Source organism: Streptomyces sp. NPDC003300, assembly GCF_040610915.1.
GTDB lineage: Bacteria > Actinomycetota > Actinomycetes > Streptomycetales > Streptomycetaceae > Actinacidiphila.
In genome coordinates this window covers 173,014-288,356 of sequence record NZ_JBEXNE010000008.1, presented here as the reverse complement: position 1 = coordinate 288,356, position 115,343 = coordinate 173,014, and the positions used below count along the sequence as shown (strand labels likewise).

94 protein-coding genes (1 of these 94 running past the window's edge) are annotated in these 115,343 nt (G+C 71.9%); 42 read left to right on the top strand and 52 right to left on the bottom strand.

The genetic code is table 11. The annotated features are described in order from the left end of the window. The first annotated feature begins 283 nt into the window (after nucleotides 1-283). Both ABZX65_RS15205 and ABZX65_RS15200 read left to right on the top strand, forming a co-directional pair. Entirely contained in the window at nucleotides 284-1,081 is a 798-nt protein-coding gene (locus ABZX65_RS15205) for a peptidyl-tRNA hydrolase (protein ID WP_355338805.1), read from the top strand. A gap of 162 nt (nucleotides 1,082-1,243) precedes the next feature. Continuing rightward, entirely contained in the window at nucleotides 1,244-1,753 is a 510-nt protein-coding gene (locus tag ABZX65_RS15200; RefSeq protein WP_355338676.1) for a hypothetical protein, read from the top strand. Here the strand turns inward: ABZX65_RS15200 and hemQ are convergent. Further along, nucleotides 1,702-2,454: a hydrogen peroxide-dependent heme synthase gene (gene hemQ, locus ABZX65_RS15195; RefSeq protein ID WP_355338673.1), complete on the bottom strand. Its 753-nt coding sequence runs from the start codon at nucleotides 2,452-2,454 to the stop codon at nucleotides 1,702-1,704. The genes ABZX65_RS15200 and hemQ overlap by 52 nt on opposite strands. A gap of 83 nt (nucleotides 2,455-2,537) precedes the next feature. Further along, nucleotides 2,538-3,950 (bottom strand): protoporphyrinogen oxidase, encoded by a 1,413-nt coding sequence (hemG, locus tag ABZX65_RS15190; protein WP_355338670.1) that lies wholly within the window; start codon nucleotides 3,948-3,950, stop codon nucleotides 2,538-2,540. Between the two features lie 148 nt (nucleotides 3,951-4,098). Between hemG and ABZX65_RS15185 the strand changes: the two genes are divergently transcribed. Further along, a complete protein-coding gene (locus ABZX65_RS15185) occupies nucleotides 4,099-5,229 on the top strand; it encodes a DUF4349 domain-containing protein (protein ID WP_355338667.1) in 1,131 nt (376 codons plus the stop codon). Nucleotides 5,230-5,233: 4 nt separating this feature from the next. Here the strand turns inward: ABZX65_RS15185 and hemE are convergent, their stop codons facing one another. After that, entirely contained in the window at nucleotides 5,234-6,274 is a 1,041-nt protein-coding gene (hemE, locus tag ABZX65_RS15180; RefSeq protein WP_355338664.1) for a uroporphyrinogen decarboxylase, read from the bottom strand. Nucleotides 6,275-6,926: 652 nt separating this feature from the next. Between hemE and ABZX65_RS15175 the strand changes: the two genes are divergently transcribed. From ABZX65_RS15175 to ABZX65_RS15155, 5 genes are all read left to right on the top strand, one after another. Then, on the top strand, nucleotides 6,927-7,559 hold the full coding sequence (locus tag ABZX65_RS15175) for a DUF3000 domain-containing protein (RefSeq protein ID WP_188280407.1): 633 nt from the start codon (nucleotides 6,927-6,929) through the stop codon (nucleotides 7,557-7,559). Nucleotides 7,560-7,806: 247 nt separating this feature from the next. Further along, on the top strand, nucleotides 7,807-8,472 hold the full coding sequence (locus ABZX65_RS15170) for a response regulator transcription factor (RefSeq protein WP_188280408.1): 666 nt from the start codon (nucleotides 7,807-7,809) through the stop codon (nucleotides 8,470-8,472). A 215-nt stretch (nucleotides 8,473-8,687) separates the two neighbouring features. Further along, nucleotides 8,688-9,944, top strand: a complete 1,257-nt coding sequence (locus tag ABZX65_RS15165) for a ribonuclease D (protein ID WP_355338660.1) — start codon at nucleotides 8,688-8,690, stop codon at nucleotides 9,942-9,944. 284 nt (nucleotides 9,945-10,228) lie between these two features. Then, nucleotides 10,229-11,449 (top strand): acetyl-CoA C-acyltransferase, encoded by a 1,221-nt coding sequence (locus ABZX65_RS15160; protein ID WP_355338657.1) that lies wholly within the window; start codon nucleotides 10,229-10,231, stop codon nucleotides 11,447-11,449. Then, a complete protein-coding gene (locus ABZX65_RS15155; protein ID WP_355338654.1) occupies nucleotides 11,446-13,572 on the top strand; it encodes a 3-hydroxyacyl-CoA dehydrogenase NAD-binding domain-containing protein in 2,127 nt (708 codons plus the stop codon). The genes ABZX65_RS15160 and ABZX65_RS15155 overlap by 4 nt, the downstream gene beginning before the upstream one ends. A gap of 93 nt (nucleotides 13,573-13,665) precedes the next feature. On the opposite strand, the gene ABZX65_RS15150 is transcribed toward ABZX65_RS15155, so the two are convergent. The 14 genes from ABZX65_RS15150 to acnA form a co-directional block, all read right to left on the bottom strand. Further along, the gene (locus tag ABZX65_RS15150) at nucleotides 13,666-14,658 is read right to left on the bottom strand and encodes an SPFH domain-containing protein (RefSeq protein WP_355338651.1); all 993 of its coding nucleotides are present in this window, start codon (nucleotides 14,656-14,658) and stop codon (nucleotides 13,666-13,668) included. Then, entirely contained in the window at nucleotides 14,655-15,920 is a 1,266-nt protein-coding gene (locus ABZX65_RS15145) for a peptidoglycan-binding protein (protein WP_355338648.1), read from the bottom strand. The genes ABZX65_RS15150 and ABZX65_RS15145 overlap by 4 nt, the downstream gene beginning before the upstream one ends. A 180-nt stretch (nucleotides 15,921-16,100) precedes the next feature. Beyond that, nucleotides 16,101-16,967 carry a thioredoxin domain-containing protein gene (locus tag ABZX65_RS15140; protein WP_355338645.1) on the bottom strand — a complete coding sequence of 289 codons (867 nt, stop codon included), beginning with the start codon at nucleotides 16,965-16,967 and terminating at the stop codon, nucleotides 16,101-16,103. Nucleotides 16,968-17,010: 43 nt separating this feature from the next. Continuing rightward, complete coding sequence (locus ABZX65_RS15135) at nucleotides 17,011-18,471, bottom strand: glycosyltransferase (RefSeq protein WP_355338803.1); 1,461 nt, start codon at nucleotides 18,469-18,471, stop codon at nucleotides 17,011-17,013. A 99-nt stretch (nucleotides 18,472-18,570) separates the two neighbouring features. Further along, complete coding sequence (locus ABZX65_RS15130; RefSeq protein ID WP_355338642.1) at nucleotides 18,571-20,076, bottom strand: amino acid permease; 1,506 nt, start codon at nucleotides 20,074-20,076, stop codon at nucleotides 18,571-18,573. A gap of 219 nt (nucleotides 20,077-20,295) precedes the next feature. After that, nucleotides 20,296-22,221 carry a 1-deoxy-D-xylulose-5-phosphate synthase gene (gene dxs / locus ABZX65_RS15125; protein ID WP_355338639.1) on the bottom strand — a complete coding sequence of 642 codons (1,926 nt, stop codon included), beginning with the start codon at nucleotides 22,219-22,221 and terminating at the stop codon, nucleotides 20,296-20,298. 304 nt (nucleotides 22,222-22,525) lie between these two features. Beyond that, nucleotides 22,526-23,833, bottom strand: a complete 1,308-nt coding sequence (locus tag ABZX65_RS15120) for a sugar ABC transporter permease (RefSeq protein ID WP_355338636.1) — start codon at nucleotides 23,831-23,833, stop codon at nucleotides 22,526-22,528. Beyond that, nucleotides 23,830-24,618, bottom strand: a complete 789-nt coding sequence (locus ABZX65_RS15115) for an ATP-binding cassette domain-containing protein (RefSeq protein ID WP_188282659.1) — start codon at nucleotides 24,616-24,618, stop codon at nucleotides 23,830-23,832. The genes ABZX65_RS15120 and ABZX65_RS15115 overlap by 4 nt, the downstream gene beginning before the upstream one ends. Before the next feature lie 230 nt (nucleotides 24,619-24,848). Then, nucleotides 24,849-25,931: a substrate-binding domain-containing protein gene (locus ABZX65_RS15110; protein ID WP_355338632.1), complete on the bottom strand. Its 1,083-nt coding sequence runs from the start codon at nucleotides 25,929-25,931 to the stop codon at nucleotides 24,849-24,851. Between the two features lie 139 nt (nucleotides 25,932-26,070). Continuing rightward, complete coding sequence (locus tag ABZX65_RS15105; RefSeq protein ID WP_355338629.1) at nucleotides 26,071-27,285, bottom strand: ROK family transcriptional regulator; 1,215 nt, start codon at nucleotides 27,283-27,285, stop codon at nucleotides 26,071-26,073. Between the two features lie 261 nt (nucleotides 27,286-27,546). Further along, a complete protein-coding gene (locus ABZX65_RS15100) occupies nucleotides 27,547-28,503 on the bottom strand; it encodes a carbohydrate ABC transporter permease (protein WP_355338626.1) in 957 nt (318 codons plus the stop codon). 13 nt (nucleotides 28,504-28,516) lie between these two features. Further along, on the bottom strand, nucleotides 28,517-29,449 hold the full coding sequence (locus ABZX65_RS15095; protein WP_355338623.1) for a sugar ABC transporter permease: 933 nt from the start codon (nucleotides 29,447-29,449) through the stop codon (nucleotides 28,517-28,519). Between the two features lie 81 nt (nucleotides 29,450-29,530). Then, complete coding sequence (ngcE, locus tag ABZX65_RS15090; RefSeq protein ID WP_355338620.1) at nucleotides 29,531-30,928, bottom strand: N-acetylglucosamine/diacetylchitobiose ABC transporter substrate-binding protein; 1,398 nt, start codon at nucleotides 30,926-30,928, stop codon at nucleotides 29,531-29,533. A 485-nt stretch (nucleotides 30,929-31,413) separates the two neighbouring features. After that, nucleotides 31,414-34,128, bottom strand: coding sequence for an aconitate hydratase AcnA (gene acnA, locus ABZX65_RS15085; RefSeq protein ID WP_355338617.1), 2,715 nt, complete (start codon nucleotides 34,126-34,128; stop codon nucleotides 31,414-31,416). A 395-nt stretch (nucleotides 34,129-34,523) separates the two neighbouring features. On the opposite strand from acnA, the gene ABZX65_RS15080 reads away from it, so the two are divergent. The 3 genes from ABZX65_RS15080 to ABZX65_RS15070 all read left to right on the top strand — a co-directional run bounded on the left by ABZX65_RS15080 (nucleotide 34,524) and on the right by ABZX65_RS15070 (nucleotide 37,529). Beyond that, on the top strand, nucleotides 34,524-35,282 hold the full coding sequence (locus tag ABZX65_RS15080; RefSeq protein ID WP_355338614.1) for a hypothetical protein: 759 nt from the start codon (nucleotides 34,524-34,526) through the stop codon (nucleotides 35,280-35,282). A 103-nt stretch (nucleotides 35,283-35,385) separates the two neighbouring features. Further along, nucleotides 35,386-36,243: a class I SAM-dependent methyltransferase gene (locus ABZX65_RS15075; RefSeq protein ID WP_355338611.1), complete on the top strand. Its 858-nt coding sequence runs from the start codon at nucleotides 35,386-35,388 to the stop codon at nucleotides 36,241-36,243. Then, entirely contained in the window at nucleotides 36,240-37,529 is a 1,290-nt protein-coding gene (locus ABZX65_RS15070; RefSeq protein ID WP_355338608.1) for a hypothetical protein, read from the top strand. Before ABZX65_RS15075 ends, ABZX65_RS15070 begins: the two co-directional genes overlap by 4 nt. A 15-nt stretch (nucleotides 37,530-37,544) precedes the next feature. Here the strand turns inward: ABZX65_RS15070 and ABZX65_RS15065 are convergent, their stop codons facing one another. Then, nucleotides 37,545-38,063, bottom strand: coding sequence for a hypothetical protein (locus ABZX65_RS15065; protein ID WP_355338605.1), 519 nt, complete (start codon nucleotides 38,061-38,063; stop codon nucleotides 37,545-37,547). Nucleotides 38,064-38,357: 294 nt separating this feature from the next. Between ABZX65_RS15065 and ABZX65_RS15060 the strand changes: the two genes are divergently transcribed. Both ABZX65_RS15060 and ABZX65_RS15055 read left to right on the top strand, forming a co-directional pair. Further along, the gene (locus tag ABZX65_RS15060) at nucleotides 38,358-39,887 is read left to right on the top strand and encodes a UDP-N-acetylglucosamine 1-carboxyvinyltransferase (RefSeq protein ID WP_355338602.1); all 1,530 of its coding nucleotides are present in this window, start codon (nucleotides 38,358-38,360) and stop codon (nucleotides 39,885-39,887) included. Between the two features lie 132 nt (nucleotides 39,888-40,019). Next, on the top strand, nucleotides 40,020-41,162 hold the full coding sequence (locus ABZX65_RS15055) for a mandelate racemase/muconate lactonizing enzyme family protein (protein WP_355338600.1): 1,143 nt from the start codon (nucleotides 40,020-40,022) through the stop codon (nucleotides 41,160-41,162). Nucleotides 41,163-41,226: 64 nt separating this feature from the next. Here ABZX65_RS15055 and ABZX65_RS15050 read toward each other — a convergent pair whose 3' ends face one another. Then, a complete protein-coding gene (locus ABZX65_RS15050; protein WP_355338597.1) occupies nucleotides 41,227-41,625 on the bottom strand; it encodes a RidA family protein in 399 nt (132 codons plus the stop codon). After that, a complete protein-coding gene (locus ABZX65_RS15045) occupies nucleotides 41,622-42,881 on the bottom strand; it encodes an acyl-CoA dehydrogenase (RefSeq protein WP_355338594.1) in 1,260 nt (419 codons plus the stop codon). The genes ABZX65_RS15050 and ABZX65_RS15045 overlap by 4 nt, the downstream gene beginning before the upstream one ends. Nucleotides 42,882-42,983: 102 nt before the next feature. Here ABZX65_RS15045 and ABZX65_RS15040 point away from each other — a divergent pair, with 102 nt between their 5' ends. Continuing rightward, a complete protein-coding gene (locus ABZX65_RS15040; RefSeq protein ID WP_355338591.1) occupies nucleotides 42,984-44,636 on the top strand; it encodes an AMP-binding protein in 1,653 nt (550 codons plus the stop codon). A gap of 19 nt (nucleotides 44,637-44,655) precedes the next feature. Further along, complete coding sequence (locus ABZX65_RS15035; protein WP_355338588.1) at nucleotides 44,656-45,522, top strand: PaaX family transcriptional regulator C-terminal domain-containing protein; 867 nt, start codon at nucleotides 44,656-44,658, stop codon at nucleotides 45,520-45,522. 15 nt (nucleotides 45,523-45,537) lie between these two features. Here the strand turns inward: ABZX65_RS15035 and ABZX65_RS15030 are convergent, their stop codons facing one another. Next, nucleotides 45,538-47,994: an FAD-dependent monooxygenase gene (locus ABZX65_RS15030; protein WP_355338586.1), complete on the bottom strand. Its 2,457-nt coding sequence runs from the start codon at nucleotides 47,992-47,994 to the stop codon at nucleotides 45,538-45,540. 2 nt (nucleotides 47,995-47,996) lie between these two features. Then, nucleotides 47,997-48,824 (bottom strand): enoyl-CoA hydratase family protein, encoded by an 828-nt coding sequence (locus ABZX65_RS15025; protein WP_355338583.1) that lies wholly within the window; start codon nucleotides 48,822-48,824, stop codon nucleotides 47,997-47,999. 256 nt (nucleotides 48,825-49,080) lie between these two features. On the opposite strand from ABZX65_RS15025, the gene ABZX65_RS15020 reads away from it, so the two are divergent. Then, nucleotides 49,081-49,530, top strand: coding sequence for an ATP-binding protein (locus ABZX65_RS15020; RefSeq protein ID WP_355338580.1), 450 nt, complete (start codon nucleotides 49,081-49,083; stop codon nucleotides 49,528-49,530). A 47-nt stretch (nucleotides 49,531-49,577) separates the two neighbouring features. Here the strand turns inward: ABZX65_RS15020 and argF are convergent, their stop codons facing one another. Next, nucleotides 49,578-50,576, bottom strand: a complete 999-nt coding sequence (gene argF / locus ABZX65_RS15015; RefSeq protein WP_355338577.1) for an ornithine carbamoyltransferase — start codon at nucleotides 50,574-50,576, stop codon at nucleotides 49,578-49,580. 175 nt (nucleotides 50,577-50,751) lie between these two features. Continuing rightward, on the bottom strand, nucleotides 50,752-51,975 hold the full coding sequence (locus ABZX65_RS15010; protein ID WP_355338574.1) for an arginine deiminase: 1,224 nt from the start codon (nucleotides 51,973-51,975) through the stop codon (nucleotides 50,752-50,754). A gap of 178 nt (nucleotides 51,976-52,153) precedes the next feature. Here ABZX65_RS15010 and ABZX65_RS15005 point away from each other — a divergent pair, with 178 nt between their 5' ends. After that, nucleotides 52,154-53,191, top strand: coding sequence for an SPFH domain-containing protein (locus ABZX65_RS15005; RefSeq protein WP_355338571.1), 1,038 nt, complete (start codon nucleotides 52,154-52,156; stop codon nucleotides 53,189-53,191). Next, entirely contained in the window at nucleotides 53,188-54,084 is an 897-nt protein-coding gene (locus ABZX65_RS15000) for a hypothetical protein (protein WP_355338568.1), read from the top strand. The genes ABZX65_RS15005 and ABZX65_RS15000 overlap by 4 nt, the downstream gene beginning before the upstream one ends. 92 nt (nucleotides 54,085-54,176) lie before the next feature. Here the strand turns inward: ABZX65_RS15000 and ABZX65_RS14995 are convergent, their stop codons facing one another. From ABZX65_RS14995 to ABZX65_RS14965, 7 genes are all read right to left on the bottom strand, one after another. Then, nucleotides 54,177-56,720: a polynucleotide kinase-phosphatase gene (locus tag ABZX65_RS14995; protein WP_355338565.1), complete on the bottom strand. Its 2,544-nt coding sequence runs from the start codon at nucleotides 56,718-56,720 to the stop codon at nucleotides 54,177-54,179. After that, entirely contained in the window at nucleotides 56,717-58,237 is a 1,521-nt protein-coding gene (locus ABZX65_RS14990; RefSeq protein ID WP_355338562.1) for a 3' terminal RNA ribose 2'-O-methyltransferase Hen1, read from the bottom strand. The genes ABZX65_RS14995 and ABZX65_RS14990 overlap by 4 nt, the downstream gene beginning before the upstream one ends. A gap of 52 nt (nucleotides 58,238-58,289) precedes the next feature. Continuing rightward, on the bottom strand, nucleotides 58,290-59,198 hold the full coding sequence (gene mmuM, locus ABZX65_RS14985; RefSeq protein ID WP_355338561.1) for a homocysteine S-methyltransferase: 909 nt from the start codon (nucleotides 59,196-59,198) through the stop codon (nucleotides 58,290-58,292). 7 nt (nucleotides 59,199-59,205) lie between these two features. Beyond that, nucleotides 59,206-60,129, bottom strand: a complete 924-nt coding sequence (locus ABZX65_RS14980; RefSeq protein ID WP_355338558.1) for an LLM class F420-dependent oxidoreductase — start codon at nucleotides 60,127-60,129, stop codon at nucleotides 59,206-59,208. A 33-nt stretch (nucleotides 60,130-60,162) separates the two neighbouring features. Beyond that, complete coding sequence (locus tag ABZX65_RS14975; RefSeq protein ID WP_355338556.1) at nucleotides 60,163-60,567, bottom strand: DUF6099 family protein; 405 nt, start codon at nucleotides 60,565-60,567, stop codon at nucleotides 60,163-60,165. Nucleotides 60,568-60,689: 122 nt separating this feature from the next. Then, a complete protein-coding gene (locus ABZX65_RS14970; RefSeq protein ID WP_355338553.1) occupies nucleotides 60,690-61,040 on the bottom strand; it encodes a nucleotide pyrophosphohydrolase in 351 nt (116 codons plus the stop codon). Beyond that, nucleotides 61,037-62,332 carry an ATP-binding protein gene (locus ABZX65_RS14965; RefSeq protein ID WP_355338550.1) on the bottom strand — a complete coding sequence of 432 codons (1,296 nt, stop codon included), beginning with the start codon at nucleotides 62,330-62,332 and terminating at the stop codon, nucleotides 61,037-61,039. The genes ABZX65_RS14970 and ABZX65_RS14965 overlap by 4 nt, the downstream gene beginning before the upstream one ends. Nucleotides 62,333-62,490: 158 nt before the next feature. Between ABZX65_RS14965 and ABZX65_RS14960 the strand changes: the two genes are divergently transcribed. Beyond that, nucleotides 62,491-63,132 (top strand): DUF1697 domain-containing protein, encoded by a 642-nt coding sequence (locus ABZX65_RS14960; RefSeq protein ID WP_355338548.1) that lies wholly within the window; start codon nucleotides 62,491-62,493, stop codon nucleotides 63,130-63,132. A gap of 9 nt (nucleotides 63,133-63,141) precedes the next feature. Beyond that, entirely contained in the window at nucleotides 63,142-63,960 is an 819-nt protein-coding gene (locus ABZX65_RS14955; RefSeq protein WP_355338545.1) for a DUF2785 domain-containing protein, read from the top strand. Here the strand turns inward: ABZX65_RS14955 and ABZX65_RS14950 are convergent. From ABZX65_RS14950 to ABZX65_RS14935, 4 genes are all read right to left on the bottom strand, one after another. Beyond that, nucleotides 63,945-65,039: a mannonate dehydratase gene (locus tag ABZX65_RS14950; RefSeq protein WP_355338542.1), complete on the bottom strand. Its 1,095-nt coding sequence runs from the start codon at nucleotides 65,037-65,039 to the stop codon at nucleotides 63,945-63,947. The two genes, ABZX65_RS14955 and ABZX65_RS14950, sit on opposite strands and share 16 nt — an antisense overlap. After that, nucleotides 65,036-65,887 (bottom strand): fumarylacetoacetate hydrolase family protein, encoded by an 852-nt coding sequence (locus ABZX65_RS14945; protein WP_355338539.1) that lies wholly within the window; start codon nucleotides 65,885-65,887, stop codon nucleotides 65,036-65,038. The genes ABZX65_RS14950 and ABZX65_RS14945 overlap by 4 nt, the downstream gene beginning before the upstream one ends. 26 nt (nucleotides 65,888-65,913) lie before the next feature. Next, complete coding sequence (locus tag ABZX65_RS14940; RefSeq protein ID WP_355338536.1) at nucleotides 65,914-66,648, bottom strand: SDR family NAD(P)-dependent oxidoreductase; 735 nt, start codon at nucleotides 66,646-66,648, stop codon at nucleotides 65,914-65,916. Nucleotides 66,649-66,783: 135 nt separating this feature from the next. Beyond that, nucleotides 66,784-67,524, bottom strand: a complete 741-nt coding sequence (locus tag ABZX65_RS14935; protein ID WP_355338533.1) for a GntR family transcriptional regulator — start codon at nucleotides 67,522-67,524, stop codon at nucleotides 66,784-66,786. Nucleotides 67,525-67,707: 183 nt separating this feature from the next. On the opposite strand from ABZX65_RS14935, the gene ABZX65_RS14930 reads away from it, so the two are divergent. The 5 genes from ABZX65_RS14930 (at nucleotide 67,708) to ABZX65_RS14910 (ending at nucleotide 74,700) form a co-directional block, all read left to right on the top strand. Further along, a complete protein-coding gene (locus ABZX65_RS14930) occupies nucleotides 67,708-69,006 on the top strand; it encodes an extracellular solute-binding protein (protein WP_355338530.1) in 1,299 nt (432 codons plus the stop codon). A gap of 188 nt (nucleotides 69,007-69,194) precedes the next feature. Further along, nucleotides 69,195-70,088: a sugar ABC transporter permease gene (locus ABZX65_RS14925; protein ID WP_355338527.1), complete on the top strand. Its 894-nt coding sequence runs from the start codon at nucleotides 69,195-69,197 to the stop codon at nucleotides 70,086-70,088. Beyond that, on the top strand, nucleotides 70,088-71,014 hold the full coding sequence (locus ABZX65_RS14920; RefSeq protein WP_355338524.1) for a carbohydrate ABC transporter permease: 927 nt from the start codon (nucleotides 70,088-70,090) through the stop codon (nucleotides 71,012-71,014). Before ABZX65_RS14925 ends, ABZX65_RS14920 begins: the two co-directional genes overlap by 1 nt. Before the next feature lie 52 nt (nucleotides 71,015-71,066). Further along, nucleotides 71,067-73,835, top strand: a complete 2,769-nt coding sequence (locus ABZX65_RS14915) for a fibronectin type III domain-containing protein (protein WP_355338521.1) — start codon at nucleotides 71,067-71,069, stop codon at nucleotides 73,833-73,835. 148 nt (nucleotides 73,836-73,983) lie between these two features. After that, the gene (locus tag ABZX65_RS14910; RefSeq protein WP_355338518.1) at nucleotides 73,984-74,700 is read left to right on the top strand and encodes a GntR family transcriptional regulator; all 717 of its coding nucleotides are present in this window, start codon (nucleotides 73,984-73,986) and stop codon (nucleotides 74,698-74,700) included. 174 nt (nucleotides 74,701-74,874) lie between these two features. Here ABZX65_RS14910 and ABZX65_RS14905 read toward each other — a convergent pair whose 3' ends face one another. Both ABZX65_RS14905 and ABZX65_RS14900 read right to left on the bottom strand, forming a co-directional pair. Further along, nucleotides 74,875-76,212, bottom strand: coding sequence for a class I SAM-dependent RNA methyltransferase (locus ABZX65_RS14905; protein WP_355338515.1), 1,338 nt, complete (start codon nucleotides 76,210-76,212; stop codon nucleotides 74,875-74,877). Nucleotides 76,213-76,380: 168 nt separating this feature from the next. Continuing rightward, nucleotides 76,381-78,444, bottom strand: a complete 2,064-nt coding sequence (locus ABZX65_RS14900; protein WP_355338512.1) for an APC family permease — start codon at nucleotides 78,442-78,444, stop codon at nucleotides 76,381-76,383. A gap of 245 nt (nucleotides 78,445-78,689) precedes the next feature. Between ABZX65_RS14900 and ABZX65_RS14895 the strand changes: the two genes are divergently transcribed. Together ABZX65_RS14895 and ABZX65_RS14890 are read left to right on the top strand one after the other, a co-directional pair. Beyond that, nucleotides 78,690-79,355, top strand: coding sequence for a TrkA family potassium uptake protein (locus tag ABZX65_RS14895; RefSeq protein WP_355338509.1), 666 nt, complete (start codon nucleotides 78,690-78,692; stop codon nucleotides 79,353-79,355). After that, nucleotides 79,355-80,038, top strand: coding sequence for a TrkA family potassium uptake protein (locus ABZX65_RS14890; RefSeq protein WP_355338506.1), 684 nt, complete (start codon nucleotides 79,355-79,357; stop codon nucleotides 80,036-80,038). Before ABZX65_RS14895 ends, ABZX65_RS14890 begins: the two co-directional genes overlap by 1 nt. A 91-nt stretch (nucleotides 80,039-80,129) precedes the next feature. On the opposite strand, the gene ABZX65_RS14885 is transcribed toward ABZX65_RS14890, so the two are convergent. The 4 genes from ABZX65_RS14885 to ABZX65_RS14870 all read right to left on the bottom strand — a co-directional run bounded on the left by ABZX65_RS14885 (nucleotide 80,130) and on the right by ABZX65_RS14870 (nucleotide 84,793). Next, nucleotides 80,130-80,891 carry a DUF3159 domain-containing protein gene (locus tag ABZX65_RS14885; RefSeq protein ID WP_355338800.1) on the bottom strand — a complete coding sequence of 254 codons (762 nt, stop codon included), beginning with the start codon at nucleotides 80,889-80,891 and terminating at the stop codon, nucleotides 80,130-80,132. A 114-nt stretch (nucleotides 80,892-81,005) separates the two neighbouring features. Beyond that, nucleotides 81,006-81,404 (bottom strand): OB-fold nucleic acid binding domain-containing protein, encoded by a 399-nt coding sequence (locus tag ABZX65_RS14880; RefSeq protein WP_188282613.1) that lies wholly within the window; start codon nucleotides 81,402-81,404, stop codon nucleotides 81,006-81,008. 102 nt (nucleotides 81,405-81,506) lie between these two features. Further along, nucleotides 81,507-82,190, bottom strand: coding sequence for a response regulator (locus ABZX65_RS14875; protein ID WP_188282663.1), 684 nt, complete (start codon nucleotides 82,188-82,190; stop codon nucleotides 81,507-81,509). 56 nt (nucleotides 82,191-82,246) lie between these two features. After that, a complete protein-coding gene (locus tag ABZX65_RS14870; RefSeq protein ID WP_355338503.1) occupies nucleotides 82,247-84,793 on the bottom strand; it encodes a sensor histidine kinase KdpD in 2,547 nt (848 codons plus the stop codon). A 374-nt stretch (nucleotides 84,794-85,167) separates the two neighbouring features. On the opposite strand from ABZX65_RS14870, the gene ABZX65_RS14865 reads away from it, so the two are divergent. Both ABZX65_RS14865 and ABZX65_RS14860 read left to right on the top strand, forming a co-directional pair. Then, complete coding sequence (locus tag ABZX65_RS14865) at nucleotides 85,168-86,409, top strand: hypothetical protein (RefSeq protein ID WP_355338500.1); 1,242 nt, start codon at nucleotides 85,168-85,170, stop codon at nucleotides 86,407-86,409. Beyond that, nucleotides 86,406-87,014, top strand: coding sequence for a hypothetical protein (locus ABZX65_RS14860; protein WP_355338497.1), 609 nt, complete (start codon nucleotides 86,406-86,408; stop codon nucleotides 87,012-87,014). The genes ABZX65_RS14865 and ABZX65_RS14860 overlap by 4 nt, the downstream gene beginning before the upstream one ends. Here ABZX65_RS14860 and ABZX65_RS14855 read toward each other — a convergent pair. The 3 genes from ABZX65_RS14855 to ABZX65_RS14845 all read right to left on the bottom strand — a co-directional run bounded on the left by ABZX65_RS14855 (nucleotide 86,897) and on the right by ABZX65_RS14845 (nucleotide 94,001). Continuing rightward, the gene (locus ABZX65_RS14855) at nucleotides 86,897-89,368 is read right to left on the bottom strand and encodes a tetratricopeptide repeat protein (RefSeq protein ID WP_355338494.1); all 2,472 of its coding nucleotides are present in this window, start codon (nucleotides 89,366-89,368) and stop codon (nucleotides 86,897-86,899) included. The two genes, ABZX65_RS14860 and ABZX65_RS14855, sit on opposite strands and share 118 nt — an antisense overlap. A 90-nt stretch (nucleotides 89,369-89,458) precedes the next feature. Continuing rightward, nucleotides 89,459-92,704: a tetratricopeptide repeat protein gene (locus tag ABZX65_RS14850; protein ID WP_355338491.1), complete on the bottom strand. Its 3,246-nt coding sequence runs from the start codon at nucleotides 92,702-92,704 to the stop codon at nucleotides 89,459-89,461. A gap of 529 nt (nucleotides 92,705-93,233) precedes the next feature. Next, nucleotides 93,234-94,001 carry a VOC family protein gene (locus ABZX65_RS14845; RefSeq protein WP_355338488.1) on the bottom strand — a complete coding sequence of 256 codons (768 nt, stop codon included), beginning with the start codon at nucleotides 93,999-94,001 and terminating at the stop codon, nucleotides 93,234-93,236. A 227-nt stretch (nucleotides 94,002-94,228) separates the two neighbouring features. Between ABZX65_RS14845 and ABZX65_RS14840 the strand changes: the two genes are divergently transcribed. Beyond that, complete coding sequence (locus ABZX65_RS14840; protein ID WP_355338485.1) at nucleotides 94,229-95,062, top strand: sulfurtransferase; 834 nt, start codon at nucleotides 94,229-94,231, stop codon at nucleotides 95,060-95,062. Nucleotides 95,063-95,224: 162 nt separating this feature from the next. Here ABZX65_RS14840 and sepH read toward each other — a convergent pair whose 3' ends face one another. The 3 genes from sepH to ABZX65_RS14825 form a co-directional block, all read right to left on the bottom strand. Then, nucleotides 95,225-96,331: a septation protein SepH gene (gene sepH / locus ABZX65_RS14835; protein WP_355338482.1), complete on the bottom strand. Its 1,107-nt coding sequence runs from the start codon at nucleotides 96,329-96,331 to the stop codon at nucleotides 95,225-95,227. A 374-nt stretch (nucleotides 96,332-96,705) separates the two neighbouring features. Continuing rightward, nucleotides 96,706-98,046 carry a D-arabinono-1,4-lactone oxidase gene (locus tag ABZX65_RS14830; protein ID WP_355338479.1) on the bottom strand — a complete coding sequence of 447 codons (1,341 nt, stop codon included), beginning with the start codon at nucleotides 98,044-98,046 and terminating at the stop codon, nucleotides 96,706-96,708. After that, nucleotides 97,985-99,247 (bottom strand): MFS transporter, encoded by a 1,263-nt coding sequence (locus tag ABZX65_RS14825; protein WP_355338476.1) that lies wholly within the window; start codon nucleotides 99,245-99,247, stop codon nucleotides 97,985-97,987. The genes ABZX65_RS14830 and ABZX65_RS14825 overlap by 62 nt, the downstream gene beginning before the upstream one ends. A 220-nt stretch (nucleotides 99,248-99,467) precedes the next feature. Between ABZX65_RS14825 and ABZX65_RS14820 the strand changes: the two genes are divergently transcribed. Continuing rightward, nucleotides 99,468-100,601: a ferrochelatase gene (locus tag ABZX65_RS14820; RefSeq protein ID WP_355338473.1), complete on the top strand. Its 1,134-nt coding sequence runs from the start codon at nucleotides 99,468-99,470 to the stop codon at nucleotides 100,599-100,601. Between the two features lie 96 nt (nucleotides 100,602-100,697). Beyond that, nucleotides 100,698-101,516, top strand: coding sequence for an inositol monophosphatase family protein (locus ABZX65_RS14815; protein ID WP_355338470.1), 819 nt, complete (start codon nucleotides 100,698-100,700; stop codon nucleotides 101,514-101,516). A 216-nt stretch (nucleotides 101,517-101,732) separates the two neighbouring features. Here ABZX65_RS14815 and ABZX65_RS14810 read toward each other — a convergent pair whose 3' ends face one another. Continuing rightward, nucleotides 101,733-101,906, bottom strand: a complete 174-nt coding sequence (locus ABZX65_RS14810) for a hypothetical protein (RefSeq protein ID WP_188282026.1) — start codon at nucleotides 101,904-101,906, stop codon at nucleotides 101,733-101,735. A 289-nt stretch (nucleotides 101,907-102,195) separates the two neighbouring features. Here ABZX65_RS14810 and ABZX65_RS14805 point away from each other — a divergent pair, with 289 nt between their 5' ends. The 4 genes from ABZX65_RS14805 (at nucleotide 102,196) to ABZX65_RS14790 (ending at nucleotide 105,724) form a co-directional block, all read left to right on the top strand. After that, a complete protein-coding gene (locus ABZX65_RS14805; protein ID WP_188282025.1) occupies nucleotides 102,196-102,849 on the top strand; it encodes a response regulator transcription factor in 654 nt (217 codons plus the stop codon). A gap of 5 nt (nucleotides 102,850-102,854) precedes the next feature. Continuing rightward, nucleotides 102,855-104,123 (top strand): HAMP domain-containing sensor histidine kinase, encoded by a 1,269-nt coding sequence (locus tag ABZX65_RS14800; RefSeq protein ID WP_355338466.1) that lies wholly within the window; start codon nucleotides 102,855-102,857, stop codon nucleotides 104,121-104,123. 419 nt (nucleotides 104,124-104,542) lie between these two features. Beyond that, nucleotides 104,543-104,842: a DUF4193 domain-containing protein gene (locus ABZX65_RS14795; RefSeq protein WP_103884889.1), complete on the top strand. Its 300-nt coding sequence runs from the start codon at nucleotides 104,543-104,545 to the stop codon at nucleotides 104,840-104,842. 117 nt (nucleotides 104,843-104,959) lie between these two features. Further along, a complete protein-coding gene (locus tag ABZX65_RS14790; RefSeq protein ID WP_355338463.1) occupies nucleotides 104,960-105,724 on the top strand; it encodes a hypothetical protein in 765 nt (254 codons plus the stop codon). A gap of 54 nt (nucleotides 105,725-105,778) precedes the next feature. Here the strand turns inward: ABZX65_RS14790 and ABZX65_RS14785 are convergent, their stop codons facing one another. Continuing rightward, entirely contained in the window at nucleotides 105,779-106,228 is a 450-nt protein-coding gene (locus ABZX65_RS14785; protein ID WP_355338460.1) for a DUF3093 domain-containing protein, read from the bottom strand. Nucleotides 106,229-106,255: 27 nt separating this feature from the next. Continuing rightward, nucleotides 106,256-107,149 carry an SDR family oxidoreductase gene (locus ABZX65_RS14780; protein WP_355338457.1) on the bottom strand — a complete coding sequence of 298 codons (894 nt, stop codon included), beginning with the start codon at nucleotides 107,147-107,149 and terminating at the stop codon, nucleotides 106,256-106,258. A gap of 155 nt (nucleotides 107,150-107,304) precedes the next feature. Here ABZX65_RS14780 and ABZX65_RS14775 point away from each other — a divergent pair, with 155 nt between their 5' ends. The 4 genes from ABZX65_RS14775 (at nucleotide 107,305) to ABZX65_RS14760 (ending at nucleotide 110,192) form a co-directional block, all read left to right on the top strand. Then, complete coding sequence (locus ABZX65_RS14775) at nucleotides 107,305-107,910, top strand: PaaI family thioesterase (protein ID WP_355338454.1); 606 nt, start codon at nucleotides 107,305-107,307, stop codon at nucleotides 107,908-107,910. Nucleotides 107,911-107,947: 37 nt separating this feature from the next. After that, nucleotides 107,948-108,478, top strand: coding sequence for a dUTP diphosphatase (gene dut / locus ABZX65_RS14770; RefSeq protein WP_188282019.1), 531 nt, complete (start codon nucleotides 107,948-107,950; stop codon nucleotides 108,476-108,478). 2 nt (nucleotides 108,479-108,480) lie between these two features. Beyond that, nucleotides 108,481-109,254 (top strand): DUF3710 domain-containing protein, encoded by a 774-nt coding sequence (locus ABZX65_RS14765; RefSeq protein ID WP_355338451.1) that lies wholly within the window; start codon nucleotides 108,481-108,483, stop codon nucleotides 109,252-109,254. 200 nt (nucleotides 109,255-109,454) lie between these two features. Continuing rightward, on the top strand, nucleotides 109,455-110,192 hold the full coding sequence (locus ABZX65_RS14760) for an ABC transporter ATP-binding protein (protein ID WP_355338448.1): 738 nt from the start codon (nucleotides 109,455-109,457) through the stop codon (nucleotides 110,190-110,192). 95 nt (nucleotides 110,193-110,287) lie between these two features. Here the strand turns inward: ABZX65_RS14760 and ABZX65_RS14755 are convergent, their stop codons facing one another. Then, complete coding sequence (locus ABZX65_RS14755; RefSeq protein ID WP_355338445.1) at nucleotides 110,288-111,469, bottom strand: ROK family protein; 1,182 nt, start codon at nucleotides 111,467-111,469, stop codon at nucleotides 110,288-110,290. A 239-nt stretch (nucleotides 111,470-111,708) separates the two neighbouring features. Here ABZX65_RS14755 and ABZX65_RS14750 point away from each other — a divergent pair, with 239 nt between their 5' ends. Continuing rightward, a complete protein-coding gene (locus tag ABZX65_RS14750) occupies nucleotides 111,709-112,863 on the top strand; it encodes a Gfo/Idh/MocA family oxidoreductase (protein WP_355338795.1) in 1,155 nt (384 codons plus the stop codon). 24 nt (nucleotides 112,864-112,887) lie between these two features. After that, nucleotides 112,888-113,895 (top strand): sugar phosphate isomerase/epimerase family protein, encoded by a 1,008-nt coding sequence (locus ABZX65_RS14745; RefSeq protein ID WP_355338442.1) that lies wholly within the window; start codon nucleotides 112,888-112,890, stop codon nucleotides 113,893-113,895. 125 nt (nucleotides 113,896-114,020) lie between these two features. Here the strand turns inward: ABZX65_RS14745 and ABZX65_RS14740 are convergent, their stop codons facing one another. Further along, nucleotides 114,021-115,343 carry the end of a glycoside hydrolase family 3 C-terminal domain-containing protein gene (locus tag ABZX65_RS14740; protein ID WP_355338439.1) on the bottom strand. It continues 2,331 nt past the right edge of the window, so only the last 1,323 of its 3,654 coding nucleotides appear in the window; the start codon falls outside the window, past its right edge; it ends in the stop codon at nucleotides 114,021-114,023.

The following is a 115,343-nucleotide window of genomic DNA, read 5'->3' as shown; positions in this document are numbered from 1 at the left end:
GCGCGACCAGCCACGACGGCGGGCCACCGTCCCCGCGGCGGGACGGGCCCCGAAGGGGCGCGAGGAACTGCGCGACCAGCCCCCACCGGCCGGTGGTCCGGAGACAACCGAACCGCCCCGCCGGGGCGGGCGGTGCCCCTGCGGGAGCATCGTGGCTGGCACGACGGCATCGGCGGGCGCCACCAGCTCCGGCGTGGCCGCCGCGGCCGCCGCCGCTTCCGTACGCACCGACGCCGCACGCCACGGCGGATCGGCGTCCAGCAGCGGGTGGCAGACTGGGGCGGTGAGCAGCCCCTTCCAGCACCAGGCCGCCGACCGCGACGCGGCACCCCAGTTCGTCCTCCCGCTCGTCGTCCGGATCGAGCGCGACGCGCCCCCGACCCGTACCGACGCTCTGGAGACGGCGGCGCGCGCCGTCCTCACCCTGCTCTGCGACGAGCGCGCGACGGCCGACGACGGCGAGTGGGCGCAGGCCGTACGGGACTGGCAGGACGCCAGGATCCGCAAGGTCGTACGGCGGGCGCGCGGAGCGGAGTGGCGGCGGGCGGCAGCCCTGCCGGGCATCACGGTGACGGGATCGGGATCGGGATCGGGGTCCGCGTCGGGATCGGTGCCGGGGGCGGACGCGGAAGCGGGTACGGCCGATGTGCCGCCCGCCGAAGTGCGGGTCTACCCGCCCGTGCCGCTCGACGGCTGGCCGAAGGAACTGGCCAAACTCCAGGTCTCCGGCACGGAGTTGGACGACCCGGAGCCGCCGTCACCGCTCGAACCCGGCGACCCGCGCCCCGTGCTGTGGATGAATCCCGACGTCACCATGTCGGCCGGGAAGGCCATGGCCCAGGCCGGACACGGCGCCCAACTCGCCTGGTGGGAGCTGTCGGACGCCGACCGCGACGCCTGGCGCGCCGCCGGTTTCCCCCTGGCCGTCCGCACCCCCTCCCCCGCCCTGTGGACCCGCCTGAGCGCCTCCTCGCTCCCCGTCGTCCGCGACGCGGGCTTCACCGAGGTCGCCCCGGGCTCCGCCACCGTCGTCGCCGACCACCCGTCCCTGCGCGCGCATCCCGCCCCCGGCACGCTCTGACGGGCCCCGCCAGCCCGATCGCGGAGTTATCCACAGGCCGAGAACGCGGTGTCGGCGGAGTCCGGTAGAAATCCCTCATGTGGATTCTTCTGCTGCTCGTCGCGTGTGCCGCGGCGACCGCCGCCGGTGCGCGCCTGTGCCTGGCCGGGGTCGCCGCGGCCGGTGGAGCGCCCGGAGAGCGGCGGCCCACGGACGGCGTCGAACTCGGTCTGTACGAAACGGCGTTCCTGGCCGGAGGCCGTACGCGCGCTCGGCGAGCGGCTGGTGGCCGCCGGGCTCGGGGTTCCGGCGGCGGCACGCGAACGGCTCGCGGCGGGGGTGCGGCAGGTGCGCGGCGCCACCGGGCTGACGTTGGCGATGGCGGTGGCCACCGTCGCCCTGAACGGGTCGGTCCGTGCGCCGGACGGCACGCCCGCGCTGCTCTGGTACGTGCTGCCGCTGCTGCTGACGGGGGCGTGCTGGTCGGTGGCGCGCGTCGAGGTCTATCCGTACACGCGGTGGGCGGCCCCGGCCGGGCAGGAGGCGCTCCGGGGGATACCCCGGGACGCGCCGCCGCTGTCGGCCCTGGCCGCCCGTGGGCCGCGCACGCCGCGCGACCCCGCGATACGGGCGCTGCTGCGTCAGGCCAGGCCCGCGACCAGGTCGGCGATCTCGCGGCGCCGGCCGGTGTAGAAGGGAACTTCCTCGCGGACGTGCAGGCGGGCCTCGGAGGCGCGCAGGTGCCGCATGAGGTCGACGATCCGGTACAGCTCGTCGGCCTCGAAGGCCAGGATCCACTCGTAGTCGCCGAGCGAGAAGGACGCGACGGTGTTCGCCCGCACGTCGGGGTAGCCACGGGCCATCTTGCCGTGGTCGGCGAGCATCCGGCGGCGGTCCTCGTCCGGCAGCAGGTACCAGTCGTAGGAGCGCACGAAGGGATAGACGCTGACCCACTCGCGCGGCGTCTCATCGGCGAGGAAGGCCGGAACATGCGACTTGTTGAACTCCGCCGGGCGGTGCAGCGCCATGTTGGACCACACCGGCTCCACCGCGCGCCCCAGCTTCGTGCGGCGGAAGAGGTTGTACGCCTCCTGCAACTCCTCGGCCGTCTCCGCGTGCCACCAGATCATCAGATCGGCGTCGGCCCGCAGCCCCGAGACGTCATAGGTCCCGCGGATCGTGATGTCCTTGGCGGCGAGCTGCGCGAACAGCTCCTCGACCTCGTCCGCGTACCCGCCGCGGTCCTCGGGCAGGGTGTCGCGCAGTCGGAACACCGACCAGAGCGTGTAGCGAATGACCTCGTTGAGGTCCTTGGCCTTCTTCCCCGCGTTGGGGGCCTTCGCCGACGTGGCGTCGGCGGAATCGGAAGCGCGGTCGGCAGTCGAGTCGGTCATACCCCCCATTCTCCCGCGCCCCCCGACGCTCTCGGCACCAGGGTCCCCCACGACGCCCGCGGGGCCACCCGGCGCGGAGCCGTTCAGCCCCGCGGCAGCAGCTCGGCCGCGGCGCGGTGGGCGCCCGCGATGCAGGCGGGGATGCCGACGCCGTCGTACGCGGCGCCGCAGGCGGCCAGGGCGGGGAGCTTGGTGAGGTGTTCGCGGACGCGGGCGACGCGGGCGAGGTGGCCGACCGGGTACTGGGGCAGACCCGCGGTCCAGCGGGTGACGCGGGCGGCGATCGGGGCGGCGCGCAGGCCCACGGCGGCCTCCAGGTCGTCGCGGGAGAGGCGGACGAGGTCGGTGTCGTCCCAGGCGAGGTCCGCCTCGTCGCCGTGGCGGCCGATGGAGGTGCGCAGGACGACGGTGTCGCCGCCTGCCTCGCCGAGCCAGCCCCATTTACGGCTGGAGAAGGTGGACGCCTTGATGGTGCGGCCGTCGACCGGCGGGACGAGGAAGCCGCTGCTGTTGGGCAGCCGTGTCATCTCACGGCGGCGGAAGGCCATGGTGACCAGCGCCATGCCCGCGTATTCGACGGTGTCCAGTTCGGCCGCGGCGGCGGGCGACTCGGCGGTGAGCAGCCGGGCCGCGGTCGGCGCGGGCACGGCGAGCACCACGGCGTCGGCCTCCAGCGCGCGGCCGTCGAGGCCGACCTGCCAGCCGTGCGGGGTGCGCCGCAGCTCGCGTACGGGCGCGTCGGTCTCGATGGTGACGCCCGCGGCGCGGCACGCCTCGGCGACCGCGAGCGGCAGCCGTCCGACGCCGCCGCGGATGCCGTTGAAGACCGGTCCCGCGCCGCCCGCCCTGGCCGCGGCCCGGCGCTGGATGTCGCGGGCCGCCTCGATCAGGGAGCGCCCGGTGCGCATGGCCTCGAAGAGCTGCGGCACCGCGGCGCGCAGCGAGATCTCGTAGGCGTTGCCCGCGTAGACGCCGCCGAGCAGTGGTTCGACGAGCCGGTCCACGACCTCGTGGCCGAGCCGGGCGGCGACGAAGGCGCCGACCGCGACATCGTCGCCGAGTTCGGTGCGCGGCAGTACGTGGTCCAGCGGGAGCCTGGCGAGACCGGCGGCGGACAGCACACCGGACGAGGCGAGCGGCCCGAGGTCGCCGGGCACGCCCATGACGTGTCCCTTGGGCATGGGCCGCAGCTTGCCGCGGGTCCACAGCGCGGCGCCGAGCACCGCGGGCGGCTCCAGGTCGTCGCCGAGCCCGACCTCGCGGGCCAGGGCGATCGCCTCGGGGCGGCGGGCCAGCATCGACTCGGCGCCGAGGTCGACCGGCACCCCGGCGATCTCGTCGGCGTACAGCTTGCCGCCCAGCCGCGACGACGCCTCCAGCAGCGTGACGCGGACGCCCGCGCCCGCCAGCCGGTGCGCCGCGGCGAGTCCGGAGATTCCGCCGCCGATGACGATCGCGTGTTCAGGAGCGCCCGTGCCGTTGTGCGTCTGGCTCATGCGTCCACTGTCTCAGACTCCGTTCCGAGTTCCGAACGTGATCCCATCGCTACCGCGGGACCGCAACCCGGCGCGGACCGTCCACGTCCAACTGTCACTACAGGTCACTAGGCGGGCCTCACGAGGCTCGCACCTGGGGGGAATTGACGTGAGGACACACAGACCCGGAGCGCCGCGCACCGGGCGCGCGCACCACGCCGGCCGGCGCGGACGGCGGCGGCTGGCCGCCGTCCCTGCCGTGCTGCTGCTGGCCGCCTCGCTCGCGGTCGCCGGGTGCAGCAGCGAAAGCGGCGGCGCTTCCGACAAGGCCGCCGCCCCGGCGGCCCGCGGCCAGGACGACAGCGGCAGCGACTCGATGAAGAACGGCGGCAGCGGTACGGACGCCGGGAACGCGCCTTCCGGTACGCCCGGTTCCGCGTCGGACAAGGCCGCCACCACCGGCAACAACGCCAAGCCGTCCGCGCCCAGCTACCTCGTCCGTACGGCGCACCTGACCGTCCGCACCCCGAAGGTGGGCGACGCGCTCGACAAGGCCCGCGCGATGGTCGCCGACGCGGGCGGTTACGGGGGCACCGAGGACACCTCGGTCGACGCCGGGGGCCACGAGCAGTCGACGATCCAGCTCCGGGTGCCGCCCGCGGCGTACTACGGTCTGCTGACCCGGCTGGCCGGGCTCGGCACGCTGATGGAGCGCAAGGTCGGCGTCGAGGACGTCACCGGCCAGGTGGTCGACGTACAGAGCCGGATCAAGTCGCAGCAGGCCAGTGTGGCCCGGGTGCGCAAGCTGATGGACCAGGCGGGCTCGCTCAGCGACGTGGTGTCGCTGGAGCGCGAACTGAGCACCCGCGAGGCCGACTTGGAGTCCCTCCAGGCGCAGCAGGCGGCACTGCGGGAGCGGACGGATCTGGCCACGGTGACGCTGCGGCTGGTCGAGCCGCCGGTGAAGCACGTCGCGGCGAAGCCGAAGCCGAAGCACGAGGACGGTTTCTGGACGCAGGTCGGCCACGCGCTGGGCGGCGGCTGGCACGCCTTCTACGTGACGATCCGCGGTGTGCTGGTCGTCCTGTCGGCCGTGCTGCCGTTCCTGGTGGTCGCGCTGGCCGGCTTCATCGGCTACCGGCTGGTGCGCCGCCGCTGGCCCCGGCAGGAGCCGCCGACGATGGCGCCGCGCCCCTGGAGCCCGTCCTCGTACGCGCCGATCCACCCGCAGCGCACGCCCTCCACGGCTCCGGCGGGTACGGACGCGCCGGAGCGTGCGGAGGAGCCGCCGACGGACTGAGCCGTCACACCTCGGTCGAGGTGTGCACGAAGTCGACGAGACGGGTGAGAGCGTCCGGGTCGGTGCTGGGCAGGACACCGTGGCCGAGGTTGAACACATGGCCGGTGGCCGGGGCCGCGTCCAGCACCTCCCGGGCCTTCGCCTCGACGGCCGCCGTCGGGGCGAAGAGCACCGACGGGTCGAGGTTGCCCTGGAGCGCCTTGCCGGGACCGACCCGACGGCCCGCCTCGTCCAGCGGCACCCGCCAGTCGACGCCGACGACGTCCGCGCCCGCCTCGCCCATCAGACCGAGCAGTTCGCCGGTGCCGACGCCGAAGTGAATGCGCGGGACGCCGTAGTCCTCGACCGCGTCGAAGACCTTCACCGACGCGGGCATCGCGTAGCGCCGGTAGTCGACGGGCGCGAGCGCCCCCACCCACGAGTCGAAGACCTGGACGGCGCTCGCGCCCGCCTCGATCTGCACCTTCAGGAAGCCCACGGTGATGTCGGCGAGCAGGTCCAGCAGGTCACGCCACAGCTCGGGGTCGCCGTACATCAGCGCCTTGGTCCGCTCGTGGTTGCGCGACGGGCCGCCTTCCACGAGGTAGCTGGCCAGCGTGAAGGGCGCGCCCGCGAATCCGATCAGTGGCGTCTCGCCGAGTTCGGCCGTCAGCAGGCCGATCGCCTCGGTGACGTAACCGACGTCCTCGGGCTCCAGCGCCCGCAGCCGCTTCAGGTCCTCCCGCGTACGGATCGGGTCCGCCACCACCGGGCCCACGCCGGGCTTGATGTCGAGGTCGATCCCGATCGCCTTGAGCGGCACCACGATGTCGCTGAAGTAGACCGCCGCGTCGACCTTGTGCCGCCGCACCGGCTGCATCGTGATCTCGGCGATGAGGTCGGGCCGCGTGCACGAGTCCAGCATCGCGATGCCCTCGCGAATCTTCAGGTACTCGGGCAGCGAACGCCCGGCCTGCCGCATGAACCACACCGGCGTATGCGGCACGGGCTCGCGCCGACAGGCGCGGATGAACGGGGAAGCAGCGGTCTGCTGGTGCGCACTCACGCCGAGAATCCTCCCACGTCTCCCCCACCACCCCCACCAAGGGGGCTGCGCCCCTAGCACACGTCCGCGCGCTGGGGTTCGCCCCCAGGGTGCGTCTACGCGAGGGGCTGCGCCCCTACAGCACCGCTGCGCAGGTGGGTTCGCCGGTGGGGTGCGTTTGCGTGAGGGGCTGCGCCCCTGCGGCCCCGCTGCGCAGGTGGGTTCGCCGGTAGCCAGCGAGCCAAAGGCGGCGCCGGTGTCGAAAGCGACGATGAGCAGGGAGCGAGGAACGAGCGACCGTCGAAGAGGAGCGTCGACACCGGATCTAAGCCGCCGGAGGCGAGAGGGCGGCAAAAAAAGGGAATCGCGGTGAGCTCACACAAGACGGCTCCCACCCACGCTCCCCCGTAACGCTGACCCCACGCAAGAGCGCACCCCGGACGTTCACCCCCTCCCACCCCCGGCCCCCCCGTAACGCTGACCCCACGCAAGAGCGCCCCCCTTGACGTTCACCCCACAGCCACCCCAGCGGCGAACCCCGCCGCGCAGTCGGGGGGTTGGGGGCGCGCGGCAGGCGCAAGGGTGCTCCTCGCGGGGAGCGGGAACGCGCCCCGAAGGGCAATAAGGGTGTTGTTCCGAGCCCGGAGGGCATCGGCGGCTTAGTCTTCCGGGCATGGCAGCGGTTCACGGGCACCTCGGCGACGGCAGTGACGACGTCCCCCTCCCCTTTCGGCGCTCGGTGGACACCCTGCGCTCGGTGCGGGTGAGGCCGGAGGTCAGGATCGAGGAGACGGCCGCGCCGAAGCGGCTGGCGTCGTACGCGTACGCGCTGGAGGCGACGGTGCTGGCGGACGGCGAGGAGCTGGCCGACGGGCGGTTGGTGCTGCTGCACGAGCCGGACGGGCACGAGGCGTGGCACGGCGCGTTCCGCCTGGTGACGTTGGTGCGGGCCGAGTTGGAGCCGGAGATGGCGGGGGATCCGCTGTTGCCCGAGGTGAGCTGGTCCTGGCTGACCGGGGCGCTGGCGGCGCGCGGAGCGGCGTACAACGACCCGAGCGGTACGGTCTCGCGGGCGTCGTCGCACTACTTCGGCGCGCTGGCGGACCGGGTGGACGACACGCAGATCGAGATCCGGGCGTCGTGGACGCCGAGGGAGCGGGCGGGGGGCGCGCCCGAGGTGGCGGCGCACCTGGCGGCCTGGTGCGATCTGCTGTGCGCGTGCGCGGGTCTGCCGCCGTCGGAGGGCCCGGAGCCGTTGGTGCGCGGGGGCAGCGGCGTGGTGCCGATGCCGAAGCGCCGTACCTGAGTCCGTCGGACCGCTTCCGTAGCCCGGCGTACCGCCCCGGCCTGCGGTGACGTCACGCGCCCCCGATGGCGCGCCCCCGCGCACTCCCCGGCGTATCGCGCGGCGCACTCACTTCTCGCATGTTCGATTTCTCGTCCGAATTGCCGGAAATGATCCTCAATAAATCGTGATCTTTCCCTAAAGGCCGGAGCAATTGCTGCCGAAGGAGATTGTGACCGTTTCAGTCCCCTTTGCCACAGGAGGCCCGGTGTCCGTTCTTCTCGAGCAGCCCACGAGCCTGGTCGCCTACCGCCCCAGCAAGCCGACGGCCATGGTCGTCGTAGCCGACCCCCGCGTCCGCTCCACTGTCACCCGACACCTGTGGGCTCTCGGGGTTCGCGACGTGATCGAGGCCTCGTCCATCGCCGAGGCCCGTCCCCGGGTCGGTAACCCCCGCGACATCTGCGTCGCCGATGTCCATCTCCCCGACGGCTCCGGCCTCACCCTGCTCGCCGAGACCCGCGCGGCAGGCTGGCCCAACGGCCTCGCACTCTCCGCCGCCGACGACATCGGCGCCGTGCGCAACGCGCTTGCCGGGGGGGTGAAGGGCTATGTCGTGACCGGCACCCGCAACAGCCCCGGCGGTCTCGCCACCCGGCCGGGACTGGCGCCGCTGGGCGCCACCGCGGCCCGTATGCAGCGCCGCCCGCCGGGCGCCCCCGGCCACCCCAGCGGCTACCGCGAGCTGTCCGGCCGCGAGGTCGAGGTCCTGCGGCTGGTCGCGGAAGGCCAGTCGAACAAGGCGATCGGCGTCTCCATGGGCCTTTCGGCGCTGACCGTCAAGAGCCACCTCGCCCGGATCGCCAGGAAGCTGGGCACCGGGGACCGCGCCGGCATGGTCGCGGTGGCCCTGCGCACCGGAATCATCCACTGAGGCCCCGGCCGTGAGCGACCCCCGGCGGAACGTTCCGCCGGGGGTCGTTTCGTATACGCGCGCCCGTGTCCGCGCGTACGCCCGCCGTATACGCGCGCGCGTCGGCCGTCGTGGCGGTGCCGCGGCCCCGGCGCTCAGGGACCCGGCGGCGACGTACCGTACGCCCTGTCCGTTGGATCTCCACCTGACACGCCGTACCCGGCTACCCTTAACAAGTGACCGACGCCAGAGAGACCGCAACCCAAGCAGGCCCGGCGCCGGTCCCGCTGCTGGACCCGCGCGAGGGAATCCCGCCGGTGACCGCCAGCCCGGAGGCTCTCGCAGATGTCGTCGCGGCTTTCGCCGCGGGTTCCGGTCCGGTCGCCGTCGATGCCGAGCGCGCCTCCGGCTACCGCTACGGGCAGCGGGCCTATCTGGTCCAGTTGCGCCGCGCCGGAGCAGGGACCGCGCTGATCGACCCCACGGGATGCCCCGACCTGTCCACCCTGGGCGACGCCCTGACCGGCACCGAGTGGGTGCTGCACGCCGCCACCCAGGATCTGCCGTGCCTGTCCGAGATCGGCATGCACCCCACCTCGCTGTTCGACACCGAACTGGCCGGGCGGCTGGCCGGGTTCGCCCGGGTCGGCCTCGGCGCGATGGTGGAGAACGTGCTGGGCTTCGCGCTGGAGAAGGGCCACTCGGCGGTGGACTGGTCCACCCGCCCGCTGCCCGACCCGTGGCTGCGGTACGCCGCGCTCGACGTCGAGCTGCTGGTGGATCTGCGCGACGCGCTGGAGGAGGAGCTGCGCACCCAGGGGAAGCTGGAGTGGGCGCTCCAGGAATTCGCGGCCATCGCCGCCGCCCCGCCGGCCGCGCCGCGCGTCGACCCCTGGCGCAGGACCTCGGGCATGCACAAGGTGCGGCGGCGTCGGCAGATCGCCGTGGTGCGCGAGCTGTGGCTGGCGCGCGACCGTACCGCCCGTGAGCGGGACGTCTCCCCCGGCCGGGTGCTCAGCGACGCCGCGATCGTGACGGCGGCGCTGGAGAGCCCGCCGAACGCGCACGCGCTGGCCGCCCTGCCCGGTTTCGGGCACCGGATGGGCCGCCGCCAGCTCGACCAGTGGCAGTCCGCGATCGACCGGGCGCGCGCGCTGCCCGAGCGGGAGCTGCCGCAGCCCGCCGCCGCGTACACCGGCCCCCCGCCGCCGCGCGCCTGGGCGGACAAGGACCCGGTCGCCGCCGCCCGGCTCTCCGCGGCGCGCGCCGCGGTGAGCGCGCTGGCCGAGGAGCTGAATCTCCCCCAGGAGAATCTGATCACCCCGGACACCGTGCGTCGGCTGTGCTGGGCGCCTCCGGCGAACGCGAGCGAGGAGGTCGTGGCCGCCCAGCTCGCGGACATGGGCGCCCGCCCGTGGCAGGTCGAGCTGACCACCCCGCTGCTGACGGTCGCGCTGACCGCCCGCCCGGCGGACCCGCCCCCGGGCGAATAGCCCGCCGGGGCCGGTGGCCCGTCCGCAGTCGGCGGTTCCCCATCCGTGGTCCTGCGTCGGTGGTCCGCCGCCGGTGGTTCCGTGTCGAACGGCCGACCCGCCCGCGGCGCTCCCTCAGGCTCTCCCCCACAGGGGTAACCTTCGGTAACATCCGTGCGATGTGAGCTGCGCCGCTTCCGCGAGGGAAGCTGTGCACATGAGTTACCGACGAGTAGCATGTGAGGCGAGCCGTAGGAAGCGTGCTTCAGCGCCGCGTTCCACATCGTCGAAGAGGGAGACCCACCGTGCCTCGTACCGGAAGGGACGTCGTATTCGTTGACGGCGTCCGCACCCCGTTCGGCAAAGCGGGCCCGAAGGGCATGTATCACGAGACCCGGGCCGACGACCTGGTGATCAAGTGCATCCGGGAGCTGCTGCGGCGCAACCCGGATCTGGACCCGGCGCGGATCGACGAGGTCGCGGTCGCCGCGACCACGCAGATCGGCGACCAGGGCCTCACCCTGGGCCGGACGGCGGGCATCCTCGCCGGGCTGCCGACCACCGTGCCCGGTTTCTCCGTCGACCGGATGTGCGCGGGCGCGATGACCGCCGTGACGACCACGGCCGGCGGCATCGCCTTCGGCGCGTACGACGTCGTGGTGGCCGGCGGCGTCGAGCACATGGGACGGCACCCGATGGGCGAGGGCGTCGACCCCAACCCGCGGTTCGTCTCGGAGAAGCTCGTCGACGAGTCGGCGATGTTCATGGGCATGACCGCGGAGAATCTGCACGACCGCTTCCCGCAGCTCACCAAGGCGCGCGCCGACGAATTCGCCGTCCGCAGCCAGGAGAAGGCCGCGAAGGCGTACGCCAACGGCCGGATCCAGCAGGACCTGGTGCCGATCGCGATCCGCCGCACCACCCCCGAGGCCGGGGAGACCGGCTGGGGCCTGGCGACGGCGGACGAGCCGATGCGGCCGGGCACCACGCTGGAGCAGCTCGCGGGCCTCAAGACCCCCTTCCGCCCGCACGGCCGGGTCACCGCGGGTAACGCGGCCGGTCTCAACGACGGCGCCACCGCCTCGCTGCTCGCCGCGGAGGACGTCGCCAGGGAGCTGGACCTGCCGGTACGGATGCGCCTGGTCTCGTACGCCTTCGCGGGTGTCGAGCCCGAGGTGATGGGCATCGGCCCGATCCCGGCGACCGAGAAGGCGCTGGCCAAGGCCGGTCTGTCGATCGGCGACATCGGCCTGTTCGAGATCAACGAGGCGTTCGCCGTCCAGGTGCTCTCGCTGCTCGACCACTACGGCATCGCCGACGACGACCCGCGGGTCAACCAGTACGGCGGCGCCATCGCCTACGGCCACCCGCTGGCCTCCTCCGGTGTGCGGCTGATGACGCAGCTCGCCCGGCAGTTCGAGGAGCAGCCGCACGTGCGCTACGGCATCACCACCATGTGCGTCGGCTTCGGCATGGGCGGCACGGTCATCTGGGAGAACCCCCACTTCGACGGAGGCACCAAGTGAGCAGCACCACCGAGCTGTTGAAGGGGGCGGCCGAGCGGTTCCCCGGCGAGGTCGTCACCCAGGCCCAGGTGCGGCACCTGGAGCTGCCGGGCGCGGGCCGTTTCGCGCTGATCACGCTGGACAACGGCCTGGACCACACCAAGCCGACCACCTTCGGTCCGCAGTCGCTGGCCCACCTCGACGCGGCGCTCGACCAGGTCGAGAAGGAGGCGGCGGAGGGCGCGATCACCGGCGTCGGCATCACCGGCAAGCCGTTCATCTTCGCGGTCGGCGCCGACCTCAAGGGCGTCGAGGTGCTCAGGACACGCGACGAGGCGCTGACCATCGGCAGGAGCGGTCACGAGGTCTTCAAGCGGCTCCAGTCCCTGGCCGTGCCGACCTTCGCGTACTACAACGGCGCGGCCATGGGCGGCGGTGTCGAGGTCGGTCTGCACTGCACCTACCGCACGGTGTCGGCCTCGCTGCCCGCCTTCTCGCTCCCCGAGGTCTTTCTCGGCCTGGTGCCCGGCTGGGGCGGCTGCGTACTGCTGCCGAACCTGATCGGCGCGGACCGCGCGGTCACCGTCATCATCGAGAACTCGCTCAACCAGAACCGTCAGCTCAAGGGCGCCCAGGTGTACGAACTGGGCATCGCCGACGCGCTGTTCGAGGCGGCGGACTTCCTGGAGCAGTCGCTGGCCTGGACCGCGGCCGTCCTCAAGGGCGAGCTGGAGGTGGACCGGGCCGAGGTGGACCGCGGCGAGGCGTGGGACCAGGCCGTGGCCCGCGGCCGGGCCGTCGCGGACAGCAAGGTGCACGGAGCGGCCCCTGCCGCGTACCGCGCGCTGGACATCATCGCCGCGGCGAAGAACGGCGATCTGCGGCAGGGCTTCGACGCCGAGGACGCGGCGCTGGCCGACCTCATCATGGGCGGCGAACTGCGCAGCGGCATCTACGCCTTCAACCTGGTGCAGAAGCGCGGCAAGCGCCCGGCGGGCGCGCCCGACAAGTCGCTGGCCCGCCCGGTGTCCAAGGTCGGCGTGGTCGGCGCGGGCCTGATGGCCTCGCAGCTCGCGCTGCTCTTCGCCCGCCGCCTGGAGGTGCCGGTCGTGCTGACCGACATCGACCAGGCGCGGATCGACAAGGGCGTGGGTTACGTCCACGGCGAGATCGACAAGCTGCTCGCCAAGGGGCGCGTGGGCCAGGACAAGGCCAACCGCCTCAAGGCGCTGGTCTCCGGTCACCTGGACAAGGCGACCGCCTTCGGCGACGCGGACTTCGTCATCGAGGCCGTCTTCGAGGAGATGGGCGTCAAGCAGCAGGTCTTCGCGGAGCTGGAGGCGGTGGTGCGCCCGGACGCGATCCTGGCCACCAACACCTCCTCGCTGTCGGTCTCCGAGATGGCCTCGAAGCTGGAGCACCCGGAGCGGGTCGTCGGCTTCCACTTCTTCAACCCGGTCGCGGTGCTGCCGCTGCTGGAGATCGTCCGCGCCGAGCGGACCGACGACGCGTCGCTGGCCACCGCCTTCGGCGTGGCGAAGAAGCTGAAGAAGACCGCGGTGCTGGTCAAGGACGCCCCGGCGTTCGTCGTCAACCGCATCCTGACCCGCTTCATGGGCGAGATCCAGAACGTCATCGACGAGGGCACGCCGGTCGCCGTCGCGGAGAAGGCCGTCGAGCCGCTCGGCCTGCCGATGTCGCCGCTGGTGCTGCTCGAACTGGTCGGCCCGGCCATCGGTCTGCACGTCTCCGAGACGCTGCACGGCGCCTTCCCCGACCGCTTCACCGTCTCGGAGAATCTGGCGGCCGTGGTCAAGGCGGGCAAGCGCGGCTTCTACGTCTACGACTCCGGCGTGCCGGAGCTGGACCCCGAGGTCGCCGCGCTGCTCAAGCAGGGCGACTCGGTGCTCACCGAGGCGCAGGTGCGCGACCGGGTGCTGGACGCCGTCGCGCAGGAGATCGGCCTGATGCTGGACGAGGGCGTGGTGGCCGAGGCGCAGGACATCGACCTGTGCCTGATCACCGGCGCGGGCTGGCCCTTCCACCTGGGCGGCGTCACCCCGTACCTGGACCGCGAGGGCGTGTCCCAGCGGGTGAACGGCAAGCCGTTCCTGGCGCCTGGCGTGGCGAGCGTCCCCGCCTAGGACGGACGCGGCGAAGCGCCGGACAGCCCCGATGTCAGGGGGCCGTCCGGCGCTTCGCCGTTCCGGCTCAGCTCACGCGGGTCCCGGCGCGGCTCACTTCTTCGGCACGGTCGTGCACAGCGCCACCGTCAGGTCCCGTACCAGCGCCTTGCGTTCGTAGTCGTCGAGCTGGACGAGGCCGCGCTCGGTGATGCCGCGGACGGTCTCGGCGACGGTGGCCAGGACGTCGTCGAGTACGGCTCTGCGGTGTTTGGCGTCCAGCGCGGCGATCTGGGCGCGCCGCATGGCCGCGGCGACCTCGGGGGCGTAGTCGAGGCGGACCGGGGTGGCCGAGAAGACCTCGATGCCGACCGGGCGCTGGTCGGCGGCGATCAGCTTGGTGAGGTGGTCGCCGAGCCGTTCGCTGTCGCGCAGGGTGGGCGCGGCGCCCCGGAAGTCGTCGGCCGGGTGCCGGGAGACGGCCAGCGCGACGGCGGCCTCGACCTGCTCGCGCAGGAAGAGGTTGTGGTCGTCGACGGCGAAGGCCGCCTTGGCGGTGTCCCTGACCCGCCACACCAGCAGGACGCTGAGCTGGAGCGGGGTGCCGTTGGCGTCGACCGCGTCGATCGGGCGGCTGCGCCAGTGCCGCAGGGACACGTCGAGCCTGCGGCGGGTGAGCAGCGGGCTGATCCAGAGCAGGCCGGTGCGGCGGACCGTGCCGCGGTAGGAGCCGTGCCGGGTGAGCACCCAGACGCTGCCGTTGCGGCCTCTGGTGAGGCCGCCCGCGGCGAAGGCGGCGACCGCGGCGAGCAGCAGGACGCCGCTCCACAGGCCGCTGGCGGAGCCGCCGCCGGGCGGGGGCGGCAGCAGGGGGCGGCCGGCCACGTCGGCGGGCAGGACGCCGGCGCGCCACAGCAGCCAGCAGACGCCGACGGTCGCGGCGAGCACGACGGCGGTCGCGGTCCAGCCGGGCAGGCAGGGCCCCGGCCGTTCGACGAGCTCCGGCGGGGCGGCGGGGGCGGGGTGGACTTCGGTGCCGCCGCTGTGGGCGGCCGGGCGGGTCTGCTCCGGCAGCCCCGTCCCGGCGGCGGTGGAAGATGTCGTCACGTGAACAGTCGTCTCCAGGTCTCGGGGCCGGGGTAGCCGTCCGCGTCGCGCCCGGTCCAGCCCAGGGACCGCTGGAACGCCTCGACATTGCGCCGGTCTGCCTCGCCCCATGTACGGCTGGGGCCCACCGTGTAGTTCTTGCCGAAGCCCTTGGCGACGAGCCGTTTGCCGAGGGCGAGTACCGAGTCGTTGGTCTGGCCGGGCCGGAAGGCGCCCGCGCCGGGGTAGGCCGGGACCTTGGCGGGGGTGCCGCCGGAGGCCCGCGGGGCGCCGGAGATGTCGCGGCCCTTGTCCTGGACGAGGTACGACCAGGTCGTGGGGCCGGGCAGCCCGTCCGCGTCGCTGCCCGACCAGCCCTGGGCGCGCTGGAAGGCGCTGGTCGCGCCGCGGTCGGACTCGCTCCACTTCGGTCCGGGACCGACCTTGTAGTACGAGCTGGCGCCGCGGCCGACCAGCATGGTGCCGAGCCGGGTGACGTTGGCGTTGTCGGCGCCGGGGCCGAAGGCGGACGTGCCGGGGAAGGCCGTGGAACCCGACGACGACCCACCGGACCCCGATCCCGAACTGCTGCCACCCGCCAGATACTTGTACCGGTAGGGAATGTATTTCCCGGAATTGGACCAGTATGCGTACGGCGTGGTCTGGACCCGGGTGGCCGGGACCGTCTGCTCGTAGCCGGTGTACGCGGTGTGCGCGTCGTCCACCCAGCCGTCGAAGATGACCGTGTGCGACCCGTGTTCGGGGTCGGCGGCGTTGTGGAAGAGCAGGATGTCACCGGGCATCAGCTCGTCCTTGGTGATCCGGACGCCGTAGCCGGCCAGACTGCCGGTCCAGGCGCTGCTGCCCAGACCCCAGGCCATGGAGACGAAGCCGGAGCAGTCCTGCCGGTACCCGTCCTTCCAGTACGCGGTCATGCTGTACGGCACCTTGGCGTCCGCCCAGGTGCGGGCGCGCTGGATGATCTGGTCGCGGGTGAGCCGCAGGGGGGTGGCGGCCGGGACCGTGGCGGGGGCGGCGGCGAGCGCGGCGTGGCCCGTGGTGAAGGCGGTGGCCTCCGACGGCAGCGGCACGGCGGCGACCGCTCCGGCGGCGCTGCCCAGCGCGGTGCCCGCGGCGGCGGCCACGACCACCACACGGGTCGTCGCGCCGGTGGCCGGTCCACCGGTGTCGCGCGCCATCGAGTCGGTGAGGCGCCGTCGGGCGCACTCCTCGCAACCGCAGGCGGGCAGCGGTTCGACGTCATCGAACACCGGTATGGACATGCGCACCACTCCTCCGTGATCGGGTGTCACATGCCTTCAGTACCCGATTTCGCCTAAAAGTTGACGAAATCTGACATACCGATGATTCAAGGGCACGAAACACCCGACCGCGGGGAGCGGCGGAACAGCGGAGCTACCGCGGTGCGGAAGACGGAGCGGCCGGAGAAATCCGACAGTCCGTCAGCCCAGCAGCGCGGGCGTGTCCGACGGCGTGGCCTGCACCGCGATCACGCGCTTGGCCTCGGCGAGCACCATCTTGCGCAGCTTCTGCGGGGTCAGCGTGGAGTGCACGTCCTTGACCGGCGTGCCGTTGATCTCCACCACCGGGATCGAGCCGAGGTCGGACTTCGCGAAGTCGTTCTGCGACTGCTGCACCCAGCCGTTGTGGTCGCCCTGCTCCAGGCACGGCTCGAAGGTGCTGAGCTTGATCTTCCCGGCCTTGACGGCCAGTTCCTTCAGGAAGTTCAGGTGGGTCAGCGTGTCGCTCTTCGGGTCCGGCTGGTGCTTCCAGACCTCCTTCATGAACTGCGTGAAGCGGCTCTGGTCCTGCGCGCACGCCGCCGCGTTGGCCGCGGTCTTGGAGCCCTCGCCGCCGTACTGCTGGTCGGAGGCGGTCACCAGGCGGTACTGGAGCTCCGCCTGGCCGGTCGTCAGCAACTGCGTCAGCGTGGCCTGGTACTCGTCGGCGAACGCCTTGGAGTCGGGGCTGCGCAGGTCCACGAAGATCGTGATCGTGACCGGCACGGACGGCCGCACCGGCAGGCCGAGCTTGGGGCCCGTGGGGGCGGCGCTGGGGCTGGGCGACGCGGTGTCCACCGGGCCCGTGGGCACGATGGGCGCGGCGATGACGCCCGAGGGCTCGCGCACCTTGTCGTCCTTGGTGCTGCGTACGTGCTGGCCGATCAGCGCGGACCCGCCGAAGACCACCACGATCGCGGTCGTGCCGACCGCGTAGGGCCGTACCCGGTCCAGGAGGGACTTGCGCTTGGGCTTGCTCCCCCCGTCCTTCGCACGGTCCTGGTTCCCGGGTCCCTTGGACTCCGTCATGACAACGCCACCTCGATATTGCCGCACCAGCTCTCGCGCCTTTTTACCATCGCCCCCATGCGCCACGTCCAGCCGGTCCCCCATGGGCGCCGCCGCGCCCGGCCGGTCCTGCGGCCTCGCGCGCCCAGACGACCGCGCCGTCGACCCTCGCCACCCGCCGGTAGCCGGAACCCAGCAGGTCACGCAGGGTCGGCGTGCGCGAGATCGCGTACGGGTCGCCGCGGGAGTCGTCGACCACCAGCGCGGGCGGGTGCGCGGAGAATTCCGCGCCGAAGGCACGCCAGGCGCCGGGGACCGCGTACCGCTCCCCCACCCGGACCCCGCCGCGCCCGCCGCTGAAGTTGGTGAGGAAGCCCGCGGTCAGATAGCGGCTGGCGGGCCGCCGGTCGGCGAACCAGTACGTCTCGGGGTGTATGCCCCACACCAGGACGCGGTCGTCGGGCGCGGTGTGCGCGCGGACCGCGGCGGCGACGGCGACCGCGTGGTCCAGCTCGCGGCTCGGCGCGGCCAGGTCCCAGACCAGGAATCCGGCGCAGGCCAGGACCGTCCAGCAGGTGACGACGGCGCGCAGCCGGGGCAGCGCGCGGACGGCGGCCACGCCGATCAGCACCAGCGGGGGCACCATCTGGAGGAAGTAGTGGCCGTAGAACTGGAAGCCGGAGACCACGGCGACCCCGGAGGCGGCCAGCCACACCCACAGATCGGCGGGGACCGGGCGGCGGCGCAGCGCCCAGGCGGCGCCCGCGGCCAGCAGCATTCCGGCGGCGGCCACCGCCAGGACGCTGGCGCCGCCCGCCGCCCGGCTCAGCCCGGTCAGCCAGGCGCCGCGCGGCGAGACGTACTCGGCGGAGCCGGTGACCGTCCAGAACAGGAAGCGGCCGGGTCCGGTCAGCAGGGCCACCGCGCCGACCGGCAGCGCGAAGCCGAGGCAGAGCCGCAGCGCGCCCGCGAGCGCCGGGGCGCGTCCGGCCCGCGCCGCCCGCCACAGCGTCCAGGCCACCGGGAGCAGTATCACCGCGCCGGTCTGCTTGGTCAGGGCCGCGCCCGCCACGGCCACGCCCGCCAGTCCCCAGCGGGAGCGGTCGGCGCACCAGACGGCGGCGGCTGTCCACGGGAGTATGAAGACCTCGAAGGTGGCCGCCAGGGTGTCCTCGGGCGCGAGGCCGACCGACAGCAGCAGGTATCCCGCGCCCGCCGCCGCCCCCGACCGGTCGCCCCAGCGGCGGCGGGCGACCGCGGCCAGCAGCAGCGCGGTCGCCAGGTGCGCCAGCAGCGCGGCCGTGCGCGGCGGCCACAGCGAGCCGTCGCCGAAGACCGCGAAGAGCCCCTGGTACAGCCACGGCAGCAGCGGCGGCTTGCGGTCGACCACCGTGTCGTACAGCACCCCGCCGTGCGCCAGCAGCCGCGCCTGGACGGCCAGATAGCCCTCGTCGGGATTCCACACCGGGCGGGCGAAGGACGGCAGGCGCAGCAGGACGGTGAGCGCCGCGAGCAGCGCGGCCAGCCGCGACCAGTAGCGCCGGTCGCGGCGGCCGGGGGCACCCGCGGGTACGGCCACCGGTACGGCCGGCCGCGCCGGCAGTACCGCGCTCGTCGGCTGCACTTAGCGCCCGCGGCCCAGCCTGCTGTGGGAGCGGCCGTAGCCGAAGTAGATGACGAGGCCGATCACCATCCATACGGCGAACCGGAGCCAGGTCTCCACGCTGAGGTTGAGCATCAGCCACAGGGACGCGCACACCGAGGCCACCGGCAGGACGGGCACCCAGGGGGCGCGGAAGGCGCGCGGCAGGTCGGGGCGCGTGCGGCGGAGCACGACGACGCCGATGGCGACGACGACGAACGCGAAGAGCGTCCCGACGTTGACCATCTCCTCCAGTTCGCCGACGGTGAAGAATCCGGCGATCAGCGCGACGATCACGCCGAGCAGCACCGTGGTGCGGTAGGGGGTGCCGAACTTCGGGTGCACCTGGGAGAAGGCGCGCGGCAACAGCCCGTCGCGGCTCATCGCGAAGAACACCCGGGTCTGGCCCATCAGCAGGATCATCACCACGGAGGTCAGGCCGACGGCCGCGCCGAAGCTGATCAGGCCGGACCAGAAGGGCGCGCCGACCGACTTGAAGGCGGACGCCAGCGGCGCGGTGGTGTCCAGCTCCGAGTACTTCTGCATGCCGGTGACGACGAGCGAGACCGCCACGTACAGCACGGTGCAGATCACCAGCGAGCCGAGGATGCCGCGCGGCATGTCCCGCTGTGGCTTCTTGGTCTCCTCGGCGGCGGTGGCGACGATGTCGAAGCCGATGAAGGCGAAGAAGACCACGGCGGCGGCGGAGAAGATGCCCATCACGCCGAACGAGGAAGGGGTGAAGCCGAAGATCATCTGCACCAGCGGCGCGTGCAGGTCGGAGCCGCTGCCGGTGTTGGCCTTCGACGCCGGGAGGAACGGGTGGTAGTTGCTGCCGGTGATGAAGAACAGCCCGGCGAAGATCACCAGCAGCACCACGGTCACCTTGACGGCGACGATCAGCGTCGTGACCCGCGCGGACAGCTTCATTCCGGCCATCACGATGCCGGTGAGCACCAGCACCAGCACCGCGGCCAGCAGGTCGAAGCCGAAGCCGCCGCCGTCGTGGGTGAGGACCTTGGGGATGTCGATGCCGAAGTGCGACAGCAGATTGGCCATGTAGCCGGACCAGCCGCCCGCCACCACGCCCGCGCCCAGCGCCAGTTCGAGGATCAGGTCCCAGCCGATGATCCAGGCGGGCAGTTCGCCGATGGAGGCGTAGCTGAAGGTGTACGCCGATCCGGCCACCGGCACGGTCGAGGCGAACTCGGCGTAGCAGAGCCCGGCCAGGCCGCAGACGATCGCGGAGACGATGAAGGCGAGCGCGACGGCGGGCCCCGCGTAGTCCTTGGCGACCGAGCCGGTGACCACGAAGATGCCGGTGCCGACGATGACGCCGACCCCGTAGACGATCAGGTCGAGCGCGGACAGCTCCTTGCGCAGGCCGTGTTCCGGCTCCTCGGTGTCCGCGATCGACTGTTCGATGCTCTTGGTGCGGAACACCCCCCGGGGTCGGGGGGCCGTGTCGTCACGCGTGTCGGTGTCCACCGTCACACCTCCAGATCGTCCGGCGGCCGGTCGGTTCGGCCGGTCGATTCCGTCGGTCGGCAGCCGCTACTGCGTTACTGCACTCCGGAGGTCCGTCTCACCCGAATAGGCGCGCCTACGCGTACGCCGATGGAAGAGGGGGTCCACCCGTATGGGTGGACCCCCGCGTCGTACGGGTGCGCCGCCGTGTCCCCGGCGAGGGGCGGGCGGGCGGTGGGATCAGTCGCGGGCGATCTCGCGCGCGTGGTCCGCGTCGTCCGCGAAGCGGCCGTCGATGGTGGCGACCAGGCCGGTCACCTGGCGGGCGATGTCCGGTGCGGTGAGCCCGATGTCGGCCATCACGTCCTTGCGCGATCCGTGGTCGAGGAAGCGCTGCGGGATGCCGAAGTCGCGCAGCGGCACGTCCACCTCCGCGTCGCGCAGCGCCTGCGCGACGGCGGAACCGACGCCGCCCACCCGCCCGTTGTCCTCGACGGTGACCACGACGCGGTGCTTGGCGGCCAGGCCGGGCAGCGCCTCGTCCACCGGCTTGACCCAGCGCGGGTCGACCACGGTGGTGGTGATGCCCTGCGCGTCCAGCAGCCCGGCGATCTCCAGGCACATCGGCGCGAGGGCGCCGACCGAGACCAGCAGGACGTCGGGGCGCTCGCCCTCGGACGGCTCGCGCAGCACGTCCATGCCGCCGATCCGGCCGACGGCGGCGACGGCCGGGCCGACCGCGCCCTTGGAGTAGCGCACCACGGTCGGCGCGTCGTCCACCGCGACGGCCTCGCGGAGCTGGGCGCGTACCTGGTCGGCATCGCGTGGGGCGGCGATCCGCAGTCCCGGCACGACCTGGAGGATGGACATGTCCCACATGCCGTTGTGCGAGGCGCCGTCGCTGCCGGTGACGCCCGCCCGGTCCAGGACGAAGGTGACACCGCACTTGTGCAGGGCCACGTCCATCAGGACCTGGTCGAAGGCGCGGTTGAGGAAGGTCGCGTAGACCGCGAAGACCGGGTGCAGGCCGCCGGTGGCCAGACCCGCGGCCGAGGTCGCGCCGTGCTGTTCCGCGATGCCGACGTCGTAGACGCGGTCGGGGAACGCCTTGGCGAACTTCTCCAGGCCGACCGGCTGGAGCATCGCGGCGGTGATGGCGACGATGTCGTCGCGCTCCTTGCCGAGCGCGACCATCTCGTCACCGAAGACGGACGTCCAGTCGGCGCCCGCGGCGGCGACCGGCAGACCGGTGTCGGGGTGGATCGGGCCGATGCCGTGGAAGCGGTCGGCCTCGTCCTGCTCGGCAGGCTTGTAGCCGCGGCCCTTCTCGGTGATGCAGTGCACGATGACCGGGCCGCCGAACCGCTTGGCGCGCAGCAGCGCGGACTCCAGCGCCTCCACGTCGTGGCCGTCGATCGGGCCGACGTACTTCAGGCCGAGGTCCTCGAACATGCCCTGCGGGGCGATGAAGTCCTTCAGGCCCTTCTTCGCGCCGTGCAGCGTCTCGTAGAGCGGCTGGCCGATCAGCGGGGTGCGCTCCAGGAGGTCCTTGGTACGGGACAGGAAGCGCTCGTAGCCGTCGGTGGTGCGCAGGGTCGCCAGGTGGTCCGCGAGGCCGCCGATGGTGGGCGCGTAGGACCGCTCGTTGTCGTTGACGACGATGATCAGCGGGCGGTCCTGGGCGGCGGCGATGTTGTTCAGCGCCTCCCAGGCCATGCCGCCGGTGAGCGCGCCGTCGCCGATCACGGCGACCACGTGGTCGGTGCGGCCCAGCACCTCGTTGGCCTTGGCGAGACCGTCGGCCCAGCCGAGGACGGTGGAGGCGTGGCTGTTCTCGATCACGTCGTGCTCGGACTCGGCGCGCGACGGGTAGCCGGACAGGCCGCCCTTGCTCTTGAGCTTCGCGAAGTCCTTGCGTCCGGTGAGCAGTTTGTGCACGTACGCCTGGTGGCCGGTGTCGAAGAGGATCCGGTCGACGGGCGAGTGGAAGGTGCGGTGCAGGGCGATGGTCAGCTCGACCACACCGAGGTTGGGGCCGAGGTGCCCGCCGGTCTTGGACACCGCGTCGACGAGGAAGGCACGGATCTCGCCCGCCAGCTCCACGAGCTGCTGCTGGCTGAGCCGGTCGAGGTCGCGCGGTCCGTTGATACGGGTCAGCACTGCCACCCGTTCCTCCCTCTGCTGCCTGTCGGTACCTGTCGGCACCTGTCGAAGGTCTGTCCCACGGTTTTGCCGACGTGGACGCCGACACGGCCGGATCGCTTCGATACGGCCGATCCGACGAGTCTAATCTTCCGGTTCCAAGGCTGTCGGCCGCCCTGTGCGATGTATGTCACGGCACGGCAACGGCGAACCGCCGGGCGGACCTGGATTTCCAGGTCCGCCCGGCGGTTCGAGGTGCTGCCGCGGCGCGCGTGTCCGCCCGCGTTGTTACGAGCCGTTACGCGCGCCGCCGTCGTACGCGGTGCCGCTACGCGCGGCCGGAGGTCTTCTGCGTACGGCGCGAGACCGAGTCGATGACCACGGCGGCGAGCAGAACGGCGCCGGTGATCATGTACTGGATCGAGGTGTTCATGTTGAGCAGGTCGAGTCCGGTCTGGATGGACTGGATGACCAGCATGCCGAGCAGCGCCGACCAGACGTTGCCGCGACCGCCGAAGAGGCTGGTGCCGCCGATGACCGCGGCGGCGATCGCCAGCATCAGCAGGTTGCCGGTACCGGCGGCGAGCGTCGCGGTGTAGGTCTGGGCGGCCAGGAAGAGACCGCCGATGGCGGCGAAGCCGCCGGAGATCGCGAAGACCGCGATCCGGATCAGCGCCACGTTGATACCGGCGCGGCGGGCGGCCTCGATGCTGCCGCCGACCGCGAAGACCTTGCGGCCGAAGGGCGTGCGGCGCAGGACGAAGTCGCAGATCACCAGGGCGACCAGGAAGATCACCAGGGCGTTCGGCACACCGGCGGACTTGTTGAGCACGTACGCGGCCACGTAGGCCACGACGGCCAGGGCGACGGTGCGCAGCGCGATCTCGCTGGTGGGGCGGAACGGGACGCCCGCCTTGCGGCGGCGGGTCTGCTCGATCAGCGAACCGGCGAGCAGCGCGACGACACCGACGGTCGCCAGGATGTAGGCGCCGGCGATGTCCTGGTCCATGAAGAAGGAGCGCTGGCCCAGGATGTGCATCGGGCCCTTGTCCTGGATGGACAGCGAGCCGGTGGAGCCGAGCAGCCACAGCATCAGGCCGTTCCAGCCGAGGTTGCCCGCGAGGGTGACCACGAAGGCGGGGACGCCGATCTTGGCGAAGAAGAAGCCGTGGATCGCGCCGATGCCGATGCCGGTGAGGACCGTGAGGATCATCGCCAGCCACATGTTCATGCCGTGTGTGGTGGAGAAGATCGCGAAGATCGCGGCCGACAGACCGCTGACGGAGGCGACCGACAGGTCGATCTCGCCGAGCAGCAGCACGAAGACCAGGCCGACCGCGATCATGCCGGTGGCGGCCAGGAAGTAGCTGATGTTGACCATGTTGGTCGAGCTGAGGAACAGGCTGTCCTTCAGCTGGAACACGGTCCAGATGATGATCAGGCCGACGATGACGGGCAGCGAGCCCAGTTCACCGCCCTTGAGCTTGCGCTTGAACTCGGTGATGTAGCCCTTGAAGCCCTCTTGGCGCACCAGCAGCCGGGGGTCGATGACCTCGACCGCGGCCGGCGCCATTTCGTCGACCGGAGCGGCCGGCGGCTCCTCGTCGGCCTTCGACAGGGTGGTCTTGTCGCTCACTTCGCCGCCTCCACATTGCGCGACTGACGGCGGGTCACGGCGTTGTCCGTGGCTCCGGTGATGGCCGCGATGATCTGCTCGTTCGTGGTGCCCTTGACCGGGAAGGACCCGTTGTTCCTGCCCAGGCGCAGCACGTGGACGGTGTCCGCGACCGCCGTCACGTCAGCCATGTTGTGGCTGATCAGAATCACGCCGAGGCCGCGCTCGCGCAGCCGCTCGACCAGGTCGAGGACCTGGGCGGTCTGCTCGACGCCGAGGGCGGCGGTGGGCTCGTCGAGGATGACGACCTTCGGCTCGCCGATCAGGGCGCGGGCGATGGCCACGACCTGCCGCTGACCGCCGGAGAGGCTGGCGATCGGGATCCGCACGCTGGGGATCCGGATGGACAGCGTGTTGAGCAGCTCGCGCGCACGCCTTTCCATCGTGACCTCGTCGAGCACTCCGACCCGGAGGATCTCCCGTCCGAGATAGAGGTTGCCGACCACGTCGAGGTTGTCGCAGAGCGCGAGGTCCTGGTACGTGGTGGCGATGCCGAGGCTCTGGGCGTCCTGCGGCCGGTTGATGCTGACCGCCTTGCCCTCCCATTCGATGACGCCTTCGTCGATGGGGTGCACACCGGCGATCGTCTTGACCAGTGTGGACTTACCGGCTCCGTTGTCGCCCACCAGGGCGACAACCTCTCCGGCGTGGACCTCCAACTCGACATCGGTGAGGGCCTGAACCGCACCGAATCGCTTGGAGACTCCGCGCAACGCCAGCACGGGCGTAGCGGACACGTGAACCATCTCCTTCGCCGCCTGACCGGCGGGGATGCCGCGTACTGGGGGGACAGCCGCGGGGGACGTGCAATAAAGCACTGGGATGACATCAGTCAACGGGGAACGGGCTCATACCCCTTCCCCGAACGCTCTACCCCGGAAGCGTTTCCGTCCGGTGCCCCGCCCCGGCAGCGGGGTGGAATGGTGGGGGCGGGGCACCGGACAGGTCTTTCGGGGGCGGGCCGAGGCCCTGGGTACTACTGGATGCCCGCGTCCTTGCACGCCTGGGCGAACTCAGCGGTGCAGATCTGGGCCACGGTGTACAGCTTGTCCTTGATGACCGTGTCCTTGATGTTCTCCTTGGTCACCGCGACGGCGCCGATGAGGTGGGCGGGGACCGTCTGGCCCGAGCCGCTCTTGGCGGTGGTGTCGGCGACGTCCTTGAAGTCCTTGCCCTCGAGCAGCGCGACCGCGATCTGGGCGGTGGCGTCGGCCTCCGGCTGGTACGCCTTGTAGATCGTCGCGGCCTGGGTGCCCGCGAGAATCCGCTGGATGCCGGGCAGTTCGGCGTCCTGGCCGGTCAGCGGCGGGTTGATGCCGGCGCCCTTGAGGGCGGTGGCGATACCGCCGGCCATGCCGTCGTTGGCCGAGTAGACGCCCTTGATGTTGGCCTTGCCGAGCTGGGTGATCGCCGCGGTGACCTTCTGGTTGGCGACGGTGTCCTTCCACAGACCCGACTGCTCGTAGGCGATGTTCACCTTGCCGTCGAGGATCTTGTGGGCGCCGGCCTTGAAGGAGGCGGCGTTCGGGTCGGCCGGGTCGCCGTCGATCATGACGATCTTCGAGGTCGGCTTGGCGTCGGCGCCCATGGCGTTGAGCAGCGCCTGGCCCTGGAGCTCGCCGATCTTCTCGTTGTCGTAGGAGACGTAGGCCGAGACCGGGCCCTGCGCGAGGCGGTCGTACGCGACGACCTTGATGCCCTTGTCGACCGCGGCCTGGACCGAGGACTGGATGCCGACCGAGTCCTGCGCGTCCAGGATGAGCACCTTGACGCCCTTGGCGATCATGCTGCTGACCTGCTGCGCCTGCTTGGCGGGGTCACCGGCGGCGTTGGCGTAGTCGACCTTGCAGTCGGAGCACAGCTCCTTGACCTTCGCCTCGATCAGGGGCCGGTCGAACTTCTCGTACCGGGTGGTCGCGTTCTCCGGGAGCAGCAGGCCGATGGTCTTGTCCTTGCTGCTGTCGGACGACTTGTCGCCCGCCTTGCCACAAGCGGCCATCGTGAGCGCGATCGAAACAGCGACCGTCCCGACGGCGATTCGACGCGTCATTGCGTTCATGTGAGGTTGCCTCCCTGACAGGGCCGCAACACCGCGGCCGAGGTGCTCGTGAGTCAACTCCGGCTGACGCCATGCCGTCAAGAAGTAAACACTTAACGAGATGGCAACGACCCGTTTCGTTAGCTGTGTGAACGCTCAGTTATGCCGAAAAGGCGGGTGTATCAACCGGAGTATTACCATCCAACAGTGTAGAATCACCCATCTCACTCAGCACCAGGGCAAGTGCCCCCAAAACCTCCGCACGGGCACCCAGCGACCCGGGCACCACGGACAGCCGTTGGGCGGCACTGGGGATCGCGTACCGCGACACGGACTCCCTTATCGGGCCGAGCACCAGCTCCCCCGCCTCGGCCAAGTCCCCGCCCAGCACGACCCTGCTGGGGTTCAAGAGGTTGCACAGACTGGCCACGCCCATGCCTATGTGGCGGCCCACGTCCCCGATCACGCGACGGCAGCCGGGGTCGCCCTCGCGTGCGAGCTGCACCATCTTCGGGACCGTTAGGCCATCTCCGTGGCTGCCGCGCAGGAGTTCGAGCACATAGCGCGCGGCGGTGAAGGTCTCCAGGCAGCCGCGGTTGCCGCACCGGCACACCGGACCCGACTCGTCGAGGGTGATGTGGCCGATTTCACCCGCCGTGCCCCCCGGTCCGCGGTAGATCCTGCCGTCGATCACCAGGCCCGCGCCGACGCCGCTGGCGACCTTGATGTACGCCAGGTCCTTCACGCCCCGGCCGCCGCCCCAGACCAACTCGCCCAGTGCGCCCAGATTCGCGTCGTTGTCCACCTGGACCGGCACACCGAGCCGGTCGGTCAGCTCCTGGCGGGGGTTGATACCGCTCCAGCCGGGCAGGATCGCGGTCGAGCCGAGCGTCCCGGACTCCACGTCGATCGGCCCCGGCACGCCCAGACCCACCCCGAGCACCTTGTCGGGGTTGATCCCGGTGGACTCCACCAGCCGCGCGACGAGTTGCTCGGCGCGGTCGAAGCCCTGGGAGGCGGAGGCGTCCACGTCGATCGGCTCGGACTGCTCGGCCAGCACCTGATGGGCCAGATTGCCGACCGCGACCCGGAGATGCGAATGGCCGAAATCGACTCCTACGACGATACCGGCGTCACCGGACAGCGCCACGCTGCGGGCCCGCCGACCACCCGAGGAGGTCGACGTCACCTGCACCGTGCCGTTGTCCCGCAGTTCGCGGACGATGTTGGAGACCGTCGCGGCCGACAGGCCGGTGCTGCGCGCGATCTCCGCCTGGGTGAGTGACCCGGCCAGCCGTACGGCACGCACGACGCGTTCCAGGTTGGCCCGGTGCAGCGACGACTGCGATCCCGGAGTCTCGACCACGACATCCACTCCTGCCCGGCAGCCGGAGCGTCCCGGCTGCCCGCACGGACGGGGACCCGGACCGATGTCGTACCTGCCACATCGGTGAGACCCCGTCGTCTACAACATGTGAACTCTAAGTTGAGTGTTTGGGGTGATGTCCCGTCAAGGGGGAGAGCCACACCGTTATGCGAATCGGTCGCCAACGCCGAGGAGCGGCTCCGCGCCCTCGCGGAGCCGCTCCTCGCGGCGTACAGCCTGCTCAACGGCGCTCGGGGGCGCCGCCGCGGGCTACTTTAGGGTGCCCGCGGTGAGTCCGGCCTGGACCTGGCGCTGGAAGGACAGGTACACCACCAGCACCGGCAGCATCGCGATCACCATGCCGGCGAACAGCGCCGGGTAGTCACCCGAGTACCCCTGCGACAGCGCGAGGTTCACCAGGCCCTGGGCCAGCATGGAGTGGTCCTTGTCGGTGCTGGTCTGCGGCTGCATCAGCGTGACCGGCAGGATGTACTGATTCCACTGCCCGAGCACGTTGAAGATGCCGACGCTCAGCAGACCGGGCTTGGCCATCGGCACCATCACCTGGAAGAACGTCCGGGTGTGCGAGGCGCCGTCGAGCACCGCCGCCTCATGGATGGCCGTTGGCAGCGTCTTGAAGAACGAGTGCATGAAGAAGGTCGTGAACGGCAGCGAGTAGGCGACGTACACCAGGATCAGACCCTGGTACGTGTTCAGCATGCCGAGGTTCTTCACCATGAAGAACAGCGGGACCAGCGCGAGGAAGTACGGGAACATCGCGCCGCCGACGAACAGGAAGTAGATGAACCTGTTGCCGGGGAACTCGTACCGGGCCAGCACGTAGGCGACCATCGAGCCGAAGAGCATGGTCAGCGGCACCGAGAACACCATCACGATCACGGTGTTCAGGAAGAAGTCGCCGATGCCCTTGTCCCAGGCGCGGCTGAACGCGCCGAAGGTGAAGTGCGAGGGCCAGGACCACGCGCTGGAGCCGATCTCGCTGTTGTTCTTGAACGAGCTGAGGATGATCCATGCCAGTGGCAGGATGATCATGATCGCCCAGACCGCAAGGAAGCCGTGCGAGAAGACGTTGAGCACCCGGCCGCCGGCTCCGTCGTAGCCGGCCTCCTCCGCTCCCTTGCCCTTGCGCTTCTTGCCGGGCCCGCCCTGAGCGGGTACCTGGCCCAGCAGTCCGCCGGACTGCGCCTCGGTGATGGGTGAGGTCATGGTGCTTCCCCGCTCAGAACTCGATGCGGTCACGGCGGGAGACCCGCAGCGTGACAGCGGAAACGATCAAGGTCACCAGCATGATGATCACACCCTGTGCGCAGGCGTAACCGCTCTTGCCGAAGGACAGGAAGTTGCGCATCAGGTAGGTCGCCATGACCTCGCTGTGGTGGTCGGGACCACCGCCGTAGCCGGTTCCGGGGGTCAGTCCGGAGACCAGGGCGAAGAAGTCCATCGCGAAGATCGAGATGTACACCCACGAGGTCTGCACGCTGTCCCACAGCAGCGGGAGGGTGACCTTGAAGAAGGTCTGCGAGCGGCCCGCGCCGTCGAGCAGCGCGGCCTCGTAGATGTCCTTGGGGATGGACTGCATCGCCGCGGAGAACAGCACGAGGTAGAAGCCGACGCCCGCCCAGACCTGGATCGCCAGCAGGCACCAGAGCACGAGGTTGGGGTCGTTCAGCCACTCGATGGGGTTGTTGGCGTCCTCCAGGTGCAGCTTCACCAGGACGCCGTTGAGCAGACCGGCCGAGTCACTGCGGTAGACCGCGCCGAACAGCACGATCAGGATCGCGACCGACAGGACCTGCGGGAAGAAGTAGACGACCTTGTAGATCCCGGCGCCGCGGACGCCCTGGACACCGCCCGCCGTGCTGCGACCGCCCACGTTCACCATGAAGGCGAAGAACAGCGCCAGCAGGATGGTGATCACCGGCAGGAAGATCAGCAGCAGGATGTTGTGCCACAACGCGGTCCTGAAGACGGAGTCGTGGAACAGGGTCGTGTAGTTGTCCAGGCCCACGAAGTTGAAGGTCTGGGACTCGCCCTTCCAGTCCGTGAGCGAGTAGCCGATCGTCTGAAGATACGGCCAGATCACGAACGTCACATACAGGACGATCGGGACGATGAGGAAGCCCACAATGAAGGGGTATTTGCGATGCTGCATGGATCCTGCTCCTGATCGAGGGGCTATGCCGGTGCGGGGGCCGGACGGATTCCGGCCCCCGCACCGCACGACGTCGCTGGGTCAGGCCTTCTTGGCCTTGGCCGCGAGCGCCTTGGCCTTCGAGATCCACTGGGCGGGGGTGAGGCGCTTGGCCATCAGCTCACCGCTCAGGTTCTGCAGGGCGACATCGAACTCGCTGTTGGTGTTCGGGTAGTTGTAGTTGAACGTGTTCGCACCGGCAGCGCTCAGCGCGGTCACGGTCGACGCGGTACCCGGACGGAGCTGGACGTCGGAGCCGACGCCGTCCTTGAGGACGGTGAGGGAGTTGGCGGCGGCGGCGAACTTGCCGGAGCCCTCCTTCGTCAGCATCATGCGCAGGAACTCCAGGCCGCCGGCCTTGTTCTTGGCCTTCTCCGGGACGATGAACGGCTCGCCCGCGCCCGCCCGGATCGCCTCGAAGGGCAGCTTGTCGCCCGTGAGCGACGGCATCGGCATGAACTTCATGTCGAAGTCGCTCGGGGTGGCCTTCATCTGCTCGTTCTCCAGCCAGGAGCCGCACGGGATGAAGGCGGCCTTGTACTGGTTCCACGCGGTCTGCGACTCGATGTGGGTCAGACCGTTGGTGCCGGGCAGCAGGTAGTTCTTGTCCACGATCTCGTAGACCGCCTCGATGCCCGCCTTGACGGCCGGGTCGTCCCAGGCCGTCGGGTCCATCGTGTCGATGCGCTTCTGGAGCTCCAGGCCGCCGTTCTTGGCGATGAGGTCCATGATCGCGACGTTGATGTAGTACGGGTACTTGCCCTGGTGACAGAAGGGCGCGATCTTCTCCTTCTTGATCTCCGCGGAAAGGGAGATGAAGTCGGCCCACGTCTTGGGCTCGGTCCAGCCCTTGTCCTTGAACAGCTTGCCGGAGTACCACAGGCCGAACACGGTGTAGATGTAGCTCAGCGAGTACATCTTGCCGTCGAGCGTGCCGGTCTCGATCGTGCCGGGCTGGAGCACGTCGCGGATCTTCTTGCTCGGGTCGTCGATGTAGGGCGCGTCGAGCAGCGGGGTGAGGTCCGCGAGCTGACCGCTCTTCTGCAGGACGTCCAGCTTGATCTGCTGGGCGCCCGAGTCGTCGATGACGTCCGGCGGGCTGCCGGCGTTGAAGCGCGGCTGGAGCTTGCCGGCGATGTCCTGCGTGGGCAGAACGCTGGACTTGGAGCCCGGGTGCTTGGACTCGTACAGCTTGCCGAGCGCGGTGGCGTAGTCGTGGCCGTAACCACCGTCGAAGATGACGATGTCGAGGGCCGTGGAGTCGTTCACGCCGAAGGGGTTGTCCTTCGAGGCCGCAGTCGCGCTCTTGGTGGGCTTGTCGCTACTGCTGTCACCGCCGCTGGACGCGCAGGCGCTCAGCAGACCGGCCGACGGAATGGCTACGAGGCCAAGCGCCGCGGAACGCTTGACCAGATCCCGGCGGTTCATTTCGGATCCCATGCTCAAGTCCTCGCTCTCATCAGGACTCATGCGGTGCAGCGGAATCCGCCGACGACCGCGAACAGTTGAAGCTTGAGTGATGCCGTGCATCCATCGAGGAGGGGTACGTCACCGTAGGCCGCCGGGTGTTTCTGCCCGACGTTCCCCCCCGCCCCGCCCCGCTGTGAGCGGGTTCCTTGGACGCCGACAGGTATAGTCCACTTGCAGTCGGCAGGGCAAGATCGAATGATGGTTTGGGCGGCAAGCTTTCCCGAGTTGAGACCTCCGCGAAACGTGGGATGTCTCACCGATCCCGAGCGCGCCGGATCTTGTATTCACTAGTCAACACGACTGTCACGGAAGTGCGTTCAAGTAGTGAAGACCGAACCGGGCCGAGCCGGTCTGCATGTACGGACATAAGCGGACGGGCCGCACTCCCCTGAGAGGAGCGCGGCCCGCCTGCGGTTTCTTCTGCGTATCCGCCGTAGCGGAACGTCACTTGATCGTTACTTGCGGATCAGCGACCGCAATACGTACTGCATGATGCCGCCGTTGCGGTAGTAGTCGGCCTCTCCGGGGGTGTCGATCCGGACAACGGCGTCGAACTCCACGCCGGTGTCGGTGGTGACCTTCACCGTGCGCGGGGTCGTGCCGTCGTTCAGCTCGGTCACGCCGGAGATGGCGAACGTCTCCTCGCCCGTGAGCCCCAGGGAGGCCGCGGAGGCGCCCTCGGGGTACTGGAGCGGCAGCACGCCCATGCCGATCAGGTTGGAGCGGTGGATGCGCTCGTAGGACTCCGCGACGACCGCCTTGACGCCGAGCAGCGCGGTGCCCTTGGCCGCCCAGTCGCGGGACGAGCCGGAGCCGTACTCCTTGCCCGCCAGGACGACCAGCGGCACGCCCTGCTCGATGTAGTTGCGCGAGGCGTCGTAGATGAAGGCGACCGGGCCGTCCGCCTGGGTGAAGTCGCGGGTGTAGCCGCCCTCGGTGCCCGGCGCGATCTGGTTGCGCAGCCGGATGTTGGCGAAGGTGCCGCGGATCATGACCTCGTGGTTGCCGCGGCGCGAGCCGTAGCTGTTGAAGTCGCGGCGGTCGACGCCGTGTCCGGTGAGGTACTTGCCCGCCGGGGTGTCGGCCTTGATCGCGCCGGCCGGGGAGATGTGGTCGGTGGTGACCGAGTCGCCGAGCTTGGCCAGGACGCGGGCGCCCTCGATGTCGGTGACCGGGGTGGTCTCCATCGTCATGCCCTCGAAGTACGGGGGCTTGCGGACGTAGGTGGACTGCGGGTCCCACTCGAAGGTGTCGCCGGTCGGGATCGACAGCGCCTGCCACTGCGCGTCGCCCGCGAAGACGTCGCGGTAGGACTCGTTGAACATGTCCTGGCCGATCGCGGACGCGACCACGTCGTTGACCTCGGCCTCGGTCGGCCAGATGTCCTGGAGGCGGACCGGCTTGCCGTCGGTGTCGGTGCCGAGGACGTCCTCGGTGATGTTCACCTTCATCGAGCCCGCGATGGCGTACGCGACGACCAGCGGCGGCGACGCCAGGTAGTTCATCTTGACGTCCGGGTTGATCCGGCCCTCGAAGTTGCGGTTGCCCGAGAGCACCGCGGCGACCGCGAGGTCCGCCTCGTTGACCGCCTTGGAGACCTCCTCGGGCAGCGGGCCCGAGTTGCCGATGCAGGTGGTGCAGCCGTAACCGACCAGGTTGAAGCCGAGCTTGTCCAGGTACGGGGTCAGGCCCGCCTTGTCGAAGTAGTCCGTGACGACCTTGGAGCCGGGCGCCAGCGTCGTCTTCACCCACGGCTTGCGGGTCAGACCGCGCTCGACCGCCTTCTTGGCGACCAGGGCGGCGGCGACCATCACGTACGGGTTCGAGGTGTTGGTGCACGAGGTGATCGCGGCGACGGTGACGGCGCCGTGGTCGATCTCGTACGTGCTGCCGTCGGGGGCGGTCACCACGGTCGGCTTGGTCGGCACGCCGTTGTGGGTGGCCGGGGAGTCGGAGGCCGGGAAGGACTCCTTGCCCGCCTCCTCGTCGTCGGTCACGTAGTTGCGCACGTCGCGGGCGAACTGCTGGGAGGCGTTCGCCAGGACGATACGGTCCTGCGGGCGCTTGGGCCCGGCGATCGACGGGACGACGGTGGCGAGGTCCAGCTCCAGCTTCTCGGAGAAGTCCGGCTCGGCGGCCGGGTCCAGCCACAGGCCCTGCTCCTTGGCGTACGCCTCGACCAGCGCGACCTGCTGCGCGTCCCGGCCGGTCAGCCGCAGGTACTTCAGCGTCTCCTCGTCGATCGGGAAGATCGCCGCGGTGGAGCCGAACTCCGGCGACATGTTGCCGATGGTGGCGCGGTTGGCCAGCGACGTGGCGCCGACGCCCTCGCCGTAGAACTCCACGAACTTGCCGACCACGCCGTGCTTGCGCAGCATCTCGGTGATGGTCAGCACCAGGTCGGTGGCGGTGGTGCCGGTGGGCAGCTCGCCGGTCAGCTTGAAGCCGACGACCCGCGGGATCAGCATGGACACCGGCTGGCCCAGCATCGCGGCCTCGGCCTCGATGCCGCCGACGCCCCAGCCGAGCACGCCGAGGCCGTTGACCATGGTGGTGTGCGAGTCGGTGCCGACCAGGGTGTCCGGGTACGCCTGGCCGCCGCGGACCATGACGGTACGGGCCAGGTGCTCGATGTTCACCTGGTGAACGATGCCGGTGCCGGGCGGGACGACCTTGAACTCGTCGAACGCGGTCTGGCCCCAGCGCAGGAACTGGTAGCGCTCCTTGTTGCGGCCGTACTCCAGCTCCACGTTCTGCGCGAAGGAGTCGGCGGTGCCGAAGCGGTCGGCGATCACCGAGTGGTCGATGACCAGCTCGGCCGGGGCGAGCGGGTTGATCCGGGCGGCGTCGCCGCCGAGCTCCTTGACGGCCTCGCGCATGGTGGCCAGGTCCACGACGCAGGGCACACCCGTGAAGTCCTGCATGATCACGCGGGCCGGCGTGAACTGGATCTCCTGGCTCGGCTGGGCCTGGGAGTCCCAGCCGCCCAGCGCCCGGATGTGGTCGGCGGTGATGTTCGCGCCGTCCTCGGTACGCAGCAGGTTCTCCAGCAGCACCTTCAGGCTGTACGGCAGCCGGGCCGCGCCCGCCACCTTGTCCAGCCGGAAGATCTCGTACGACTCGTCGCCCACGCGCAGCGTGCTGCGGGCGTCGAAGCTGTTCGCCGACACGACAGTCTCCTTCATGCGTCGTCTTGCGTCATTGCGCGCGTACCACCGCGGTCCCCCGGCCCGGCCGCATGTCGGTGACATGCCCGCCGGCCGGTCCGCTAAGGTGGGCTCTGGTTAGGTAACCCTTACCTCGTGCGGTGCGGTCGTCGTACGCCTCAGCAGATATCTCGATGTCGAGATAACTCTAGTACATGACCGCCGCTGGGTCATGCCCGGCCCGCCTGGGGACGGCGGCGTGGCGCGCACCGGGTCGGACGGGCGGGTGGACGGGCGTGACCGACTGCGTAACCGACTGCGTGACCGACGGGTGTGCCGTGCGGCGGGTCGGACGCGGGACGGGGCGCGGGCCTCGCGCGGGGGTGTGCCCGCTTGACGGGTGCCGGGACAATCTCCTCATGCGGTATGCGACGGAGGACGAGGGCGCGAGGGTCGCGGCGGTCCTGGCCGAGGCGGCGCGGCGGATGGCCGCGCTGCGCGGGGCGCCGCCTTTCCGGGTGTGCGCGGTGACCGGTCCCGCGCCGGAACCGGCGTGGTTCGCCGAAGGCCACAGAAGAGACGACGTATGGCAGCGGATCACCGTGCGGCACGGACGGCTGGGGCAGGACGAGGCGGGGGTCTGGGTGACCAGCGCGGTGCGTGACGCCGAGCCGGTGAGCCTGGCCGAGTCGCTGCGGCTGGAGCGGGACGGGTACCCGCGGGCGGACGAGGACCCTTCGGCGCGGGAGGCCGGGGCAGGCCGTACGTCGCGGGCGGAGGTCGTCGTGGACGGTGCGCCGCGGGCGGCCGACGTGCTGACGGAAGGGACGTGGTGGGCGGCGCGGATCGAGGCGGTGGCGGATGCCGGTACGGATGCGGACGCGGATGCGGACGCGGATGCGGACGCGGATGCGGACGCTGACGCTGACGCGGATGCGGACGCTGACGCTGACGCTGACGCTGACGCGGATGCGGACGCTGACGCTGACGCTGACGCTGACGCGGATGCGGACGCTGACGCTGACGCGGATGCGGACGCTGACGCTGACGCGGAATCCGTCACGGTCACTGTCGTCGGGCACCACGTGCCCATCGGACAGGTCCGGTTGGCGACCGTGACCGACCTCGGACCGTACATCGACGCCAGGGAAGCGGAGTTGGCGCGACTGCGGACCTGACCCGCGGGACTCGTCGTGCGGCCGACGGGGAGATCCACAACGGCAACGGGACGTGATACCAAGGTGGGTGACGCAACGTCACACACTCGGGGGTCGACGGGTCATGCAGCACGGTGGGGTCGAACTGACCGCGTATCTGGTCAACGAGTCGCGGGCGCGCAAGCCCGACCTCGCCGAGGATCCTCTGGCGGGCGCGTGGATTCCGGACGGTGACCGGCCCGCGGTGAGGGAGTTGTGGCGGGAGTTCGCCGACGAGGTGTACCCGCACGACGACCTGGTGGTGTCGCTGCGCGGACGCTACATCGCCGACACCCTCGCGCGGGCGCTGCGCGCCGACCCGGACACGGTGCTCGTGGTGTGCGGGGCCGGTTTCTCCTCGTATCCCTGGCTGCTGCCGTTCCCCGCGGCGCTGGAGGTGGACCTGCCGGAGATGGCGGCGGCCAAGCGGCGGCGGGCGGCGGAGCTGATGGCGTCCGGTGTCGCGCCGGAGCGTGAGGTGCGGCATCTCGCGGCCGATCTGAACAGCGCGCAGGGCCGCGCCGAAGTGACCTCCGCCGCACGCGAGTTGGCGGCCGGTCGGCCGGTCGCGTACGTCGCGGAGGGCGTCGTCTTCTATCTGCCGGGGGACGCGGCACGGTCGGTGGTGACGCTGGGCGCCGGTTTCGGTACGACGGCGGTGACCGCGGTCAGCTACTGGCCCGCGGCGGCGGCGGGCTGCCGTGTCCTGGCCGAGCAGCGCGACTGGTTCCTGCGCAGGTCGGTGCCCGCGGACGCGAGCCATCTCACGCACGACGAGCTGGAGTCGCTGCTGGGCACGGCGATCGAGGACCGGGGCCCCGAGGATCTGCAACGCCGTTATCTGGGCGGGGTGTCGGTGAGCGAGTCCGACCTGATCCCGGAGTACGTGGCGGTCTCCTGGACCCCCGGCTCCGGCACCGGCCGCGCGGGCGCGGCGGCATGAGCGGCGGCGCGAGAAGCGGCGCGAGCGGCGGCACGAGCGGCGGCACGAGCGGCAGTATGAGCTTCGGCGCGAGCGAGGTGCTGCATCTCCAGAGCCGGGCGTATCCGCTGCACCACCGCTCCCCCGTCAGCTCGTTGGAGCTGGTCGCGGTGCCGGGCCACGGCGAGTTTCGGCCGGTGGTCGGGGGCCTGCGGTCGCTGGCGTACAACCCGGACACCACCATCGAGATGGACCTGACCGGCATGGTCGGACCGGCGATCAGCCTGCCGGGCACGGAGATCGTGGCCTGCCACGCGCGCATCCTGACCGCGGGCACGGTGCTGGTGGTCTACGCGCTGCGGCACGAGGCCGATCTGCGGCGGATGGCGCTGCACGACCTCGACGCGCTCGACGCGACCGTCAACCAGGCGCTGCGGGAGGCGGACGCGCCGATCCTGACGGCGGTGCTGGCCGCGGCGGTCGCCAGTGGTCTAGTCCAGGGGATCGCCCTGCGTCCCGATCTCGCGCTGACCGGGGCGGGTTCGCCGATCGACCGTCAATCGGCGCGCTACAACTGCCACTTCGTGACGCGGGACCCGCCGTGGGCGGCCGACGCACGGGTCCCCGCGCTGATATCGGGCCCCGACTGCCGGATCCTGCTGCCGTACACGTACGCCTGGGACCGCGATCCGGCGACGCCGCTGCACGATCTGCTGACCATGACCGAGCCCACGGACATCGCGGTGGCGCAGCAGTCGCTGCTGGTGGGCGCGCTCGTCGCCGGGCGGTGGGTGCTGGCCGACCTGGCGCACGGCCACCCCGAGACCACCGATGTGCACGCCTTCCGGCGGTTCCTCGACGGTCTGTGGGCCGACTTCCACCATCTCGACGGCTACCGGATCGAGTCGACGCAGGCGCACCGGGCCAGTTATCTCTCCGCGCGCCAGGTGATCGGGCTCGACGACACCCAGGAGCGCGCCGACAAGCTCCTCGGTTACGTCAGCAACTCCCTGCTGGCCGCGTCCTCGCAGCGCGCGGAGGCGCTGGACGCCCGGCTGAACCGTGTCGCGGCGGCGCTGACGGTGGTGAGCGCCGCGTCCTTCGGCCTCGACATCGCCGTGTTCGTCCTGCCGCAGGTCTCCCTGGCCACCAAGCTCGGCGTCGTCACCGGGCTGCTCGGCATGGCGGTGTGCTGCCTGCTGGCCGTGGTCCTGCCGCGTACGCCGCGGCGGGTGGCGCGCCGCCGGATTCCGGCGCCGCGGGCAGCGGCCGACGACGAGCGGATCTTCGTACCGCACGGCCGGTAGCGGGCACCGGCCGCGCTACGTCGGCGTGGCCGGTGTCGGGACCTTCGGGAGCTCCACCCAGTAGCCGTAGAGGCACGCATACGTCGTGCCGCCGTGGACCCCCTGGTCGCTGTCGACGCACGGCGCGGACGGGTCGATCGTCGGCCGGACCAGCGTGTAGTGGCCGCACACGCGATACGGGTGTCCGGGGGTCGGGCACGTGCGCGCGTTCCCGCTCACGCCGGGCGTCACCGCGGTCGCGCCCGCGCGCGCCGGCGGCGCCGTGAGGGCGAACGTCGAGCCGGCCGAGGGCGATCCGGTACCCCGCGTGGCCGCGGCGCCCGTCGTCTCCGCCCGGGTCGGGGGTGTCCGGGAGGGTCCGCTCGGCGACCAGCCGAAGGGCAGCTTCGGCTGGTCCCGCGAGGGGCCCGCGCCGCCGCCGCACCCGGCGAGCGCTCCGGCCAGGGCGAGTACGGCGACGGCCAGTCCCGCACCGGCCGCGCGGTGCGCGGGCCGGGGCCGCGTGGGCCGTGGGGAACGTATGCGCGTGAGCATGATCGGAAGTGTGCCGTACGCCCGCGGCGGCGCGTGGCCGGGGCGTGCGCATCGGGTCGCGGGGGCCGGGGCCGCGCGGTCGGGTTGCGGGACCGGGTTCCGCGGTCGGATGGTGGGCCGGGCAGTGCTCCGGGTTGCGCGGCCGTGACCCGCGAGTACGGTGATGGCGGTCGCGGGTGCGGGCACGGGCGGCACGCGCTGGCGTACGCCGGATGGCACGCGGCGGGAGTGGGGTCCGTCACGGACGGCCGATCTGCGGTTGCCGCATCTCATATGTGAGATAGCCTCGGCGATATGACCGACGACTACCTCGTACGTATCGGCAGGCTCATCCGGGACGCCAGGCAGCACAGAGGCTGGACACAGTCCCAGCTCGCCGAGGCTCTCGGGACCAGCCAGAGCGCAGTCAACCGTATCGAGCGCGGCAACCAGAACATCAGTCTTGAGATGATCGCCCGCATCGGCGAGGCGCTGGACAGCGAGATCGTCTCCCTCGGCTACGCGGGCCCCATGCATCTGCGGGTGGTCGGCGGCCGTCGCCTGTCCGGCGCCATAGACGTCAAGACGAGCAAGAACGCCTGCGTGGCCCTGCTGTGCGCGACCCTGCTGAACGCCGGGCGCACCACGCTGCGCCGGGTGGCCAGGATCGAGGAGGTCTACCGGATCCTGGAGGTGCTGGGCAGCATCGGCGTCCGCGCCCGCTGGATCAACGACGGCAACGACCTGGAGATCGTGCCGCCCGCCAGCCTCGACCTGGACTCGATGGACACCGAGGCCGCGCGGCGCACCCGCAGTGTGATCATGTTCCTCGGGCCGCTGCTGCACCGCACCGACCGCTTCCGCATCCCGTACGCGGGCGGCTGCGACCTCGGCACCCGTACGGTCCAGCCGCACATGAACGCGCTGCGCCACTTCGGCCTGGACATCACCGCGACGGACGGCACGTACCACGCGGAGGTCGACCGGAGCGTCACCCCGACCCGGCCGATCGTGCTGACCGAGCGCGGCGACACGGTGACCGAGAACGCGCTGCTGGCCGCCGCCCGGCACGACGGCGTCACCGTCATCCGCAACGCCAGCTCCAACTACATGGTCCAGGACCTCTGCTTCTTCCTGGAGGAGCTGGGCGTCCGCGTCGACGGCATCGGTACGACGACGCTCACCGTGCACGGCGTCTCCTCGATCGACCGCGACGTGGACTACGCGCCGTCCGAGGACCCGGTCGAGGCGATGAGCCTGCTGGCCGCAGCCGTCGTCACCGAGTCGGAGCTGACGATCCGGCGGGTGCCGATCGAGTTCATGGAGATCGAGCTGGCCGTGCTGGAGGAGATGGGGCTCGACCACGAGCTGACTCCCGAGTACCGCGCCGACAACGGCCGCACCCGGCTGGTGGACCTCACCGTCCGCCCGTCCAAGCTGCGCTCCCCCATCGACAAGATCCACCCGATGCCGTTCCCCGGGCTCAACATCGACAACGTCCCCTTCTTCGCGGCCATCGCCGCCACCGCCCAGGGCTCGACCCTCATCCACGACTGGGTCTACGACAACCGCGCCATCTACCTCACCGAACTGACCCGCCTCGGCGCGGCCGTCAAGCTCCTCGACCCGCACCGCGTCCTGGTCGAGGGCCCCACCCGCTGGCGCGCCGCCGAGATGATGTGCCCCCCGGCCCTGCGCCCCGCCGTCGTCGTCCTGCTCGCCATGATGGCCGCCGAAGGCACCTCCGTCCTCCGCAACGTCTACGTCATCAACCGCGGCTACGAAGACCTCGCCGAGCGCCTCAACTCCATCGGCGCCCAGATCGAGATCTTCCGCGACATCTGACACACGGATGCCACCGCACCCCGTCTGACCTGCTGTTGAGCGGGTCGGTGCGGGGTGCGGCGGCTGGTCGTATGCTGGGCGCGTTCAGAGATGCACTTAGCGTTTAGATATGTGATCGGGAGGATTTCCGTGGTGTCGATACCGCCCGCCGGTGACCGGATCCGGTCGGTCAGATTGTCGTCCGTCTATCTGCCGCTGGCGGTGCCGGTGAGCGACGCCAAGGTGCTGACGGGGGTGCAGAAGGCGATGACGGAGGTCGCGCTGCTCTTCGCGGAGATCGGGACGGAGGACGGGCACGAGGGGATCGGGTTCGGTTACTCCAAGCGGGCCGGCGGTCCGGGGCAGTTCGCGCACGCGCGGGAGGTGGCCGGGGAGTTGGTGGGCGAGGACCCCAACGACATCGGGCGGCTGTGGGGGAAGCTGGTGTGGGCGGGCGCCTCGGTGGGCCGAAGTGGCCTGGCCACGCAGGCGATCGCCGCGTTCGACATCGCGCTGTGGGATCTGAAGGCGAAGCGGGCGGGGCTGCCGCTGGCCAAACTGCTGGGCGCGCACCGGGATTCGGTGCGGTGCTACAACACCTCCGGCGGCTTTCTGCACACGCCCGTCGAGCAGGTGATGGAGAACGCGACGGCCTCGCTGGAGCGCGGGATCGGCGGCGTCAAGATCAAGGTGGGGCAGCCGGACAGCGCCGAGGACCTCAAGCGGCTCGCAGCGGTACGGGCCCATCTCGGCGACGGCGTACCGCTGATGGTGGACGCCAACCAGCAGTGGGACCGGCCGACGGCGGCGCGGCTGGGGCGGGCGCTGGAGTCGTTCGGGCTCACCTGGATCGAGGAGCCGCTGGACGCGTACGACGCGGAGGGGCACGCCGCGCTGGCCGCCGCGCTGGACACGCCGATCGCCACCGGGGAGATGCTGGCCAGTGTCGCGGAGCACGTGGCGCTGATCGACGCGCGGGCCTGCGACATCATCCAGCCGGACGCGCCGCGCGTCGGCGGGATCACCCAGTTCCTCAAGCTGGCCGCGCTGGCCGACCACCACCGGCTGCAACTCGCCCCGCACTTCGCCATGGAGATCCATCTCCACCTGGCCGCCGCCTACCCGCACGAGCCGTGGGTCGAGCACTTCGAGTGGCTCGAACCGCTGTTCAACGAGCGGCTGGAGATCCGGGACGGCCGTATGCATCTGTCCGACCGCCCCGGCCTCGGCTTCACCCTCACCGACCGGGCCCGCGCGTGGACGCGCGACAGCTATCGGACCGGCGTGGACGCGTAGTGCCGCCAAGTCCGCAGCCCAGGAAGGGGGTTAGGCGAGGAAGGGGGTTACGCGAGGAAGGGCGTTACGGCAGCACCGCGATGCCGTCCAGTTCCACCAGGGCCTGTTCGTCCCAGAGTCCGACCACCCCGATCACCGCCATCGCCGGATAGTCCCGGCCCGCCGACTCCCGCCAGATCCGGCCCAGTTCGGCGGCGCACGCGCGATACGCGGTGACGTCGGTGGTGTGCACGGTGAGCCGGGCGAGATCGGCCGGGGTGCCGCCCGCCGCGCGCAGGGCGGTCAGCAGATTGGCGAGGGCGCGCTCGAACTGGGCGGGCAGGCCGTCGCCGACGACCGCGCCGGAGGAGTCCAGCGCGGTCTGGCCCGCGAGCATCACCAGGCTGCGGCCGGTGGCGGTGACGGCGTGCGAGAAGCCGATGGGCGGCGAAAGTTCGGCGGGGTTGATACGGCGCAGGCTCATCGGTACAACTCCCTGGCGATGATGGTCCGTTGGACCTCGGTGGCACCCTCGTAGATCCGCGGGGCGCGCACCTCGCGGTAGAGGTGTTCGAGCAGGTGGCCGCGGCGCAGTGCGCGGGCGCCGTGGATCTGGAGGGCGGCGTCGACCACGTACTGCGCGGTCTCGGTGGCGTAGAGCTTGGCCATCGCCGCGCGGGCGGTCAGGTCGGCGGCGCCGGTGTCGTACGCGGTGGCCGCCGCGTGGACCAGCAGCCGGGCGGCCTCGGTGCGAGTGGCCATCTCGGCGAGCGGGTGCGCGACGGCCTGGAGGTCCTTCAACGGGCCGCCGAACGCGGTGCGTTCACCCGCGTGCGCGACGGCCGCGTCGAGTGCGGCCTGCGCCATGCCGACCGCGAAGGCGCCGACGCTGGGCCGGAAGAGGTCGAGGGTGGCCATGGCGGTACGGAAGCCGTGGTCGGGCACGCCGAGGAGGTCGTCGGCGCCGACCGGGACGCCGTCGAAGACCAGCCGTCCGATGGGGTGCGGCGAGAGCATGTCGAGGTGTTCGCCGGTCAGGCCGGGGCGGTCGGCGGGGACGGCGAAGGCGGTGACACCGCGCGCGCCGCTGCCGCCGGGGCCCGGCCCCGGGGCCGTCCGGGCGAAGACGGTGAGGATGTCGGCCTCGGGCGCGTTGGAGATCCAGCACTTCTCGCCGGTCAGCCGCCAGCGGCCCGCGCCGTCCGGCTCGGCGGCCAGGGCCAGCGCCGCCGCGTCGGAGCCCGCGCCCGGTTCGGTGAGCGCGAAGGCGGCGACGGCCCGGCCCGAGGTCACCTCGGGCAGCCAGCGCGCGGCGACGGCGGGCGCGGTGAGCAGCGGGTGGGCGCCCAGGCCCTGGAGGGCGAGGGCGGTCTCGGCCTCGGTGCACTCGCGCGCCAGCGATTCCCGCAGTACACAGAGATCGAGGGCGGAGACCGGGGCGCCGTCTCCCGGCAGCACGCGGGCCAGGAGTCCGAGCGCGCCGAGTTCGGCCAGCAGCGGCCGGTTGACGCGGCCCGGCTCACCCGCCTCGGCCAGCGGTTTCAGGCGTTCCGCCGCGAGCGCCCTGATCCGGTCCGCCCAGGCCGCCCGTGCCGGGTCGAGGGTGAACGCCACACGGGTGCCACCGCCGCCACCGGCGCCGCCGCCCCTACCGATGCCACCGGCGCCACCGCCGCCCACGGCTCCTTCCCCGGCCGCCGGACCGTCGGAATCCGTACCGCGGGAAACCCCGTCCTCCATCGCCCCGCCTCCCAGCTTTATCGCGTCCTGTTGACTGCCGTCATCAACACGTTACGCTGAAATCGTCCGCTGGATGCTTACTCGTCGAGGGGCACTGTCGCCATGGACCTGCTGCCGTCAGCCCATGTGGACACCTTCGCGCGCGATCACCTTCCGCCGTCCGACCAGTGGCCGCACCTCGACGGCCTGGACGGCGACGACGGCGACGACCGCGACGCCCTCGGTGAAGGCCCCGGAGCCGACGGCGGTCTCCGCTACCCCGATCGGCTCAACTGCGCCGCCGAACTCCTCGCCACCGGACGCCCCGACGCCCCCTGCCTCCGGCTGCCCGACGGCTCGGAGTGGACGTACGCCGAGCTGCGCGCGACGACCGCCAGGATCGCGCACGTCCTCACCGACGAGCTGGGCGTCGTCCCCGGCAACCGCGTCCTGCTGCGCGGCCAGACCACCCCCTGGCTGGTCGCCTGCTGGCTCGCCGTGCTGGAGGCGGGCGCGGTGGCCGTCACCGTCCTGGCCGCGCAGCGCGCGCACGAGCTGGCGGAGGTGGGCCGGATCGCCCGCGTCTCGCACGCGCTGTGCCACGCCGCGTATCTGGAGGAGCTGACGGCGGCGCGCGTACCGGGGCTGCGGATCACCCCGTACGGCGGTACCGGCGACGACGATCTGCTGCGGCTGGCCGAGGGGCGCGCCGAGACGTACGAGGCGGTGCCGACCTCGGCGGACGACGTGGCGCTGATCGCCTTCACCTCGGGCACGACCGGGCACCCCAAGGGCTGCATGCACTTCCACCGCGATGTGCTGGCCATAGCGGACACCTTCTCCGCGCGGGTGCTGCGCCCGGTGCCCGAGGACGTCTTCACCGGCAGCCCGCCGCTGGGCTTCACCTTCGGACTCGGCGGCCTGGTGGTCTTCCCGCTGCGCGCGGGCGCGTCCTCGCTGCTGCTGGAGCGGGCCGGACCGGAGGAGCTGCTGGCGGCGGTCGAGAAGCACCGGGTCAGCGTGCTGTTCACCGCGCCGACCGCGTACCGCGCGATGCTCGGCGACCTGCCGTCGTACGACGTCTCGTCGCTGCGCCGCTGCGTGTCCGCGGGGGAGAATCTGCCCGCCGCGACCTGGATGGGCTGGCACGAGCGGACCGGACTGCGGCTGATCAACGGGATCGGGGCGACGGAGCTTCTGCACATCTTCATCTCCGCCGCCGACGACGCGGCCCGGCCCGGCGCGACCGGGCTGCCGGTGCCCGGCTACACCGCGCGGATCGTGGACGAGCGCCTGCGGCCGGTGCCGGACGGCGAGCCGGGGCTGCTGGCCGTGCGCGGACCGACCGGCTGCCGGTATCTGGCCGACGAACGCCAGACGGAGTACGTGCGCGACGGCTGGAATCTGACCGGCGACACCTACGTCCGGGACGCCGACGGCTACTTCCGCTATGTGGCGCGCGCCGATGACATGATCATCTCGGCCGGGTACAACATCGCGGGGCCCGAGGTCGAGGAGGCGCTGCTGCGGCACCCGGACGTGCGGGAGGCGGCGGTGATCGGGGTGCCGGACGAGGAGCGCGGGCAGATCGTCCGGGCGTTCGTCGTCCTGCACGAGGGCGTGGACGGCGGGGACCGGGCGGCGGGCGCGCTGCGGGACTTCGCCAAGAGTGTGATCGTGCCGTACAAGGCGCCGCGCGAGATCCGTTTCGTGCCCGCGCTCCCCCGTACGCCCACCGGCAAGCTCCAGCGCTTCCGGCTGCGCGACCTGGACTGAGACGCCCTAGGGTGATCATGTGACCGAGCAGCACACACCGAGTTCCCTGATCCTCACCTTCTACGGCGCCTACGGGCGCGCGGAGTTGGCGGGCCGGGTGCCGGTGGCCGCGCTCATCCGGCTGATGGGGGCGGTGGGCGTGGACCCGCCGTCGGTCCGGTCCGCGGTCTCCCGGCTCAAGCGGCGCGGCCTCCTCGTGCCCGACCGGGTCGGCGGGGCCGCCGCGTACGCGCTGTCCGACGACGCGCGGCTGCTGCTCGCGGACGGCGACGGGCGAATCTACGGGGTCGGCGCCGCGCCCGATCCCGACCCGGAGGACTGGCTGCTCGCCGTCTTCTCGGTGCCGGAGTCCGAGCGGCACAAGCGGCATCTGCTGCGGTCCCGGCTGGCCGGTCTCGGCTTCGGTACGGCCGCGCCCGGTGTGTGGGTGGCGCCCGGCGCGCTGCACGAGGAGACCCGGCACGTGCTGCGGCGGCTCGAACTGGCCCCGTACGTCGACCTGTTCCGCGGCGCGCACCTCGGTTTCACCGCGACCGAGGAGGCGGTACGGCGCTGGTGGGATCTGGACGCGCTGGCCGCGCTGCACCACACCTTCCTGGCGGCGCACGAGCCGGTGCTGGGGAGGTGGTCGGCCAAGTCCGAGGTCGGGGCCGAGTCCGGGGCCGAGGCTGAGTCCGAGGTTGGGGCCGGTGAGCCCTCGCCCGAGCGGGCCTTCGGGGACTATCTGCGCGCGCTCGACACCTGGCGCCGCCTGCCGTACGCCGACCCCGGCCTGCCCCCGGCGCTGCTGCCCGCGGACTGGCCGGGCATCCGCTCGGCGGCGGTGTTCACGGCCCTGCATGTGCTGCTGCGCGACCAGGGGGCGCGCTTCGTGGCGGACCAGTAGCCCGGCCCTTTGCGCTCAGGAGTCCAGCGCCAGGCGGGGTTTCGGCCCGTCCGTACGGCCGGTGGGCGGCGGGCGGCGGCCCGCGAGGTACGGGGTGGGCCAGGGTGCGCCGGGGCCTTCGTAGGACTGGTCGGCGGCGGCGTGCAGTGTCCAGTGCGGGTCGTACAGGTGCGGGCGGGCCAGCGCGCAGAGGTCGGCGCGGCCCGCGAGCAGCAGGGAATTGACGTCGTCCCAGGAGGAGATGGCGCCGACCGCGATCACCGGCAGGCCCGTCTCGTTACGGATCCGGTCGGCGTACGGCGTCTGGTAGGAGCGTCCGAAGGCGGGCCGCTCGTCGGCGACGACCTGGCCGGTGGAGACGTCCACGGCGTCGGCGCCGTGCTCGGCCAGCGCGCGGGCGACGGCGACGGCGTCGTCTCCCGTGGCACCGCCCGGTGCCCAGTCGGTGGCGGAGATCCGTACCGTCAGCGGCCGGTCGGACGGCCACGACTCCCGTACCGCGTCCAGGACTTCGAGCGGGAAGCGGAGCCGCCCCGCGAGGTCGCCGCCGTAGCGGTCGGTGCGGTGATTGGTCAGCGGGGACAGGAAGGAGGAGAGCAAGTAGCCGTGGGCGCAGTGCAGTTCGAGCAGGTCGAAACCGGCGCGGGCGCCGCGCTCGGCCGCCGCCGCGAACTGGTCGCGGATCTGCGCGAGTTCGTCCGCGCGCAGGGCGTGCGGCACCTGGTTGACGCCTTCGCGGTACGGCAGCGGCGAGGGGGCGACCAGCGGCCAGTTGCCGTCGGGCAGCGGCTGGTCGATGCCGTCCCACATGAGGCGGGTGGAGCCTTTGCGGCCGCTGTGGCCGAGTTGGAGGCCGATGGCGGTGCCGGTTCCGCCGACGCCGGTCCCACCAGCGCCGGTTCCGTCCGGGCCGCTCGCACCCGCGCCGGACCCGCCCGCGCCGCCCTGCTGGTGGACGAAGTCGGTGATCCGCCGCCAGGCGGCTTCCTGTTGGCCGTTCCACAGGCCGGTGCAGCCGGGGGTGATCCGGCCGCGCGGGCTGACGCAGACCATCTCGGTCATCACCAGACCGGCCCCGCCGAGGGCCCGCGCGCCCAGGTGGACGAGGTGGAAGTCGCCGGGCACGCCGTCCCGCGCCACGTACATGTCCATCGGTGACACGACGACGCGGTTGCGCAGCGTCAGGCCGCGCAGCCGGAAGGGGGTGAACATCGGCGGTGTGCCGGGCGGCGCCCCGAAGCCGCGCTCGACGCGGTCGGTGAACTCCCGGTCGCGCAGCCGCAGATTGCCGTGCGTGACGCGGCGGCTGCGGGTCAGCAGATTGAACGCGAACTGTGTCGGCGGCTGGTCCACGTAGCTGCCGAGCCGTTCGAACCACTCCAGACTGGCCAGCGCCGCCCGCTGCGTGCTCTCCACCACCGGCCGCCGCTCGCTCTCGTAGGCGGCCAACGCCGTTTCGGTGTCGGGCTGTTCGCGCAGGGAAGCGGCGAGCGCCAGCGCGTCCTCCATGGCGAGCTTGGTGCCGGAGCCGATGGAGAAGTGCGCGGTGTGGGCGGCGTCGCCGAGCAGGACCGTACGGCCGTGCCGCCAGCGCTCGTTGACCACGGTGGTGAAGGGCTGCCAGCGGGAGCGGTTGGCGTGCAGGGCGCGGCCGTCGAGGAGGCGGGCGAAGAGCTTTTCGCAGGCGGCGATGGTGGCGGCGGTGGCGGCTTCCGTATCGGACCCGTTCGCCGTGACCTCAGCGCCGACGACGCCGACAGCGCCGACAGCACCTTCGGCGGCCTCGCGGTCGAAGCCCGCGCGCCGCCAGACGTCCTCGGTCATCTCGACGACGAAGGTGCTGGCGCCCGGCCGGTACGGGTAGGCGTGGGCCTGCATCACACCGTGCGGGGTCTCCAGGATCTCGAAGCGGAAGGCGTCGAGCGGGAGGTCGGCGGAGAGCCAGATGTAGCGGCAGCCGTGGGTGGTCAGGCGCGGGCGGAAGACGTCGGCGTGCGCGGCGCGGGTGGCGCTGTGGGCGCCGTCTGCGGCCACCACGAGGTCGTGGTCGAGGGCGAGCCGGTCGGCGGAGGGGGCCGGGGTGCGGACGCGGACGTCCACGCCGAGGTCGCGGCAGCGCTCGTACAGCAGCGCGAGCAGCCGGCGCCGGTCGAGGGCCGCGAAACCGTGGCCGCCGGAGCGGGTGAGGCGGTCGCGGTGCCGGATGTCGATCGCTTCCCAGCGGACGAACTCCTCGCGCATGGCGGCGTAGACGGCCGGATCGGCGTTCTCGATGCCGCCCACGGTCTCGTCGGAGAAGACGACGCCGAAGCCGAAGGTGTCCTCGGGCGCGCCGCGTTCCCACACCGTGACCGTGCGGTCCGGGTCGAGGCGCTTGAGGAGCGCGGCGGCGTAGAGGCCGCCGGGGCCGCCGCCGATGACGGCGACGCGCTGGGCACGGCGGGCGCCCGCGGTCCGGTGACCGCCCGGCATCGCTAGTGGCCTTCCCACGTCGGCTCGCGCTTCGCGGTGAAGGCCGCGTGGAATTCGGCGTAGTCGCTGCTGGTCATGAGCAACGCCTGGGCCGCGGCGTCCATTTCGACGGCGGCGCCCAGCGGCATGTCCAACTCGGCGGTGAGCAGCGCCTTGGTCTGCTGGTGGGCCAGCGCCGGGCCCGCCGCCAGCCTGCGGGCGAGCGCGGCGGCGGCCTCGTCGGCGCCGCCCTCCGGCGCCGACTGGCTGACCAGGCCGATCCGCTCCGCCTCCGCCGCGTCGACGCTGTCGCCGAGCATCAGCAGCCGGGTGGCGTGGCCGAGCCCGACGAGCCGGGGCAGCAGATACGCGGCGCCCATGTCGGCGCCCGACAGGCCGACGCGGGTGAACAGGAAGGCGAAGCGCGCGGAGGGCTCCACGATCCGGAAGTCGGCGGCGAGGGCGAGCACCGCGCCCGCGCCCGCGGCGATGCCGTGCACGGCGGCGATCACCGGGAAGGGCGCCTCGCGGATCGCCCGGACGACCTGTCCGGTCATCCGGTTGAACTCCAGCAGCTCGCCGGTGCCCATGGCCAGGGTGGCGCCGATGATCTCGTCCACGTCGCCGCCCGAGCAGAAACCGCGGCCCGCGCCGCCGAGGACCAGGGCGCGGGTCCCGCCCTCCCTGGCCAGCTCGGCCAGCAGGTCGCGCAGGTCGGCGTAGGCGCCGAAGGTCAGTGCGTTGAGCCGCTCGGGCCGGTCGAAGGTGACGGTGACGACGCCCTCGGCCCGGTCGACGCGCAGATGGCGCCAGTGGCCGGTGGGGCTCGCGGAGCTGGGATACGGACTCATGCGCGGCCTCCTCGTCCCGACGTTATCACCTGTTTGTGACTGTCGTCAGGAGGGCGAGACAAGGAGGGGGCGGGGCGCGAACACGGGCGGAACGAGAGCGGCGCCCGCGCCTGGTACGGGCAGGAGGTCCGTCCGCTCGCGGGCCTTTGGTCCCTACGACCTCCTTCCGGACGCCTCTGCTGACCGTATTGTCCGATTCCTAAGGTGGAGGACATCGGGGTGAGCGAGCCCCCGCCCCGTCCGGATCGGAGTAGCGATGACCAGCCCCACCCGCACCGCAGGCGAGTTCCCCGACCGGCCGACGGTCTGGCGGATCGACCTGCCGCACTCCCCCGCCGCCGTCCCGCTGGCGCGCGCCATGGTCCGTACCGTCCTGGTCGAACTCGGTCAGGACACCGGCCCCGACACCGACACCGCGGAGCTCCTCACCGCCGAGGTCGTGGCCAACGCCGTGGAGCACACCCCGCCGGGCGCGATCGAGCTGTTCGTGGAGCTGCTTCCGCACGGCTTCCAGGTCGAGGTCCACGACCAGGGCCTGGACTTCCCCGTCGGCCTCAATCTCCTGATCCCCGCCCAGCCCGACCCCCCGTGCCACGACGAGCTGGCCGAGCACGGCCGCGGCCTGATCCTGATCCGCGCGCTGAGCGCCGACTCCGGCTGCCGGCTGACCGGCACCGGCAAGGCCGTCTGGTTCACCCTGCACTGACCGCCGGGGCGGCCGGGCCTGGCCTCAGGACCGGGGCGGCACCGGGCTCAGGCCAGCGTCGCCACCAGGACCGCCTTGATGGTGTGCATACGGTTCTCCGCCTGGTCGAAGACGACCGACCGGTCGGATTCGAAGACCTCGTCGGTGACCTCCAGCGAGGTCAGCCCGGTGCGCTGGTGGATCTCGCGGCCGATCGCGGTGCCCAGGTCGTGGTACGCGGGCAGGCAGTGCATGAAGCGCACGTCCGGGTTGCCGGTGGCGGCGAGGACGTCGGCGGTGACGGCGTACGGCGCGAGCAGCGCGATCCGCTCGTCCCAGACCTCCTTCGGCTCGCCCATCGACACCCACACGTCGGTGTGGACGAAGTCGGCGCCGCGCACGGCCTCGGTGACGTCCTCGGTGAGGGTGAGGCGGGCGCCGGAGACCTCGGCGAGGCGGCGGGCCTCGGCGACCACGGACTCCCGCGGCCACAGGGTGGCGGGCGCGGCGACACGTACGTCCATGCCCAGCAGCGCGCCCGTGATCAGCAGCGAATTGCCCATGTTGGAGCGGGCGTCGCCGAGGTAGGCGTATGCGATGCCGGTGAGCGGCTTCGCGCTGTGCTCGGTCATGGTGAGGACGTCGGCGAGCATCTGGGTGGGGTGCCAGTCGTCGGTGAGGCCGTTCCACACGGGGACGCCCGCGTGGGCGGCCAGCTCCTCGACGACGTCCTGGCCGCTGCCCCGGTACTCGATGCCGTCGAACATCCGGCCCAGCACGCGGGCGGTGTCCTTGACCGACTCCTTGTGTCCGATCTGCGAGCCGGACGGGTCGAGGTAGGTGGTGGACGCGCCCTGGTCGGCGGCGGCGACCTCGAAGGAGCACCGGGTACGGGTGGAGGTCTTCTCGAAGACCAGCGCGATGTTACGGCCGCGCAGCCGCTGCTCCTCCGTGCCCGCCTTCTTCGCCGCCTTCAGCTCCGCGGCCAGCTCCACCAGGTGGCGGAACTCCTCGGGCGTGAAGTCCAGCTCCTTGAGGAAGTGGCGGCCCTTGAGGTCGACGGCCATGCGGGGACTCCTAGGTCGGGGTGCGGGACGAACAGGACTGGAAGTCTATACGTAGATCGGCATTCTTATACAGACCCCTCCCGCGCCGCACACGCACCCCGCCGCGATCAGGCGTTCAGGCCCCGCCCCGCCTCCGACCAGGCGTTCGGGCCGCCCCTCAGCTACGGTCGGGCGTTCAGACCGCGTCCCGCTCGATCGGGCAGCTCATGCAGCGCGGGCCGCCCCGGCCCCGGCCCAGCTCGCTGCCCGGGATCTCGATCACCTCGACGCCGCGCTTGCGCAGAAACGTGTTGGTGGTCGCGTTGCGCTCGTAGGCGACGACCACGCCCGGCTCCACGGCCAGGACGTTGCAGCCGTCGTCCCACTGCTCGCGCTCGGCGGCGTGCACGTCCTGCGTCGCGGTGAGCACGTCGATGGAGTCCAGGCCGAGGGCCGCCGCGATGGCCCGGTGCATGTGCTCGGGCGAGTGGTCGGTGACCTTGAGGTCGCCCGCGCCCGAGCCCGGCTCGATGGTGTACGAGGGCAGCATCCCCAGCCCCGCGTACTGCGTGAACGTGTCGCCGTCGACCATCGTCATCACCGTGTCGAGGTGCATGAAGGCCCGCCGCTTCGGCATGTCCAGGGCCACGATGGTCTGCGCGGAGCCGGCCTCGAACAGCCCCTGCGCCAGCATCTCCACGGCCTGCGGGGTGGTGCGCTCGCTCATCCCGATCAGCACGGCGCCGCTGCCGATGACCAGGACGTCGCCGCCCTCGATGGTGGACGGGTAGTCGGCCTGCCCCTCGGACCAGACGTGGAAGCCGCCGCCGGAGAACAGCGGATGGTGCCGGTAGATCGCCTCGAAGTGCACCGTCTCGCGCTGCCGGGCGGGCCACCGCATGGCGTTGATGCTGACGCCGTCGTAGACCCAGGCCGAGGTGTCGCGGGTGAAGATGTGGTTGGGCAGCGGGGCGAGCAGGAAGTCGTCCAGGTCCATGGCGTGGAAGCGGACGGAGACGGGTTCGGCGAAGCGCTCCAGGAATTCGCGCTTGGTCATGCCGCCGATCAGCGCCTCGGTCAGCTCCACGACGCCCAACCGGTCGAACGCCTCCCGCAGATGGGGCGTGGCCAGCGGTCCGTACTCCTTGGCGTCGAAGACCCGGTCCAGGACCAGCTTCTTGGCCTCGGGCACCAGCATCGACTCGCGCAGCAGGTCGCCGAAGAGGTGGACCTCGACGCCCCGGTCGCGCAGCACGTCCGCGAAGCCGTCGTGCTCGGCGCGGGCCCTGCGCACCCACAGGACGTCGTCGAAGAGCAGCGCGTCCTTGTTGCTGGGGGTCAGGCGCTTCAGTTCGAGGTCGGGGCGGTGCAGTATGACGCGGCGCAGCCGCCCGGTCTCGGAGTCGACGTGGAATCCCATGCCTCCATCCTGACCACCGCGCCCGCGATTCACGCGCCCCGGCGGCAGGACGCGCCGCGCGCGCCCCGTCAGCCCGCGCCAGCGCACCCCGGCGGGTACGCCGAACTCCCCATCTCGTCTTCTTGACGATAAGAGGATCGCTCGATATCGTCGCACTGACGAGAAGGAGGGGCCCACCATGGCCGACATCACCAGGCGCTTCGGCTGGCGCCATCTGCGTTCGGCGCCCACCGCGCACATCTGCCACCACTCGCGCGGCGCGCTCGTGCACGACGGGCCCGGCCTCAGCTTCTGGTACCGGTCGCTGACCGCGGCCCTCTCCGAAGTGCCGGTCGACGACCGCGAGTTGGCGATGTCCTTCCATGCCAGGACCTCCGACTTCCAGGACGTCAGCGTGCAGTCGACCGTGACGTACCGGATCAGCGCCCCGGCCACCGCAGCCGAGCGCCTGGACTTCTCCATCGACCCCGACACCGGGATCTGGCGCGGCGCCCCGCTGGAACAGCTCGCCACCCTGCTCACCGAGACCGCCCAGCAGCACGCGCTCGACGTCCTGGCCCGTACCGCGCTGGCGTCCGCGCTGGTCGACGGCGTGGCGGCGGTACGGCAGCGGATCGCCGACGGGCTCGCCGACGAGCCGCGACTGGCCACCACCGGCATCGAGGTCGTCGCCGTGCGCGTGGTGGCGATTCGGCCGGAGCCCGAGGTGGAGCGCGCGCTGCGGACGCCCGCCCGCGAGCAGATCCAGCAGGAGGCGGACCGGGCCACGTACGAGCGGCGGGCCGTCGCCGTCGAGCGCGAACGGGCCATCGCCGAGAACGAGTTGGCCAGCCGGATCGAACTGGCCCGGCGCGAGGAGCAGTTGGTCGAGCAGCACGGTACGAACGCGCGCCGCGAGGCGGAGGAGAACGCGGCGGCCGACGCCGTGCGCGCCGAGGCCGAGGCCGCCCGGCTCGTCCGCCTCGCCCGCGCGAAGGCCGAGGCGGCGCGCGAGGCGGGTACGGCGCGCGCCGAGGCACAGGCCGGGTGGCTGCGGGTGCACGGCGACGTGGATCCGGCGACGCTGCACGCGCTGGCGCTCAACCGGGTCGCGGAGAATCTGCCGCGGATCGACAGCCTCACGCTCACCCCCGACATGCTCACCGGCCTGGTGGAACGGCTCGGGCGCCCCAGCGGCGGCGGCGCGGTCCCGGGCTCCGGTGGTGAGCGGCGGTGAGCCTCGCCCCGCGCGCGGTGCTGGTGCACCGGGTCAGCGAGTACGAGGAGTTGCTGGCCCGGCACGGCACCCACGGCCAGGCGGCGTTCTTCCTCTCCTCGCGCGGCCGGAGCATCCAGGAGGTGCGCGAACGCCATCAGCGCGGGCGGGCCGCGCTCGCCGAGGTGGCCGCGGCGGTGCCGTTGCGGTGGCGGCAGGCGCGGGTGGAGCGGGCCGATCTGGACCGCTTCCTCTTCGCGCCGGAGGACGTGGTCGTGGTGATCGGCCAGGACGGGCTGGTCGCCAACGCCGCCAAGTACCTGTCGGGGCAGCCGGTGGTGGGGATCGACACCGACCCCGGCCGTAATCCGGGCGTGCTCGTCCGGCACCGGGCGGGCGACGCGGGCAAGCTGCTCGACTCCGCCGCGCGCGGCGGCCGGGCCGACGAACTGACCATGGTGGAGGCCGTCGCCGACGACACACAGCGGCTGCTGGCGCTCAACGAGATCTACCTCGGACCGCCGGGACACCAGACCGCCCGCTACCGGCTCGGTCCCGACGACGACGCCGCGCCCGCGGAAGCCCAGGCGTCATCGGGCGTTCTGGTGGGTACAGGCACGGGTGCCACGGGTTGGCTGCGGTCGCTGTGGCAGGAACGCGGCAGCGGCCTTCCGCTGCCGGGTCCCGCGGAGCCGCGGCTGCTGTGGTTCGTCCGCGAGGCCTGGCCCTCCCCCGCGACCGGCACTTCGCAGGTCGCGGGCGTGCTGGCCGCGGCCGACCGGCTCCGGCTGACCGTCGAGTCCGACCGTCTGGTCGCCTTCGGCGACGGCATGGAGTCCGACGCGCTGGAGCTGACCTGGGGTCAGACCGTACGCCTCGGCCGGTCGGCGACGGCGCTGCGGCTGCTGGGGTAGGACCGGTTCGGCACACGGGGATCGAGCCCGGTCGGACCGCCCACCGGAGGGGTGTGGGCGGCCCGACCGTTCGACGGGCACAGCTCACGGCGTCACAGCCGGGGGTCGACCGGCTCCGACTCCAACGCCAGTACGGCGAAGACCGCCTCGTGGACGCGCCAGAGCGGTTCGCCGGCCGCCAGCCGGTCCAGCGCCTCCAGGCCGAGCGCGTACTCGCGCAGGGCGAGCGAGCGCTTGTGGCCGAGGAAACGGGACCGCAGCCGCTCCAGGTGCTCCGGACGGGTGTACTCGGGACCGTAGATGATCCGCAGATACTCCCGGCCGCGGCACTTGATGCCCGGCTGCACCAGCCGCCCCTTCTCGGTGCGGACCAGCGCGGCGAGCGGCTTGACGACCATGCCTTCGCCGCCCGCGCCGGTCAGTTCGAGCCACCAGCGCACTCCGGCCGCGACCGACTCCTCGTCCGTGGTGTCGACCAGCAGCCGCCCGGTGGTCCTGAGCAGCCCGGTGGGGTCGGCCTCGACCAGCCGGTCGATGAGCGCCAACTGCTCGTCGTGCGGGAGCGCGGCGAGGCTGCGGCCCTGGACGGCGAGGAGCTGGAACGGCGCCAGCCGTACGCCGTCGAGCCCGTCGGTGGTCCAGCAGTACCGGCGGTAGGCGTCGGTGAACGCCGCCGCGTCCGACGCCCGTTCGCGCTGTCTGCCCAGCAGGTCCGCGACGTCGGTGCCGCGAGCCGCCGCGGCTTCGAGCGCGCTCAGGGCGGCGGGGAAGACCGCGCCGCCCGCGGCGCCGACGGCCGCGTACTGCTTGCGCAGCAGGCCGGACGCCTTCAGCGACCAGGGCAGCAGCTCGGCGTCGAGCAGCAGCCAGTCCGTGGACAGCTCGTCCCACAGTCCGGCCGCCGTGACGGCCGCGCGCAGCCGGGCCAGCACCTCCTCGGTGACGGCCCCGTCGTCGAAGAACGGCCGCCCGGTACGGGTGTGCACCGCGCCGGTCGTGCCGTCGGGCGCGTCGAAGCGCTTCCGCGCGGCGGCCTCGTCACGGCAGACCAGGACGACCGCGCGGGAGCCCATGTGCTTCTCCTCGCAGACGACCTGGGCGACACCGCTCTCGCGGTAGTCGGCGAAGGCGTCCGCCGGGTGCTCCAGCCAGCCCTCCTGCCGCGAGGTCGCGCAGGGCGACATCGTCGGCGGCAGGTAGGCGAGCAGGCGCGGGTCGACGGCGAAGCGGCTCATCACCTCAAGGGCCGCCGCCGCGTTCTCCTCGCGGACGGCGAGCCGTCCCATCTGCCCGGTCTCCACGATCCGCCGCCCGGTGACGTCGGCGAGGTCGAGCGGGCGCCCGTCATGGCCACCGGGCGCCTCGACCACGAGCGGCTTGGCCGGCTCGTACCAGACCCGCTCGGCCGGTACGTCCACGATCTCGCGCTCGGGCCAGCGCAGCGCGGTCATCTTGCCGCCGAAGACCGCCCCGGTGTCGAGGCAGATGGTGTTGTTGATCCAGGACGTGTTCGGAACCGGGGTGTGGCCGTAGACCACGGCGGCGCGCCCGCGGTAGTCCTCGGCCCACGGGTAGCGCACGGGCAGGCCGAACTCGTCGGTCTCGCCGGTCGTGTCGCCGTACAGCGCGTGCGAGCGGACCCGGCCCGAGGTGCGGCCGTGGTACTTCTCGGGCAGACCCGCGTGGCAGACCACCAGCTTGCCGCCGTCCAGCACGTAGTGGCTGATCAGACCGTCGATGAAGGCCGCGACCCGCTTGCGGAACTCCGGGTCGCGGGCGTCCTCGCGCTCCAGCTGCTCGATGGTCTCGGCCAGTCCGTGGGTCTGCTGCACCTGGCGGCCCTTGAGGTAGCGGCCGAGCTTGTTCTCGTGGTTGCCGGGCACGCACAGCGCGGTGCCCGCCTCGACCATGCCCATGACGCGGCGCAGCACACCGGGGCTGTCCGGGCCGCGGTCGACGAGGTCGCCGACGAAGACGGCGGTGCGCCCCTCGGGGTGCGTGCCGTCGGCGTAGCCCAACTCGGCCAGCAGCGTCTCCAGTTCGGAACTGCACCCGTGGATGTCGCCGATGATGTCGAACGGCCCGGTGAGGTGCGTCAGGTCGTTGTAACGGCGCTCGGTGACGATCTCGGCGGAGTCGATCTCCTCGGTGCCGCGCAGGACGTGCACCTTGCGGAAGCCCTCGCGCTCCAGGCCCCGCAGCGAGCGGCGCAGTTCGCGCTGGTGCCGCTGCACGACGTGGCGCGGCAGCGAGGCCCGGTCGGGGCGCCCGGCGTTGCGCGCGACGCAGACCTGCTCGGGTACGTCGAGGACGACGGCGATCGGCAGCACGTCGTACTCGCGGGCCAGCTTGATCAACTCCCTGCGGCTCTCCGCCTGCACGTTCGTGGCGTCCACGACGGTGCGGCGGCCCGCCGCGAGCCGCTTGCCCGCGATGTAGTGCAGGACGTCGAAGGCGTCGGCGCTGACGCTCTGGTCGTTCTCGTCGTCGCTGACCAGGCCGCGGCAGAAGTCGGAGGAGATGACCTCGGTGGGCTTGAAGTGCCGTGCGGCGAAGGTGGACTTGCCGGAGCCGGTGGCGCCGATCAGGACGACGAGGGACAGGTCGGTGACGGGCAGCGTGCGCGGTGCGGTCATGCCGCCGCCTCCTTGCCGGTGGTCGTGGTCGCAGTCGTGTGACGGGTGTCGGTCGTGGGCGCGGCGATCGTGAAGACCGCCATCTGGGTGGGCGGGCCGACCTCGGGGTCGTCGGGGCCGACGGGGGTGAAGGCGACGTCGTAGCCGTGCCGGGCGGCGACCGTCGTCGCCCAGCCGCGGAACTCCTCGCGGCTCCACTCGAAACGGTGGTCGGCGTGCCGGACATGGCCCGCGGGCAGCGACTCCCACCGCACGTTGTACTCGACGTTCGGCGTCGTCACGACCACGGTCCGCGGCCGGGCGGAGCCGAACACCGCGTACTCCAGGGCGGGCAGCCGCGGCAGGTCGAGGTGTTCGACGACCTCGCTGAGCACGGCCGCGTCGTAACCCTTGAGCCGCGCGTCGGTGTACGCCAACGAGCCCTGGAACAGCGTGACCCGCGCCGCCTGCCGTTCGCTCAACCGGTCCAGGCGCAGCCGCCGCGCCGCGCTGCCGAGCGCCCGCACCGATACGTCGACGCCGACGATCTCCGTGTACCGCACGTCCTTCAGCAGCGCGCCCACCAACTGGCCCTGCCCGCAGCCCAGGTCGAGCACGCGCGTGGCCCCGGCGTCGCGCAGCGCCCCGAGGATCGCCTCGCGCCGCTGAACGGCCAGCGGCGTCGGCCGCTCCTGCGCCTCCTCGCCGTCCGGGCCCACGGTGTCCTCGACCGCGTTGTCGATGGCCTCGACCTCGATGTCGTCGGCGTCCGCCAGCCGGGCCAGCTCAAGCCGCTCCATCGCCTGCCGGGTCAGCGCCCAGCGCCGCGCCAGATAGCGGCTGGTGATCAGCTTCTGCTCCGGGTGCTCCTCCAGCCACCCCTCGCCGAACCGCAGCAGCTTGTCCACCTCGTCCGCCGACACCCAGTAGTGCTTGGCGTCGTCGAGCACCGGCAGCAGCACATAGATCTGCCGCAGCGCGTCCGCCAGCCGCAGCTCCCCTTCGAGCACCAGCCGTACGTACCGCGAGTCGCCCCACTCGGGGAACCGCGTGTCCAGCGCCACCGGCTCGGCCTCCACCCGCCAGCCCAGCGGCTCGAACAGCCCGGCCACCAGCGCGGGGCCGCCGCGGGCGGGCAGCACCGGCACCTCGATCCGCAGCGGCAGCGGCGCCGCCGCCCGCTCCGGCATCGTGCGGCACTCGCCGCGCAGCGCGCTGGAGAAGACGGTACGCAGCGCCACCGCGAGCAGCGACGAGGCCGCGTAGGGCCGGTCGTTCACATACTGCGCGAGCGCGGAGTCGGGCGCGCCGCCCCGGCCTTTGCCCTTGCCCTTCCCCCGGCGCGCCAGCGCGGGCGGATCGATCTCCAACAGCAGCGCGGCGGTGGTCCGCTCGACCGACGCCTCGGGATAGAAGACGTGCGCGTTGCCGTAGGAGGTGGAGAAGGTCTGCGCCTTCTCCGGGTGCTTGTGCAGCAGAAACCCCAGGTCAGTAGCCGGGGCAGCCGCGGTGCCGGTGGTGGAGATCGTCAGGAACACCTCACCGAGTATTCTCTTCCGGCCGCCCCCCGACCAGGGGATTTTCCCGGCCCTAGCCGCCGCCCAGCACCTTCGACAGGGCGCTGATCCGGGCCGGGCCCACTCGGCAGCAGCCGCCGATCAGGCGGGCGCCCGACCGTTCCCAGGCGGTCACGCGGGCCGGGGAGAAGGTGGCGGTGCCGTCCCAGCGGCGGAGGCCGGCGTCCCAGTGCTCGCCGCTGTTGGGGTAGACGACGACGGGCTTGCCGGTGACCGTCGCCGCCGCCTCCACCGCATGGTCCGCGTCGGCGGGCGCGCAGCAGTTGACGCCCACCGCGATCACCTCGTCGCGGCCCGCGGCCACCGCGAAGGCGTCCGCCAGGGGCTGCCCGGCCCGGGTACGGTCGCCGTCGACGGTGTAGGAGAGCCAGACCGGCACGCCGGTCCCCTCGGCCGCCCGCAGCATGGCCTCGGCCTCGTCGGTGTCCGGCACCGTCTCCAGGGCCAGGACGTCGGGACCGGCCGCCGCCAGGGTCTCGATCCGCGGCCGGTGGAAGCGCTCCAGCTCCCGCACGCTCAGCCCGTACCGCCCGCGGTACTCGCTGCCGTCCGCGAGCATCGCCCCGTACGGCCCGACCGACGCCGCCACCCGCACGTCGGTCCGGCCCGCGCCCGCCCGCCGGGCCAGCTCCACGCTGCGGGTCAGCAGCGCGGACGCCTCGGCCCGCCCGATGCCGCGCCGGGCGAACCCCTCGTAGGTGGCCTGGTAGCTGGAGGTGATCAGCACCCGGGCGCCCGCCCGCACATAGGCGGTGTGCGCGGCCTCGATCTGCTCCGGGGCGTCGGCGAGCAGCCGGGCGGACCAGAGCGGGTCCGACAGGTCGCAGCCCTGGTCGGCGAGTTGGTTGGACAGCCCGCCGTCCAGGACCAGTGCCCTCCCGGCGGCGGCCGGGAAGAGCGGTGCGGGCGGGGTGGTGGGCATCGCGGCCTCAGCCCACCTGGGTCCTGACCTGGGACGAGATCAGCTCCAGGTGGTCGAGGTCGGACAGGTCGAGAATCTGGAGGTAGAAGCGGGTGGAGCCCTGTTCCGCGAACTGCCCGATCCGGTCGACGACCTCGGCGGGCGTGCCCGCCAGCCCGTTCGCCTTCAGCTCGTCCACCTCCCGGCCGATCGAGGCGGCCCGGCGGGCCACCTCGGCGTCGTCCTTGCCGACACAGGCCACCAGGGCGTTGGAGTACACCAGGTCGTCGGGGCCGCGCCCGGCCGCCTCCGCCGCCGCGCGCACCCGGCCGATCTGGAGCCCGCTGTCCTCGACCGAGGCGAACGGGATGTTGAACTCGGTCGCGTAGCGCGCCGCCAGTTCCGGTGTCCGCTTGGCGCCCATGCCGCCGATCAGCACCGGGACCTTCGCCTGCGCGGGCTTGGGCAGCGCGGGCGAGTCCTTGAGCTGGTAGAACGTCCCGTCGTAGTCGAAGGTCTTGCCGACCGGGGTCTCCCACAGGCCGGTGACGATGGCCAGTTGCTCCTCAAGGCGGGCGAACTTCTCCTTCGGGAAGGGGATGCCGTACGCCGTGTGCTCCTCCTCGAACCAGCCCGCGCCGAGGCCGAACTCGACCCGTCCGCCCGACATCCGGTCCACCTGGGCGACCTGGATCGCCAGCACACCGGGGAGCCGGAAGGTGCCGGCCGTCATCAGGGTGCCGAGCCTGATCCGGCTGGTCTCGCGGGCGAGTCCGGCCAGGGTGATCCACGCGTCCGTGGGTCCCGGCAGTCCGGTCCCGTCGCCCATCTTCAGGTAATGGTCGGAGCGGAAGAAGGCGTCGAATTCCAGGTCTTCGGTCGCCTTCGCGACGGTGAGCAGGGTGTCGTACTCGGCACCTTGCTGGGGCTCGGTGAAGATTCGCAGATCCATTCCTCCATCCTGCCCCCATCACGGCGATCTCCGTCAACGGTCCACCTCCCGGGTCAGCGCGCGCACGCGGTCCTTGGCCTCGTCCACCGCGTCCAGTGCTTCGATGCAGTTCCAGTACGCCGCCTCGTCCTCCGCCGTGCAGGTGATGGCGACCAGCGACAGGCCGATCTCGCCGAGCAGCGCGCGCAGGGCCCGCAGCGTGCCGTGCGGGTCGCGCACCCCGGTCAGCCGTGCGGCCCGCGGCGGGTCGCCGCCTGACGCGCCCACCACCGGTCCCGGCCCGGCGCGGACCACCGGCCGCTCGTGATCGGCGGTGAGCAGCCGTCCCACGGCCTCGGTCAGCTCGAACGCCTGCCATGCCTCCGCGATGACGTCGTCCGGCTGCGGCGATCGGCTCATCACGCGCTCCGCCTGGGCCACCAGTCGCGCTGCGTCCATGTCCCGCACCCCCTCTGTCCTGCGGCGATCCCTTCGCCGTTACTCAGAGTGACAGAATTTCGCGGGTGCGGAAAGGCCCCTCGGGAGATCTGTGGACAACTGCGCGCCTGTGGAAAACCTCGTCACCCGGACGAGGGATCGGCCCGCGGGAACCGCAGCTCGTTGCGGTCGATCTTCGCCGCCAGCGCGGCCAGCACGTCGATGCCGAGCACTTCGCAGAATTGCAGCAGGTACGCCAGCACGTCCGCGACCTCGTCGCGGACCCGGTGCGCGGTCCCGTCGTCCGCCATCACCTCCGCCGCCTGTTCCGGGGTGAGCCACTGGAAGATCTCCAGCAGCTCCGCGGCCTCGACGCTCAGCGCGGCGGCGAGGTTCTTGGGCGTGTGGAACGGCTGCCAGTTCCGGGCCGCGGCGAAGGAGGCGAGGCGGCGCTGGAGCGCCGCGAGATCGGGTGCGTCGGTTTCTTCGGTCACCCCGACTGGTCTACCGCATCCTCGCGGCGACGTGGCCTCGGGACCCCGAGCGCGGTGACCGAGACACCGCCGATCCCCTCCGCGAAGCTCGCGTCCTGGACGGTGCCCAGCAGCCGGATGTGCCCGCGTTCCGCGGCCGGGCCCGCCAGCCGCAGCAGTTCGCTCAGTTGACGACGGTCCAGTCCGTGGTCGAGGCCGTCGCCCAGCACGGTCAGCACCTGACTGGCGGGCAGCAGCTCCGTACTCGTGTCGACGTCCAGCACTCCGGGGCCGGTGAGCAGCACCAACGCCAGCGCGAGGAAGCGGAGTTCGCCGTCGCCGAGGCGGTCCACCGGGACCAGGCCGAGCGGGCCTCGGTCCACCGCGGCGATCACGGCGTCCACCGCACGCGCCGTTTCCGCCACCGACCCGCCGCCCGCGCGGGCGCCCTCCGCCGTACCGGCACCGGTACGCGGACCGGCGCACGTACGCCCGCCTGCGCCCGTGCTCGCGGCGGCGCCCGCAGCCAGCGCCGTGATCCCCTCCACCGGCGGACTGCACACCGCGCGCACCGCGTTGACCAGCGCCGCGTGCCGGGTGCCGCACTCGCCTTCCGTCCTGGCCAGGACGGCGGACAGATTGTCGCAGGAGGCGCGCAGCCGTCCGTCGCCGACCGGGACGGGGCCGCGCATCAGCTCGGGGCGCGGTGCGATCGGGAAGACCCCGCGCAGCGCCACGACGACCTGTTCCGCGGCGGCCAGCACCAGGCGCTGCCCGTCGGTGCGTCCGGCGACGCGCAGCGGCAACAGGGCCGTGGCGAGGCGGTCGTCGGGCAGCGGCGCGCGGGTGACGGCGACCAGGCCCGCGGTGTGCCAGGCGGCCTGCACCGTGGGGCGTTCCGGGTCGCGCAGCGCCGTCGTCAGCAGCGTCTCGCCCGCGCCGGTCAGCCGCTCGCCGACGATCCGCAGCGTGGGCTCCGCCTGGACGGCGACGTCGAGCCGCACGGGACCCACCGGGCCGGTGACCGTGCAGCCGATCCGGAAGCCGCGCCGTCCCTGCGGGTCGGGCTGCGCGTCCTGCGGTACGCACGCCGCCGCGCCACCGCGCACCACGGACTCGAAGACCTCGTCGAGCCCGTCCCCGCAGGCCAGCCGACCGAGCGCGGCCAGCGCCTCCAGCACGCTCGACTTGCCGGTGCCGCTGCCCCCGCAGAGCAGGGTGAGCGGCCCGAGTCCGAACGACGCGCCCCGGTGCGATTTGAAGGCCGACAGCCGCAGTTCGGTGACGACGGGCCTGTCATGGATGCTGGTCATATGCGCGAACGTAACCAGGCCCCGGCCTGCCGAACCGTTCCAGCGACCGTACCGTCCTCCGAACGAGGGACATCGCGCATGATTCGCGCGACGCCGCGCTTGCCCCGGCACCACCCGGAATCGACCGATTGTCAGTGCCGGCCGCTAGCGTGGCGATCGTGACGACCAAGGCCACCGGCGCCGAAACCAACACCAAGACCAACACCAGGACCAGCACCCGCACTAGTAAGAGCACGACCCCGGATACGGATACGGACACGGATACCCGCTACGTCGCGCTGCTGCGCGGAATCAACGTCGGCGGCAAGAACAAGCTGCCCATGCGGACCCTGAGGGACCTGCTGGCCTCCATCGGCGCCGCCGACATCCGCACCCACCTCCAGAGCGGCAACGCCGTCTTCACCCACGCGCAGGCCGATCCGGGGCGGCTGGCGGCGGATTTGGAGCAGCGGATCAGCGACGAATTGGGGCTGACCGTCGCCTGCCTGATCCGTACCGGCGCGGACCTCCGGCGGGTCGTGGACGCCAACCCGTTCCCGATGGACGGGGTGAATCCGTCGCGCTTCATGGTGACGTTCCTGTCGGGGCCCGTCCCCCTCGACAAGCTGGCGGCGATCGACGCGGCGGCGTACGCGCCGGACGAATTCCGTCCCGGCCGGAGCGAGATTTACGGCCACTTCCCCGGCGGTGTGCACAATTCCAAGCTGGCCGCCCAGTTCTCCGACCGCCGCCTCGGCCTGACGGCGTCCACCCGCAACTGGAACACGGTCACCAAACTGGTGGCGATGAGCGAGGAATAGCCTGATGCCATGAACGCCGATCGTGTCGACTGGACGTCGGTCGCGGCCGACGGATTCCCCTTCCCCGAGGGCGTCCCCGCGCCACGGCTCGCCGCCGAGCTGTCCGTCATGCTGACGTCCCCGGACCCCGGGACACGCGACGACCACGCCTATACCGGCGCTGCCCGCTGGATCAGGGACGGGCGTCTCGACGCCGTCCTCGAAACGCTCGGGGACGACGCGGCCGGCCGTCTCACCCACCCGGAGGTTCAGGCCAGGGCCTTCGCACCGCTGATCATCTGCTCCGTGCTGACGCGGGGCGACGCCGTGCCCGGGCTCGTGCCGCGAGAGGCGGCGGAGCGCTGGTACGCGCGGTTCTCGGCCTGGTATCCGGCCGAGCGCGACACCCGCGGCTGGGACGACGCGCTGGGCTGGCTGCACGCCGTGGCACACGGCGCCGACGCCGCCGCCGCGTTCGCGAAGGCCCTGCCGGAGCGCCGCACCGGCCTGCTGGAGCTGTGCGCCCGCAGGATGACGGTCGAGCAGACCGACTACCGCTACGCGCAGTTGGAGGACGCGCGGCTGGCCCGCGCGCTCACCCGTATCCTCCAGGCCCCCGGACTGACCGTCGAGGAGGCCACCGACTGGCTGACCGTCGTTCACAAGGCCCTGGAGGGCGGCGGACCCGGCGCGGTCCCGGTCTGGGCGTTCAACACCTTCGCCACCCTCCAGTCGCTCCATCTGCACCTGATACGCGGCATCGCCGACGAGGGCGTCCCGCCGCACGCGCGGGAGGTCGCCGCACGCGTCGCCGACCTCCTGCGCCTGCCGTACTACTGGCTGGCCTGAGGCTGCCGGCCGACCGTCGCCGAGCGGCCGGCCCGCGGGCGGGCCTCCGGCTGGTCGAGCCCGAGGCCGTTGAGGACGCCTTGCAGGTAGCCGATCGCGTGGGCCCGGCCGCGGCTGCAGTACGCCTCGGAGGAGATGTCGCCCCAGGTGTCGAGGTCGCCGATCATCGCCGGGACGTGGTCGTCGATGAGGAACCCGTCGAATCCGGAGTCCTCAAGACGGCGGATGACCCGCGCCGGGTTGAAGTTGCCCTCGCCGAGGAAGCACTCGCTGAAGCGGGGCACGGTGCCGCGGACGTCCCGGAAGTGGACGTAGAAGATGGACGGCCCCAGCAGGTCGATGACCTCGTTGACGCTCTCCTCGCCCGCCATCTCCGACACCGTGCCCAGGCAGAGGTTCAGGCCCCAGGACGGGCTGCCGCCCGCCTGGTCGCGGGCCCGTCCGATGGCGGCGGGCGAGGTGAAGATCCGGGCGATGCCGCCCAACGGCACGTCGACGGGCGGGTCGTCGGGGTGCAGGGCCAGCCGTACGCCGACCTCCTCGGCGACGGGCAGGACGGCGTCGAGGAAGTACTGGTGGTTGGCCCACATCCGGTCGGCCGTGGCCGGCTCGTCGACGGGGTGGTCGGGGGTGAGCCGGTATCCGGCGAGCGCGTTGCCGCGGGAGACGTCCGCCAGGTCGAAGGCGCTGACCTTGGCGCCGCCGCGGCCCGCCGCCGCCATGTCCGTGCGCCAGACGTACGTGGCGAGGAAGTTGTAGCCGAGCAGGTCGATGCCCACGGCGGCGAGGTTGCGGATGGTTCTGAGGTAGTTCTCGATCTGCTCGTCGCGGCCCGGCAGTCCGCGCTGGATCTTCCAGAAGTGCGCGAGCGGTACGTTCTCCAGGCCGTCGATCGCGAGGCCGTCGGCCTCGCAACGGTCCTTGAGGGCCCGCAGTTCGGACTCGCTCCAGAAGCCGTCCTCGCCGGGCAGCAGGTCGGGGGTGTGGAGCTGGACGCCGGTGAGGCCGAGTTGGCGCGCGAAGGTCGCCACCCGCGCGTCGTAGGTGTCGATGTGTCCGAGCGAGAGTCGTATGGTCATGCCCGGCCGACCCGCTGCCGCTGACGGCCCAGCCCGTCGATCTCCAACTCCATGGTGTCGCCCTCCTTGAGGTAGGGGAAGCGGCCCGACAGCGCGACGCCTTCGGGCGTGCCGGTGTTGATGACGTCGCCCGGTTCGAGGACGGTGAACTGGCTCAGCTCGTGGATCAGCGTGGCGACGTCGAAGATCATGTCCTTGGTGCCGGACGCCTGGCGGGGTTCGCCGTTGACCCAGGAGCGCAGGCCGAGGGCCTGGGGGGACGTGATCTCGTCCGGGGTGACCAGCCAGGGACCCAGCGGGTTGAACGTCTCGCAGCTCTTGCCCTTCGACCACTGGCCGCCGCTGGTCTCCAGTTGCAGGGCCCGCTCGGACACGTCGTTGGAGATCGTGTAACCCGCCACGTGGGCCAGGGCGTCGGCGGGCGAGTCGAGGTAGCGGGCCCGGCGTCCGATGACGATCGCGAGCTCGACCTCCCAGTCCGTCTTGGCGGAGCCGCGCGGCAGCAGGACGTCGTCGTCCGGTCCCACGACGCAGTGCGGTGACTTGTAGAACACGACCGGCGCCTGGGGCGGTGCGGCGCCCGATTCCGCCGCGTGCGCCGCGTAGTTCATGCCGACGCAGAGCACGACGCCGGGGCGGGCGACGGGCGGGCCGACGCGCTGCCCGGTGACGTCGACGGCCGGCAGGCCGCCCGCCTCGATCGAGTCGCGCAGCCGGCCGGGGCCGTCGCCCGCGAGGAAGGCGCCGTCGATGTCGTCGGTGAGCGCGGACAGGTCGAGGTGGCGGCCGTCGGGAAGCAGGGCGACGGGCCGTTCGGCCCCGGGTGGGCCGACACGCATGAGCTTCACGGTGATCCGTTCGGTGGTAGGGATGGTCAGCCGGCGAGCAGCCCGCCGTCGATGACCAGCTCGGTGCCGGTGATGAACGCGGCGGCGTCGGAGGCGAGGTAGAGGGCGGCGGCGGCGACCTCGGCCGGGGTGCCGAGGCGGCCCATCGGCTGCCGGGCGACGAGTTGGGCGCGGGCCTGCCCGGGGTCGTCGGCCGCGGCGAGCAGGCGGCCCACCCACGGGGAGTCGACGGTGCCGGGGCAGACGGAGTTGCAGCGCACGCCGGTGCCCGCGTACTGCGCGGCCACCTGGCGGCTGTAGGCGATCACGGCGCCTTTGCTGGCGCAGTACGCGGCGCGGTCCTTCAGTCCGACGAGTCCGGCGGCGGAGGCGGTGTTGACGATGGCGCCGTCGCCCTGGGCGAGCATGTGCGGCAGGGCCAGTTTGGTGCCGAGGAACACCCCGCGGGTGTTGACCGCGAAGGTCGCGTCCCACTCCTCGACGCTGCACGCCAGGGTGTCGGTGCTGGAGGCCAGGCCCGCGTTGTTGCAGAGCACGTGCAGCGCGCCGGTCTCCGACACCGCCCGGGAGACGGCCGCGGCGAAGGAGTCGGGGTCGGTGACGTCGGCGGTGAGCGGGATGCCGCCGTCGGGCACGTCGGCGGGGTCGAGGTCCGCCGCGTAGACGGTCGCCCCCTCCGCCACGAACTGGCGCGTCATCTCGCGGCCGATGCCGGAACCGGCGCCTGTGACGAGAACCGTCCGTCCGGTGAACCTGTTCACGTGGGGTTGTCCTTTCGTCGCGGTGATTCGGTGCACCTGGCTGTCGTGCGCGGTCGTGCGCGTTATTGGGCGTCGTACGACGCTGCCGCGCGTGGTCATACGCCGCCGCGCCCGGTCGTACGCCGCCGCCCGTGGTCACGCCGTGAAGTAGTGCGGATACTGCGCGCGCAGCCCTGGCACGCGTTCGAGCGCGCGTCTGGCGTGACGGCTGATCAGGGCGCGCCCGCCCGCGATGTCGCGGGACTCCAACGCGTCGACGATCAGCCGGTGTTCGTCGATCAGGTCACGCATCGTGGCGGTGTCGGGTTGGGCGAGCCGGCGCACTCTGTCGAGTTGCAGCTTCATCCGCTGGACGACCTGCCAGGCGCCGGGGTGGCCGCTGAGGGTGAAGATCGCACTGTGCAGGGCCTCGTCGGCCTGGAAGAACGTGTCGTAGTCGGCGGTGCGGTAAGCGTGCTCCTGCTGTTCGAGCAGGTCGCGGAGGATGCCGACGTCCAGTGCCGGATTGCCGCAGGCCGCCTCGAAGGCCGAGACCTCCAGGCTCTCGCGCACGAAGCGCGCTTCCTCGACGTCGCGTAGCCGGATCAGCCCGACCTGCGTGCCGACCTGCGGCACGACGTGGACGAGGCCGGTGTCGGCGAGCCGGGCGATGGCCTCCCGGACGGGCGTACGGCTGACGTGCAGCCGTTCCGCGATGTCCGTCTCCGACAGGGAGGAGCCGGGGGCGAGCCGCAGTCTGCGGATCGCGGAGACCAACTCGTCGTAGACGTGGTCGGAGGCGCGGTTCCGCGTGCGGTCCCGGGTGATCGGCGACAGCCCTCCGGCGGGGCCGGGGGGTGCCTGCTCCTGGATGCGTGCTGGTCGGGGAGGATTCACGTCCGAATCCTTGCATGCCAGTATTCTTGTATGCAAGTATCCCGGTCGCCTACCCGGTGTCGTCCGCGGCGGTATGTCCGCTCCCCCATCGCCCCCTCATCGCCCCCGCCAACGCCCCCCATCACCACGGCACGAAGACACGAACCGCGCTGTACAGCAGCAAACCGAGAGGTCGCCATGATCATGCGCAGGGCAAGACTCACCACCGCCGCGGTCCTCGCCGCGCTCAGCCTCGCGCTGACCGGATGCGGCGGCGGCAGCGGCAGCGGCAGCGCCAAGGCGGACACCGGCGGCCCGGCGGACATCACTTTCTGGGGCTGGGCCGCGGGCTACGAGAAGTCCGTCGCGCTCTGGAACAAGACGCACCCCGACGTCCACGTGAAGTACGAGGCCATCACCAACGGCGGCGCCGGCGGCTACGACAAGATGCTCACCGCCGCCAAGGCGGGCAAGGCGCCCTGTCTGGCCCAGGTCGGGTACGAGACGTTCTCCAGCTTCCTCGCGGCGGGCGTGCTCCAGGACGTCAGCACGTACGTCAAGGACGGCAGGAGCGAGTTCCCCGACTGGGTGTGGGGCAACGTCGGCGTCGACGGCAAGGCGTACGGCGTACCGGTGGACACCGCGCCGATGGCGATGTTCTACCGGGCCGACCTGTTCAAGAAGGCGCACATCGCGCTGCCCAGGACCTGGGACGAGTTCACGGCCGCCGCCGCCGCGGTGAAGGCCGCGGACCCGGCGTCGCGGATCATGAACCTGCCCACCGACCCCTACCTCTACGCCGGGTTCGCGTGGCAGGGCGGCGCCCCCTGGTTCGGGGTGAAGAACGACGCGTGGTCCGTGTCATTCGACAGCGCCGCCAACCGCAAGGTCGGCGACTACTGGCAGGGCCTGTACGACAAGGGGCTGCTCGCCTCGTACCCCGCCTTCGACGCGGCGCTGTACTCCGCGTGGAGCAAGGGGACGGTCTGGGCCGAGGTCGGTCCCGTCTGGTCGGCGTCCCTGATCCGGGACAACGCCTCGGGCTCCGCGGGCAAGTGGGCCGTCGCGCCGATGCCCCGATGGGCCGGTACGGACACGGTCGGGAACTCCGGCGGATCGGCCACGGCCGTGATGAAGGACTGCTCGCACCCGAAGGAGGCGACCGAATTCGCCACCTGGATGTCGACGGACAAGGAGTCGGTGTCGAACCTCATCGCCTCCGCGGCCATCCTGCCCGCGTCCAAGTCCGGGCTCACCAACCCCGCGCTGGACGCCCCGCAGAGCTACTACGGCGGCCAGCCCGTCTACCAGTTGTTCCGCACCGAGTCGGCCAAGGTCAACTCCGGCTGGATGTGGGGGCCGATCATGTCGATCTCGGCCACGACGCTCGGTGACGGCCTCGGCAAGGTGCACACGAAGAAGGCCACGTACGAGGACGCGCTCGGCAACGCCCAGAAGGACACGCTCAAGGCGCTGAAGTCCCAGGGCTTCTCGGTCAATTAGCCGGGGCCAGGAAGAAGGGCCGCGCGGGGGCCGCGAATCCGCCGCCCCCGCCCTGGCCCCGCCCCTGCCCTGCCCTCGCCCCCGCCCCCGACTCGCCCCCGCCCTCGCCCTCGCCGTCGCCCTCGCCCTCGCCCCGACAAGTCCCCCAGCACCCACGTTCCTTCAGAGAGAAGGTGACCGTGTCCTCCGTGACGACTCAACGGCGCCGACTACGCGAGCTCCGCCGGGCCGCGCCGTTCGTCCTGCCCTTCCTCCTGCTCTTCGTCGTCGTCTACCTGATCCCCACCGCGTACTCACTGGAGCAGAGCCTGTTCTCGGTGAAGCGCTCCGGCCTCGGGCTCGGCGGCTCGAAGACCGTCTTCGCGGGCTTCGACAACTACGTCGAGGTGTTCCACGACGCGGACTTCCTCGCCTCGCTGGGACGGGTGGCGTTCATCGGCGTGATCCAGGTGCCGGTGATGCTCGGCATCGCGCTCGTACTCGCCCTTCTCCTGGACTCCGCGGCGATCAAGGGCGGCCGGTTCTTCCGGCTCGCCTACTTCGTCCCGTACGGGCTACCCGGTGTGATCGCGGGACTGGTCTGGTCGTTCCTGTACGCGCCGTCGCTGAGCCCGATCACCCGCGCGCTCGACTCGATCGGCGTCCACGCCAGCTTCGTCACCGACGCCGCGCTGCCGTTCTCGATCGCGAACATCCTCACCTGGGCGTGGACCGGCTACAACACGATCCTGCTGTACGCGGCGCTCCAGGCGATCCCCGAGGAGACCATGGAGGCCGCCGCGATGGACGGCTGCACGGGGTGGCGGGCCGCGTGGCTGATCAAGGTCCCGCAGATCCGCCCCGCCCTGCTGATGACCCTGGTCTTCTCGATCATCGGCACGTTCCAGCTCTACAACGAGCCCGCGACCATGAAGTCCGTGGCGCCGAACCTGTCCTCCACCTACACGCCGATCATGGCCACGCTGCGGTCGGTCTCCTCCAACAACTTCAACTACGCGGCCACGCAGTCGGTGGTGCTCGGTGCGCTGATCTGTGTGCTCTCCGTCGCCGTCTTCCGCGCGTCGGCCAAGAGGACCGACTGATGACCGCCACCGTGGAATCACCCGCGCCCGCCACGCCGGCTCCCCCGAAGCCGCGACCGGGGCCCAAGCGCGCCTCGGGCAGCCCGCTGACGACCGTGAACCCGGCCTCGCGGATGTTCGTGCTGGCCGTCATGGGCCTGTTCGCCCTCTACTTCCTGCTCCCGGTGTGGTGGCTGATCGTCTCCGCCACCAAGGGCAGCGGGGAGCTCTTCTCCGGCAACGGCTTCTGGTTCGGCGCGCACTTCGCCCTCTGGGACAACGTCCAGACGCTGTTCGAGGCCCAAGGCGGCATCTACTCCCGCTGGTTGCTGAACTCGCTGCTGTACGCGGTCGGCGGCGGCGTCGTCTCCACGCTGCTGGCCACGATGTGCGGCTACGCGCTGGCGAAGTTCCCCTTCCCCGGTCGTGAGGCGGTCTTCGGCACGGTGCTCGCCGCCGTCCTGCTGCCCGCCCCCGTACTCGCCGTCCCGCTGTATCTGCTCTTCAGCCACACCGGCGTGATCAACACCTTCTGGTCGGTGTTCATCCCCAGCATCGTCAGCCCCTTCGGCGTGTATCTGAGCCGGATCTACGCCGCGTCGTCGATCCCGGACGCGCTGATCGAGGCCGGACGGATCGACGGGGCGGGCGAGTTCCGCATCTTCGTGATGGGGATGCGGATCATGGCGCCCGCGATGGTGACGATCTTCCTGTTCCAGTTCGTCGCGATCTGGACGAACTTCCTGCTCCCCTCGCTCATGCTCGCCGACAGATCGCTCCAGCCCGTGACCGTGGGGCTCGTCGGCTGGCGTGAGATGCAGGGTTATCCGATCGGTTACGCGACCGTCGTCACGGGCGCGCTGCTGTCGGTCGTGCCCGTCGTCGCCATGTTCGTGTCCTTGCAGTCCTTCTGGAGCAAGGGCCTGGTCGCGGGGTCGGTCAAGTAGCCGGTCGGTTCAACGGTCGGCAAGTCAGCCAGTGCCAACGAAAGGATGATCAATGAGAGTCCTGTACGGAGCCATGGCGTCCGCGTGCGTCATCGTGCTCCTCGCGGCACCGTCCCAAGGTGCCGTCGCCGCCGACGACCCACAGGTCAACCTGCTCGCGGCGGACATGGACACCACGATGGACAGCGGCACCAGTCCGCTGACCATGTCCACCGCCTCGGGCGGGGGCAGCCAGCAGATCGTGAGCGTCGGCGGGAACAACGCGCTCGAACTGCGCGACGCCTCCCAGGGGACCAACCTCGCCAGCTACTTCTACCACCGGTTCTCCACCGGCTCGCTGGTGAGCCGGGTCAACGCCGTCTACGGGGCGCCGGTCGGCAGCCCGGCCGAGCAGTTCGTCCTGAAGTTCGACCTCAAGCGCGCCGCGGCCAGCAGCAAGCCCGTCGCCAAGGACATCTACGCGGAGATCCAGTTCGGCAACGCCGACAACGTCCTGGTGCCGCGGTTCGCCGTACCGGCCGTGAGCCTGACCGGCACCGCCGCGTACAAGAGCACGTCGGGCGCCCTGGCGACGGTCGACGACAGCGACATCCCCGAGTACCGCTTCACCGTGGTGCCCAACGGCGGGCAGCGGCTGGTGACGACCGTCGAACTCGGCTTCCAGGTGCGCGTCGACACCGGCGGCACCGACGAGGCGATCGACGTCGACAACGTCGGTGTGTACGACGCCGGCGCGGTGTCCGACAGCGCGCCGCCCACCACGCCGACGTCCCTGCACGCCGGGACGGCCTCCTCGGACAGCGTCCCGCTGCTGTGGAACGCCTCGACCGACGACACCGGGGTCAGCGGCTACGACATCTACCGCGACGGCTACCTGGCCTCCTCGGTCAGCGGCTCCAGCACCTCCGCGGTCGTCACCGGCCTGATGCCGAGCACGGGTTACGACTTCGCGGTGCGCGCGAAGGACGCGTTCGGCCACGTCAGCGCGCTGAGCGCCCCCGTGCACGTCACGACCGCCACGTACGTACCCGCGGCTCCCGCCCCGTTCCCCGGCACCCAGCAGACCCGGACGCAGTGGCTGTGGGACCGGACGAAGGCCATGAAGGAGGAGGACGGCCCCATCAACGTGGCGCAGTACACCGCGCAGTTGGTGGACCACCAGAACGTGGCGGCCAACCTCGGCAAGCTGGACAAGCTCTACCAGGGCTACGACTACGAGCAGTACAAGATCATGGCGAAGATGTACACGTACCTGATGGCGGGTGACCAGTTCAGCCCCGCGATGCTCCAGGACGTGCGCGCGTACTTCGCCAAGTACGGCTACCAGAAGCTCCCGCAGACCGAGAACCTGCGGATGAGCACGTACGTCACCGGCTATCTGGTCGGGCAGTACTTCCCGGACGTGGCCGACCTCAACGGCAGCTCCGGGGCGGCGCTCAAGGCGAGCAGCAAGGCCAACATCGAGGAGATGGTCAAGGCCGGGGTGCGGCGCGGCTGGGCCGAGTACGAGAGCCCCGAGTACACGATCATGACGTATGTCGGTCTGAACGCGATCTACCAGTGGTCCGACGACCAGCAGTTGCGCTCCGAGGTCAAGATGGCCATGGACGTCATGTGGTTCGAGTGGGCGAACGACTGGGACAACGGCTACCTGATCTCGTCGGAGAGCCGCGCCAAGGGCGACCTGGCCTCCGCCAACGACCCGACCTGGCGGTCCGCGGACCACACGACGCTCGCCTGGACGTACTTCGGGGAGCACCGGGCGCAGCAGGGCGTGGGCGAGTCGGACAACACCGCGCCGTCGGCGTACCGGCCCGACCTGGAGTACGTGGGCATGCTGGCCTGGTCCGGCACGTCCTACACGCCGCCGGCGCTCGCGGTGAAGATCGGTCAGATGACCGACAAGTCGTACAGCGCGTACAAGTCGAATCTGCAGAACTCCAGCGGCAACGCGATGGACGTCTACCGCACCAGCTATGTGCGGCCCACCTGGGGACTGGCCACCGAGACGCAGTACCGCAGGGTCGACAACTGGATCGAGGACATGCCGATGGTGCTGCGCTGGCAGTCCAACGCGGCGAATCCGCTGTTCCGGATCTCGCTCGACCAGGGCACCGCGCAGATCGGGTCGTACGACCAGCCCGACAACCACCGGGTGATGCAGGACGGTCCGACGGCGCTGGGCATCTACAAGTCGTCGGGTGACCAGACGTCGAACTACATCAACGCGATGTTCCCCGACAACGGTTCGATCGTGGAGCGCGAGCAGGTGGACGGCTGGACGGTCGTCAGCACCGGGCCGATGTACTTCGCGTTCAAGCTGGCGAAGCCCGGCACCTGGTACCACCAGACGCCCAACGACCCGTCGAACAAGGTGAAGACGACGACGCAGATCCACCCGACCGCGACGCTCGGCTACACCTACGACATCCTGCGCAGCCAGGCCGACACCAACGCGTGGGTGCTGGAGACGGCCGACGCCTCCGCGTACGCCGACCTCGACGCCTTCGCGACGGCGCTGACCACGCAGACCAGCCTGGACACCAGCCACGTGAACGACGCCACCCCGCGCGTCGTCTACCACAGCCTGGCCGGGGACGACCTCGACCTCACCTACGACAAGGCGTCCCAGGCGCCCGGCGCGACCCACCTGGTCAACGGCCAGGCGATCGGTTACGACAGCTTCAAGCTGTTCGACACGCCGTGGCTCCAGCAGGACAAGCTCGGCTCGACGTTCACCGCGACCGTCGGCGACGAGTCGGTCGCGTACGACTTCGACCAGTGGACGGTGACGCCCGGCACGCAGAGCGCGAAGCGCTGACCGCCGCGTCGCGTCGATGAGACACACGGCCGGCCGGGTCGCGGGACCCGGCCGGCCGCGGTGTGCGCGGGACCCGCTGCCCGACGGACGAATCCCGATATCCTGACGAGGAGTTTGGCCCGAAAATCTTGCGAGGGTGGAACGATCGTTGAACAGCCCCTCAGCGGAAGCGCGCGGCGGCGGCTCCCCGCTGCGTCCGGTCGTCCGCGGTCGCGCCCGCACCTCCGACCGCGTCTACGAAGAGCTGGTCTCGGCGATCAGGACGTTGCGCATCGCGCCCGGCGCCTCGCTGTCCGAGACCGACCTGTCGGCCAGGCTCCAGGTGAGCAGGACCCCGGTGCGCGAGGCCATCGCCCGCCTGGTGGACAACGGACTGGTGACCGTCATCCCCCAAGTGGGCACCACCGTGGCGAAGATCAGCCTGCGCGACGTCGAGGAAGCGCGGTTCGTCCGCGAAAGCCTGGAGATCTCCGCCTTCGCCGTCGCGTGCGCCGCGCCGGACCGCCGCCTGGGCGTATGCCGCGCCCTGCTGGCGGAACAGGTCCGCTGCGAGGCGGAACAGGACCTCGCCGGATTCTTCGACGCCGACGAGGCCCTGCACGAGCAGATCTTCGTGATCAGCGGCTACCACGGCGTCTGGACCGTCATGCAGCCGATGAAGCTCCAGCTCGACCGGCTGCGCCGCCTCAGCCTCCCCGACCCCGACACCGTCCGCGCCCTGGTCGCCGAGCACACGGCCATCGTCGACGCCCTCGAAGCCGCCGACGTCACCGGCGGCAGGCGCCTGCTCAGCGACCACGTGAGCCGCGTCCGCCGCTACGGCGTCGCCCTGCGCGAGCAGTACCCCGACTACTTCACGGACTGACTGTCGGAGCGGGAGGGAGTCCTCGTTGACGCTGTGCATCGCCCAGGGGACCGGGCAGGGGCCCTCGTGGTCCGGGTCGGGGCAGGGCGCTTCGGACAGCCGGTCCATCAGCCGCTCGTGTTCGGCGGCCGTGGCGACCAGGGCGAGCCGGACGCCCCGCGCGTCATTCCGGCGTCAGGCGTCCTTCTTCTCCGGCTTCTCCGGCACGAGGATCGCCACGCACTCCACGTGGTGGGTGACCGGGAAGAGGTCGAAGGCCCGCAGGGTGGTGGGGCGGTAGCCGGCTTCGGCGAAGTAGGAGAGGTCGCGGGCGAGGGCGGCGGGGTCGCAGGCCACGTAGGCGATGCGGCGGGCGCCGAGGGCGGCGAGCCGGCGGACGGTCTGCTTGCCCGCGCCCGCGCGCGGCGGGTCGAGGACGATGAGGTCGGCCTCGTCGATCCGCGTCTTGGGCAGGACCTGCTCGACCTTGCCGTGCTCGATGCGGACGCGGTCGAAGTCCTGGAGATTGTGCCGGGCGTCCTCGACGGCGCGCTTGCCCGACTCGATGCCGAGGACGGCGCCCTGGTCGCCGACGCGTTCGGCCAGCGCGCCCGCGAAGAGGCCGACCCCGCAGTAGAGGTCGAGCGCCATGTCGCCCTTGCGCGGCATCAGGCCCTGCATGACGGCCTCCACCAGCAGGTCGGCGGCCTTCGGGTGGACCTGCCAGAAGCCGCCGTCGCCGACGCGCCAGGTGCGGCCCGCGGCGCGCTCACGGACGAAGGGGCGGCCGTGGACGCGGTGCACGGCGTGGTCGCGTTCGCCGATCCGCTGCACCGACACCGGCTGGTCCAGCTCGACGATCGGCAGCCGCCCGCCGGGGCGCGGGGTGAGGATCACCTGACGGTCGTTCGAACCGGTGGCGGCGATGGCCTCGACGGTGGCGATCTGCGGCCACGTACGGTCCTCGACGCCGAGGTCGCTGACGCCGGGGGCGGCGATCAGGCAGTGGTCGACCACCTCGACCTCGTGGGAGCGGTGCTTGCGCAGTCCGGCGCGGCCCTCGGCGTCCACCGCGTACTGCACGCGGGTCCGCCACGCGGGCACCTCTCCCTTGGCGACCTTGTCGCCGGGGGCGGGCATCACGGTGCCGTCCCAGCCGGCCTGCTCCGGGGTGAGCCCGGCGAGCCGTTCGAGCTGTTCCGCGACGACCGTCGCCTTGAGGCGGCGCTGCGCACCGGGCGCCGCGTGCTGCCAGTCGCACCCGCCGCAGCGGCCGGGCCCGGAGAAGGGGCACGGCGGCTCGACCCGGTCCTTGGACGCGGTCAGCACCTCCACGGCGTCGGCCCGGATGAACCGCGCGCCCTCCTCGCCCTCCGTGACCCGCGCGACGACCCGCTCGCCGGGCAGCGCGTGCCGGACGAAGAGCACCTGCCCGGCGTCGGTGCGCGCGACGCAGTGGCCGCCGTGCGCCACCTGGCCGACCTCGACCTCGTACTCCTGGCCGACCAGTGACGGTGCGGATTCGGTCTGCATGGGGGCGGTGCTCCTGAGCTTCAAGGTGGGGTGCGCGGGGACGGGCCCCGCGCGTGCCGGGGTGTCCGAGGGGACAAGCCCTCCAGTCTACGTGCCCGCGCCCGGCCGGAATCCCGGTCCCGGCCCGCGGCCCCGGTCCCGGCCGGGGCCGGGGCCGCGGGCCGGGCGTCACTTCTGGCGTCCGCCGTTGCCGGTGTGCTCCCTGTCGCGGCGCGGCGGACCGACCGGACCGCGGCGGATCGCACCGGGCGCGTTCCAGTCCGCGCGGCGCCTGGCACGCGCCTTGGCGACCTCGGAGGACTCCAGTTGCCAGGGCACCGAGGTGACCATCACACCGGGGGTGAACAGCAGCCGCCCCTTGAGCCGCAGCGCGCTCTGGTTGTGCAGCACGTGCTCGTACCAGTGGCCGACCACGTACTCCGGGATGTAGATGCTGACCACATCGCGCGGACTGCTGCGGCGCAGGCCCCGTACGTACTCGATGATCGGCCGGGTGATCTCGCGGTACGGCGAGTCGAGGACCTTCAGCGGTACGTCGATGCCGCGGCGCTGCCATTCGGTCTGGAGCGCCTTGGTGTCGTCGGGGTCGACGTTGATGCTGAGCGCCTCCAGGGTGTCGGAGCGCATCAGCTTGGCGTAGGACAGCGCCCGCAGGGTGGGCTTGTGCAGTTTGGAGACCAGCACGATGGAGTGCACGCGCGACGGGCGCACGTAGTCGTCGCCCGGCTCGTCCTCGGCGGCGATCTCGTCCGCGACCCGCGTGTAGTGGCCGCGGATCGCGGTCATCAGCGCGTAGAAGGCGATCATGCCGAGCACCGCGACCCAGGCGCCGTGGGTGAACTTCGTCAGCAGCACGATGACGAGCACCAGGCCGGTGAGGAAGGCGCCGAAGGTGTTGATGGCGCGGGAGCGGTGCATGTGGCGGCGCTTGGCCGGGTCGGTCTCGGTGCGCAGGTGCCGGTTCCAGTGCCGGACCATGCCGGTCTGGCTGAGCGTGAAGGAGACGAAGACGCCGACGATGTAGAGCTGGATCAGCCGGGTGGAGTCCGCGCCGTAGATGTAGACGAGGACGGCGGCGAAGCCCGCGAGCAGCACGATGCCGTTGGAGAAGGCGAGCCGGTCGCCGCGGGTGTGGAGCTGGCGCGGCAGGTAGCGGTCCTGGGCGAGGATCGAGCCGAGGACCGGGAAGCCGTTGTACGCGGTGTTCGCCGCGAGGAAGAGCACGAGCGCGGTGACGGCGGCCAGGAAGATGAACGGGATCGAATTGTGGCCGAAGACCGCCTCGGCGACCTGCGCGATCACCGGGTCCTGCGTATAGCCCGAGCCGACCGGGACGCCGTTGTTCAGCAGGTCGGTCGCCGGGTTGGAGGCCATGTGCACCTTGGTGTTCATGGCCAGCGCGATGATGCCGCAGAACATGGTGACGGCCAGCAGGCCCATCGCGGCGAGCGTGGTCGCGGCGTTCTTGGACTTGGGCTTCTTGAACGCCGGGACGCCGTTGCTGATCGCCTCGACGCCGGTGAGCGCGGCGCAGCCGGAGGAGAAGGCGCGCAGCAGCAGGAAGATCAGCGCGAAACCGCCGATGCCCGAGGTCTCGGCGTGGATGGTGTAGTGCGCGGTGGGCGCCTGCATGTCGTGTCCGGTGGCGATCTTGAAGGTGCCCCAGGCGATCATGCAGAAGACGCCGACGACGAACGCGTAGGTCGGGATGGCGAAGATGCTCCCGGACTCGCGCACCCCGCGAAGGTTCATGACCATCAGCAGGAAGATCATGCCGACCGCGCCGAGCACCTTGTGGTCGGCGAAGAAGGGGACGGCGGAACCGAGGTTCTCGATTCCGGAGGCGACGGAGACGGCGACGGTCAGGACGTAGTCGACGAGCAGCGCGCTGGCGACGGTGAGTCCGGCCTTGGGCCCCAGGTTGGTGGTGGCGACCTCGTAGTCGCCGCCGCCGGAGGGGTAGGCGTGGACGTTCTGCCGGTAGGAGGCCACCACTGTGAACATGAGCACGACGACCGCGACGGCGATCCACGGGCTGAAGTGGTAGGCCGAGGCCCCCGCGATGGACAGGACGAGCAGGACCTCGCCCGGCGCGTACGCGACGGAGGACAACGGGTCGGAGGCGAAGACGGGTAGCGCGAGCCGCTTGGGGAGGAGCGTTTCCCCCAGCTTGTCGCTGCGTAGCGCCCGGCCGATCAGGATCCGTTTCGGCAGGTCGGTCAGTTTGGACACCCCGCGATGTTAAGGGATCGTCAATACGGGCGCTCCCCCCACTGCCCTAAGGACTGTGGGGGACTTGGTGACGGGCGGGGTACGGCTTCGGTGGGGAAGTTGTGCGTCCGGTCGGCGCAACCTTCTCGCCCGCCGCACGCGTGTGTAGCTTTGGCCGCGGTCTGAGACGCTTGTGCTGACCAACAGTGCTCCGCGGGGCTCCACAAGAGCCCGGCCACAAACGTTTGACAGCCGGAAGGACGGTCGTGCACGTCGTGATTATGGGATGCGGGCGAGTGGGCTCCACTCTCGCGCACTCCCTCGAACAGCAAGGTCATACGGTCGCGGTGATCGACCAGGACCCGACGGCCTTCCGCCGCCTGGGCTCCGGGTTCGGCGGGCGCCGGGTGACCGGAGTCGGGTTCGACCAGGACACGCTGCGCGAAGCCGGAATCGAGGAGGCGGGAGCCTTCGCGGCGGTCAGCAGCGGCGACAACTCCAACATCATCGCGGCCCGGGTGGCCCGTGAGATGTTCGGCATCGAGAACGTGGCGGCCCGGATCTACGACCCGCGCCGTGCCGAGGTGTACCAGCGCCTGGGCATCCCCACCGTGGCCACCGTGCGATGGACGTCCGACCAGATGATGCGGCGGCTGCTGCCGTCCGGTGCCGAGCCGCTGTGGCGCGACCCGAGCGGCGGCGTACAGCTCGCCGAGGTGCACACGTCGGTCGCGTGGATCGGGCACAAGATCAGCACGCTCCAGGAGGAGACCGGCGTCCGTGTGGCGTTCCTCACCAGGCTGGGCGAGGCGATGGTGCCGACGTCCCAGACCGTCCTCCAGGAGGGCGACCTGGTGCACGTGATGATGCGGACCGACGGGGTCGCCGAGGTCGAGGCGGCATTCGCCAAGGGTCCCGAGGAGGCGCGCTGATGAGGGTCGCCATTGCCGGGGCGGGGGCCGTCGGCCGGTCCATCGCCGGCGAACTGCTGGAGAACGGGCACGAGGTGCTGCTCGTCGACAAGAACCCCACCTCCATCTCCGTGGAGCGGGTCCCGCAGGCGGAGTGGCTGCTGGCCGACGCCTGCGAGATCACCTCGCTGGACGAGGCCGCGCTCCAGCGCTGCAACGTGGTCATCGCCGCCACCGGTGACGACAAGGTCAATCTGGTGGTCTCGCTGCTGGCGAAGACCGAGTACGGGGTCCCCCGGGTGGTCGCCCGGGTCAACAACCCCAAGAACGAATGGCTGTTCAACGAGTCGTGGGGCGTGGACGTCGCCGTCTCCACCCCGCGGCTGATGTCGGCGCTGGTCGAGGAGGCCGTGAGCGTCGGCGATCTCGTACGGCTGCTGCGCTTCAGCCAGGGCGACGCGAATCTGGTGGAGCTGACGCTGCCGGAGGAGGCCGCGCTGGTCGGCACCAGGGTCGGCGACGTGGAGTGGCCGCAGGACACCTCACTGGTCACGATCATCCGCGGCAACCGGGTGCTGACGCCGTCCAAGGACGACGCGTTGGAGGCCGGTGACGAGCTGCTGTTCGTGGCCGCGCCGCACCGGGAGGAGCAGTTGGAGGATCTGCTGTCGCTCCAGGGCGACGGCGGCACCGCCACGGAGTAGTCGCTCCTTGACGACCCGCGAAAAGGGGGCGGCCCCGGACCTCACCGAGGTCCGGGGCCGCCCCCTTTCGCATGCCGTACGGACGCGCGGGTCAGGGCCTGGCGTGCTTGGCGGACTTCCCCGTCGTGCCCGTCTGCCCGGCCTTTTCCGTGCTTTCCGCCGTTCCGGTCGTTCCGGCCTTTTCGGCTTTTTCGGCCTTCTCCGCGGCCTCGGCCGCCTCCATCTCCGCGATCACGTCGATCGGCGGCGGCGCCTTCACCAGGAAGATCCAGGTCAGGTACACCGACAGCAGGAACGGCGGGATGCCGAGCGCGACCTTGACCCAGCCGAGCTGCGTCGCGTTGCCCCACCAGTACAGCGGGAAGAGGATCGCCGACTTGGCCAGCAGGATCAGGCCCCAGGCCCAGCTCGCCTTGGTGTACGCGCGCAGCCGTCCGGGATTCCGCTTCCGCCAGGACAGGTTCTCCTTGAAGATCGGCCCGAGGATCAGGCCGAGCAGCGGGAAGCCCGCGGCGGCGGAGACCAGATACGCGACGGCCAGGCCGAGCGTGTAGAGCATGCCGGGCAGATAGAAGTTCTTCGCGTTGCCCGACATCATGGCGAAGACCGCGCCGAAGGCGACGCCGAAGACCCCGCTGAAGGCGTGCTTGAGGGTGTCCTTGCGGGCCAGCCGCGCCACGCCCATCAGCACCGACAGCGCGAGGGCGGCGATGGCCGAGCTCTTGAGGTCCTTGTTGACCGTGTAGATCGCGACGAAGACCAGGCCGGGCACGGTGGTCTCCACCATGCCGCGCAGCCCGCCGAAGGCGTCGAAGAGCGCGGCCTCGGTGACCGCCCGCGACTCGTCGGTGATCCCGCCCGCGGCCTCGCCGGTGACCTCGTCGGTCCCTGTACCGTCCGTGCTCCCGCCGGGCGGCCGGGAATCCGCGCGGACCGTCTGATCCGTGTTGTCGATCGACGCCACCTGTTACTCCTGTCCGACCGGACGCAGTTCGTACTTGGGGTTGAACAGCACCGGACGACCCCGGTTCATGGAGATCCGGCCGGAGGCGATGATCCGACGGCCGGGTTCGATACCGCTGATACTGCGGCGGCCGAGCCAGACCACGTCCAGCGCGGCGGACCCGTCGAAGAGTTCCGCCTCCAGCGCGGGCACACCGGCCCGGGGACGGAGGGTGACCGTACGCAGCGTACCGGTGACGGACACTATCTGGCGGTCGGAGCAGTCGCAGATCCTCGTGCAGCCGACGGCCAGGGCGTCCTTCTGCAGCTCCTCGGAGTGCAGCTCCTCCTGCGAGGAGGACAGGCGGTCGAGCATGCGGCGGAAACGTCCCGCGGGTCGGTCCGAACGGATGGCACCACTCATATTCCCCAGGGTACCGGCCAGTCAGAGCCCGGTCATTGCCCCGAAGGGGCGGCTCCGGGAGAGCCGGGTCACTGCCGGACCGGGTCGCCACCGGAAGCCCGGTCACTGCTCGAAGCGGTACCCCATGCCCGGTTCGGTGATGAAGTGCCGGGGGCGGGCCGGGTCGGCCTCCAGCTTGCGGCGCAGCTGCGCCATGTAGACCCGCAGGTAGTTGCTCTCGGTGCCGTAGGCGGGCCCCCAGACCTCCTGGAGGAGCTGCTTCTGGCTGACCAGCCGGCCGGGGCTGCGTACCAGCACCTCCAGCAGGTGCCACTCGGTCGGGGTGAGGCGTACGTCCGCGCCGTCCCTGTTGACCTTCTTCGCCGCCAGGTCGACGGTGAAGGACTCGGTCTCGATGACGGCGGCGTCGTCGTCGGGTCCGGTGGGCGTGGCGCGGCGGACCGCGGCGCGCAGCCGGGCCAGCAGCTCGTCCATGCCGAACGGCTTGGTGACGTAGTCGTCGGCGCCCGCGTCCAGCGCCTCCACCTTCTCGTCGGACGCCTGCCGGGCGGACAGCACGATGATCGGCACGCGGGTCCAGCCGCGCAGGCCGCGGATCACCTCGACGCCGTCCATGTCGGGCAGCCCGAGGTCGAGGACGACCACGTCGGGATGGCGGGCGGCGGCGACCCGCAGCGCGGTGGCGCCGTCGTGCGCGGCGTCGACCTCGTAGGCGCGGGCCCGCAGATTGATGACGAGGGCGCGGACGATCTGCGGCTCGTCGTCCACCACGAGCACCCGGTACATGTGCGTCCTCTTCTGTTCGCTCTTCTGTTCGATCTTCTGTGCGCTCTTCTGTTCGGTCATGAGACGGCCGTGGCGGGCCGGTCGGGAACGCCGGGCGCTGCGGGGGCCCCGTGCGCGGCGGGCAGCGTCAGCACCATCGTGAGGCCGCCGCCGGGTGTGTCCTCGGCGACCAGTGTCCCGCCCATCGCCTCGACGAAGCCGCGCGCCACCGCGAGGCCGAGGCCGACGCCGTTGCCGCGCGGCGCGTCCCCGTACCGCTGGAACGGCTCGAAGATGTGGTCCCTGGCGCTCTCGGGGACGCCGGGGCCGCGGTCGACCACGCGCAGTTCGACGCGGTGGCCGAGCGCGCTGGCGGCGACCAGCACCTTCTCGTTCTCCGGGCTGTACTTGACGGCGTTCTCGACGACGTTGGCGACGCTGCGCTCCAGCAGGCCGGGGTCGACGGCGACCATCGGGAGCGTTTCGGGGATGTCGAGGGCGACGCTCTGCTCGGGGACGCCGCCGAGCGCCATCGGCACCACCTCGTCCAGGTCGAGTTCGCGGATCAGCGGGGAGACGGTGCCGGTCTGGAGCCGTGACATGTCCAGGAGGTTGCCCACCAGGTGGTCCAGGCGGTCGGCGCCGTCCTCGATCCCGGCCAGCAGTTCCGCCTCGTCCTCCGGCGACCAGGCGACGTCCGCGGAGCGCAGCGAGGACACCGACGCCTTGATCCCGGCGAGCGGGGTGCGCAGGTCGTGCGAGACGGCGGCCAGCAGGGCCGTACGTATCCGGTTGCCCTCGGCCAGCTCCCTGGCTTTGGCCGCCTCGTCGGTCAACCGCTTGCGGTCCAGCACCACGGCGGCCTGCGCGGCGAACGCGGACAGCACGCGGCGGTCGGAGGCGGGCAGGACGCGGCCGGTGAGCGCGAGGGTGAGCCGGTCGTTGACGGGCACCTCCACGTCGGCGTCCTCGGGCCGTACGCAGGGGGTGCTGCCGACGCTCGCGGCGCAGTGCCAGGCCGCGTGCTCGTCGTCCCGTTCCAGCAGCACCACGGCGTCCATGCCGAAGGTCTCCCTGACCCGTTCCAGCAGCGCTTCGAGCGAGCTCTCGCCGCGCAGGACGCTGCCCGCCAGGTACGACAGGATCTCGGCCTCCGCGCGCAGCCGCGCGGCCTGCTGGGTGCGGCGGGCGGCCAGGTCCACCACGGAGGCGACGGCGGCGCCGACGACGATGAAGATCGCGATGGCGATGATGTTCTCTGGCTGGGCGATGGTGAAGGAGTGCGTCGGCGGCGTGAAGTAGTAGTTGAGCAGCAGCGAGCCGACCAGGGCCGCGGCCAGCGCGGGCAGCAGTCCGCCGATCAGGGCCGCGGCGACCGTCATGGTCAGGAAGACCAGCATCTCGGTGGCCTGGCTCATGCCGGGGTGCCAGCGGGTGAGCAGCACCGCGAGCAGTACGGGGCCCGCGACGCCGGTCAGCCAGCCCGCCACAACCCTGGAGCGGCCGAGTTTCGCGCCCCGCGCGGAGGGCAGCCCGCGGCCCTTGGCGGCGTGCTCGTGGGTGACGATGTGGACGTCGATGTCGCCGGAGTCGCGGGCCACGGTGCTGCCGACGCCCGGCCCGAACACGTACTGCCACGCCTTGCGGCGGCTCGTGCCGAGCACGATCTGGGTGGCGTCGACGCCGCGCGCGAAGTCCAGCAGCGCGTCCGGCACGTCGTCGCCGATGACGTGGTGGAAGGATCCGCCCAGGTCCTCGACCAGGGCCCGCTGGACGGCCAGTTCCTTGGCCGAGCCGGACACCAGGCCGTCGCTGCGCACGATGTGCACGGCCAGGATCTCGCTGCCCGAGCCCTTGGCGGCCATCCTGGCCGCCCGCCGCAGCAGCGTGCGGCCCTCGGGGCCGCCGGTCAGGCCGACCACGATCCGCTCCCTGGCCTGCCACGCGGCCGATATCCGGTGGTCGGCCCGGTACTGCTGGAGGTATTCGTCGACCCGGTCCGCGGTCCACAGCAGCGCCAGCTCGCGCAGCGCGGTCAGATTGCCGGGGCGGAAGTAGTTGGACAGCGCCGCGTCGACCCGGTCGGGGGCGTAGATGTTGCCGTGCGCCATCCGGCGGCGCAGCGCCTGGGGCGACATGTCGACCAGCTCTATCTGGTCGGCCCTGCGCACCACCTCGTCCGGCACCGTCTCGCGCTGCTTCACCCCGGTGATGGACTCCACCACGTCACCGAGTGACTCCAGGTGCTGGATGTTGACGTTCGAGACGACGTGGATCCCGGCCTTCAGCAGCTCCTCGACGTCCTGCCACCGCTTCGCGTTCCGCGACCCCGGCACATTGGTGTGCGCCAGCTCGTCGACCAGCACCACCTCGGGCGCCCGCTCCAGCACCGCGTCCACGTCCATCTCCGTGAACACGGTCCCCCGGTAGTCGATCTCCTTGCGCCGGATCTCCTCCAGGCCCGCCAGCATCACCTCGGTCCGCGGCCTCCTGTGGTGCTCCACGTACCCGACCACCACGTCCGTACCGCGCTCCGCACGCCGATGCGCCTCCGACAACATGGCGTAGGTCTTCCCCACACCAGGTGCCGCCCCCAGATAAATGCGCAGCTTCCCGCGTGCCATGTCTCCATCGTCCCGCTCCGCCGCCCCCTTCGCCCGGACGGCCCGGCAGGCGCACCCTCCGACTCTAGAACCGCGCAACGGGATATTCCGGGCGCGCGGCCACCGCCGGGGCGACCTTGACGGCGTCTTGACGCCCCGAGCGGGACCGGGCCGTTGCCGCGAGCGTGACCCGGAGAACGCTGCGCCGGGCGCGGACTTCGCGCCGTCGCGGCCCGTTCGCTCCCCCCGGGTCCCAAGACCGCCCGTCCCCCGGCCTGCCGGGCAAGGTTTCGGCAAGGGTTTGGCAAGCCTTCCGCCAGACGCCCCGGGCAAGCCGCTTCCTGCGGCCGGGCACCGGTCGCAGGAGAGAAGACTCACTTCGGGGGGTTTCACCCATGTCAGCGGTAGACGGGCTTACCGGCCCGGCCATACGCGATCCCGGACGGTGGTCCACACTGTCCGACTGCAAGCGAGTCCTGGTCGTGGTGCACACCGTGGTGTACGGGCAGCGGCTCAAGGACGTGTTCGAACTGCTCCGCTCCGATCTGCGGATCCACGTACGCTTCACCATCGCCCCGCACGCCTTCAACCCGGGTGTCGGCGCCTTCCTGACGGCGCTGGACGCCCAGGTGCTGCCCTGGTCCGAGGCGGTGACCGAGGAGTACGACCTGGTGCTGGCCGCGGGCTCCCAGGGCCTTGAACAGTTGCGCGGCCCCCTGCTGCGGATCCCGCACGGCGCGGGTCACATGAAGCTGTCCGGGCCGTCCGGCGCGGCTCGGCGCGGCGTCAGCGGTCTGGCCAGGGACTTCCTGATGATCGGCGACCGCGTGGTCCCGGCCGCGTACGCGCTCGCCCACCGCGACGACCTGGCGCTGCTGTCGCGGTCCTGCCCCGAGGCGCTGCCCATCGCCGAGGTGGTCGGGGACGCCTCGTACGACCGGATCGCGCGCAGCCTGGGGCGCCGGGACGAGTACCGCAGGGCGCTGGGCCTGCGGGACGGGGAGAAGCTGGTGCTGGTCTGTTCCACCTGGGGCCTCGGGTCGAGCTTCAACCGGCTGGAGGCACTGCTGCCGCGGGTGCTCGCCGACCTGGACCCGGCGGACGGCTTCCGTACGTATCTGCTGCTGCACCCCAACGCCTGGGCGGGCCACGGCGGATGGCAGGTGCGCGCGTGGCTGGCGGGCGACGGCCGGCAGGCCGTTCAGCCGATCGCGCCCGATGTCGACTGGCGTCCGCTGCTGGTCGCGGCGGACGCGGTGATCGGCGACCACGGCTCGCTGACGCTGTACGCGGCGATGTGCGACGTCCCGATCGTGATGGCCCGCTTTCCCGGTCAGGACGTCAATCCGCACTCGCCGGGAGCGGCGCTGGCGGCCCTCGCGCCGGCGATCTCCCTGACGCATTCGCTGTCGCGGCAGCTCCGTTACGCGCGCGACCACTACGACCGGCGCGCGTACCGCAGGATCGCCGCGCGGATCTCCTCGGAGCCGGGCCGCTTCAACGGCCGGATGCGGCGGTTGATGTACCGGCTGCTGGAGCTGGGCGAGCCCGCCCACGAGCCGGAGACGCGGGAACTGGATCTCCCCGACCCGCTGCCGCCGCCCGTGGCATCGGCCGAGGGCGGCGGGTCACCGTGAGCCGGGATTCCGGGCACGCCGTGCCGGGGTGCCGCGAGGTCCGGGTGGAGCTGCTGGTGGGCGGTGACGGGGCGCCGTTCGGGGGCGCCTTCGCCGACGAGCACCTGAGCGTCCGCTGGGACGACGCCCGTTGCGTGCCCTGGCGGGACAGCGCCGACGTGCTGTGGCACGGTCTGCCGCTGCCTTCCCGGGCCGTCGCGCTCGCCTGGACGCGGCGGGTGTTCCGCCGTCATCCCGGCGTCCTGGCGGTCTGCGCGGGATACGGCGGCGGGGGCTCCGCGTGGCTCGCCGCCGTCACCGGCGCTCCCCCGCTGACGGTGTACGCGTCCGGGCCCCCGGGCGGGTGCGGGACGGTCGGCGGGGGCGCCGCCACGGCCGCCGTCGGGTCGCTCCTGCACGCGTGCGCCGCTGCCCGGCTGCCGCTGAACCGTCCACTGCTGGTCGCGGCGGCCTCACGAGAGCCCGGCGGGGCCGGCCGGTGGGCCGTTCACCTCGTGCCGGAGCCGACGGGCGGATCCGGCTCGGGTGCCGTACCCGGTCCGGCGTCCAGCTCCGCGATCCGGGCCGTGACCCGGTCCGTGTCGGAGGCCCCGACGCTCTCGTAGAGCGCGACCGACCGCTCGTACGCACGCCTCGCGTCGTCCGGGCGGTCGGCCCGCTGGAGGACCACACCGAGCATGTCCAGGCTGTACGCCTCCCAGTGCACCGAACCGCGCGCCTCGAATTCCGCGGCTGCCTGCCGCAGACAGGTCTCGGCCTCACCGGTCCTGCCCGCCTCCCCGAGCGCGCGGCCGAGCAGCGCCAGCGCCCGGTTCGCCTCGTACGCGTCGGGCAGTGCCAGCAGGTCGGCCCGCGCCTGGCGCAGCGCCGCGACGGCGGCTTCCGGACGGCCGGCCAGCCGGGCGGTGTCGCCGAGGGACATCCGGGAGAGCGCGGCGCCGCGGACGTAGCCGATCTCCTCGCGCAGCCGCAGGGCCCGGCCGAACCAGTCCGCCGCTTCGTCGAGCCGCCGGGCGTAGTGGTGGGACTGGCCGAGGCCGTGGAGTGCCTGGGCCTCGCCGAGCCGGTCCCCCGCCGACCGCGCCAGGTCGAGCGCCTGGCCGAACCACACGATCGCCTCGTCCGTGGCGCCGCAGTCGCACAGACCGGTGGCACCGGAGGTCAGCATCCGCAGTTCGCCCGGCGTGTGCCCGGCGCGGCGGGCCGCCTCCAGGCCGAGGCGGTGCGCCTCGACCCACAGCGCGTAGGGTCTGAGCCGCAGCCACAGCGGCCACAGCGCGTCCACCAGTTGCCAGCACAGGCCGTCCCAGCCGCGCGCGGCGGACAGCCGCACCGCCGTCATGAGGTGGTGCTGCTCGGCCGCCAGCCAGGCGAGCGCCCGCTTCTCCTCTGTGAAAGTGTGGGCCCGGTCGGGGGACAGTGCCGGGTAGTCGCGGTCCAAGGTGCGGTGGGACGGGCTGATCAGCTCCTCCGCGGCCGTCGCCGTTGCCAGGTACCACTCCAGCGCCCGGCGTACGGCGGCCGTACGGACCGGCTCCGCGTCGCGCGCCTCCGCGAGGCCGCGGGCGTGCAGGCGGACCAGGTCGTGGAAGCGGTGCCGTCCGCCCGCCGCCTCCTCCAACAGGCTGGCCTCGGCCAGCGTTTCCAGCAGCCGGTCGGCGACGGCCTCGGCGCGGCCGGTCGCGGCGGCGGCCAGCGGCAGGCCCACGTCGGCGAAGGGCAGTACGCCCAGCAGCCGGTACAACGCGGCGGCGTCCTCCGGCAGCAGGCGGTAGGACGCGTCGAGGGCGCTCTGCACGGCGGCTTCTTCTCCGATCCGCAGTTCCGCGAGGCTCTGCTCCCCGCGGTCGAGGGCTTCGGCCGTCGCCGCCAGCGGCTGGCCGGGGCGGGCCGCCATCCGCGCGGCGGCGACGCAGACGGCCAGGGCCAGGCCGCCGCAGGAGTCGATCACCCGGCGCACGGCCGCGGGCTCCGCCTCGGTCCGCAGGACGCCCACCCGCTGGGCGAGGATGTCCGCGGACGCCTCGGCGTCCAGCACCCCGACCGGGTGGAAGACCGCGCCCTCCAGGCCGAGACCGGTCAGCCTCCGCCTGCTGGTCACGACCACGACGCTCTGCTCGGAGCCCGGCAGCAGCGGCCTGACCTGGGCGGCGGAGATGGCGTTGTCGAGCATGAGGAGCAGGCGGCGGCTCGCGGTGACGGACCGCCACAGGGAGGCGAGTTCGGCCGGGTCGCCGGGGATCGCCGTCATCCCGAAGGCGCGCAGGAACATGCCCAGTGCCTCGGGAGGCGCCGCCGGGCCCTCGGGGGCGTGCCCGCGCAGGTCGACGTAGATCTGCCCGTCGGGGAAGTCCGCGGCGACGCTGCGCAGCCAGTACGCGGCCAGGGCCGTCTTGCCCACTCCCGCAGGCCCGTTGACGACGGCGACCAGGGGACCCGCGCGGAATTCGCCGCGCAGCATGGCGTCGAGATCCGCCAACTCCCGTGTCCTGCCGGACAGACGGCGAGGGGCGGGGATCAACTGCCGCGGAGTCGGCAACGCCACGGGCGCCGGAGCGGCGTGCCAGTGGACGTCGCCGATGGTGTGTCCCTGGACGACGCCTCCCCGGTGGTCGCCGCCGGTGACAGTGTTGACCAGGCGGTCGGCGGGCGGGGCGTGCGGCGCGTCGACCGCTGGGGGACCGGGGTGCCGGGGGCCGGCGGTGCCGGTGCTGTCGGCGGCCGTCGACGCGATCCACCGCGCCAGGCGTCGGCGGAGCGTGTCGCTGACGGCCGCGGCGGCGCTCAGCGTCCGCGCCGGATCGGCGGGGTCGGCCGGGGACGTCCCGTCGAGCGCGGTGGCGCTCTCCGCCGCGAGCAGGTCGACGGCCTCCCGCAGCAGTTCCTCCGCCGTCGTCCGCCCCGCCGCGTCCGCCCGCCGCAGCGCGGCCTCGACGTCCCCGCGACCGATCGCCTCCACAGCCGCTCTCCCCCGCTCTGCCGTCGGGCCGCGCGCAAACGCGGCCCTGCTGTCCCGCCGTCCGATGCCCGTGCTCGGTACTCCGTGCGCCTACGCCTCCTTCGGCCACCAGCCGGAGCCGTCCTGGTCGTCGCGGGCCAGGGAGCGCCTGATCCGGTCCGCCTCCAGCGGATTCAGCGGTTCGAAAAGGGCCAGGGCGTGCCGCCACAACGCGCGGGCCTCCTCCGCCCGTCCCTCGTCCCACAGCAGCCGGGCCAGTACGTCGGTGGCCAGCGCCTCCTCCTCGGGTGCCTGAATGCGCCGGGCGAGGGCCGCCGCGGCCTCCAAATGCATCCGGGCCTCGGGGAATTCACCGAGGGCGCGCTCCACGGTTCCGGTGCCGCGCAGAGCCGCGGCCTCTTCGTGACTGGCGCCGATCCCCCGGGCCAGACGCAGCGCGTCCTCGTGGTGGGCCTTCGCCTCCTGCCACAGGCCCGCGCCCAGCAGCACCTTGCCGAGCACATTGAGGGCGTGCGCCTCGTGCCGTACGCCCCCGGTGCGGCGGAAGGTGGTGAGGGCCGTCCTGCCCAGTTCCAGGGCCGCTTCCGGGTCGCCCAACTCCCCCAATGCGACGGCCAGATTGGTCCTGATCACCGCCCGGTCGGTCTCGCTGAGCACGACCGCCCCGATCGCCAGGGCCTCCTTGAAGCAGGCACGGGCCGAGTCCGTGTCCCCGGTCCTGAGGTGGAATTCGGCCAGGTTGTTCACGAAGGTCGCCTGGAGTTCGACGTCACCGGCCTCGCGCACCGCCGCCAGCGCGGCGGTGAAGTTCTCCAGAGCGCCGCGATAGTCACCCATGGAGAGGTGCACGATGCCGACGTTGTTCAGACTCCTGCCGCAGCCGCGGATGTCACCGGAGCGGCGCCGCAGCTCCAGGCACTCCTGGTGCAGCACCAGGCCCGCGTCGTATTCGCCGACATGCCATTGCAGGACGCCGAGTTGCCCGAGCGCCTCCGCCGTCACGACGTCGTCCTCGCAGCCGCGGGCCAGGGCGAGGGCGCGCTCGACGGCCTCGGCCGACTGCGGGTAGCGGCTCACGCGGGCGTGGGCGGTGGCCAGGTCGAGCAGCGCGCGGGCCTCCGCCCGCGGCTGGTCGGCGGCCCGCCAGTGCGCGGCGGCGGCCTCGTGCATGGTCACGCCTTCCCGCCAGTAGCCCTCGGAGTCCGCCAGTTCGCCCAACGCGTGGGCCAGTTGAGCCGCCTGCCGGACGTGTCCCTGCTGGCGGAGGCCGCGTTCGACCGTCAGCGCGCCTTCGAGTTCGGCGCCGAGCCAGGTGCGGGCCGCGGCGGCGTCCGCCATACGGGGGACGCTCACCCGTCCCTGCGGTGCGAGTTGTCCCAGCCGGTTGCGGTGCGGGTGCAGCAGCCGGTCGGCGCGGTCGGCGGCCCGTAGCGCGTAGCCGCCCAACCGCCGCAGGGCCGCGTCACGTTCCTCCGCCGGCTCCTCCAGCCCCGCCAGCGTGGCGGCGAATTCGCCGAGCAGGTCGTGGAAGCGGTACCGCTCCGTCCGGGGCTCCTGGAGCAGGCAGTATTCGAGCAGGTCCTCGATGAGGCGTTCGGTGCGGTCCAGCGGTTCGCCGATGACCGCGGCGGCGGCGTACAGGCCGAAGTCGGGCCCGGGGTGCAGACTGAGCCTGCGGAAGGCGGAGCGCTGCTCGGGGGTGAGCGCGTGGTACGACATCTCGAAGGCGACGGCCACTTCGCGGTATCCGTCGCGCAGTTCCTGGAGTCTGCCGGGGCTGCGGGACAGCCGCTCCATCAGATGGTCCAGGTCCCAGGAGGGTCTGGCCTTGAATCTGCTGGCCGTGATCTCGACGGCCAGCGGGAGCAGACCGCAGCGGGTCACGATGTCGGCGATCCGGTCGGTGTCCGTGGCGCGCTCCGGCCCGACCAGCCGCTGGAAGAGGCCGACGGCGTCGTCGAGCGGCAGCACGTCCACGAACAGCGGGTGGGCGGCGGGCAGTTCGACCAGCCGGTGCCTGCTGGTGATCAGCACGAGCGAGGGTGAGCCGTCGGGCAGCAGCGGGAGCACCTGCCGTGTGCCGGCGGCGTCGTCCAGCACGATGACCGCGCGCTTTCCCGCCACGAGCGTCTGCCACTGCGCGGTGCGCGCCTGGAGGTCGGGGCGGATCTCCTGCGGCGGTACCTCGAAGCCCCGCAGCAGTGCGGCCAGCGCCTCCTCGGTGGTCAACGGCGACTGGGCGACGGAGTGTCCGCGAAGGTCCACGAAGACCGAGCCGTCGGGGAAGCTGTCGCCGAGCCGGTGGGCCGCGTGCAGGGCGAGGGTGCTCTTGCCGACGCCCGCCATGCCGGAGATGGCCTCGATGGCGATGACCCAGCCCGAGCCGCCCGACCGGTTCCCGGCTCGTAAGAGACGGCTGATCTCCTGTTCCCGGCCGACCAACTCCTGCCTTCGGCTGGGCAGATGGCGCGGCGCGGCCCGTACCGGCGGCGCGGTCACCTCGACGGGCTCGGCCGTCGGCGGCGCCGAGGGCCGCGGCGCGGGCGGCCGCAGGCCGGGGATGAGGTCGGGGAGCGCGGCCCGGCGCAGGATCTGTCCGTGCACCCGTGCCAGGGGCTCGCCCGGCTCGCTGCCGAGCTGGGCGCGGAAGAGGGTGCGGGCCCGCTGGTAGACGGCCAGCGACTCGGCATGCCGCCCGACCGCGTAGAGGGCGACCATCAACTGCCGTGCCAGGGTCTCGTCCAGCGGATGACGGCCCGTCAGCTCCGATGCCTCGGAGACGACATCGGCGAAGTGCCCGAGCCGTAAGCGCAGCGCCAGCCGGGTGTGCACCGTGGCGAGCCGCCGCTCGGCCATCATGTCCCGCGCCGACTGCGGCCAGATTCCCGGCAGTCCCGCCAGCGCCTCACCGATCCACAGCCCCTCGGCCGCGTCCAGGCCGTCCAGCGCCCGTGTGTCCTCCCCCGCTCGCGCGGCGACCGCCGCCTCCCGCGACAGCCGCACGAACCGGTGCCAGTCGACGCTCTCCGACTCCGCTTCCAGCGTGTACGTGTGCGCCCGCAGGGTGATCACCGCGGGCGGCTTGGAGCGCTGGGCCGTCGCCGCGCCGACCGTGCGCAGGGCGTGCCGCAGCCGCGAGATGTACGTGTGGAGGTTGGCGCGGGCCGTCTTGGGCGGTTCGTCGTCCCACAGCCGCCCGACGAGGACGTCCTGACTGACCGGGCGGCCGACGTCGAGAGCGAGCGACGCGAGCAGACAGCGTTCTCTGTCCGAACCGAGCCGTACGACCGAGCCTCGCGCCGATAACTCGACCGCGCCAAGAAGATGAACCTCCATCGTTGCCCCTCCGGCCGATGGGCACGCTCTGAAGAGTGAGCATGACACGACGGTGCGTCACGGGGCCATACCACCTCCGCGCTCGGGCACGCGGGAAATCCCCGAAGGTTCGCTCGCGCGACGGTGCCTTCTGCTAAGTGCGGCCGGGCCGCGACGGGTTCACGCATCGCGTGCAGCTTTGCATATGCCTGAAGCAGGTGCCAGTGGAATATGTCCAAGATCAGCGCATTGGCCCTAGCTTGCGCGGTTGATGATCGTTCGGGCAGTCTCTCCCGCTGTACCTCAGCACCCTCATTTCTTCAACAGAACGAGGAACAAAGAGACATGAAGCAGTCACTTGCCGCCAAGGTCGTCGGCGTTGTGTGCGGTGTGGTCGCCTTCGCGGCCTTCGCCTCCATTTGCATCCCGTCCGTCATAGGCGGTTCGTCGGCCATGTTCTGACGGTCGACGCGCCCTCACGGCGCACACAGCGCGGCCCGCCCCGGCAGGTGCAGGGGCGGGCCGCGGCGCGTGGCGAGGGGGACGGGGGCTACGGCGGGCTCTGGAGGGCGAAGGGGGCGCCTTCGGGGTCGGTGAGGGTGGCGGTGCGGCCGTGGGGGGACGGGTGGGCGGGGTGGATGACGTGGCCGCCGAGGGCCGTGACGCGGGCGGCGGCGTCATCGACGTCCGCCACGGCGAAGTGGGTCGTCCAGTGGGCCCCTCGGTCGCGCGGGACGCGGGAGCCGACGCCGTGGATCGCGGCGACGGGGTGGCCGCCGACGCGGAGCAGGACGTCGTCGGAGTCGGAAGCGGCGTCTTCGGCCTCAAGACCGAAGACGGCCTCATAGAACTTGCCGACGAGCGAGGCGTCCCGCGTCACCAACTCGCTCCAGGCGAGGGTGCCGGGCTCGCCGGTGGCCTCGGCGCCGCCGAGGAGTCCGCCCTGCCAGACGCCGAAGACGGCGCCCGAGGGGTCGACGGCGAGGGCGAGCCGTCCTTCGTCGTTGACCTGGAGGGGGCCGATGCCGACGGTGCCCCCGCATTCGCGGACCAGTTCCGCGGTCTCGTCGACGTCGTCTGAGGCGAGCATCGTGGTCCAGGCGACCGGCCGGTGCGGCTCCGGCGCCCCCTCGCCGATACCCGCGATGCGGCGGCCGTCCAGCTCGGCGAGGGCGTACGTGCCCAGTTGGGGCGGTCCCGGTACGAACTCCCAGCCGAACAGCGCGCCGTAGAAACTCCGCGCAAGGTCGGCCCGGTGCGCCATGAGGCTGACCCAGCAAGGGGTGCCAGGTGGGCGACGGTTCGGTACCTCGGTCATGGCTACGGTCTCCTGGCGGGCAGCCGGCACGGCGTGCCCCGCCGGTCGGGAATGGTGTGGCACAGCCGATCGTCGCACCACCCGGAGCGGCGCGCGCCGTGACCGCGCCGCATTCATCACCCTGGTGCCGCGCGGCAACCGAAATGTCATGTCGCTTCCGTTTCGCGGCCGTTGCCGTACGGTGTCCCGCCGTACGGCGGCTACGACCGGTCGACCACAATGTGCGTATGGAACCCCTCATCTCCGTGACCGAACTCGCTTCCGCCGCAGAGCGGGACGGCGTCACCGTCCTCGATGTGCGCTGGCAGCTCGGCGGCCCTCCCGGCCACCCCGCCTACCTCGAAGGCCACGTACCCGGCGCAAGGTACGTCGACCTGGACGCCGAACTGGCCGGGCCCGCCGGGGCCCGCGGACGGCACCCGCTGCCCGACCCCGAGGAGTTCGGCGCCGCCATGCGCCGGGCCGGGGTGAGCGGCGACCGGGACGTCGTCGTGTACGACAACTGGCAGGGCTGGGGCGCGGCCCGCGCCTGGTGGCTGCTGCGCTGGGCCGGGCACACCCGCGTACGCGTCCTCGACGGCGGTCTCGCTGCCTGGACCGCGGCCGGACACCCGCTGAGCCGGGACGAACCCGCGGGGGGCGCGGGGGACTTCGTGCCCGCGACCGGCGCCCTGCCGCTGCTCGACGCGGCCGGGGCGGCCGACCTCGCCCGCCGCGGGGTGCTCCTCGACGCCCGCGCACCCGAGCGCTACCGCGGCGACTCGGAGCCGATCGACCGCGTCGGCGGGCACATCCCCGGCGCCGTCAACGCACCCACCACGCAGAACACCGGCGCCGACGGCCGGTTCCTGCCCGCCGCCGAACTCACCGACCGCTTCACCGGGTTGGGCGCAGGGCCGGACGCCGAAGTGGGCGTCTACTGCGGCTCGGGGGTCTCCGGCGCCCACGAAGTCCTCGCCCTCGCCGCGGCCGGGATCCCGGCCGCGCTCTACGTCGGCTCCTGGAGCGAATGGTCCGCCGACCCGGCCAACCCGGTCGCCACCGGCCCCCAGCGGGGCTGACCCCAGCGACACCCCCTACCAGGCCCGGGCAGGGCCCCGTACCGGCCGCACGCGAACCCGGTAACGCGCGAGCCACCGCACAACGCGTCAGGGGCAGCCACCAAGGTGGCTGCCCCTGACGGCCGTCGGCTCCCGGTCTGTCCAAGCCGCGCGCCACACGCGCTACTCCTGCTTCTTGCGCCTGCTCCCGAACACGATCTCGTCCCAACTCGGCACCGTGGCCCGGCGTCCGGGGCGGACCCCGTCGGCCTCGGCCTGGCGGTCGGTGGTGCCGACCAGACGGTCGCGGTGACCGGCGACGGCGCGCGGCATCAGGACGTCGGCGTAGGCGGACCCGGCGCTGGCGGCCGGAGCCGCCTCTTCCTCGGTCTCCTCCTCCGGCTCCACGGCGGGCACGACGTCCGGAGGACCCGGCGGGCCCGGCGGAGGCGCGGGCACGACCATGTCGCCGCGGAAGTTGGGCACCGCTTCGAGCAGGCTGGTCAGCGAGTCGCGCTCCTCCGGCTCCGGCCGGTCCTCGGCGCGGGCCTCGCGGTCGGCGCGGTCCGGCCGGTCGGGCCGTTCCAACTGCCGGTCGAGGGCGCGGTCGAGAGGCCGGTCACGCGGCAGGCGGGCGATCCTGGGCACGAAGGGGAAGCTCGGTTCCTTCGTGCTCTCCTGCTGCGCGGCGTTCTCACCGATCAGCGCCCTGGCCTCGTCGTCGACGGCCGCGACCAGGCGGCGCGGCGGGTCGTAGGTCCAGCTCGCGGAGTGCGGTTCACCGGCCACCCGGTAGACCAGGAGGACTTCCCACGTGCCGTCGTCGCGGCGCCAGGAGTCCCACAGGACGGTGTCCTTCTCCGCGCCGCGCAGCAACAGCCGCTCGGCGACGGCCTCGCCGAGCTGGGGGCCGGTGCTCTCGCCCTGGCGGCGTACGGGCGTCTTCCTGGCCCGCTCGGCCATGAAGGCGCGCTCGGCCAGGACGGGACCCTCGAAGCGCCGTACGCGCTCGACCGGGATGCCGGCCATCGACGCGACCTCTTCCGCCGACGCACCCGCACGTATACGTGCCTGGATGTCGCGGGGCCGCAGATGGCTCTCGACCTCGATCTCGATCTGTCCGAGACGGGCCCGGTCGTTGCGGACGGCGGCGCGCAGCCGTTCGTCGATGGGGAGTGTGTATTCCGTGCTGTCGGCAGCCTTGAGCACCAGTCGTGTGCCGTCATTGCTGACGGCCACAACCCGCAGTTCGGGCACGGTTACCTCCCGGGTGGTGCCTGCCGACGTCACGTGCGTCGCTGCTCCCGTTGGACGAGTGTGGCCTGCCCGGGTGCAGCGTGCCACAACCTTGCAGAGTTACCCGGCGTGTCGGGGTGACACGGTGACACGCCGTTATGGGACGGTGGTCGATTGGCCACTCAGCGTGACCGATCGCGGCACCCCGGGACGAGTGCCGTCGGGCTCCCCTCCCGCCGTTCCGGACCAGCTACCGACCACCCGGACGGGCAACCGGGAGCCAGGATTCGCCACGGTACTCCATTTGGGCCAGCGGGGTGGGCTGCCGCGCCGTCGAATCTGGGCCAGGAGCGCGGGAGTTGAGTGGCACGGCTCACACGAAAGGGTTGCACGCCGAGTGCAAATGCGGACTTTCCCGCATGAAGCGACTACGAGCCCAGCACCCGCCGGAGGTAGTCGTTCGTGAACCGCCGGTCCGGGTCCAACCGGTCCCGCAGCGCCGTGAATTCGCCGAAGCGCGGATAGGCCGAGGCGAGGTATTCCGCGTCGCGGGTGTGCATCTTGCCCCAGTGCGGACGCCCGCCGCGCGCGGTCATGATCCTCTCGACCGCGGTGAAGTACTCCTGGTAGCGGCTGCCCCGGTACATGTGCACCGCGATGTACGCGCTGTCCCGGCCGGACGCCGTCGACAGCGCGATGTCGTCCGCGGGCGCGACCCGTACCTCCACCGGGAAACTGATCCGCAAGTCGGACCGCTCGACCATCGCCTTCAGCTCGCGGATCGCGTCGACCGCCGCCTCGCGCGGCACCGCGTACTCCATCTCCACGAAGCGCACGCGGCGCGGGCTGGTGAAGACCTTGTACGGGATGTCGGTGTACGAACGGGCCGACAGGGCGCGGCTGGAGAGCTTGGCGATGCCGGGGATGACGGCGGGCGCGGCCCTGCCGACCACGCAGGCGGCCTGGAAGACGCCGTTGGACAGCAGCTCGTCGTCGATCCAGCCGCGTACGGCGGGGACGGGCGCGGCCGGGCCCTGGCTGCGGTTGTTCCGCTTGGTGTTGCAACTGTCGGTGTGCGGGAACCAGTAGAACTCGAAGTGCTCGTTCTCCGTGGCGTGCTGCTCGAACTCCGCCATCACCCGGTCGAACGCCATCGGCTCCTCGCGCGCGGTCAGCAGGAAGACCGGCTCGACGGCGAAGGTGACGGCGCTGACCACGCCGAGCGCGCCGAGCCCGATCCGGGCGGCGGCGAAGACGTCTGGGTTCTCCTCGGCCGAACAGGTCAGCACCGAGCCGTCGGCGGTGACCAGTTCGAGCGCGGTGATCTGGGCGGCGATCGAACCGGAGTCACGGCCGGTGCCGTGCGTGCCGGTGCTGGTGGCGCCCGCCACCGTCTGCTCCATGATGTCGCCCATGTTCGTGAGCGACAGGCCCTCGGCGGCCAGCGCCGCGTTCAACTGCTTGAGCTGGACGCCCGACTCGACGGTGACGGTGCCCGCCGCGCGGTCGATGGCGCGGATCGCGGTCAGCCCCTCGGGGCGGATCAGCACCCCGTCGGTGGCCGCCGCGGCGGTGAAGGAGTGCCCGGAGCCGACCGCCTTCACCGGCAGGCCGTCCTCGGCGGCCCGCCGCAGCACGGCCGCCAGTTCGCCCACGGAGGCGGGCGCCACGGCCCGCGCCGGCCGGGCGGAGACGTTCCCCGCCCAGTTACGCCACGCCTTCTGTTCGGCCCTGCTTGTCGTGCGTGCCGTACTGCCCGTCGTGCTCATCGCGCGGCCCCTCCCGCTCCGGCGCCGGCTTGAGCCGGCGATACCCGAGAAACGCCACCGCCACGGCGAGGACCGCCGAGGCGGCGGGCACCGCGAAAGCCGCCGACGCCCCGTGCGAGTCGATCACCCGACCCGCCACCGAGGCCCCTGCGGCGACCCCGACCGCCATCCCCGTGGAGGTCCACGTGATGCCCTCGGTCAGTTTCGTCCGCGGTACCAACCCTTCGATCAGGCCCATCGCGGTCACCATCGTCGGAGCGATGGTCAGGCCCGAGAAGAACAGCGCCACGGCCAGAAACGGCAAGTTTCCGACCAGTAGTGGCGGGATCATACTCACAGTCATCAACGCGATGCCCAGCAGGAACCTCCCGGTGGGCGTCCCGCGCGGGGTCATCAGCCCGAAGACCAGCCCGGCCAGACACGATCCCAGGGCGTACGTCGCCAGCACCAGACTGGCCAGCGCCTTGTGCCCGCGCTCGTCCGCGAAGGCCACGGTGGCCACGTCGACCGCGCCGAACAGCGCCCCGGTGCCGACGAAGACGCCGGTGACCACCAGCAGCCCCGGCTCGCGCAGCACCGACCGGTCCGAGAGGCGGTCGCGCGGATGCGGCGGCGGCTCGGTGGCGTGCTGCGCGGTCAGCAGCAGTACGCCGGTGCCCAGGAAGACCGCGGCCAGCAGCGGGCCCGCCTCCGCGAACCAGGCCGTGCACAGCCCGATCGACAGGATCGGCCCGAGGATGAAGACGATCTCGTCCACCACCGACTCGAAGGAGTAGGCGGTGTGCAGGAGTTCGGGAGAGCCGCGGTGGATCCGCGACCAGCGGGCGCGCACCATGGCGCCCATGCTCGGCGTGCAGCCCGCGCCGACCGCGCACACGAAGTACACCCAGTCCGGCGAACCGGCCCGCACCGCGATCAGCAGGGCCGCCACCGACAGCACCGTCACGGCGCTCGCGGGACGCAGCACCCGCCGCTGTCCGTACCGGTCGACCAGCCGGGAGATCTGCGGTCCGATCGCCGCCCCCGACAGGGCCAGCGCGGCGGCGAGCGCGCCCGCGAGCCCGTACCTCCCGGTGACCTGGGAGATCATCGTCACGATGCCGATGCCCAGCATGGACAGTGGCATCCGCCCGATCAGCCCGGCGGCGGAGAACGCCTTGGTGCCGGGGGCGGTGAAGATCGCGCGATAGGGGCTGGGCAAGGGCGCTCCCGGCGGCGTCGCCGAATTCTCGGTAAGGAACGTAGCTGGCGCGTACAGCTTACGAGTCCGCGCAACCGAATTGTGCCGCGCGGCGCCCCGGATTCCACCGCGCGGATTCCACCGCGCGGAGGGCGCCCGCGGCGGCCACCGCGCGACCGTGTGAGCTCGTCCGGGGAGGCGGAGCGCGGCGGGATCGTCGCGGGGTGGCAGGATCGATGACATGTCCGATCAGCCGCCTCAGCGCGACCCCCACGACGCCGGGCCGTACGACGCCCTGCTGCTGCTCTCCTTCGGCGGCCCCGAGGGACCCGACGACGTCGTGCCCTTCCTGGAGAACGTCACCCACGGCCGGGGCATCCCCAAAGAGCGGCTGAAGGAGGTCGGGCGGCACTACTTCCTCTTCGACGGCGTCAGCCCGATCAACGCGCAGAACCGCGAACTGCTCGACGCGCTCCGCAAGGACTTCGCCGGGCACGGCCTCGACCTGCCGGTCTACTGGGGCAACCGCAACTGGGCGCCGTATCTGACCGACGCCCTGCGGGAGATCGCGCGGGCGGGCCACCGCCGGGTCCTGGTGCTGGCCACCAGCGCCTACGCCTCGTACTCCGGCTGCCGGCAGTACCGCGAGAATCTGGCCGCCTCGCTGGCCGTGCTGGCCCAAGAGGGCCACCCGGTGCCGCGGGTGGACAAGCTGCGGCACTACTTCAACCACCCCGGCTTCGTCGAGCCGATGACCGAGGCGACGCTGGCCGCGCTGGACGCGCTGCCCGCTGACGTACGCGACGGCGCCCGGCTCGCCTTCACCACGCACTCGATCCCCACCTCGGCCGCCGACACCTCGGGACCCGTCGAGGGCCACGGCGACGGCGGCGCGTACGTCGCGCAGCACCTGGACACCGCCCGGGTGATCGCCGATGCGGTACGCGCCGCGACCGGCGTCGACCGGCCGTGGCAGCTCGTCTACCAGTCGCGCAGCGGCTCCCCGCAGATCCCGTGGCTGGAGCCGGACATCTGCGACCACCTCGAGCAGGCGCACGCGCAGGGCGCGCCCGCGGTCGTCATGGTGCCGATCGGCTTCGTCTCCGACCACATGGAGGTGAAGTACGACCTGGACACCGAGGCCGTCGCGAAGGCCGCGGAGCTGGGGCTGCCGGTCAGCCGCGCCGCGACCGTCGGCGCCGACCCGCGCTTCGCCGCCGCGGTGCGCGACCTGGTGCTGGAGCGGGCCGCGACCGAGCGGGGAGCGGCCCCGGCGCGCTGCGCGCTGGGCGCGCTCGGTCCCAGCCACGACATCTGTCCCGCGGGCTGCTGCCCGGCCAGGACCCCGCTGCCCGCCGCCGCCGGAACCGACTGACCGGTACCGACCGGAGCCGGGCGGCGGGACACGACCGACAGGTACCGACCCCGCCCGGAGACCGGCTGTGACCGGAACCGACTAAGGAGCCCCCCGTTGAGCCCCACCCCCGACGCGTCGTCGACCGAGCCCGCCGCGCTGCTGGAGATCGCCCTGGAAGCCGCGCGCAGGGCCGGTGAGCTGCTGCGCGACGGCCGCCCCGCCGACCTGGGCGTGGCCGCCACCAAGTCCAGCCCGATCGACGTCGTCACCGAGATGGACATCGCGGCCGAGAAGCTGATCACGTCCTACATCAGCGGTCTGCGCCCCGACGACGGCGTCCTCGGCGAGGAGGGCGCGAGCAGCGAGGGCACCAGCGGGGTGCGCTGGGTGATCGACCCGCTCGACGGCACGGTGAACTACCTCTACGGCCTGCCGTCCTGGGCGGTGAGCATCGCCGCGGAGGTGGACGGCGAGGCGGTGGCCGGTGTGGTGGCCGCCCCGATGCGCGGCGAGACGTACCAGGCGGTACGCGGCGGCGGCGCGTTCGTCAACGGCGAGCGGGCCCGCTGCCGTCCGGCCCCGGCCTTCTCGCACGCGCTGGTCGGCACCGGCTTCGGCTACCTGTCCGAGCGCCGGGCGGCGCAGGCGACGGTGGTGAGCGCCCTGCTGCCGCGGGTCCGGGACATCCGGCGCGGCGGCTCGGCCGCCATCGACCTCGCGGACGTGGGCTGCGGGCGGCTGGACGCGTACTTCGAGCGCGGCCTGAACCCCTGGGACTTCGCGGCCGGGGCGCTCTTCGCCCGCGAGGCGGGCGCGCTGACCGGTGGACGGCCGGGAGAGGCCGCCTCGGGCGAGCTGACGGTCGCGGCCCCCGGCGGCCTCTTCGAACCGCTCCAGGAGCTGCTGGACGGCTTGGGCGCCTGGCACGACTAGAGCGTCGGCACGGCGGCGGGGGCGGCGGGGGCGGCGGGGGCGGCGGGCCGGATCGTGGCGCTCGCCGCGTTCGTAGGACCCCGCGGGGCTCGCAGCGCTCCCAGCGCGTGTCACGCCGACCGTCCGATGAGCGGCTGATATTCGCGCGTAGACATGCGAACGCCCCGGCACCTGTGAGGTGTCCGGGGCGTGCGGCTCGGGGTCAGCCGGTGTGGATCAGGCGACCTTCGGCCGTACGTCCACGCCGTTCTCCGACGCGAGTCGGCGGAGGTCTTCCAGTTCCGCCTGCTCGACGTCGGCGAGGAAGTCGTCGCCTGTCTCCCGGGCCCGGCGCAAATCGGTCTCCGTGCTGTGTATGCGCTGGAGGATTCCGGTGGTGAACGCGTCCATTAGGCGCCCCCTCGTCGTCGTCGTTGACACGGGGTGTGTCAAGCCAGGTACCACGCGAGGGAAACGCGTGGCGAGGCGTGGTGGGTGGGTGTGCAGTCGTCTTGCCCACCCGCTTCGGAGCGGAAACCTCCGTCGGCCGGAGGAATATTCCGTCGTCGGTCCCTTACCGCCGATTTACGGTCCTCAGGTGCAGGATGGTGGAGCATTCGCACAGCTCATGCCGTTCCGGCCGCGGCTCCGCGCCGCCGCAGGACCGCTCATGTCCCCCCGCTCTGGAAGGAACAGCGCCTTGCGCGTACTGGTCGTCGAGGACGAGCAACTGCTCGCCGATGCGGTTGCCACCGGGCTGCGCCGCGAGGCGATGGCCGTCGACGTGGTCTACGACGGCGGCGCCGCCCTGGAGCGGATCGGGGTCAACGACTACGACGTGGTCGTCCTCGACCGCGACCTCCCGGTCGTCCACGGCGACCAGGTGTGCCGCGAGATCGTCGATCTCGGCCTGCCCACCCGGGTGCTGATGCTCACCGCCGCCGGTGACGTCAGCGACCGGGTGGAGGGTCTTGAACTGGGCGCGGACGACTATCTGCCCAAGCCCTTCGCCTTCACCGAGCTGACCGCGCGGGTCCGCGCGCTGGGCCGTCGTACGACCGCGGCCCTGCCGCCGGTCCTGGAGCGCTCCGGCATCAAGCTCGACCCCAACCGCCGCGAGGTCTTCAGGGACGGCGCGGAGGTGCATCTGGCGCCCAAGGAGTTCGCGGTCCTCGAAGTGCTGATGCGCAGCGAGGGCTCGGTGGTCTCCGCCGAGCAGTTGCTGGAGAAGGCGTGGGACGAGAACACCGACCCGTTCACCAATGTGGTGCGGGTGACCGTCATGACACTGCGCCGCAAACTCGGTGAGCCTCCGGTGATCGTGACGGTCCCCGGTTCCGGTTACCGGATCTGATCCGCGTGGCGTCCCCCTCCGCCGGCTCCCCCGCGCCCGCACCGCCCTCGGCCCCGCCGACCCCGCCCAGGCCCCCCTGGGACCCGCTGCCGGGCGAGAGCCCGCTGCCCTGGCTGCGCCCGACCATCCGGATACGGCTGACCGTGCTGTACGGCGGCATGTTCCTGATCGCCGGTGTGCTGCTGCTGTGGATCATCTACCTGCTGGCGGCCCAGGCCCTGCACCAGGGCAGCGAGCCGCTGTTCACCGTCAACAGCGGCCGGGTCAACATCGTCAGCAACACCTGCCCGAGCCTGATCAACGAGACGGATTCGGGGCGCTTCAACTCCGCCCTGGCGCAGTGCATGGCCGTCCAGCGCGAGGCGGCGCTCAATGTGCTGCTCAAGCGCTCGCTGCTGGCGCTGATCGGCCTGGCCGTGGTCGCGCTGGTCTTCGGCTACGTGATGGCCGGGCGGGTGCTCGCGCCGCTCGGGCGGATCACCAGGACCGCGCGGGTCGTGGTCGGCTCCGACCTCAAGCGCCGGATCGAGCTGGACGGCCCGGACGACGAGCTGAAGGAGCTGGCCGACACCTTCGACGAGATGCTCGACCGGCTGGAGAGATCCTTCGACGCCCAGCGCCGCTTCGTGGCCAACGCCTCGCACGAGCTGCGCACACCGCTGGCGATCAACCGGACGCTGCTGGAGGTCCAGCTCTCCGATCCGGACGCCTCGGCCGACCTGTTGCAGCTCGGCAAGACCCTGCTGTCCACCAACGAGCGCAGTGAGCAGCTGGTCGAGGGCCTGCTGCTGCTCGCCCGCAGTGACAACGAGATCGTGGACCGCAAGCCGGTGGACCTGGCGGAGGCCGCCTCCCGGGCGCTCGACCAGACCCGCGCCGAGGCGCAGGGCAAGGGCGTGGAGCTGCGCTCCCGGCTCGACGGCGCGGTCGTCCAGGGAAACGGCGTGCTGCTGGAAAGGATCGCCCTGAACCTGGTACAGAACGCGGTGCGGTACAACGTGGCGGAGAACGGCTGGGTCGACGTCTCCACGGCCGTGGAGGGCGGTCAGGGGCTGCTCGTGGTCGCGAACACCGGACCGGTCGTTCCGGCGTACGAGATCGACAACCTTTTCGAGCCGTTCCGGCGTCTGCGTACCGAGCGGACGGGAAGTGACAAGGGGGTGGGACTGGGACTGTCCATCGCGCGGTCGGTGGCACGGGCGCACGGAGGCGTCATCGTGGCCGAGCCGCGCGAGGGAGGCGGCCTGGTCATGCGGGTCGCGATCCCGTTGTGAACCGCGTCACGCCCAGGACGGCCACCGGCGACGACAGCACCGACGAGTGTTCGCTATGCGAGAAATTTCGCGGTCTGTTCCCCGCCGGGAACCGTTGTGATCGACAGCACATGCTATCGGAGGGACACCTACACACAGTGATCAAGACATTGGGGAAAAAGACCGGAAAATCCATGTTTCCCCAGGTCATGATCACGGGAAGTACACGTGATGGCACCCGCGACATACGACTTTCAGACTGTCGCGAGTGACGATCGGCCACCCGTGCGATCACCCCTTCGGGGGCGACCTTGGGTGTCGATTGAGTAACAGGCCTTGATGTGAGGCAAAATCTCCGCCTCGGGTCGGGCACAAGTCCGGCCTCCCGCGCGTTACGTGCGCTGGAGACACCGCAGACACCCACAGGGGGAGAGCGAAAAATGGCTACGGATTACGACACCCCACGCAAGACCGACGATGACGTCAACGAGGACAGCATCGAGGAACTGAAGGCCCGGCGGAACGAGAAGTCCACCTCCGCGGTGGACGTCGACGAGTTCGACCAGGCGGAGTCCCTGGAGCTGCCGGGCGCCGACCTCTCCAATGAGGAACTGTCGGTTCGCGTACTGCCCAGGCAGGCCGACGAGTTCACCTGCATGAGCTGCTTCCTGGTCCACCACAGGAGCCAGCTCGCGGCGGAGAAGAACGGCAACCCGATCTGCCGCGACTGCGCGGCCTGATCCGCGGGCGCGGTGACGGGCTCACGGCGGGACGGCCGGGCGGACGACGCCGGCCGGGCGCAGGACCAGGACCGGGACCGGGCACAAGGCCCGGTGGAGGGTCCGACGGAAGGCCGGGTGGAAGGCCGAGAAGGCGACGAGCGGGGCCGCAGGGCCTCGCTCGCGGCCACGACCGCGCGCGGGGCGCGCGGAATACGCAGCGGGGCGCGCTACGGCGGCAGGAAGGCGATGGCGGGCATGGGCTCGGTCGCCGAGCGGCTGATCGAGGTCGCCCCGCGCATCCCGGTGCGTGACCTGGCGACGCTGCGGGGGCAGTTTCCCGGTCTCGGCCCCGAGGACATCGCGGACCGGCTGATCGCCACCGCGGTGAAGGGCACCATGACCGTCGGCGCCGGTGTGGGCGCCGCCGCGATGCTGCCCACCCCGCCGGCGATGCCGGCCGAACTGACCGCCGAGACGCTCGGCGTCGCCGCGGTCGAGTTCAAACTCATCGCGGAACTGCACGAGGTCTACGGACTGCGTGTCCCGGGCAACTCCCGGGAGCGCGCGACCGCGTATCTGTGGTCCTGGACCGAACAGCGCGGTATCGATGTGCTGAAACTCTCCACGGTCAACGTGGCCCTGGGCAGCAGCATGAAGAAGGAGATGCGCCAGCGGCTGCTGCGCCGCACTCTGCGCAATATGCCGACGCTGACGCCGTTCATGATCGGCGCGGCCGTCGGCGCGGTGATGAACCGCCGCGACACCCGCAAGCTCGCCCAGCGGATCCGCCACGACCTGCGTGCCGCGCAGCTCCCGTGGCCCGAGCTGCCCGCCGTCGGCGCACCGGCCGACGCGGCCCTGACCGGCACGCTGTGGCAGCCGCCCGCCATCGAGCCCTGACCGGCCGCGGGCGCCCCCGCGGGGGCCGCCCGGCACCGTGCGGCCCGGCCGGTCCTACTGGGGCGCCTTCACGGCTTTCAGCGCCTCCGCGAGCCGCTTCGGCGAACGCGTCGACAGATAGACGTACGGCGTCGGGTCGTCCGGATCGGTCACGTCGACCTTCAGCGCCGTCGGCACGTACGAGCGCAGCAGCATGTACGCCCGCGGGTCGGCCTTGTGGGAGCGCCAGGCCACCGTCTCCGCCGCGTCGAGCACGGTCGCCTCGCCCAGTGCCGCCAGCGGGATCCGGGCCTTGCCCGCCACCAGCGAACCCGCCACCACGCGGATCCGCGCGGACCCGTACGAGCTGACCGCCATCATGGCGACGGCCGCGCCGGCCGCGAGCCCGGCCAGCATCGGCAGCGGGCCGAACGGGAAGAGGATCAGCGCCATCGCCACACCCACCCCGGCGGCCAGGAACCACCAGGAGCGCGGCACGGTGAGACGTTCGTCGTAAGGCTGCATGGCACCAGACTGCCATGCGGTCCTGTGCTATCTGCCGCGAAGGCGCGCCAGCGCACGGGTGACCCTGGGCGGTGCCTGCCGCAGCCCGGTGGCGAGCTGCTTCGCCCAGTCGGAGGCCGCCGTCGGCGCCACCGCGTCCAGCACCGCGGTCGAGCGGGCGCCGCCGCCCACCAGATAGCGCGGCAGCGGGTGCCGGGCGGTCAGCGCCTTGCGCACCGCGAGCGCCACCGGGCGCGGCCCCGGCAGGTCGCGGCTGCCGCGCAGCACGTCCCCGGCCGCCGCGTACTGCTCCTGGTACGCCGACGCCCGCTCGTCGGGCAGCAGCCCGGCACCGGTCTCCCAGATGCCGGTGCCGTAGGAGCCCGGCTCGATCAGCGAGACCTGCACGCCGAACGGCGCGGTCTCCATCCGCAGCGCGTCCGTCACCGACTCCAGGCCGCGCTTGCTCGCGCAGTACCAGCCGAGCATCGGCAGCGACACCCGCCCGGCGATCGACGACACGTTGACGATCCGGCCCGCCCGCCGGTCCCGCATCGCGGGCAGCACCAGGCGGGCGATCCGCGCGGGCGCCACCAGATTGGTCTCCAGCTGGCGCCGTACCTGCTCGTCGTCCACGTCCTCCACCGCGCCCGGCTGCGCGAACCCCGCGTTGTTGACCACCGCCCACGGCCCGCCGTCGGTCATCGTGGCGATCTCGGTGAACGCCCGGACGCAGGACGTCGCGTCGGCCACGTCGAGCACCGCGGTGCGCACCGCCGCGCCCGTACGGTCGACCGCCGCGCGCAGGGCCCGCGCGTCCCGGTCGTTGCGGACCGTGCCGATCACGTCGAAGCCGCAGTGCGCCAGCTCCAGCGTGATGGCACGGCCGATGCCGCGTCCGGCTCCGGTGACGACGACGGACTGGCCTACTCCTGGGGACATGCGCGCGCTCCGGTGCTACCAGATGACAACGGGGGGACTGCGGGGGCGGTACGAGGGTGGTACAGGGGGCGGTTTCCGCCGGCCGCCGGGCGGCTCCCCCGGGACCAACGGACACCGGCAGGGAAAGGATCCCGCGGAAGGGTAGGGTCTCGGGCGTGAGTGGAGCGAACACACCCAGAAGCGCCGGACGGTCGTCGTTGACGCCGCCGCCCGACGCCACCGCGCCCACGCGGCACCCGGACGCCCCGGCGCCGGGCGAGCTGCTCGGGGCGCACTACGACCAGTGCTTCGGCTGCGGCGAGGGGCTGCCGCACGGGCTGCACCTGGCGGCGCGGGCGGGCGAGGGCGTCAGCGTCACCGCCGAGTTCACCGTCAAGCCCGCCCACCAGGGCGCGCCGGGCCTCGCCCACGGCGGGGTCCTGGCCACCGCGCTGGACGAGACGCTGGGCTCGGTCAACTGGATGCTGCGCGCCATCGCCGTCACCGGACGGCTGGAGTCGGACTTCCTGCTCCCGGTCCCGGTCGGCGCCACGCTGTACCTGTCGGCGCGCTGCACCGCGGTCGCCGGACGCAAGATCTACAGCTCGGCCGAGGGCCGGATCGGCGGCCACGACGGGCCGGTCGCGGTCCGCGCGGAGGCGCTGTTCGTCGAGGTCAAGCTCGACCACTTCACGCAGAACGGCCGCGCGGAGGAGATCCGCGCGGCGATGTCGGACCCCGACCAGGTGAAGGTCGCCCGCGCCTTCGAGGTGAACCCATGAGCCGTGAGCCGCTGCGCCTCGTCAGCGAGGTGAACCCGTGAGCACAGAGCGACAGCCGGTGGACGTACTGCTGCACCGGCTCGACGAGTCCGTGCCCGTACCGTCCTACGGGCATCCCGGTGACGCGGGCGCGGACCTGACGACCACGCTGGCGGCGGACCTCGCGCCCGGTGAGCGCGCGGTCCTGCCCACCGGGGTGTCGATCGCCCTGCCCGACGGGTACGCGGCCTTCGTGCATCCCCGCTCGGGGCTGGCAGCGCGCTGCGGTGTGGCCCTGGTGAATGCCCCGGGAACGGTGGATGCCGGGTACCGTGGAGAGATCAAGGTGATCGTCGTCAACCTCGATCCGCGCGAGACCGTGCGGTTCGAAAAGGGTGACCGGATCGCCCAACTGGTCGTCCAGCAGGTCGAGCGGGTCCGTTTCCATGAGGTGGCGGAGCTGCCCGGCTCTGCCAGGGCCGCGGGGGGCTTCGGCTCCACGGGGGGTCATGCCGCGGTGGAGACGCCGTCGGCCGACACGTCCAGAGTCGGATTCGCATCGGTCGTTGCAGACCGGGAAGGACAGTGACCGTGTTCCGTCGTCGCAAGGAGCGCGAAGACGACCTCGACGAGCTCGACGAGGCCGCAGGCCCTGACGAGCAGGTCGAGGACGCCGAGGAGTCGGACGACTCCGGTGAGTCCCTCCGGTACAACCTTCCGCCCGCCCCGAGGCCCGACGGCCCGTGGGACCTGAGCGAGGTCAGTGAGCCCGGCGAGGGCCGCGTCGACCTCGGCGGACTGTTCGTGCCCGGAGTCGAGGGCATGGAGCTGCGGGTCGAGGTCGCGGGCGAGTCCATCGTCGCCGCGACCGTGGTGCTGCGGGACAGCGCCGTGCAGCTCCAGGCGTTCGCCGCCCCCAAGTCCGAGGGCATCTGGGGCGAGGTCCGCGAGGAGATCGCCGCCGGTATCACCCAGCAGGGCGGCATCGTCGACGAGCTGGAGGGCCCGCTCGGCTGGGAGCTGCGGGCCCAGGTGCCCGTCCAGCTCCCCGACGGCACCAATGGCGTGCAGCTCGTGCGGTTCATCGGCTGCGACGGCCCGCGCTGGTTCCTGCGCGGGGTGATCTCCGGCCAGGGCGCGGTGCAGCCCGCCGCCGCCGGTGTGCTGGAGTCCGTCTTCCGCGACACCGTGGTGCTGCGCGGCGACACCCCGATGGCGCCGCGCGACCCGATCGTGCTGAAGCTGCCGAACGACGCGCAGATGGTGCCGGACGGCGCCGCGCCGACCGAGCAGGGCGAGCCGTCGAAGTTCGGCGACGGCATCGACCCGCTGCGCCGCGGCCCGGAGATCACCGAGCTGCACTGAGGCGTCGCTCCGCGTACGCGCCGTTCGCGGCCTTCGTGGCCCCTCGTGGCCCGGATCCGTTCCCACGGGTCCGGGCCACGGCGTTTGCGCGTACCGTCCACGGCGTTTGCGCGTACCGTACGGATACGCGACGGCCGTACGGTGGCCGGCGCGCCGCGGGCGGGGGCCGGCAGGGGATGCGGCCAGGACGGGGAGGACGCATGAGCGAGGGGTCCACGGGACGTGCGGCGACGGCGGTCGCGGACGGTCCGCCGTCCGGGGACATGGTCGTCGTCGAGGATCTGCGCCGCACCTACGGCAGCGGCGACACCGCCGTGCACGCCCTGCGCGGTGTCTCGTTCTCCGTCCCGCGCGGCGAACTCGTCGCGCTCAAGGGCCGTTCGGGCTCGGGCAAGACCACCATCCTCAACCTCGTGGGCGGTCTCGACAGCCCCGACGGCGGCCGGATCATGCTCGACGGCACCGATCTGGCCTCGCTCGGCGACGACGAACTGCTCGCCCTGCGCCGGGACCGTATCGGCTTCGTCTTCCAGTCCTTCGGGCTGCTCCCCATCCTCAGCGCCGCCGAGAACGTGGGGGTCCCCATGCGGCTGCGCAAGACCCCGCCGCGTGAGCGCGAGGAGCGCGTCGAACTCCTCCTGGCCCTCGTCGGCCTCGCCGACCACGCCGCCCAGCGCCCCGGCGAACTCTCCGGCGGCCAGCAGCAACGCGTGGCCATCGCCCGCGCCCTCGCCAACCGCCCCGTCCTGCTCATCGCGGACGAGCCCACCGGGCAGCTCGACGCCGACACGGGCCTGGCCGTCATGGAGTTGCTGCGCGCGGTCGTCCGCAGCGAGTCCGTCACCGCCCTCGTCGCCACCCACGACACGCAGCTCCTCGCGCTGGCCGACCGCGTCCTGGAACTGCGCGACGGGCAGATCGTCCAGACCACGGACTGAGCGGCCTGACGCGGGTCAGGCCGGTACGGATCAGGCCGCTTTCCGGGTCAGGCCGCTTTCCGGGTGAGACAGCTCCGGGGCAGGCCGCTTTCCGGTCAGGCCGCTCCGGCGAGCAGTGAGGCGGCGTCGGCGAGGACGAGACCGGCCGCCCCGCGGACCTCGGCGCCGTCCCCGAGGCCGCCGGTGACGATCTCCAGGCCCTCCGCGGCGGAGGGAAGGGTGTGGCGGCGGACACCGGCCCGCATGGGTTCGAGGATGTCGGCGCCCGCGGCGGCGAGGTCGCCGCCGACCACGATCAGGCGCGGGTTGAGGAGGGTGACGAGCGTGGCGAGCGCGCGGCCGACGGCGTCTCCCGCGTCGCGGACGGCGCGCAGGGCGCCGGTGTTGCGGTCCCGGATGAGGGCGGGGAGGTCGCGGGGTGCGACGGTCTCGCCCCAACTGTCGGACAGCAGGCGGGCGATGGCGACCGGACTGGCGACGGTCTCCAGGCAACCGCGGTTGCCGCAGCGGCAGATGAGGCCGTCGGTGATGAGCGGGAGATGGCCGATCTCCCCGGCGAGGCCCCGTGAGCCGAGCAGGAGGCGGCCGTCGCTGACGATGCCCGCGCCGATACCGGCGGAGAGCCGGACGTAGACCATGTCGCCCGCCTGCCGTCCGGCGCCGTACATGCGCTCGGCGAGGGCGCCGGCGTTGGCGTCGTTGGTGACGCGGACCGGCAGCGAGGTGCGGTGGCGCAGTTCGTCGGTGAGGCGCAGGCCGACCCAGCCGGGCATGATGCCCTCGGCGCCGAGGGCGCCGCTGCCCTTCTCGACCGGGGAGGCGATTCCGGCGCCGATGCCGAGGACGCGCTCGCGGGCGACGCCGGTCTCCTGGAGAGCGCGGCCGACGAGGACGGCGACCAGGTCGAGGGTCTCCTGCGGGGCGCGGTCCACGTCCTTGGCGACCCAGTGCTCCCACAGGACGGCGCCGAACAGGTCGCAGAGGATGACGCGTACGTGCTGGTGGCCGATGTCCGCGCCGATGGCGTAGCCCGAGCTGGGGACCAGCGAGAGGGACTGGGCGGGCCGTCCGGTGCGGCGGGGCTCCGGCTCCTCGGGGCCCTCGTCCTCGGTGACCAGGCCGACGGTGATGAGGTCGGCGATCAGCGAGGAGACGGTGGCCCTGGACAGGCCGGTGACGCGCACGAGTTCGGGCCTGCTGCTGCGTGCGGTGGTGTGCAGGGCCTCGAGGACCCGGAGCCTGCCGACCTCGCGGAGATTGACTGGAGTGTCGATCACTGCCCCCCGGATGTGTGACGTCTCGGCAACCGCACGGTGCCCTGTTGCCGTCACCGACGTCAAGAGCCTTGACTTATGCCGAAGTTCAGGCAGAAACTGCCGAACTGTTCTATCCGGTGCCGTGAGTTTCAGTCGATGCCGGATGAATAACGATTCACGGCCCGTACCAGGAGCGGCATTCCGCCAGGAGGACGTACGTGACGACGACACCACCCCCGGTCCCCGCGCTGCGGATCGGCATGGTCGGCCATGCCTTCATGGGCGCGGCGCACTCCCACGCCTGGCGCACCGCGGGCCGCTTCTTCGACCTGCCGGTACGGCTCGAACTCACCGCCGTCTGCGGCCGGTCGGCCCAGCGGGCGGCGTCGGCCGCCGAGCGGTACGGCTGGGGGTCGTACGAGACCGACTGGCGGGCGCTGGTGGCGCGGCCGGACATCGACGTGGTGGACATCTGCACGCCGGGCGACAGCCACGCGCGGATCGCGGAGGCGGCGCTCGCGGCGGGCAAGCACGTGATGTGCGAGAAGCCGCTGGCCAATTCGGTGGCGGAGGCCGAGGCGATGGTCGACGCGGCGCACAAGGCCCGGCAGGCCGGGGTGCGTTCGATGGTGGCCTTCAACTACCGCCGGGTGCCCGCGCTGGTGCTGGCGCGGCGGCTGATCGAGGAGGGCAGGCTGGGCACGATCCACCAGGTGCGGGCGCAGTACCTCCAGGACTGGCTGGTCGACCCGGAGTTCCCGCTGGCCTGGCGGCTGCGCAAGGACCGCGCCGGGTCAGGGGCGTTGGGCGATCTCGGCGCGCACAGCATCGACGCGGCGCAGTATCTGACGGGTCAGCGGATCAGCTCGGTCGGCGCGCTGCTGGAGACCTTCGTGACCGAACGGCCGCTGCCGGAGTCGGCGAGCGGCCTGTCGGGCAAGGGCGGTTCCGAGCGCGGCCGGGTCACGGTGGACGACGCGGCGCTGTTCACCGCGCGGTTCGACGGCGGCGCGATCGGCGTGTTCGAGGCGACCCGTTTCGCCACCGGGCACAAGAACGCCATGCGGATCGAGGTCAGCGGCTCGCGCGGCACGCTCGCCTTCGACGCCGAGTCGATGAACGAGCTGGCCTTCCACGACCGTTCCGAGGACCCGGACACCGCCGGTTTCCGCCGCGTCCTGGTCACCGAGCCCACCCACCCCTACCTTGACGCGTGGTGGCCGCCAGGCCATCTGATCGGCTACGAGCACTCCTTCACGCACCAGGTGCGCGATTTCGCCGAGGCGGTGGCGGGCGGTACGGATCCGCGGCCGTCGTTCGCCGACGGGCTCCAGGTGCAGCGGGTGCTGGCGGCCGTGGAGACCAGTGCGGCGGCCCTCGGCGTGCACATCCCGGTGCCCGCCCCTCAGTCCTGAAGCCCCGATCCCTGGAGGACGCACATGGCCCGACCCGTCACGCTCTTCACCGGCCAGTTCGCCGACCTGCCCTTCACCGAGGTGTGCGCGCTCGCCTCGCGGTGGGGGTACGACGGCCTGGAGATCGCCTGCTGGGGTGACCACTTCGACGTGGAGGCGGCGCTCAGCGACGACGCGTATCTGCCGCGGCTGCGCGACACCCTGGACAAGCACGGGCTCAAGAGCTGGACCATCTCCTGCCATCTGACCAGCCAGGCGGTCTGCGACCATCCGATCGACGAGCGGCACCGCGGCATCCTGCCCGCCCGTATCTGGGGCGACGGCTCGCCCGAGGGGGTGCGGGAGCGGGCGGCGGAGGAGATCAAGAACACCGCGCGGGCCGCCGCGGCCTTCGGCGTGGACACCGTGGTCGGCTTCACCGGTTCGTCGATCTGGCACACGGTGGCGATGTTCCCGCCGGTGCCGGAGGAGATGGTCGACCGCGGATTCGCGGACTTCGCCGACCGCTGGAATCCGATCCTGGACGTCTTCGACGAGGTCGGGGTCCGGTACGCGCACGAGGTGCACCCGGGCGAGATCGCGTACGACTACTGGACGACGGTGAGGACCCTGGAGGCGATCGGCCACCGCCCGGCCTTCGGGCTCAACTTCGACCCCAGCCACTTCGTGTGGCAGGACCTGGACCCGGTCGGCTTCCTGTACGACTTCCGCGACCGTATCTACCACGTGGACTGCAAGGAGTCGGTCAAGCAGTTCAACGGCCGCAACGGGCGGCTCGGTTCGCATCTGCCGTGGGGCGACCCGCGGCGTGGCTGGGACTTCGTGTCGACCGGGCACGGCGACGTGCCGTGGGAGCCGGTCTTCCGGATGCTCAACAGCATCGGGTACGAGGGGCCGATCTCGGTGGAGTGGGAGGACGCGGGGATGGACCGGATGACGGGCGCGCCCGCCGCGCTCGCGCACGTACGGGCGCTGGCCGCGATCGAGCCGCCCGCGGCCTCCTTCGACTCGGCGTTCAGCTCGTCCTCATGAACGTCTGGGATCGTCGCTGACGTCCTGCGGCTCCTCCCGGCGGGCCCGGTCCTGACAGGCTGGCCTGCCGGGCGGCGCTCGGCGCGCCGTCCCCCCGCAGCGGGGGGACGGCGCGCCGCTGCGTGTCAGCCGCCGATCGCGATCGAGAACAGGTGCATGGCGACCTGGTGGTCGACCTGCGTCTTGCTCACGTTGGGCAGGGTGATCGCCTGGACGGTCTTTCCGGGCAGCAGGTCCACGGTGGCCGCGGAGATGTGCACGGTCTGCTGCTGCTGTCCGCCGCCGTTGTTGAGGTAGGGCGTGCTGGCGGCGAAGTCGCTGCCCTGCGACGGTGATCCGGCCCACCAGTCGGACAGGGCCAGCGCGTAGGTCTGCGTGGTCCCGTCGGTGTAGACGATGGTGCCGGTGCCGGAGGTGGCGCCGAAGGCGCTGGTGCCGACAAAGCCCAGCTTGGTTCCGGTGCCGGTGATCTCGACGGCCTGGCCGCCCGCCACGGCGTTGTCGGGGTCCCCGGTGCCCGCGGTGGCGGGCCAGGGGAAGGACACCCCGTCGTGGTCGGTGTTCTGGCCCGCGTGCCAGCCCAGGGCGGCCAGCGCCTGGAGCGAGAAGCTGGCGCCCTCGCCGTCCAGGCTGCCGGTCGTGGTGTGGGCGTCGTCGCTGATGCCGGAGTTGTTGTAGGCGGCGGTCAGTGACGCGTACGGCACGGTGACGGGGGCCTGGGCGCTCTCCTCCCCGGAGGGGGTGATGACGGTGGCGTCCAGGGTGAAGCTGTCGGGGTCCGCTCCGGCCGGGACGGTCACCTGCCAGGTGGTGGTGGCCTTCTGGCCCGCGCCGACGGTGTCGAAGGTCGCCGGGCTGGTGGCCGTGGCCGTCCAGCCCGCCGGGGTGGCGAGCGTGACCGACACGTTCCGCACCGCGGACGCGGCGCCGTTGGTGTAGGTGGTGGTCGCGGTCAGGGTGCTGCCCGCCTTGGCGATCGGCAGCGCCTTGAGCGTGAGGGTGCCGCGGACCACGACCGGGGTGGAGCCGGTGACGCCGCCCACGGTCGCCGAGACGGTGGCGACGCCGTCGGCCACGGCGTGCACCAGGCCGTTCTTGTCGACGGTGGCGACCGCCGGGTCACTGCTGCGGTACGTGACCTTGGCGGTGGACAGGTCGACGAAGGACTGGTCGTTGTTGACGGCCTCCACGACGTCGTCCGCGGTGACGGACAGGTCGCGCTGTTCCTTCGCCGGGTTGGTGTCGTCCTTGATCCACTTGTTCTTGCCGGTGAGCGAGAAGGTCTGGCCCGCGTCGTGGACGACGCTCTCGGGCTGCACGGTGACGTAGCGCACCTTGGGCGTCAGAGTGCCGCTGATCCTCACGTTCGCGGTGCCCGCCGGGTGCGCGGAGTCCGGGCCGAGCCGGAACGCGTAGGTGCCGTTGTAGACGGTCTGCCGGGAGCTCTT

Excerpts from the sequence above, each read along its gene's own strand:
- hemG (WP_355338670.1), bottom strand. The coding sequence starts at position 3,950 with ATGAGCCAGACGCACAACGGCACGGGCGCTCCTGAACACGCGATCGTC.
- ABZX65_RS15030 (WP_355338586.1), bottom strand. The coding sequence starts at position 47,994 with ATGCCGGGCGGTCACCGGACCGCGGGCGCCCGCCGTGCCCAGCGCGTC.
- ABZX65_RS15025 (WP_355338583.1), bottom strand. The coding sequence starts at position 48,824 with ATGAGTCCGTATCCCAGCTCCGCGAGCCCCACCGGCCACTGGCGCCAT.
- ABZX65_RS14965 (WP_355338550.1), bottom strand. The coding sequence starts at position 62,332 with ATGACCAGCATCCATGACAGGCCCGTCGTCACCGAACTGCGGCTGTCG.
- ABZX65_RS15020 (WP_355338580.1), top strand. The coding sequence starts at position 49,081 with ATGACCAGCCCCACCCGCACCGCAGGCGAGTTCCCCGACCGGCCGACG.
- ABZX65_RS15075 (WP_355338611.1), top strand. The coding sequence starts at position 35,386 with ATGCAGCACGGTGGGGTCGAACTGACCGCGTATCTGGTCAACGAGTCG.
- ABZX65_RS14745 (WP_355338442.1), top strand. The coding sequence starts at position 112,888 with ATGGCCCGACCCGTCACGCTCTTCACCGGCCAGTTCGCCGACCTGCCC.
- ABZX65_RS15065 (WP_355338605.1), bottom strand. The coding sequence starts at position 38,063 with ATGCTCACGCGCATACGTTCCCCACGGCCCACGCGGCCCCGGCCCGCG.
- ABZX65_RS14980 (WP_355338558.1), bottom strand. The coding sequence starts at position 60,129 with ATGGATCTGCGAATCTTCACCGAGCCCCAGCAAGGTGCCGAGTACGAC.
- ABZX65_RS14830 (WP_355338479.1), bottom strand. The coding sequence starts at position 98,046 with ATGAGCACGACGGGCAGTACGGCACGCACGACAAGCAGGGCCGAACAG.
- mmuM (WP_355338561.1), bottom strand. The coding sequence starts at position 59,198 with ATGCCCACCACCCCGCCCGCACCGCTCTTCCCGGCCGCCGCCGGGAGG.
- ABZX65_RS14785 (WP_355338460.1), bottom strand. The coding sequence starts at position 106,228 with ATGCAGCCTTACGACGAACGTCTCACCGTGCCGCGCTCCTGGTGGTTC.
- ABZX65_RS15175 (WP_188280407.1), top strand. The coding sequence starts at position 6,927 with ATGGCAGCGGTTCACGGGCACCTCGGCGACGGCAGTGACGACGTCCCC.
- ABZX65_RS14760 (WP_355338448.1), top strand. The coding sequence starts at position 109,455 with ATGAGCGAGGGGTCCACGGGACGTGCGGCGACGGCGGTCGCGGACGGT.
- ABZX65_RS15010 (WP_355338574.1), bottom strand. The coding sequence starts at position 51,975 with ATGGGATTCCACGTCGACTCCGAGACCGGGCGGCTGCGCCGCGTCATA.
- ABZX65_RS14950 (WP_355338542.1), bottom strand. The coding sequence starts at position 65,039 with ATGACCATACGACTCTCGCTCGGACACATCGACACCTACGACGCGCGG.
- ABZX65_RS15060 (WP_355338602.1), top strand. The coding sequence starts at position 38,358 with ATGACCGACGACTACCTCGTACGTATCGGCAGGCTCATCCGGGACGCC.
- ABZX65_RS14795 (WP_103884889.1), top strand. The coding sequence starts at position 104,543 with ATGGCTACGGATTACGACACCCCACGCAAGACCGACGATGACGTCAAC.
- ABZX65_RS14995 (WP_355338565.1), bottom strand. The coding sequence starts at position 56,720 with ATGACCGCACCGCGCACGCTGCCCGTCACCGACCTGTCCCTCGTCGTC.
- ABZX65_RS15045 (WP_355338594.1), bottom strand. The coding sequence starts at position 42,881 with ATGGAGGACGGGGTTTCCCGCGGTACGGATTCCGACGGTCCGGCGGCC.
- ngcE (WP_355338620.1), bottom strand. The coding sequence starts at position 30,928 with ATGGGATCCGAAATGAACCGCCGGGATCTGGTCAAGCGTTCCGCGGCG.
- argF (WP_355338577.1), bottom strand. The coding sequence starts at position 50,576 with ATGGCCGTCGACCTCAAGGGCCGCCACTTCCTCAAGGAGCTGGACTTC.
- ABZX65_RS14875 (WP_188282663.1), bottom strand. The coding sequence starts at position 82,190 with ATGTACCGGGTGCTCGTGGTGGACGACGAGCCGCAGATCGTCCGCGCC.
- hemQ (WP_355338673.1), bottom strand. The coding sequence starts at position 2,454 with ATGACCGACTCGACTGCCGACCGCGCTTCCGATTCCGCCGACGCCACG.
- ABZX65_RS15050 (WP_355338597.1), bottom strand. The coding sequence starts at position 41,625 with ATGAGCCTGCGCCGTATCAACCCCGCCGAACTTTCGCCGCCCATCGGC.
- ABZX65_RS15100 (WP_355338626.1), bottom strand. The coding sequence starts at position 28,503 with ATGACCTCACCCATCACCGAGGCGCAGTCCGGCGGACTGCTGGGCCAG.
- ABZX65_RS14750 (WP_355338795.1), top strand. The coding sequence starts at position 111,709 with ATGGTCGGCCATGCCTTCATGGGCGCGGCGCACTCCCACGCCTGGCGC.
- ABZX65_RS14915 (WP_355338521.1), top strand. The coding sequence starts at position 71,067 with ATGAGAGTCCTGTACGGAGCCATGGCGTCCGCGTGCGTCATCGTGCTC.
- ABZX65_RS15070 (WP_355338608.1), top strand. The coding sequence starts at position 36,240 with ATGAGCGGCGGCGCGAGAAGCGGCGCGAGCGGCGGCACGAGCGGCGGC.
- ABZX65_RS15115 (WP_188282659.1), bottom strand. The coding sequence starts at position 24,618 with ATGGTTCACGTGTCCGCTACGCCCGTGCTGGCGTTGCGCGGAGTCTCC.
- ABZX65_RS14820 (WP_355338473.1), top strand. The coding sequence starts at position 99,468 with ATGTCCGATCAGCCGCCTCAGCGCGACCCCCACGACGCCGGGCCGTAC.
- ABZX65_RS14905 (WP_355338515.1), bottom strand. The coding sequence starts at position 76,212 with ATGCAGACCGAATCCGCACCGTCACTGGTCGGCCAGGAGTACGAGGTC.
- ABZX65_RS14810 (WP_188282026.1), bottom strand. The coding sequence starts at position 101,906 with ATGGACGCGTTCACCACCGGAATCCTCCAGCGCATACACAGCACGGAG.
- ABZX65_RS14890 (WP_355338506.1), top strand. The coding sequence starts at position 79,355 with ATGAGGGTCGCCATTGCCGGGGCGGGGGCCGTCGGCCGGTCCATCGCC.
- ABZX65_RS14930 (WP_355338530.1), top strand. The coding sequence starts at position 67,708 with ATGCGCAGGGCAAGACTCACCACCGCCGCGGTCCTCGCCGCGCTCAGC.
- ABZX65_RS15005 (WP_355338571.1), top strand. The coding sequence starts at position 52,154 with ATGGCCGACATCACCAGGCGCTTCGGCTGGCGCCATCTGCGTTCGGCG.
- ABZX65_RS14870 (WP_355338503.1), bottom strand. The coding sequence starts at position 84,793 with ATGGCACGCGGGAAGCTGCGCATTTATCTGGGGGCGGCACCTGGTGTG.
- ABZX65_RS15140 (WP_355338645.1), bottom strand. The coding sequence starts at position 16,967 with ATGACGGAGTCCAAGGGACCCGGGAACCAGGACCGTGCGAAGGACGGG.
- ABZX65_RS14850 (WP_355338491.1), bottom strand. The coding sequence starts at position 92,704 with ATGGAGGTTCATCTTCTTGGCGCGGTCGAGTTATCGGCGCGAGGCTCG.
- ABZX65_RS15095 (WP_355338623.1), bottom strand. The coding sequence starts at position 29,449 with ATGCAGCATCGCAAATACCCCTTCATTGTGGGCTTCCTCATCGTCCCG.
- ABZX65_RS14975 (WP_355338556.1), bottom strand. The coding sequence starts at position 60,567 with ATGGACGCAGCGCGACTGGTGGCCCAGGCGGAGCGCGTGATGAGCCGA.
- ABZX65_RS14840 (WP_355338485.1), top strand. The coding sequence starts at position 94,229 with ATGGAACCCCTCATCTCCGTGACCGAACTCGCTTCCGCCGCAGAGCGG.
- ABZX65_RS15080 (WP_355338614.1), top strand. The coding sequence starts at position 34,524 with ATGCGGTATGCGACGGAGGACGAGGGCGCGAGGGTCGCGGCGGTCCTG.
- ABZX65_RS14955 (WP_355338545.1), top strand. The coding sequence starts at position 63,142 with ATGAACGCCGATCGTGTCGACTGGACGTCGGTCGCGGCCGACGGATTC.
- ABZX65_RS14865 (WP_355338500.1), top strand. The coding sequence starts at position 85,168 with ATGTCAGCGGTAGACGGGCTTACCGGCCCGGCCATACGCGATCCCGGA.
- ABZX65_RS15110 (WP_355338632.1), bottom strand. The coding sequence starts at position 25,931 with ATGAACGCAATGACGCGTCGAATCGCCGTCGGGACGGTCGCTGTTTCG.
- ABZX65_RS14845 (WP_355338488.1), bottom strand. The coding sequence starts at position 94,001 with ATGACCGAGGTACCGAACCGTCGCCCACCTGGCACCCCTTGCTGGGTC.
- ABZX65_RS15040 (WP_355338591.1), top strand. The coding sequence starts at position 42,984 with ATGGACCTGCTGCCGTCAGCCCATGTGGACACCTTCGCGCGCGATCAC.
- ABZX65_RS14880 (WP_188282613.1), bottom strand. The coding sequence starts at position 81,404 with ATGAGTGGTGCCATCCGTTCGGACCGACCCGCGGGACGTTTCCGCCGC.
- ABZX65_RS15145 (WP_355338648.1), bottom strand. The coding sequence starts at position 15,920 with ATGTCCATACCGGTGTTCGATGACGTCGAACCGCTGCCCGCCTGCGGT.
- ABZX65_RS14780 (WP_355338457.1), bottom strand. The coding sequence starts at position 107,149 with ATGTCCCCAGGAGTAGGCCAGTCCGTCGTCGTCACCGGAGCCGGACGC.
- ABZX65_RS14920 (WP_355338524.1), top strand. The coding sequence starts at position 70,088 with ATGACCGCCACCGTGGAATCACCCGCGCCCGCCACGCCGGCTCCCCCG.